Source organism: Fimbriimonas sp. LA-C6 (assembly GCF_055398105.1).
In genome coordinates this window covers 914,545-1,029,887 of record NZ_AP038796.1, presented here as the reverse complement: position 1 = coordinate 1,029,887, position 115,343 = coordinate 914,545, and the positions used below count along the sequence as shown (strand labels likewise).

97 protein-coding genes and 1 tRNA gene (1 of these 98 running past the window's edge) are annotated in these 115,343 nt (G+C 53.5%); 49 read left to right on the top strand and 49 right to left on the bottom strand.

Translation table 11 applies throughout. The features are described from left to right. Positions 1 to 203: 203 nt before the first annotated feature. Entirely contained in the window at positions 204 to 872 is a 669-nt protein-coding gene (locus tag ACZ51B_RS04840; RefSeq protein WP_464296107.1) for a helix-turn-helix domain-containing protein, read from the bottom strand. Positions 873 to 1,094: 222 nt separating this feature from the next. Between ACZ51B_RS04840 and ACZ51B_RS04835 the strand changes: the two genes are divergently transcribed. After that, complete coding sequence (locus ACZ51B_RS04835) at positions 1,095 to 2,165, top strand: hypothetical protein (protein WP_464296106.1); 1,071 nt, start codon at positions 1,095 to 1,097, stop codon at positions 2,163 to 2,165. Positions 2,166 to 2,360: 195 nt separating this feature from the next. On the opposite strand, the gene ACZ51B_RS04830 is transcribed toward ACZ51B_RS04835, so the two are convergent. From ACZ51B_RS04830 to ACZ51B_RS04795, 8 genes are all read right to left on the bottom strand, one after another. Next, entirely contained in the window at positions 2,361 to 3,038 is a 678-nt protein-coding gene (locus ACZ51B_RS04830; RefSeq protein WP_464296105.1) for a PEP-CTERM sorting domain-containing protein, read from the bottom strand. 20 nt (positions 3,039 to 3,058) lie between these two features. Continuing rightward, the gene (locus ACZ51B_RS04825; RefSeq protein ID WP_464296104.1) at positions 3,059 to 3,763 is read right to left on the bottom strand and encodes a PEP-CTERM sorting domain-containing protein; all 705 of its coding nucleotides are present in this window, start codon (positions 3,761 to 3,763) and stop codon (positions 3,059 to 3,061) included. 27 nt (positions 3,764 to 3,790) lie between these two features. Then, entirely contained in the window at positions 3,791 to 5,374 is a 1,584-nt protein-coding gene (locus ACZ51B_RS04820; protein WP_464296103.1) for a dockerin type I domain-containing protein, read from the bottom strand. A gap of 54 nt (positions 5,375 to 5,428) precedes the next feature. Continuing rightward, positions 5,429 to 6,298, bottom strand: coding sequence for a prepilin-type N-terminal cleavage/methylation domain-containing protein (locus tag ACZ51B_RS04815; protein ID WP_464296102.1), 870 nt, complete (start codon positions 6,296 to 6,298; stop codon positions 5,429 to 5,431). Further along, positions 6,295 to 7,119 (bottom strand): hypothetical protein, encoded by an 825-nt coding sequence (locus ACZ51B_RS04810; RefSeq protein ID WP_464296101.1) that lies wholly within the window; start codon positions 7,117 to 7,119, stop codon positions 6,295 to 6,297. Before ACZ51B_RS04810 ends, ACZ51B_RS04815 begins: the two co-directional genes overlap by 4 nt. Beyond that, a complete protein-coding gene (locus ACZ51B_RS04805; RefSeq protein WP_464296100.1) occupies positions 7,116 to 7,907 on the bottom strand; it encodes a permease prefix domain 1-containing protein in 792 nt (263 codons plus the stop codon). The genes ACZ51B_RS04810 and ACZ51B_RS04805 overlap by 4 nt, the downstream gene beginning before the upstream one ends. Next, complete coding sequence (locus tag ACZ51B_RS04800) at positions 7,891 to 8,220, bottom strand: PadR family transcriptional regulator (RefSeq protein ID WP_464296099.1); 330 nt, start codon at positions 8,218 to 8,220, stop codon at positions 7,891 to 7,893. The genes ACZ51B_RS04805 and ACZ51B_RS04800 overlap by 17 nt, the downstream gene beginning before the upstream one ends. Positions 8,221 to 8,422: 202 nt before the next feature. Beyond that, positions 8,423 to 8,968 carry an HD domain-containing protein gene (locus tag ACZ51B_RS04795; protein ID WP_464296098.1) on the bottom strand — a complete coding sequence of 182 codons (546 nt, stop codon included), beginning with the start codon at positions 8,966 to 8,968 and terminating at the stop codon, positions 8,423 to 8,425. A 63-nt stretch (positions 8,969 to 9,031) separates the two neighbouring features. On the opposite strand from ACZ51B_RS04795, the gene ACZ51B_RS04790 reads away from it, so the two are divergent. Then, positions 9,032 to 9,340, top strand: coding sequence for a hypothetical protein (locus ACZ51B_RS04790; protein WP_464296097.1), 309 nt, complete (start codon positions 9,032 to 9,034; stop codon positions 9,338 to 9,340). Positions 9,341 to 9,376: 36 nt separating this feature from the next. Here ACZ51B_RS04790 and ACZ51B_RS04785 read toward each other — a convergent pair whose 3' ends face one another. The 3 genes from ACZ51B_RS04785 to ACZ51B_RS04775 all read right to left on the bottom strand — a co-directional run bounded on the left by ACZ51B_RS04785 (position 9,377) and on the right by ACZ51B_RS04775 (position 13,185). Further along, on the bottom strand, positions 9,377 to 10,387 hold the full coding sequence (locus tag ACZ51B_RS04785) for a sigma-70 family RNA polymerase sigma factor (RefSeq protein ID WP_464296096.1): 1,011 nt from the start codon (positions 10,385 to 10,387) through the stop codon (positions 9,377 to 9,379). Positions 10,388 to 10,543: 156 nt separating this feature from the next. After that, positions 10,544 to 12,319 carry a DNA primase gene (gene dnaG, locus ACZ51B_RS04780; protein ID WP_464296095.1) on the bottom strand — a complete coding sequence of 592 codons (1,776 nt, stop codon included), beginning with the start codon at positions 12,317 to 12,319 and terminating at the stop codon, positions 10,544 to 10,546. Between the two features lie 14 nt (positions 12,320 to 12,333). After that, on the bottom strand, positions 12,334 to 13,185 hold the full coding sequence (locus tag ACZ51B_RS04775) for a hypothetical protein (RefSeq protein WP_464296094.1): 852 nt from the start codon (positions 13,183 to 13,185) through the stop codon (positions 12,334 to 12,336). A 166-nt stretch (positions 13,186 to 13,351) separates the two neighbouring features. Here ACZ51B_RS04775 and trxA point away from each other — a divergent pair, with 166 nt between their 5' ends. From trxA to murJ, 3 genes are all read left to right on the top strand, one after another. Further along, positions 13,352 to 13,675 carry a thioredoxin gene (trxA, locus tag ACZ51B_RS04770; RefSeq protein ID WP_464296093.1) on the top strand — a complete coding sequence of 108 codons (324 nt, stop codon included), beginning with the start codon at positions 13,352 to 13,354 and terminating at the stop codon, positions 13,673 to 13,675. A gap of 166 nt (positions 13,676 to 13,841) precedes the next feature. Continuing rightward, the gene (locus ACZ51B_RS04765) at positions 13,842 to 14,618 is read left to right on the top strand and encodes a tetratricopeptide repeat protein (RefSeq protein WP_464296092.1); all 777 of its coding nucleotides are present in this window, start codon (positions 13,842 to 13,844) and stop codon (positions 14,616 to 14,618) included. Between the two features lie 89 nt (positions 14,619 to 14,707). Beyond that, positions 14,708 to 16,306: a murein biosynthesis integral membrane protein MurJ gene (gene murJ, locus ACZ51B_RS04760; RefSeq protein ID WP_464296091.1), complete on the top strand. Its 1,599-nt coding sequence runs from the start codon at positions 14,708 to 14,710 to the stop codon at positions 16,304 to 16,306. Here the strand turns inward: murJ and ACZ51B_RS04755 are convergent. Both ACZ51B_RS04755 and ACZ51B_RS04750 read right to left on the bottom strand, forming a co-directional pair. Next, entirely contained in the window at positions 16,284 to 16,832 is a 549-nt protein-coding gene (locus tag ACZ51B_RS04755; RefSeq protein ID WP_464296090.1) for a TrmH family RNA methyltransferase, read from the bottom strand. The two genes, murJ and ACZ51B_RS04755, sit on opposite strands and share 23 nt — an antisense overlap. A 37-nt stretch (positions 16,833 to 16,869) precedes the next feature. Continuing rightward, positions 16,870 to 17,256 carry a VOC family protein gene (locus tag ACZ51B_RS04750; protein ID WP_464296089.1) on the bottom strand — a complete coding sequence of 129 codons (387 nt, stop codon included), beginning with the start codon at positions 17,254 to 17,256 and terminating at the stop codon, positions 16,870 to 16,872. A gap of 79 nt (positions 17,257 to 17,335) precedes the next feature. On the opposite strand from ACZ51B_RS04750, the gene ACZ51B_RS04745 reads away from it, so the two are divergent. Both ACZ51B_RS04745 and ACZ51B_RS04740 read left to right on the top strand, forming a co-directional pair. After that, positions 17,336 to 18,514, top strand: a complete 1,179-nt coding sequence (locus tag ACZ51B_RS04745) for a thiolase family protein (protein ID WP_464296088.1) — start codon at positions 17,336 to 17,338, stop codon at positions 18,512 to 18,514. Between the two features lie 208 nt (positions 18,515 to 18,722). Next, positions 18,723 to 20,177, top strand: a complete 1,455-nt coding sequence (locus tag ACZ51B_RS04740) for a glycogen synthase (RefSeq protein WP_464296087.1) — start codon at positions 18,723 to 18,725, stop codon at positions 20,175 to 20,177. Here the strand turns inward: ACZ51B_RS04740 and queG are convergent. The 5 genes from queG to ACZ51B_RS04715 all read right to left on the bottom strand — a co-directional run bounded on the left by queG (position 20,162) and on the right by ACZ51B_RS04715 (position 24,388). Then, a complete protein-coding gene (queG, locus tag ACZ51B_RS04735) occupies positions 20,162 to 21,106 on the bottom strand; it encodes a tRNA epoxyqueuosine(34) reductase QueG (RefSeq protein ID WP_464296086.1) in 945 nt (314 codons plus the stop codon). The two genes, ACZ51B_RS04740 and queG, sit on opposite strands and share 16 nt — an antisense overlap. Continuing rightward, on the bottom strand, positions 21,103 to 21,933 hold the full coding sequence (rsmA, locus tag ACZ51B_RS04730; protein WP_464296085.1) for a 16S rRNA (adenine(1518)-N(6)/adenine(1519)-N(6))-dimethyltransferase RsmA: 831 nt from the start codon (positions 21,931 to 21,933) through the stop codon (positions 21,103 to 21,105). Before rsmA ends, queG begins: the two co-directional genes overlap by 4 nt. Beyond that, entirely contained in the window at positions 21,930 to 22,565 is a 636-nt protein-coding gene (locus ACZ51B_RS04725; RefSeq protein ID WP_464296084.1) for a G5 and 3D domain-containing protein, read from the bottom strand. The genes rsmA and ACZ51B_RS04725 overlap by 4 nt, the downstream gene beginning before the upstream one ends. A gap of 177 nt (positions 22,566 to 22,742) precedes the next feature. After that, on the bottom strand, positions 22,743 to 23,360 hold the full coding sequence (locus tag ACZ51B_RS04720; RefSeq protein WP_464296083.1) for a hypothetical protein: 618 nt from the start codon (positions 23,358 to 23,360) through the stop codon (positions 22,743 to 22,745). Continuing rightward, entirely contained in the window at positions 23,357 to 24,388 is a 1,032-nt protein-coding gene (locus ACZ51B_RS04715; protein WP_464296082.1) for an AfsR/SARP family transcriptional regulator, read from the bottom strand. The genes ACZ51B_RS04720 and ACZ51B_RS04715 overlap by 4 nt, the downstream gene beginning before the upstream one ends. Before the next feature lie 165 nt (positions 24,389 to 24,553). Between ACZ51B_RS04715 and ACZ51B_RS04710 the strand changes: the two genes are divergently transcribed. Beyond that, positions 24,554 to 25,453 (top strand): hypothetical protein, encoded by a 900-nt coding sequence (locus tag ACZ51B_RS04710; RefSeq protein WP_464296081.1) that lies wholly within the window; start codon positions 24,554 to 24,556, stop codon positions 25,451 to 25,453. A 37-nt stretch (positions 25,454 to 25,490) separates the two neighbouring features. Next, positions 25,491 to 26,294 (top strand): hypothetical protein, encoded by an 804-nt coding sequence (locus tag ACZ51B_RS04705; protein WP_464296080.1) that lies wholly within the window; start codon positions 25,491 to 25,493, stop codon positions 26,292 to 26,294. Here the strand turns inward: ACZ51B_RS04705 and ACZ51B_RS04700 are convergent. The 8 genes from ACZ51B_RS04700 to ACZ51B_RS04665 form a co-directional block, all read right to left on the bottom strand. Continuing rightward, a complete protein-coding gene (locus ACZ51B_RS04700; protein ID WP_464296079.1) occupies positions 26,284 to 27,150 on the bottom strand; it encodes a hypothetical protein in 867 nt (288 codons plus the stop codon). The two genes, ACZ51B_RS04705 and ACZ51B_RS04700, sit on opposite strands and share 11 nt — an antisense overlap. A 43-nt stretch (positions 27,151 to 27,193) precedes the next feature. Beyond that, a complete protein-coding gene (gene ppk1 / locus ACZ51B_RS04695; RefSeq protein WP_464296078.1) occupies positions 27,194 to 29,263 on the bottom strand; it encodes a polyphosphate kinase 1 in 2,070 nt (689 codons plus the stop codon). Then, positions 29,251 to 30,201, bottom strand: coding sequence for a Ppx/GppA phosphatase family protein (locus ACZ51B_RS04690; protein WP_464296077.1), 951 nt, complete (start codon positions 30,199 to 30,201; stop codon positions 29,251 to 29,253). The genes ppk1 and ACZ51B_RS04690 overlap by 13 nt, the downstream gene beginning before the upstream one ends. A gap of 266 nt (positions 30,202 to 30,467) precedes the next feature. Then, entirely contained in the window at positions 30,468 to 31,097 is a 630-nt protein-coding gene (locus ACZ51B_RS04685; RefSeq protein ID WP_464296076.1) for a hypothetical protein, read from the bottom strand. Between the two features lie 931 nt (positions 31,098 to 32,028). Beyond that, entirely contained in the window at positions 32,029 to 32,211 is a 183-nt protein-coding gene (locus tag ACZ51B_RS04680; RefSeq protein ID WP_464296075.1) for a hypothetical protein, read from the bottom strand. A gap of 1,106 nt (positions 32,212 to 33,317) precedes the next feature. Next, entirely contained in the window at positions 33,318 to 34,361 is a 1,044-nt protein-coding gene (locus ACZ51B_RS04675; RefSeq protein ID WP_464296074.1) for an alkaline phosphatase family protein, read from the bottom strand. Positions 34,362 to 34,421: 60 nt separating this feature from the next. Beyond that, positions 34,422 to 34,658 (bottom strand): hypothetical protein, encoded by a 237-nt coding sequence (locus ACZ51B_RS04670; protein ID WP_464296073.1) that lies wholly within the window; start codon positions 34,656 to 34,658, stop codon positions 34,422 to 34,424. Between the two features lie 11 nt (positions 34,659 to 34,669). After that, entirely contained in the window at positions 34,670 to 35,545 is an 876-nt protein-coding gene (locus ACZ51B_RS04665) for a prepilin-type N-terminal cleavage/methylation domain-containing protein (protein WP_464296072.1), read from the bottom strand. Positions 35,546 to 35,790: 245 nt separating this feature from the next. Between ACZ51B_RS04665 and ACZ51B_RS04660 the strand changes: the two genes are divergently transcribed. The 4 genes from ACZ51B_RS04660 to ACZ51B_RS04645 all read left to right on the top strand — a co-directional run bounded on the left by ACZ51B_RS04660 (position 35,791) and on the right by ACZ51B_RS04645 (position 39,219). After that, positions 35,791 to 36,912, top strand: a complete 1,122-nt coding sequence (locus ACZ51B_RS04660) for a GntR family transcriptional regulator (protein ID WP_464296071.1) — start codon at positions 35,791 to 35,793, stop codon at positions 36,910 to 36,912. A 32-nt stretch (positions 36,913 to 36,944) separates the two neighbouring features. After that, entirely contained in the window at positions 36,945 to 37,721 is a 777-nt protein-coding gene (locus ACZ51B_RS04655; protein WP_464296070.1) for a prepilin-type N-terminal cleavage/methylation domain-containing protein, read from the top strand. Between the two features lie 3 nt (positions 37,722 to 37,724). Beyond that, the gene (locus tag ACZ51B_RS04650) at positions 37,725 to 37,922 is read left to right on the top strand and encodes a hypothetical protein (RefSeq protein ID WP_464296069.1); all 198 of its coding nucleotides are present in this window, start codon (positions 37,725 to 37,727) and stop codon (positions 37,920 to 37,922) included. Positions 37,923 to 37,983: 61 nt separating this feature from the next. Continuing rightward, positions 37,984 to 39,219 carry a glycosyl hydrolase family 28-related protein gene (locus ACZ51B_RS04645; RefSeq protein ID WP_464296068.1) on the top strand — a complete coding sequence of 412 codons (1,236 nt, stop codon included), beginning with the start codon at positions 37,984 to 37,986 and terminating at the stop codon, positions 39,217 to 39,219. On the opposite strand, the gene ACZ51B_RS04640 is transcribed toward ACZ51B_RS04645, so the two are convergent. Beyond that, on the bottom strand, positions 39,194 to 39,964 hold the full coding sequence (locus ACZ51B_RS04640; protein ID WP_464296067.1) for an inositol monophosphatase family protein: 771 nt from the start codon (positions 39,962 to 39,964) through the stop codon (positions 39,194 to 39,196). The genes ACZ51B_RS04645 and ACZ51B_RS04640 overlap by 26 nt on opposite strands. Positions 39,965 to 40,023: 59 nt before the next feature. On the opposite strand from ACZ51B_RS04640, the gene ACZ51B_RS04635 reads away from it, so the two are divergent. The 4 genes from ACZ51B_RS04635 to ACZ51B_RS04620 all read left to right on the top strand — a co-directional run bounded on the left by ACZ51B_RS04635 (position 40,024) and on the right by ACZ51B_RS04620 (position 42,649). Beyond that, positions 40,024 to 40,098, top strand: a tRNA-Gly gene (locus ACZ51B_RS04635). Positions 40,099 to 41,025: 927 nt separating this feature from the next. Beyond that, a complete protein-coding gene (locus ACZ51B_RS04630; RefSeq protein ID WP_464296066.1) occupies positions 41,026 to 41,436 on the top strand; it encodes a hypothetical protein in 411 nt (136 codons plus the stop codon). A gap of 89 nt (positions 41,437 to 41,525) precedes the next feature. Continuing rightward, complete coding sequence (locus ACZ51B_RS04625; RefSeq protein ID WP_464296065.1) at positions 41,526 to 41,900, top strand: hypothetical protein; 375 nt, start codon at positions 41,526 to 41,528, stop codon at positions 41,898 to 41,900. A 266-nt stretch (positions 41,901 to 42,166) separates the two neighbouring features. Next, entirely contained in the window at positions 42,167 to 42,649 is a 483-nt protein-coding gene (locus ACZ51B_RS04620; RefSeq protein ID WP_464296064.1) for a hypothetical protein, read from the top strand. An 857-nt stretch (positions 42,650 to 43,506) separates the two neighbouring features. Here ACZ51B_RS04620 and ACZ51B_RS04615 read toward each other — a convergent pair. From ACZ51B_RS04615 to ACZ51B_RS04600, 4 genes are all read right to left on the bottom strand, one after another. Continuing rightward, positions 43,507 to 44,106 (bottom strand): hypothetical protein, encoded by a 600-nt coding sequence (locus ACZ51B_RS04615; RefSeq protein WP_464296063.1) that lies wholly within the window; start codon positions 44,104 to 44,106, stop codon positions 43,507 to 43,509. 193 nt (positions 44,107 to 44,299) lie between these two features. Beyond that, complete coding sequence (locus ACZ51B_RS04610) at positions 44,300 to 44,785, bottom strand: hypothetical protein (protein WP_464296062.1); 486 nt, start codon at positions 44,783 to 44,785, stop codon at positions 44,300 to 44,302. A gap of 908 nt (positions 44,786 to 45,693) precedes the next feature. Next, positions 45,694 to 46,149 (bottom strand): hypothetical protein, encoded by a 456-nt coding sequence (locus ACZ51B_RS04605; protein ID WP_464296061.1) that lies wholly within the window; start codon positions 46,147 to 46,149, stop codon positions 45,694 to 45,696. Between the two features lie 214 nt (positions 46,150 to 46,363). Continuing rightward, positions 46,364 to 46,900 carry a hypothetical protein gene (locus tag ACZ51B_RS04600; protein ID WP_464296060.1) on the bottom strand — a complete coding sequence of 179 codons (537 nt, stop codon included), beginning with the start codon at positions 46,898 to 46,900 and terminating at the stop codon, positions 46,364 to 46,366. Positions 46,901 to 47,624: 724 nt separating this feature from the next. Between ACZ51B_RS04600 and ACZ51B_RS04595 the strand changes: the two genes are divergently transcribed. The 3 genes from ACZ51B_RS04595 to ACZ51B_RS04585 all read left to right on the top strand — a co-directional run bounded on the left by ACZ51B_RS04595 (position 47,625) and on the right by ACZ51B_RS04585 (position 49,652). Continuing rightward, positions 47,625 to 48,110 carry a hypothetical protein gene (locus tag ACZ51B_RS04595; RefSeq protein ID WP_464296059.1) on the top strand — a complete coding sequence of 162 codons (486 nt, stop codon included), beginning with the start codon at positions 47,625 to 47,627 and terminating at the stop codon, positions 48,108 to 48,110. 11 nt (positions 48,111 to 48,121) lie between these two features. Next, positions 48,122 to 48,841, top strand: coding sequence for a hypothetical protein (locus tag ACZ51B_RS04590; RefSeq protein ID WP_464296058.1), 720 nt, complete (start codon positions 48,122 to 48,124; stop codon positions 48,839 to 48,841). Positions 48,842 to 48,923: 82 nt separating this feature from the next. Then, on the top strand, positions 48,924 to 49,652 hold the full coding sequence (locus tag ACZ51B_RS04585; protein ID WP_464296057.1) for a PEP-CTERM sorting domain-containing protein: 729 nt from the start codon (positions 48,924 to 48,926) through the stop codon (positions 49,650 to 49,652). Positions 49,653 to 49,704: 52 nt separating this feature from the next. On the opposite strand, the gene ACZ51B_RS04580 is transcribed toward ACZ51B_RS04585, so the two are convergent. Further along, positions 49,705 to 50,253: a hypothetical protein gene (locus tag ACZ51B_RS04580; RefSeq protein WP_464296056.1), complete on the bottom strand. Its 549-nt coding sequence runs from the start codon at positions 50,251 to 50,253 to the stop codon at positions 49,705 to 49,707. Between the two features lie 114 nt (positions 50,254 to 50,367). On the opposite strand from ACZ51B_RS04580, the gene ACZ51B_RS04575 reads away from it, so the two are divergent. The 3 genes from ACZ51B_RS04575 (at position 50,368) to ACZ51B_RS04565 (ending at position 55,439) form a co-directional block, all read left to right on the top strand. Further along, entirely contained in the window at positions 50,368 to 51,282 is a 915-nt protein-coding gene (locus ACZ51B_RS04575) for a prepilin-type N-terminal cleavage/methylation domain-containing protein (protein ID WP_464296055.1), read from the top strand. Continuing rightward, a complete protein-coding gene (locus ACZ51B_RS04570; protein WP_464296054.1) occupies positions 51,283 to 52,122 on the top strand; it encodes a hypothetical protein in 840 nt (279 codons plus the stop codon). A gap of 146 nt (positions 52,123 to 52,268) precedes the next feature. Beyond that, positions 52,269 to 55,439: an AfsR/SARP family transcriptional regulator gene (locus tag ACZ51B_RS04565; protein WP_464296053.1), complete on the top strand. Its 3,171-nt coding sequence runs from the start codon at positions 52,269 to 52,271 to the stop codon at positions 55,437 to 55,439. 1,048 nt (positions 55,440 to 56,487) lie between these two features. Here the strand turns inward: ACZ51B_RS04565 and tnpA are convergent. Together tnpA and ACZ51B_RS04555 are read right to left on the bottom strand one after the other, a co-directional pair. Then, on the bottom strand, positions 56,488 to 56,940 hold the full coding sequence (tnpA, locus tag ACZ51B_RS04560) for an IS200/IS605 family transposase (RefSeq protein ID WP_464296052.1): 453 nt from the start codon (positions 56,938 to 56,940) through the stop codon (positions 56,488 to 56,490). A gap of 561 nt (positions 56,941 to 57,501) precedes the next feature. After that, positions 57,502 to 58,401, bottom strand: a complete 900-nt coding sequence (locus ACZ51B_RS04555) for a S1C family serine protease (protein WP_464297168.1) — start codon at positions 58,399 to 58,401, stop codon at positions 57,502 to 57,504. Between the two features lie 1,003 nt (positions 58,402 to 59,404). On the opposite strand from ACZ51B_RS04555, the gene ACZ51B_RS04550 reads away from it, so the two are divergent. The 3 genes from ACZ51B_RS04550 (at position 59,405) to ACZ51B_RS04540 (ending at position 61,464) form a co-directional block, all read left to right on the top strand. Continuing rightward, entirely contained in the window at positions 59,405 to 59,929 is a 525-nt protein-coding gene (locus ACZ51B_RS04550) for a hypothetical protein (RefSeq protein WP_464296051.1), read from the top strand. 13 nt (positions 59,930 to 59,942) lie between these two features. Beyond that, a complete protein-coding gene (locus tag ACZ51B_RS04545) occupies positions 59,943 to 60,647 on the top strand; it encodes a prepilin-type N-terminal cleavage/methylation domain-containing protein (RefSeq protein ID WP_464296050.1) in 705 nt (234 codons plus the stop codon). Positions 60,648 to 61,083: 436 nt separating this feature from the next. Then, positions 61,084 to 61,464, top strand: coding sequence for an ankyrin repeat domain-containing protein (locus ACZ51B_RS04540; RefSeq protein WP_464296049.1), 381 nt, complete (start codon positions 61,084 to 61,086; stop codon positions 61,462 to 61,464). A 637-nt stretch (positions 61,465 to 62,101) separates the two neighbouring features. On the opposite strand, the gene ACZ51B_RS04535 is transcribed toward ACZ51B_RS04540, so the two are convergent. Continuing rightward, positions 62,102 to 64,411 (bottom strand): methyl-accepting chemotaxis protein, encoded by a 2,310-nt coding sequence (locus ACZ51B_RS04535; RefSeq protein WP_464296048.1) that lies wholly within the window; start codon positions 64,409 to 64,411, stop codon positions 62,102 to 62,104. A 551-nt stretch (positions 64,412 to 64,962) separates the two neighbouring features. Continuing rightward, positions 64,963 to 65,937, bottom strand: a complete 975-nt coding sequence (locus tag ACZ51B_RS04530) for a D-2-hydroxyacid dehydrogenase (protein WP_464296047.1) — start codon at positions 65,935 to 65,937, stop codon at positions 64,963 to 64,965. A 638-nt stretch (positions 65,938 to 66,575) separates the two neighbouring features. Between ACZ51B_RS04530 and ACZ51B_RS04525 the strand changes: the two genes are divergently transcribed. After that, positions 66,576 to 68,705 carry an ATP-binding protein gene (locus tag ACZ51B_RS04525; protein WP_464296046.1) on the top strand — a complete coding sequence of 710 codons (2,130 nt, stop codon included), beginning with the start codon at positions 66,576 to 66,578 and terminating at the stop codon, positions 68,703 to 68,705. Between the two features lie 69 nt (positions 68,706 to 68,774). Next, positions 68,775 to 71,918 (top strand): glycosyl hydrolase 2 galactose-binding domain-containing protein, encoded by a 3,144-nt coding sequence (locus ACZ51B_RS04520; RefSeq protein WP_464296045.1) that lies wholly within the window; start codon positions 68,775 to 68,777, stop codon positions 71,916 to 71,918. Here the strand turns inward: ACZ51B_RS04520 and ACZ51B_RS04515 are convergent. Both ACZ51B_RS04515 and ACZ51B_RS04510 read right to left on the bottom strand, forming a co-directional pair. Then, positions 71,857 to 72,357, bottom strand: coding sequence for an RrF2 family transcriptional regulator (locus ACZ51B_RS04515; RefSeq protein WP_464296044.1), 501 nt, complete (start codon positions 72,355 to 72,357; stop codon positions 71,857 to 71,859). The genes ACZ51B_RS04520 and ACZ51B_RS04515 overlap by 62 nt on opposite strands. Positions 72,358 to 72,396: 39 nt before the next feature. Beyond that, the gene (locus ACZ51B_RS04510; RefSeq protein ID WP_464296043.1) at positions 72,397 to 73,902 is read right to left on the bottom strand and encodes a glycoside hydrolase; all 1,506 of its coding nucleotides are present in this window, start codon (positions 73,900 to 73,902) and stop codon (positions 72,397 to 72,399) included. A gap of 625 nt (positions 73,903 to 74,527) precedes the next feature. Between ACZ51B_RS04510 and ACZ51B_RS04505 the strand changes: the two genes are divergently transcribed. After that, positions 74,528 to 76,081, top strand: a complete 1,554-nt coding sequence (locus ACZ51B_RS04505) for a M60 family metallopeptidase (RefSeq protein ID WP_464296042.1) — start codon at positions 74,528 to 74,530, stop codon at positions 76,079 to 76,081. Between the two features lie 433 nt (positions 76,082 to 76,514). Then, entirely contained in the window at positions 76,515 to 77,006 is a 492-nt protein-coding gene (locus tag ACZ51B_RS04500) for a peptidylprolyl isomerase (protein ID WP_464297167.1), read from the top strand. Between the two features lie 208 nt (positions 77,007 to 77,214). Here ACZ51B_RS04500 and ACZ51B_RS04495 read toward each other — a convergent pair whose 3' ends face one another. Then, a complete protein-coding gene (locus ACZ51B_RS04495) occupies positions 77,215 to 77,997 on the bottom strand; it encodes a class I SAM-dependent methyltransferase (protein ID WP_464296041.1) in 783 nt (260 codons plus the stop codon). Positions 77,998 to 78,273: 276 nt separating this feature from the next. On the opposite strand from ACZ51B_RS04495, the gene ACZ51B_RS04490 reads away from it, so the two are divergent. Continuing rightward, positions 78,274 to 78,987 (top strand): polysaccharide deacetylase family protein, encoded by a 714-nt coding sequence (locus ACZ51B_RS04490; protein ID WP_464296040.1) that lies wholly within the window; start codon positions 78,274 to 78,276, stop codon positions 78,985 to 78,987. After that, entirely contained in the window at positions 78,966 to 80,489 is a 1,524-nt protein-coding gene (locus ACZ51B_RS04485) for a diguanylate cyclase (protein WP_464296039.1), read from the top strand. Before ACZ51B_RS04490 ends, ACZ51B_RS04485 begins: the two co-directional genes overlap by 22 nt. Here the strand turns inward: ACZ51B_RS04485 and ACZ51B_RS04480 are convergent. Next, positions 80,486 to 80,923 (bottom strand): NUDIX hydrolase, encoded by a 438-nt coding sequence (locus tag ACZ51B_RS04480; protein WP_464296038.1) that lies wholly within the window; start codon positions 80,921 to 80,923, stop codon positions 80,486 to 80,488. The two genes, ACZ51B_RS04485 and ACZ51B_RS04480, sit on opposite strands and share 4 nt — an antisense overlap. Continuing rightward, positions 80,923 to 81,387 (bottom strand): hypothetical protein, encoded by a 465-nt coding sequence (locus ACZ51B_RS04475; protein WP_464296037.1) that lies wholly within the window; start codon positions 81,385 to 81,387, stop codon positions 80,923 to 80,925. The genes ACZ51B_RS04480 and ACZ51B_RS04475 overlap by 1 nt, the downstream gene beginning before the upstream one ends. Before the next feature lie 160 nt (positions 81,388 to 81,547). Here ACZ51B_RS04475 and ACZ51B_RS04470 point away from each other — a divergent pair, with 160 nt between their 5' ends. After that, a complete protein-coding gene (locus ACZ51B_RS04470; RefSeq protein ID WP_464296036.1) occupies positions 81,548 to 82,078 on the top strand; it encodes a P-loop NTPase family protein in 531 nt (176 codons plus the stop codon). On the opposite strand, the gene ACZ51B_RS04465 is transcribed toward ACZ51B_RS04470, so the two are convergent. Continuing rightward, positions 82,061 to 82,843 carry a helix-turn-helix domain-containing protein gene (locus ACZ51B_RS04465; protein WP_464296035.1) on the bottom strand — a complete coding sequence of 261 codons (783 nt, stop codon included), beginning with the start codon at positions 82,841 to 82,843 and terminating at the stop codon, positions 82,061 to 82,063. The two genes, ACZ51B_RS04470 and ACZ51B_RS04465, sit on opposite strands and share 18 nt — an antisense overlap. 512 nt (positions 82,844 to 83,355) lie before the next feature. Here ACZ51B_RS04465 and ACZ51B_RS04460 point away from each other — a divergent pair. Continuing rightward, entirely contained in the window at positions 83,356 to 84,039 is a 684-nt protein-coding gene (locus ACZ51B_RS04460; protein ID WP_464296034.1) for a DUF695 domain-containing protein, read from the top strand. Here the strand turns inward: ACZ51B_RS04460 and ACZ51B_RS04455 are convergent. Beyond that, positions 84,017 to 84,967: a DUF2330 domain-containing protein gene (locus ACZ51B_RS04455; protein WP_464296033.1), complete on the bottom strand. Its 951-nt coding sequence runs from the start codon at positions 84,965 to 84,967 to the stop codon at positions 84,017 to 84,019. The two genes, ACZ51B_RS04460 and ACZ51B_RS04455, sit on opposite strands and share 23 nt — an antisense overlap. A gap of 136 nt (positions 84,968 to 85,103) precedes the next feature. Then, on the bottom strand, positions 85,104 to 85,502 hold the full coding sequence (locus tag ACZ51B_RS04450; protein ID WP_464296032.1) for a DUF4259 domain-containing protein: 399 nt from the start codon (positions 85,500 to 85,502) through the stop codon (positions 85,104 to 85,106). A gap of 550 nt (positions 85,503 to 86,052) precedes the next feature. Between ACZ51B_RS04450 and ACZ51B_RS04445 the strand changes: the two genes are divergently transcribed. Continuing rightward, complete coding sequence (locus tag ACZ51B_RS04445) at positions 86,053 to 87,087, top strand: IS110 family RNA-guided transposase (protein ID WP_464294522.1); 1,035 nt, start codon at positions 86,053 to 86,055, stop codon at positions 87,085 to 87,087. Positions 87,088 to 87,880: 793 nt separating this feature from the next. Here the strand turns inward: ACZ51B_RS04445 and ACZ51B_RS04440 are convergent. The 3 genes from ACZ51B_RS04440 to ACZ51B_RS04430 are packed head-to-tail and all read right to left on the bottom strand — an operon-like array spanning position 87,881 to position 94,706. Beyond that, on the bottom strand, positions 87,881 to 88,609 hold the full coding sequence (locus tag ACZ51B_RS04440) for a VanW family protein (RefSeq protein ID WP_464296031.1): 729 nt from the start codon (positions 88,607 to 88,609) through the stop codon (positions 87,881 to 87,883). Continuing rightward, positions 88,606 to 93,315 carry an alpha-2-macroglobulin family protein gene (locus tag ACZ51B_RS04435; RefSeq protein ID WP_464296030.1) on the bottom strand — a complete coding sequence of 1,570 codons (4,710 nt, stop codon included), beginning with the start codon at positions 93,313 to 93,315 and terminating at the stop codon, positions 88,606 to 88,608. Before ACZ51B_RS04435 ends, ACZ51B_RS04440 begins: the two co-directional genes overlap by 4 nt. Then, the gene (locus tag ACZ51B_RS04430; protein ID WP_464296029.1) at positions 93,312 to 94,706 is read right to left on the bottom strand and encodes a hypothetical protein; all 1,395 of its coding nucleotides are present in this window, start codon (positions 94,704 to 94,706) and stop codon (positions 93,312 to 93,314) included. The genes ACZ51B_RS04435 and ACZ51B_RS04430 overlap by 4 nt, the downstream gene beginning before the upstream one ends. 312 nt (positions 94,707 to 95,018) lie before the next feature. On the opposite strand from ACZ51B_RS04430, the gene ACZ51B_RS04425 reads away from it, so the two are divergent. The 14 genes from ACZ51B_RS04425 (at position 95,019) to rhaI (ending at position 112,678) form a co-directional block, all read left to right on the top strand. Beyond that, positions 95,019 to 96,083 (top strand): LacI family DNA-binding transcriptional regulator, encoded by a 1,065-nt coding sequence (locus ACZ51B_RS04425; RefSeq protein WP_464296028.1) that lies wholly within the window; start codon positions 95,019 to 95,021, stop codon positions 96,081 to 96,083. A gap of 31 nt (positions 96,084 to 96,114) precedes the next feature. Then, positions 96,115 to 97,830, top strand: a complete 1,716-nt coding sequence (locus tag ACZ51B_RS04420; RefSeq protein ID WP_464296027.1) for a hypothetical protein — start codon at positions 96,115 to 96,117, stop codon at positions 97,828 to 97,830. 8 nt (positions 97,831 to 97,838) lie between these two features. Then, entirely contained in the window at positions 97,839 to 99,884 is a 2,046-nt protein-coding gene (locus ACZ51B_RS04415) for a beta-galactosidase (RefSeq protein ID WP_464296026.1), read from the top strand. A 42-nt stretch (positions 99,885 to 99,926) separates the two neighbouring features. Further along, a complete protein-coding gene (locus tag ACZ51B_RS04410) occupies positions 99,927 to 100,832 on the top strand; it encodes a helix-turn-helix transcriptional regulator (RefSeq protein WP_464296025.1) in 906 nt (301 codons plus the stop codon). A gap of 143 nt (positions 100,833 to 100,975) precedes the next feature. Then, on the top strand, positions 100,976 to 102,418 hold the full coding sequence (locus ACZ51B_RS04405) for a sugar ABC transporter ATP-binding protein (protein WP_464296024.1): 1,443 nt from the start codon (positions 100,976 to 100,978) through the stop codon (positions 102,416 to 102,418). Beyond that, positions 102,408 to 103,382 (top strand): ABC transporter permease, encoded by a 975-nt coding sequence (locus ACZ51B_RS04400; RefSeq protein WP_464296023.1) that lies wholly within the window; start codon positions 102,408 to 102,410, stop codon positions 103,380 to 103,382. The genes ACZ51B_RS04405 and ACZ51B_RS04400 overlap by 11 nt, the downstream gene beginning before the upstream one ends. Next, entirely contained in the window at positions 103,379 to 104,356 is a 978-nt protein-coding gene (locus tag ACZ51B_RS04395) for an ABC transporter permease (RefSeq protein WP_464296022.1), read from the top strand. Before ACZ51B_RS04400 ends, ACZ51B_RS04395 begins: the two co-directional genes overlap by 4 nt. Continuing rightward, positions 104,353 to 105,405: a substrate-binding domain-containing protein gene (locus ACZ51B_RS04390; RefSeq protein ID WP_464296021.1), complete on the top strand. Its 1,053-nt coding sequence runs from the start codon at positions 104,353 to 104,355 to the stop codon at positions 105,403 to 105,405. Before ACZ51B_RS04395 ends, ACZ51B_RS04390 begins: the two co-directional genes overlap by 4 nt. Positions 105,406 to 105,416: 11 nt before the next feature. Further along, positions 105,417 to 107,495 (top strand): bifunctional rhamnulose-1-phosphate aldolase/short-chain dehydrogenase, encoded by a 2,079-nt coding sequence (locus ACZ51B_RS04385; protein WP_464296020.1) that lies wholly within the window; start codon positions 105,417 to 105,419, stop codon positions 107,493 to 107,495. Next, entirely contained in the window at positions 107,492 to 108,205 is a 714-nt protein-coding gene (locus ACZ51B_RS04380; RefSeq protein WP_464296019.1) for a (Fe-S)-binding protein, read from the top strand. Before ACZ51B_RS04385 ends, ACZ51B_RS04380 begins: the two co-directional genes overlap by 4 nt. Beyond that, entirely contained in the window at positions 108,202 to 109,563 is a 1,362-nt protein-coding gene (locus tag ACZ51B_RS04375; RefSeq protein ID WP_464296018.1) for a LutB/LldF family L-lactate oxidation iron-sulfur protein, read from the top strand. The genes ACZ51B_RS04380 and ACZ51B_RS04375 overlap by 4 nt, the downstream gene beginning before the upstream one ends. Next, positions 109,550 to 110,080 carry a LutC/YkgG family protein gene (locus ACZ51B_RS04370; RefSeq protein WP_464296017.1) on the top strand — a complete coding sequence of 177 codons (531 nt, stop codon included), beginning with the start codon at positions 109,550 to 109,552 and terminating at the stop codon, positions 110,078 to 110,080. Before ACZ51B_RS04375 ends, ACZ51B_RS04370 begins: the two co-directional genes overlap by 14 nt. Beyond that, positions 110,073 to 111,497 carry a rhamnulokinase gene (locus ACZ51B_RS04365; RefSeq protein ID WP_464296016.1) on the top strand — a complete coding sequence of 475 codons (1,425 nt, stop codon included), beginning with the start codon at positions 110,073 to 110,075 and terminating at the stop codon, positions 111,495 to 111,497. The genes ACZ51B_RS04370 and ACZ51B_RS04365 overlap by 8 nt, the downstream gene beginning before the upstream one ends. Next, positions 111,494 to 112,678, top strand: a complete 1,185-nt coding sequence (rhaI, locus tag ACZ51B_RS04360; protein WP_464296015.1) for an L-rhamnose isomerase — start codon at positions 111,494 to 111,496, stop codon at positions 112,676 to 112,678. The genes ACZ51B_RS04365 and rhaI overlap by 4 nt, the downstream gene beginning before the upstream one ends. Here the strand turns inward: rhaI and ACZ51B_RS04355 are convergent. After that, positions 112,675 to 115,343, bottom strand: the 3' portion of a protein-coding gene (locus tag ACZ51B_RS04355; protein ID WP_464296014.1) for a PAS domain S-box protein. 562 nt of this gene lie beyond the right edge of the window; the window shows 2,669 of its 3,231 coding nt (coding positions 563–3,231); its start codon lies beyond the right edge, outside the window; it ends in the stop codon at positions 112,675 to 112,677. The genes rhaI and ACZ51B_RS04355 overlap by 4 nt on opposite strands.

Sequence of the window (115,343 nt, the reverse complement as noted above, 5' to 3'; positions counted from 1 at the left end):
TCAGGCACTCCCGAAAATTAGGAGTAGTCCAATAAGGCTAAGTAGGACGACGACAACAGACACGACGACGCGCTGAGAAGAGAGACCCTTATTCAGCACATTGCCAGCGACCATTGGATCTATAAGATAGCACTAAATTTCCACTTATGACAAGTTAATTTGAGAAAAACGTTTAAACTACTTGACAGAATATTAACATTCCACTACCAATTGTCTTCTCTCAAAACAATCATGGTGCCAAAGCTCGCACCCTGCGGAGAGATGATTGGCGAGAAACTCGCACGCAAAGCAACACTGGAAGCCGCACTTACACCCACCCGAATATCGATATCCGAGTGAGTGCCAGATCCTAAGTAAGACAAAAACGTAGGGAACCTGGGCTCTATCACAAGAGAGGAAAGCGCCCGCCCCTTCAACTCCCGCTCCTCTAAACCCAATAACTGCAGCGTTCGAGGATTCACATAGGACGTCTCAAGCTCAGGGTTGATGATCCACACTCCCACATTAAGCTTGTCCACCGCGGCATCCAGCAATCCTTCACTGACCGAAGAACTCGCGCGCTCGCGCGATGTCTGAAGAGCCGTCTCCACTCCCACCAAGAAAGATGCTAAGTCAGCAATCATCGACTCATGCAACCGGTACACAGTCTGCCGACGCCCCAACTTCCGCGCCGCCACCAGCCCAGCATGCCTCAACATCCGGATGTGATACGAAACCAGCGTCGCTTCCTCTGGAAATGTGTCCACCAACTCTAAAGCGCTCTTTTCCCCCCGCGCCAATACATGAAGCATCGATCGGCGAATAGGGTTCGCCAAGGCATGAAGAGCTGCATCGTGCAGCCGCTCACGCTGTTTCTCTTGATTCACAGTCATCGTTTTCTCCGTTTTGTTGACAGTCAAACTGCCAACGTTATTCATTTCGTTAGCTCAGAACTTGGAGACCACTGTATAATTAATTAAGGTGTAGAGTAATTAAGATAGTATTAATAGTCACTAGATCGTTGTAGTGAAAATTCTGTCATTCGGGTGAGAGCGATTTCAATGTACCTTCTCTATGGGCTGAGCAAGTAGTTGTAACAGCCCACGGAGAGAAAAATGTTTAAAAAACTAATGGCTTTAGCAACCCTTGCAGTCCTCGCTGCAACTGCTGCTGCAGATCACGTCAATTTTCACGAAATTTTCATCAATCCTCCCGGTGGCTCCGATGAAACTCAAGGTATTGAGTACATCATCCTTAAAGGAACTCCTAGCATGTCGCTTGACGATTACTCAGTGGTAGTTGTCGAGAATGAGCACAGCGGATCCGGAGCTGATGACCGCGGTTGCGTCGACAACATCTTCCCACTTAAAGGCCTTTCTCTCGACAGCCACGGATACCTAATTATTCGAGACTACAAAGGAAAAAACACTTCGCAGTCCAATACCACTCTCGGAGTTCTCAATGATCTCGTGAGCATCGGTAGCAACCTGAATGTTGAGTTCAGCAAGACGAACAGCACCGCCACACTGCCTTGGTCATTCCCAAGCAATGTGTACACCCCCGGTGGATCAAACACACTCACCTACGGAGGCAACTCTCTTGAGAACAGCGGCGGCAACTACTTCCTCGTGAAGCATGTCAACCCAACCCTGTTCCAACAGATCGATACTCCTCGAAGCATCGGAATCAGCCTCGACAAGGATCTCAACGGAGTTCTGGACTACCTCCAGACATCGAAGCCAACTGGCTGGGTTCAGCCATGGGAGTCCATCGAGGATGCAGTTTCCGTTCTCGTGGAAAACGCAAACGCAGGTGCAGCAACTCAAATCGACTACGTCGCGAGCCTGACTTCCGGTCAGTACAACACACGATGCATCCAAACTCGACCAACATCGAGCAACGGATTTGCTAACTTCACGGGCGACTGGTTTGCACGCCTCTATCTCACAAGCGGCAGCGATACAGTTCCAACCGACAAGGGGATCTACACCGATCTTCTCACTGGCGGAGTAGCAGATCGTTACTACTTCGACGGCACCAGCGGACAGAATGCCTACGAAGACGGAACGGCCACGACGCTCAGCAGCAGCGACTGGATCCGACCAGGCTACTGGGTAACTTCCGGCTCTTCCTTCGTCACCAACTACATCACAATCTCGCGTAGCGGAACAACCTACTACCACTAAGAAGTGATGAAAAGCCCTTGGCCAGATATCTGGTCAAGGGCTTTTTTGTGCCTTAAATCTACAGGTTTATCATGAATAAGAAAAGTGATAGAAAGAGTTGCAATGCTCTTAATGTATCAGTAATAAACCTGATGAGAAATCACACAAATAGGCACGAAAAAGCCCCGGCATTAGTTGCCGAGGCTAAACGAATCATTATTTGCGTGAACGTCGTCGAAGTACTACTGCAACTCCCAATCCAAGTCCCATAACAGTCATCGGTTCTGGCACAGCATTGATCTTAGCACCGCTGATCGTCATCATGTCGAAACGAACCTTGTTAGTAGAGTCATACTCATCACCATGAGCTCCTGCATACGAAGAAGTTCCAGGCTCAAATATCGACACAACTCGGAACCCGAATGCCGGATTGTTAGCCGCCCCAGCAATCGAGGTCAAATCAAACTGATTCCCGTTCTTCCAAAGCCTGACATCGTAGTTGATATCTCGCAAGGTCGTAAAGGTCGAACCGCCGTCGAGTGTGTAGTCAAAACGGTAGTACTTGCTAGAATCGCCCGTTGCAAAAAGATCAAAGCTGGCAGTGATCTTGTCAAAACCAGTCGTGTTCGTCGCAACGTAAATGCCAGTCGTACCAGAGTCCAAATCCTGGTCAGCGAAATACTTCACTGCAAGCGCATAACCGCCTGAGTCCGAAGATCCGTTGTCACTGATGTAGCTGGTCTCAGTCCCGCCGTACGATTGAATACTGCCCAACCCAACGCTTGGAGCTGAGTTCTGTTTGTTGAAGTTCCACTGCGTAATCACATCCGCGTGAGCAACAGAGATGGACAAGACTGAACATGCAGTCAAAAGAATGCTTGATTTGAGTTTCATGATGTTTCAAAAGGGAGGTCTTATTTCTTGGAGCGACGTCGAAGAAGAGCAACCGCACCAAATGCAAGTGCAGCCATCGAAGCAGGCTCAGGCACAGCAGCCACGCGAACCGTGAGATCGGTCGTCGTGGGAACAATCGTGCTGAAATCCTGGGCAATCAGGAACGTGGCGTAAAAGGGAACCGTCTCGTCTGCGGTGAAGAAGTTCACCTTCGCGCTCTGACCAGCGCCCAGTCCTTTGTTCTTCAACTTAAGAGTAAAGAGCTCAACACCCGCAGCACCTGTTGCGTTAAAGAGCGTGCCCGAGGACTTTGGCTGAAATGCTGCGTCAATCCCGTAAGATCGCGTCCCAGTATCGGCCCCAGGAAGCATTCCGCCACCCAAGACAGGACTGCCGATGAAAGTAGTCGAAGGATTGACAATCGTCAAAGCCGTGTCAGGAGTTCCATCGAGCCCCAACAAGTTGTCCATCGGAGTAGCAGTATCCGTGGAAGAAGTGCTGTGGTCAAAACCAACAAGCGTCTCCAAGTTCCAATACTTAGTGTCCGACGAATACCAAACGGCAACGTCAAAAGTAGAACCTGCTCCACCAATGGTCAAAGAGGTGAGGGGCGTACCAGTGGCATCTCCCACCGCCGCAAACCAAAAGCTGCTAGCAGCTTGCGCCTGACCTACAGCCAAAAGAGTGGCTGCCATAACGATATATTTCGAGTGTTTTAGTTTCATGAATCTCTCCAAAATGAGGTTTGAACGTTATCGATCCCCAGCGGCTCGATAGTTCTTGTTGAAAATTGCAAGGTCAGCCGCGCTAACCACTCCATCGCCGTTAAGATCGGCCATCGGATCCCAGTTCGCACTGCCAACCCGAGCTCGGAACGCAGCATTGATGCGACTGCTGTCCACCAAAGTGATCACGTTGTTCCCATCAACATCGCCATTCACCAAACTCACCGCCAACGGTGAAGCCGATGCAAAGGACACATTGACGTTCTTTGTCACCCGACGAAGCCAGTGAGAAGCCTTCACCGCAACGTCATAAGTGCCCTCGGCAGGAACCTCGATGTCGATATGTCCGGCACTGTTCGGGAACACGCTGTAAGACTTCACAACAGTAGAGGTCCCCGGCGTTCTCAGATCAATCGTCACGGGAATACCGGTCTTCGAAGCAGCTGCGCTGTAATCCTGGAACGTAAGATTCAGTCCAAGCGAAGGCTTAGCAGGGGTCAAAAGCACCGGAACAGTATTCGAACCGTCCACACTTCCGTAACCAATGATCTGCCCCTGACTGTTCAACCCAGTCACCGCATACAGCACAAACTTGCCATACAAAGGATCGCTGGGAGCAATCAAAGTATTGAGGTCAATAAACGCTCCCTTCTCAATCACTCCCCCGGCACTCGCCTGTCCGCCAACCGCACTAAACCAGTCAACGCCGTAAAGGTTCGCAATCACTGTGCCTGCATCGTTGAAGTCAACCGGCGAAGCAAACCCACGGTACAACTGAGTCCAAGCAGCCTGCTCACGAGAAATCAAATTGCCGCTTCCCTTGTAGCTCCACTTCACAATGGCGACATCGTTAGCCGAGTACGAGATGATCCCAAGGGCCGTCCCACTGTTATTGAGAGCCTTTACACGGGCCTGATCAGCCCCAGCAGGCTTCGTGAAATCAGTTCGGAAATCTCCGTTCTTGTACAGATAAGACTGCTTGCTTAGGCCACTGATGATCGAAACGTTGCTGTCCCAGTCAAAGCCTGTGATGTCCCCAATCGAGTTAATCACTTCGGGGTTGGCAATGTTGGCCAGCCCATCTTCGGTTCCAATTCGGGTCCCAGCGGTGTCAGTCCCGAACCAACCGTACAGCTTGTCCTTATCCTTTTGGCTCGAATAGGAACCTAAAATAGAACCGTCATTCGCAACGCCCCGCCCAAAAGTTCCAAAGGAACCCGTGCGAGAAAGCGTCTGATAAGTTCCACCGTCTTGCAGCCGAAACAGAGCATACGATCCGTTGTCGCCGTTGTACATGCGACCATAAATGAAGCCCTTCTGACCAGAAAGGCCGTAATTGTCTGACACTCCGTAGGCAACTCCGTTAAAGCCACCAATCGGAAGAGCCTGCGCACTGAAGTTCTTCCAAATAACCGGATGACTGATTCCGAACAAGGCAAACCGCGAACCGCTAGGACTGCTTCCGCCAACGATCACACCCTGATCATTGATGTCAGTCGCAACAGCGCCGAGGTCCCCAGGAAGAGGATTTAGGACTTGGATTTTATAGTGATCGGCCGACTGTGCTGCACAAGCAACCGCAATCAGCGCGAGGGTAGATAGATTTCTCATGGACTCTCCAAATAAATAGGCCGCTTAAAAATCGCTTAAGCGGCGAGGTTAAAGTCAGTCACATTCGCTTCCGTTTGGCTGACTCACGTCTTCGCCAGGAAGGATGTTCTGGGAATAAAACTTCTCACCCCACATGAAGTGGGATCGATCAAGCGTTCGACCCAAAGCCGCAAACCGCGCATGCCCATCTGCAAAAGCGTAGTTGGCCCCATTGTCAAAAGTGTCGTAGTCCACTCGATTGAGAAGATTCAACTTGTCGTTCAACTGCACCTTCAAGTCAGCGCGAGCCTTCGTCTCAGTCATAAACACGTAGCTCATCGAGTTCAAGGTGTCCGCAAGTTGCCGCCCCTCATCCCCAACGGTGCAAGGCTGTCCGGGTAAGAATCCGCTGGCACCCTTGTACAAAGTAACCGTCGTGTCCCCAAGGAACTTCTTCGATCGCCGATTGGCATTCAGAATCAAATTCGCAGGCTCACCGAACGATGAGAAGTTCACCGACCTAAAATCGTGAGCCGCCATCGCCGCGTAGTTCGTGATGTAAGAGTTAAATTGAACAGGCGACAGCCCGGAGATATCCTGCGGCTGAGCGTCAGCGGGATTCCGAAAAACCCCTCCATTCCGCACGTACGGATAAACAAAGTCAATCCAGTAAACGCGGAAGGTCTTAGATGGCCGGTAGTTATGCTCCAGCCAATACTGGCCATCCACATCCGTGCTGGTCCGGACCATCATGTCGTCAAAGTCCGTGTGATACATCTGAAGAGCGAGTCCCTGCTGCTTCAAATTGCTAAGGTCAACTGCCTTGTAGGCCGCCATCTTGGCCCTAGCAAAGACAGGGAAGAGAATGGCTGCTAGGATTGCAATAATCGCAATCACCACAAGCAGTTCAATAAGCGTGAATGCGCGAGTTATTCGGTGTGTCATGGTTTCGGGTCCTTTCTCAAACGAGGGTGAGGATGGCCATCGCAGTCAGAAACAGGCATAGAACGTGGGTAGAACCTCTCGCCCCACTGAAATCGTTTGCTATCAAGCGTTCGAGGCAACTTCTCGTACGAAGCATGCCCATCCGCAAAGGTGTAATTGGCGGCATCCTCATGAGCCGTCCAATCGACTCGGGCAATCAAGAGATCCTTGTCAGACTTCGCACTCCGCAGAACACTCTCAGCTTCCGCTGGACTCGTCCGGCGGTAGTTCAACCCGAGCTCCTGGTCCGAACAAGGTTGTCCTGGGAAGAACCCACTCGTGCCCTTCCAACTCCGAATCTTCACGCGGCTAAGAGTTTCATGTCGCCGCTCAGCCAAAAGAATCAATCCAGCCGGATCCGTCAGCGCCGACATTGGCACGGGGTAAAAATCGTGCGCCGGAATCACCGCATAGTTGTTGATGTAACTCAGCTGAGGAACACGCTTTGGAGTGTCAACACTCCCGTCCGAGGTGTACTCTGGACTCGTGTCGCTCGGACAAACAAAGATGTCCTTACTCCGAGCAAAAGGCTGAACCAGATAGCTCCAATGCGCCCCCAATCCGCGCTTAGGCTTCTCCTCACTCGTCCGCGGATAAACCCCATCAAAGTCGTTCGCATAAAGCAGCACACTCGCCCCAATCTGCTTCATGTTCTGCAAACAGTTCGAGCGCTGGGCGTTCAGCTTCCCATTCCCCAACATCGGAATGGTAAAAGCAGCCACCAACCCGAGAACCACCGTAATGGCCAAAACCTCAATCGCAGAGATGCCGCGAGATCTCATATTTCCGACTCCTCCTGAATAGCTCGCCGCCGACCCTCAAGCTCCGAAGCAATCCAAGCAGCAGCCGATCCCGCAGGCATCCACCAAACCACCTGCAGCAACGCATACAACACACCCGTCGTCTGGGGCAAAGTCAAAGCACCCACCACGAACGAATAGATCACAATCGGCATGATCGAAGTGAAAACCGCCTTCGCAGCACCCACCGGAATCAACCGTCCAGCCACCCAACCAGCCACAACCGGCGCGATGAACGGGTACGCATACAGCCACAAAAACTCAAGCCCACTCTGAGGCAACGGCAAAGGATCGGGCAACAGCTGCCGCGCATCACCCGGAGAAATCGGTAGGGAATAAGCCGCTCCGTTCGGCCAGAAAACCTTCACCTGCAGCACCGCCACGAAGATCAGCTGAACAAGCCCAAACAGCGTGAACGCCACAAAGTGCGACTTCTTAATCGACTTGAAAATAGCCTTCTGATTGCTGCCCTCAAAGCTGCTCTCGATAAACTCATGGGAGACTTTAAGTGGAGTCCCATACCGCTGCAGCGCCTTCTGCATGGCTTCCTCCTCGGAAAGCCCCTCCATCTGGTAGTGACTCGCAAGCCGCTCAATGTGGAAGCGAGCCTCCTCCTTCAGCCGAATCCGAGCCTGAATGGAAACCCGACCCACCAAGTGAACCGCCAAATGATCAAGGTAGTTCTCAAGCAGATCCTCCGCCAACAGAGGCTCTAAACTGTCCCCATCAAACCCAAGGTTTGTATGGGCAAGCTCAAGCGGGTTGCTCACCACCCCTCCCCTGGATCACTCGCTCCATGGCAGCGGAAAAGTCTCTCCAAGACGCAATGGCTCTCTCAGCCTCCCCAATTCCAGCGTCCGTCAAAGCGTAAATCCGCCTCTTCCGTTCGCCCTTAGGGTGCTCCCAAGAACTTGAAACGAGACCAGCCCGCTCAAGCGAATGGAGCACGGGATACAACGTCCCGTGGTTGAAAGACAAAGTGCTATCGGAGCGTCTCTCGACTTCCCGTGCAATGTCATAGCCGTGTCGCGATCCGTCGCGAAGTATCACCAGCACCAGCGTCATCGCCGTGCTTTTCTGCATTCCCTTGTCGTCGCCCAATCTCTTAATGACCTCTTAACTCGGAAACCGATATATCGATTTCTACATATGACGTTAGCTCGTCAAAGAGGACCTTAACAAAGAGAGAGGTACTTCTTAATTATTTGTTAATAAAGGCGAAGAGGGTCTGGAATAACACCAAAACACACTGAAAATGAGTTCCGTATCAGGAAATACTAACCGATCAATAAGAGAGAAGAAGTAAGTGAATCTGGCTCCAAAGTGCAGGATTGAGATCTAAACTTACTGTTTTCAGAATCTCTCCGGTCTGCCATTGGTACCGGGCAAGCTTCTGGTCCTGCTTGGTCCGAACAGCGTCCTGGAGGTTACAAAGCCGGTCCGCCAGCTTGATGACCTTCGCATCATCGGACATCTCGGCAATGTCCGCAATCAGCATCTCCGCGCGAAGCCGCCACAACTTTTCCTTCGACAAACCCTTGCGCTGCGCCTGCGTAGGCTCCGACCGCGTCAGCTCAACCACAAGCCCACACGCCCGACTACCAAACCGGTTCTCAATCTCCAAAGCCGCCACGCCGCACTCCTCAATCGTGTCGTGAAGCACAGCCGCCACCAACATATCCAGGTCAGTAACCCCGCCCACATGCCGCAAAGCCCCCAATACCTCTAATGGGTGAGTGATATAGGGAAGCGCATTCTCCCCATCTCGAACCTGCCCCTCGTGCAACTTCGCCGCCCACTGAATCGCCGCATCAAGCTGAGAACCTGCCATCAAGTTCCAGTTTGACGCATCAAGAAGTTGACACAAATCTTAACGTGACGATAAGCTGCCGCAATGCCCGCCCAGATAGTCCTTACGAGACCACCCTCATGGATTTACTTTGCAAGAAAACTGAAAGTAACCATAGACGGCCAGACGGTCGCCTCGCTCAAAAACAACAGTACGGAAACCTACATCGTCAGCGAGGGCTCTCACGCAATGACCGTCTCCATGGATTGGTGCCAATGCCTTCCCGTACAGGTCGTCGTGAACAACGGGGAAGCGAGAAACCTGACCGTGAAGATGCCTACCTTTGTAGAAGCACTCTACACACCATGGCTAAAGCCAGTCGAAGTCTTCAAAATCCTCTTTGAAACGAGCTAGATCGTTCCTCCCAGAAATGAGAGGAACGATAGATCACTAACACTCAAGAAGTTCTTGAAGCGTTCGAGAGCGACTCGGGTGCTTCAGCTTCTTCAACGACTTCTGCTCGATCTGTCGAATCCGCTCCCGCGTTACTTGGAAACAACGGGCAACTTCTTCGAGCGTATGCGGCTGACCGTCCAAAAGCCCAAACCGCAGGCAGATCACCTCACGCTCTCGATCACTCAGCGTGTCGAGAACATCCTCAATCTTACGTCGCATGACAGATCGAACCGCAGCATCCGCTGGGTTCTCATTGGACTTGTCCACAATGAACTCAGCAAGCGCAGCGTCCTCACTCTCTCCTACCGGTGTATCCAGCGACAAAGGCTCGACAATCGCACGATGGAAGTCCTGGACCCTCTCAATGCTGATGTTGAGAAACTCACTAATCTCGTCATTGGTCGCCTCACGGCCAAGAGATTGCTGAAGCTGATTTGCCGTGCGCATCATGCGGTTCACAGCTTCAAGTGTATGCACCGGCACCCGTATGGTCCGACCGTGATCGCTAATCGAACGAGAAATCGCTTGGCGGATCCACCAAGTGGCATACGTGCTAAATCTGAAGCCTCTCTCGGGGTCGTATTTCTCAACCGCGCGAATAAGACCCATATTGCCTTCCTGAATGAGGTCCTGCATCGATAGACCTCTTCCCACAAATCTCTTGGCAATACTAACGACAAGTCGGAGGTTGGCCTCGATGAGTGCACCCTTGCACAAGCTACATCCGGTCTTACTATGTTTGGCTAAGCTGATCTCCTGATCAGGAGTAAGCAAGGCGATTCGGCCAATTCTCTGCAGCCACATTCGAACCGAATCGTCCAGGTGAGTGTCACCCAGCCCTTCGGTCTCCATGATCTCCAAGTCGTTGGCACTCCAACGATCCTTCGGGCGTTTAGCAGTCTTGCCGCTCGACGATGAGAGGTTTTGGGCTGGGCACGCAAAGGCAGGAATCTCCCCACCATTCAGTTCCAGACCACCGCTGTTAATGTGCGATCCTACAACCATGTTTCTTGCTGGGACATTCCCTCAAATGATCCCAGACGTGACTACTATAACTCACACTCTGCGGATTCCCAAGAAGAATCATTTAGTATTCCTACACCTTATGAGACAACCCATCGAAAGTATAAGAAACGAGGCAAATAGTTGTCTAAATAATCGTCAGGAAAACGGGTCGTCGTCTTCTTTCTGCTTCTGGTTGCGAGGGTCAGGCTTCAGCTTGCGCAGCCGTTCAAGCATCTCCTTGCGCTGTTCCGGAGTGAGTTCGCCTTGTTTCAGGCGCTGGATGTCCCGACTCTCAGCCTGCTTGCGGAGAAACTCAATGGAATCAGCGAACCGCTCCTCAGTAAGATTCTCCCCTCGGAAGTCGTGCAAGAGATCACTCAATAGCTGGCGAGTCTCCTCCGGTTCAATCTGGTGAATCCAGTTAGCAGTCGGACCAACCGGCGGGCTAGTCGGAAAGGCAGCAACAATGGCCTTCGAAAGCTGTACAGCAGTGTTCGTCACAAAAAAGTCAGTACGTCGACAGAGGCTCCAAGCCACCAACCGGAACTCCTGCATGTGAAGCGACCGAAACACCACAAACTCCGCCGTAGCCAGTGGCTCCGAAAGAGGCATAAACTCCTTCGAAACCTGGGGGCGTTCAGGCCGGTTGGTCTCTCTGAGCTGTCTCCGTGACTTAGCAACCAGCTTTCGAAGCCGGTCCTGAGCCGCCCTCATGTCGCGAATCCCCGGATACTGCCCCGCAAGCCTCTGAAGGTGCCGCTCCAACTCCATGTCCCCTTCGGCGTGCGCCATAAGGTTAACAGCCTCGGTCCAATACTCAGGCTGCTCAGGATCAAGCCGCTTGGCCAGACGGGTGAAACGATAGTCCAAAGGCTTCATAGCCTCCTCTACCGACCTCGTAAGCCCCTTAGGACCATCTTTGCGCAACACAGTGTCCGGATCCTCTCCGGCCTCCATCAGCGCAACACGAACCCGCAACCCCTCACTTACCAAAATGTCGATCGCCCGCTCGGTAGCCTTCTGCCCAGCCTCATCGCTGTCATAGAGGATTACAACCTCATCCACCCACCGCTTGATCAGCTTGGCCTGCTCCTCGCTCAACGCAGTCCCCAGCGAGGCCACGGCACTGGTTACCCCACCCCGGTGGCAAGCAATGACGTCCATGTACCCTTCAACCAACACCGCCTGCTTGCTCTTGGTCCATGCATCCTTAGCCCGATGCATCCCATAAAGCACCCGACTCTTGCGATACAGAGGTGTATCAGAGCTATTGATGTATTTCGGATGCCCGTCGCCCAACAGGCGACCACCAAAGGCCACCAGTTCGCCCTTCTCATCTCGGATGGGGAACATAACCCGCCCCCGAAACTTGTCGAAGTACCCGCCAGACGAGTCCTCATCCACCAAGAAAAGATTCTTGCACTCCGCAAGAGGCAGCCCCTTACGCTTGAGGAACGAAGCCAGAGCATCCCCAACATCAGGCGCATACCCAATCTCCCAATGAGCCAGCACGTCCTCAGACATGTCTCGACGGGTGGTGTAATCCGTGGCGCGGCTGTTCTTGGGAAGTTGCTCCCTAAAGAACGTAAGCGCCTCGTTCATCGCAGAGCGGTAAGTGTCTCGCAAAGACACATTCATCGGCTGGGGACGGTTCTGGAGAACGATGCCAGCACGATCGGCCAGCTCTTTCAGAGCATCGACAAAGTCGATATTCTGGGTCTTCATGACCCACGTAAACACGTCGCCGGACTCCCCGCAGGACCAACACTTGTAGCGTCCACTTTGGGGGTCTACAAAGAAAGAAGGGTTTCTGTCCTGGTGGAAAGGACAGAGACCCTTGAAGTGTTTTCCAGCCCTCTTAAGGGCAACACGTTGGCCGATAAGCTCTACAATGTCAATCCGAGCACGGATGTCATCTCGCTCATCTGCCAACGTTCGTTCTTGCCTTAGGCCTTACCGGCCGAGATGACGATGCCTGTCACAACATGGGGCTTCTTGCCTGGTCCAAGTCGTGAGAGTCGGAAAGCAACCTTCTGGCGAGTGAGATACTTCACCATAATGTTGTCTCCAGCAATCTCGTAACCGTCTGGGTTGTTGTACTTCTTGAAGATGGTCGCAAAGTTGGTTCCGAAGCTAACGCCCCGCTTTGTCTTAACCTTAGGGTTGCTCAGGCCAATCGCTTCAATCTGGATCACGTTGCCCATCTTGTCGATGATGAAACCATACTTGCTGCCAGCTCGGTTGTATACCCATCGGGTGTACTGAACTCGCTCAGCTACAGCACCACCAGCGCCTGGAGCACCACCACCGCCGCCCTTACCGCCTGGGCTTGGAGGACCAGATGGAGCGCCAGGGCCGCTTGGACCACCTGCACTTGGGCCACCCTGACCGCGACCGCCTTTGTTGGGCCCACCTGGAATTCCAGGAGGCTGCTGCCGCAACATGTCGTTCCCAAAACCAAATGGATCGGAAGATGAATCGGATGACCAGTCAGCCGAAGGAGCTACAGGGCCACCGCCACCACCGCCTCGAGGACCGCCGGCACCACCCGGGCCACCGCCAAATCCTGGGGCACCGCCGCCAGGTCCGCCACCGCTCTGCTGCGAACTGCCAAAGGAGATTGCCTGAATCTCATCGGGCGTTCCGTAGAGCTTGATGACCTTTAGACCCGCATCATATAGCTTGATGCCGATAAGGCCGTTCTCTGCGCCAGAGCTCTTCTGTACGGCAAAACCACTCGTGCTCATGACTGCAAGCGCACATACGCCCAGTCCCAAACTTGTCCACCTGGTTCTCAAAGGTTCAACTTCCTCCTGATTGTTGGCTGAACGCCAACTCACTTACTCTTATCAGACGTTGCCAGGTTGGCGGAACGTCACACGCAACTGCACCTAATTTCTCAGACACGTGCCGATCAATCGGGTATACCCCGACGTAGTAAAGAACAAGGAGTTCCTTTTTTAAATGGCAGCAGACTTAGCAGTGACAACAAGCGAATTCGACGAAAAGGTTTTGAAATCCGGCGTGCCGGTACTGGTTGACTTCTGGGCTCCATGGTGCGGCCCATGCAAGGCAATCGGCCCAACCATCGAAGAGCTTGCAGGCGAGTATGACGGCAAAGCAAAGGTTTACAAAGTCGATGTCGATGATGAAGGAGACCTGGCCGCCCAGTACGGCGTCATGAGCATCCCAGCTTTGCTTCTCTTCAAAGACGGCAAAGTCGTCGACAAGATTGTCGGCAACCAACCAAAGCCAGCAATCGCAGCTTTGATCGACCGAGCTCTCTAAGAAGAGACACAACAGTTCTAACTGCGGGGTCCCGAACATCGACGTTCGGGACCCCGCTTTTGTTTTGAGACCTGGTTTCTACCATTCGAGGCCCCGCGTGATTCGCACACTCTTCAAGATTGAATTCACCCTGATTGAACGCTAGCTCACTCAGTAGAAACTAACCATGAGTGAAGCAAAATCTCGGATTAGGATTGATTCTAAACCTAACATGGGCTGCAAGCAGCGGTGTAGCCATGCAAACGACTTCCCACCATTCAAGCTTGCATCCGCAGACAATCTGGCCTACGAGCGAAAGCTGATAGCACCAGCAGGGAAGGCCCTGCAAAGCGCTCAGAAATACCTCCAATCTGGAGACCTAAAAAACGCCAGAGCTGAATGCAACCGGTCAGAAAGACTCTACCAAGGCACTGCGCTCGGAGGATCCATGCCCGGCTTAGATCTTGTGCGAGCCCAGATCGAAATGAAGCGGGGGAACTTTGGCCAGGCAGCTCGGATGTTTGAAGACGCTTCCAAGCACGGCTTCTATATAGGCATGCATCTCGACATGGCGTTTTGCTATGTCAAGCTCAGACGATACGACGCCGCCAGACGGCACTACAGCGACAGCAAAAATCTCCTATGCTATGAGACCATCAAAAGGGGCGATCTACAAAACTCCAAGACTCCACATGGTCTCGAAGCCAACATCACCTTGGCTTTAGGGTTGCATCAATTCTTCACGTCCAGACCCAAGGAAGCACTTGAAACCCTTCAAAAGGTTGATAAGCTGACCCATCAGAGATCAGCAGTCACATCCTATTACATCGGAATGTCCTTGGTGCATTTAGGCAAGAAAGGACAAGCGATTCCTTACTTCAAAGCTGCATCAAGTTCAGGCGGCGAGATAGGCAAGGATGCAGAACTCCGATCCGGTTCCAGCAGATCAAGAAATATACATTGATCCACCCAAACCGCCCACGACTGCCAAAAGCACCTCTCTCACGAACCGGCGCAGACTCAAAACCGTTTCCTGAGGTTTAATGACATCCAGTGTCATCCCCATCTGCGGCGCCCCAAGTCAGCTCTGGTAATAACGTAGCGAAGTTCGGTGGCATCATGGCCGCCAGCATCCTTCTCTCGAGAATCCTCGGAATGTTGCGAGATACCGTCCTCGTGTCTCAATTCGGCATCGGCTTGGATGCAGACGCTTACCGGCTCGCAGTCCAAATTCCAGACATCATCTTCATGCTCATCGCAGGCGGCGGACTCTCTTCCGCTTTCATCCCGATCTTTAGTGACCTAATCCATAAGAACGAGGAAGAGGAAGCCTGGAAAGTCTTCGGCGCAGTAGTCACCATCTGTTCGGTCATCGCAGTCGCACTCATTGCCATCGCATGGGCACTCTCGCCAGCAATCGTAGGCTTCTTCCAAGGCAAGCACCCCGACTCGGTCCTACCCCCCGCCATCTACATGAGCCGGGTCATGCTCCCCGCGCAGTTTGCCTTCCTCATTGGTTCGCTGCTCCTGGCAACCCTTTTTGCTCGGAAACATTTTGCCGCTCCAGGCTTGGCACCCAATGTGTACAACGTCGGCATCATCGTGGGTGGAATCGTGCTGCACAAGTACTACCATCTTGGAATTGAAAGCATGGCCTGGGGAGCCGTCGCAGGCGCGATGCTCGGAAACCTAGTGATCCCAGCGCTCTCAATGGCAAAAGTCGGCAGCCACTTCAGGCCCTCCTTCGACTACAAACGACCAGGAGTCAAGAAGTTCTTCGTCCTCCTCCTGCCCGTCATCCTCGGCTTCTCACTCCCAAGCATGGTGAACATCATCACCCAGAAGTTCGCCTCCGCCTATGGCAACGAAGGAATCAACACAGTTCTCAGCCTCTCCAACAACCTGATGCAAGCCCCGCTCGGCATCTTCGGCCAATCCCTCGCACTAGCCGCATTCCCAGTGCTTGCCGAATACGTGGCCAAAGGCCGCATGGACCTGTATCGCAAACAAATCTCCAAAACACTGCGAACCGTCCTCTACCTTGGAATTCCAGCTGCGGCTCTCATGCTCGCATTGGCACCGCAAATCGTCAATGTCCTCTACGGGTACGGAAAAGGCACCGGCACAGATCGGCTGGACTGGATCAGCGACTGCCTCCGCATCTACAGCCTCGCCATCTTCGCCTGGTGCATGCAGCCCGTTTTAATGCGCGGATTCTTCTCGCTGCACAAGACCAAGAAGCCCGTCATCCTCGGTACAGCCATGACGTTCCTCTTCATCGTCCTCGCGCTGATCGGCCTACAAGTTTCCAAAGACTTCCGCATGCTGCCCTGGGTCACCAATATCGCAGCGGTGCTCCTAGCGATCATCCTTTTCAAAGAACTGGAGAAAGAAGTCGGACGCCTCGACCGCATGGGAATCGCCCGAACGCTCGCCAAATCCACAGTGGCCGGAGCCGTAGCCTGCGGCGCTAGTTTCGGAGCTATGGCCCTCATCCATCCACAACATAAGCTGCAAGAAATTAGCGCGCTCTTCTTCATCGGACTCGGCGGCGTCTGGATCTACTACTTCATCACGAAGTTCTTCAATATGCCCGAGACAGAGTACATCTCCCGAGCCACAGACAAGATCACTCGCCGTTTTGGCCGTTGAGCGGTTTCCCTAAGATCGCCTGATAAGCAACAATGGCCGCCGCAACATGCACGTTCAACGAGCGGCCCTTGCCAAACATCGGAATGTAAATAGCCGCGTCACGGTGCTTCATCACACTCCCATAAACCCCGTTAGCCTCGTTCCCCAATACCAAACAGCACTTCTTGGGATACACGAACTCCATATAGTTCGTAGACCCCTCCGCAATCTCCAAAACAACCAGCGAGTAGCCGTCTTCCTTAAGCTGTAACGCCGCCTCTTCATTGCCCTTCACATAGCGATGTCGTATCCGCCGATGATGCCCAAGCGACGTCACGCTAATCATCGGATCAGGCGGCACAGGAGTCCGCCCACTCATGATCAGCTCCTTAGCCCCGCACCCATCAGCAACGCGGAACATCCCGCCCACGTTGTAAGCGTCCTCCCAATCCTGCAGAAAGAAAGCCATCTCAATCTGGCGCTCATGCTGCTCAGCAAACTGCTTATGGAGCTTTCGCACGCCCGTCTTGGAGCGCAGCGTTTTCATGTCCTGTTCCAATATGCTGAGATTCTGACGGATGGAGCTACTCCGCGTAAAGCGAGACCTCAATCAGGTTGCCATCCGGATCTCGGAAATACACCGACTGTATAGGCCCAAGCGCTCCGGTCCGTGCCACCGGACCCTCTTCGATCCCAACCCCATTCGCTTCGAGATGTGCCAAAACATCGCCCATCCCTAGGGAAGTGATAAAACAAAGGTCAGACGAGCCAGGGGTCGGCCGCTTGGCATGAGGCGCAATCGGCTCATCAGCCGGGTGCAAGTTAATCTTCTGCTGCCCAAAACAAAGCGCGTGCCGTCCATTTCCAAAGCGAATGGATTCCATCCCCATCACCTCAACGTAAAACTTGATGGTCCGCTCAATATCTTCGACCGTTAGCACAAGGTGATCAAGCCGTTCAATCTTCATCATCGCCAAGATCATGTTAACCGACACCACTTGAGCCCAACAGGTACGATCAAAACATTAGAACGAAGGAGTTCTCCCCCTTATGCAAGACGTAGTAATCCTCGGCGGCGCGCGCACCCCCATCGGAGCCTTTCTTGGCTCGCTCTCCACGCTCACAGCACCACAGCTAGGTGCCAAGGCAATCTCGGCAGCTCTAGAGCGAAGCGGACTCACAGGCTCGGACGTAGACGAACTCATCATGGGCTGTGTCCTAACCGGAGCAATGGGCCAAGCCCCCGCGCGACAAGCCTCTCTCGGTGCAGGAGTTCCCAACTCAGTCCCCTGCCTCACCATCAACAAAGTCTGCGGCTCCGGAATGAAAGCCATCATGCTCGCCGCGCAAGCCATCAAACTCGGCGACAGCTCCGTAGTAGTCGCTGGCGGTATGGAAAGCATGAGCAACGCCCCCTACGCCCTCGAAAAAGCCCGCACAGGCTACCGAATGGGCAACGGTAAGCTCATCGACACCATGATCCACGACGGCCTGTGGGACCCCTACAACGATTGCCACATGGGTAACTGCGGGGACGCCACAGCCGCCGCCCTAGAAATCTCGCGCGAAACCCTAGACGCCTTCGCAGGCGAGAGCTTCCGAAGATCCGTAGCTGCCCAAGACGCAGGACGATTCACTGAAGAAATCGTCGGAGTCGAAATCCCTCAGCGAAAAGGCGATCCCATCCTAGTCGAAACCGACGAAGGACCCAAGAAAGGCGACCCCTCCAAGCTAGCTTCCTTACGACCTGCCTTCGCCAAAGATGGCGTCACCACCGCCGGAAACGCCAGCTCAATCAACGACGGAGCCTGCGCACTGGTCCTCTCATCATCCGAGGATGCCGAGAGAAGAGGTCTGAAACCCCTAGGGCGAGTAGTTGGCTATGCAACTCACGCCCAAGAACCCCAATGGTTCACCACCGCCCCCGCAGTCGCCATCCAAAAACTCCTGGAAAAGACCGGTCTTAAAATAGAGGACATCGACCTGTTCGAAGTCAACGAGGCCTTCGCAGTCGTCGCCCTCGCCGCCGCAAATAAACTCAACATCCCCCACGACAAACTAAATGTCAACGGCGGAGCCGTAGCACTAGGACACCCCATCGGCATGACGGGCGCAAGGCTCGTCCTCACAGCCCTAACCGAACTCCGTAGGAGAGGTGGCAAATACGCCATCGCCACGCCATGTATCGGCGGCGGAGAAGCAACGGCCATCCTCATCGAAGCCTTCTAGAACCCACGCAAGAGCTAAAACACAAAGGTGCCCCTAAGCTGACTACTTTAGGGCATCTATTCGCTTACACCCCAGGAAGAGTTGTGCCCCTTTCAGGTACAAATCACTGACTTATCCGAAGGCTAGTATGGCAACCTGCTAGTTAAGGAGTAACGATTGACGGCTGTTTTTTAGGTCGTCGTTTGTTTTGAAAGCGGGTGTCTGGCGAATGAAAATCCTGTTTGTAGCTGCGGAAATGGCTCCGCTTGCCAAAGTTGGCGGCCTAGCCGATGTAGTGGGCTCCTTGCCGAAAGCCCTTCAAAAGCTTGGTCACGAGGTCTTAATCGTGCTACCAGGCTACAAAATGATCGAAGACGATCCTCGATGGAAGCTCGAACCGAAAATCGAGACCATGGCCGTCAAAATGAACGACCACTGGTACAAGAACGCACACTACTCCGAGATAGAAGTGGACGGTCTCCGCGTCGGCTTAGTAGGAACCGACGAGTGGTTCCTCAACAGCGTCGATAGCCAGAGCCTCTACCAGCCCGGCGGAATGATGCACCTCTTCTTCTCCAAGGCTGTACTGAGAGCCATGGAACGCCTTGCATGGATCCCCGACGTAGTCCACGCCCACGACTGGCACATGGGCTTCCTCCCCGTGCTCCTACGCGAGCAGTTCCCGAACTGGAACGCAGTCGCATCCGTCTTCACCATCCACAACCAGGCATACCAAGGCGAGTTTGACGTCGATATCCTAGAAGCAGTCGGTCTCCCCGACTCGCTCTTCACCTACGACAAGCTAGAGACCTGGGGAAGAGTCAATTTCCTCAAAGCAGGCTCCGTCTACTCAGACCACGTCAACACCGTCAGTCAAACCTACGCCAAAGAAATTCAGACTCCAGAATTCGGCTGCATGCTGGAAGGCCTCATGTCGTTCCTTCACAACGAAGGACGACTCTCAGGCATCGTCAACGGCATCGACCTAGACGCCTGGAACCCAGCTACAGACCCAGCCATCGCCGCCCACTACGACTCCTTCGACACCAAGGGCAAGAAGAAATGTAAAACGGCCCTCCTCAAAGAACTAGGCATGCCCGCCATGAAAGGAGCGCCACTCCTCGGAGTAGTCAGTCGCCTCAGCAGTCAAAAAGGCCTCGACCTGATCCTCCAATCCATCGAACAGATGATGGCCATGCCCTGCCAGCTAATCGTGCAAGGCCTCGGCGACCCAGCAATCGCAGACGCTCTAGTCGCCCTAGAGAAGAAATATCCCAAGCAGATCCGTTTCGCACACCGCTTCGATGCCGACCTAGCTCAGCGAGTCTACGCTGGCTGCGATGGCTTCCTCATGCCCTCAGCCTTCGAACCCTGCGGCCTAGGACAACTCATTGCGATGCGCTACGGAACGGTTCCTCTAGTGCGCGCCACAGGTGGACTCGCCGACACCGTCCAAGAGGGACACAACGGCTTCGTATTCACCAATCGCGACCTAGGCGAATTTGTAGACGCCCTCAAGCGCCTCTGCACAACCTACGCCAACCCCGAAGAATGGAGCAAACTCATGGCCCACGGTATGACCGGCGACTACAGTTGGGACCAGAGCGCAGAGCAATACGTGAAGATCTATGAGCAAGCCATAGCCGCACGCTGCAACACCGAAGAAATTCAGGAATCAGCCTGATTCTTAAGGTTGATCCGCACATTGCGGATCAACCCATTCATTCCCGTTCTCCGAACTGGAGAACCCTGAGTAAGCAAATCCCACTCGTCCGGCTGAATCACCGCCAACCGTTCCAAAGACCCCCACTCACGTCGTTTCAAAAAGTCCGGCTCCGTAGTAACCCGCGCACGCTCCGGCTGAGACTCACGCTCACTATTAAACGGGCAAACCTCCTGGCAAACATCGCACCCAAAGGTCCACTCGCCAATCTTCGATTCCAACTCTGGGTCAATCTCCCCCTCATGCTCAATCGTCAGATAGCTAATGCAGCGACTGCCATTCACCTGCCAGCGATTGTCTTCAAACACAATCGCTCCCGTAGGGCAAGCGTCCACGCACCGAGTACAAGTGCCACAACCACCCACTGAAGGCAGATCCGGCTCAAAGTAGGCAGTCGTCAGGAGCAAGCCAAGAAAGAACCAGCTCCCACGCTTGCTGTCAATCAGCATGGTGTTCTTCCCAAACCACCCCAACCCCGCCATGTGAGCAAAATCCCGCTCAAAGATCGGCGCCGAGTCCACACATGGCCGTGTGCTCACCCCAGGCATCGCAAGCTCAATCTCGCCGCCCAGTCGCTTCAGCTTGCCACGCAGCACCTTGTGATAATCCCGACCCTGCGCATACCGCGCAACTCGCGCCATGCCCGGTTCATAAGGGTTGGGCTGGTTGTAATTCAGAGCCACAGCAATAATCGACTGAACCCCCGGCAATAGGCTCTGAGGGTGCTGCTTCAGCTCCAGCTGATTCTGCAGATACTCCATGCTGCCGTGATAACCCTTCGCTAGCCAGCGCTGGTACGCATCCAGATGTGGCGCGGGCTGAGCATCACACACCCCGACATGGTCGAACCCCAGATTCAGGGCCAGTTCTTTGAGTTCCGCCTTCGTCAAGCGCTAGGAAGAGTACCGCTCAATTTCTGATTCAGTTCGATCCACTGCTCAAAGGTCAGCTCCTGCGGCCGGGTCAACTCATCCAACCCAATGGCTTCCACACAGTCGGTAATAGGATCCCTCGGCTGATGAAGCCCCGCAATCAAATTGTTAATCAGCGTCTTCCGCGGCTGAGCAAACCCCAATCGCACCAGACGCTCACAATCAGCCGGCATACCCTCGGCTTTAGGAGTCAGGCACAAAACCGTGCTATCAACCTTAGGAGGGGGCAGAAACGCACTAGGAGGCACATTAGCGACCATGCGAATCTCAAAGTTAGCCTGCATATATACGCTAAGAGACCCGCGCTCCCGCTTGCCAGGCTTGGCAACAATACGAGTAGCCACCTCACGCTGCATCATCAGCACAGCTCTAGAAAAGTGATTCCGAACCTCGGCGATGCGAGTAAGCAGCGGCGCCGTAATGTAATAAGGCATGTTGCTCACCACACCACGTGGCTCAGGAAGCTCCTGGAGAACCGCAGCAAGATCAACTTGAAGCGCATCCGCCAAACGAACCTCAGCCTTCGGTGCCGACTCAGCAAGAATACGCACCATCTTGGCATCAAGCTCTAAAGCAATAAACCGTTGCGTCTGCTCGGAAAGTGGGGAAGTAAGAACACCTGGACCAGGACCGATTTCCACGAGTCCTTCCAATCCATCAAGGGCGTTTACAATGGAGGAAACTGCTTTTTCCGAACAGAGAAAGTGCTGGCCAAGCCCTTTCTCTGCCCGAATTCCATGGCGCCCAAGAAACTTCTTGAGCGTGCCAGGATCTACTAAGTTCACTGAAGGATATGGACCTTAACGTGTCGACGACCGAACTGATTGCAAGCAGCGCGGGAATCTAAACAAACGTCGATTCTTTTACCTTTGATGGCACCACCAATGTCAGAAGCGATGGCGAGGCCATAACCTTCCACATAAACAATGGTTCCGAGTTTGATAACACGGGGATCAACAGCTACGATGCCATAGGCCGCTCGCCGACCGGTGCAAGTGCGTCCGGTTCCTCCGTTGGATGATGGGGACGGGTCATACGCCGTCGCTTCCATATCAATGACTTTGTGTCTTACGAAAGCACCACGGCTAGCTACATAGCCCTGTTTGCCCATAAGAAAAACTGTGGGTTGTGGGTCGATTCGCTCTTCCTTGATGAGCTCTTTCGCCTGAAGCTTTCCGTTGGAATAGATTAAACGGAATGTCTTCTTAATGGACCCCTCTTTTCCTTGAGAAGCCTTGATGAGACGGCCGCGACCTACGTTGCGACTTGTCTCGTACCGAACCGGAGCCGCGACGCTGGATTTCTCCACACGGGTCTCGATCCTCTTATTTTGATGTCCTCCAGTCCCCGCTTGTGCCATTGATGCACCCGCTAGAACTGTGAGAGCAATACTCACTTTCTGTGAGCAGTTGCGCATTTGGAACCTCCTCTTGCCTGGCTGCAGACCTGATGGTTATACCGCGGTTAGCCCTTAAAAATCAAACTTGAGGCGGGTCTGGCTTGCGTAGTGTGAGGTTTGAGCGTTCGTTTTGAACCTAAAAACCTACGTTTCTAAAAATTTTGTAAAGAACGAAAAAAAGCCAAAAAACGGCCCTCAAACAAGCGCTGCACGCCGGTAAGCGGCCTTCAAATCCTCGGGACTCAGCCGCTCAAACACGGCCTGAACAGCCCGTGCAGTCTGGTCTTTTTCATACAACGAAGCCACCGTTCCAAGGCTTCGCCGATACCGAGATGCACGCGCCATAGCCGTCGCCGCTGTGTCAAATTCCTGAAGCTTGCAATCCACCAACAACAGCCGATCATTGGCCCCCGCAACCACAGAATGCCCACCAACCTCCGGCCCCAAATCTCGTATTTGTTCGAGGACCTCCTTCGCCCGATAGTAGTCCCCGACCGCCTCATACTGCAGCGCCTCACCATAAAGAACCCACGTGAAAGCTCGCTGGCAACCGTCAGTCTCAAGAACGCGCCGAGCCGATTCCAAAATCCCCACCGACTCATCCAACCCACCCTTCTCCAAAGTCAGGCCCGCATAAACAACTCCCGCACTCGCAATTCCAAATGGAGACCCACACTCCAACATCCGCCGATACCCAGCGCTCACCATCCGATAAGCCTCAATCGGCGCACTCGCATGCTGCAGGATGATCCCCAGAAGCAACTCGGCCTCCGCAATGGCCAATTCACTTTGTCGGGCATGAGCCGTCTTCAACTCACCGCGCGCATACCGGATCGCCCGCGCATAGTCACCTTAGACAGATATCCATAAGCCAAAGCCGCACCCAACCGCGAAGCAGCTTCATAAGCACCTTCCGACAATGCCTTCTTCTGAGCTTGCTCCACTTCCTTAATAACAGGCCCAAGCTTCCCAGAAAGCACCAACAAATAAGCACGCTGAGACTCCACCATCGTCCGAGCAGGCGACTCTTTCCGAGAAGCCAACAAAGCTCGCTCATGGATACCCAAAGCCTGCTCAACCGCAATACCCATCCACCGACTTTGAGTGCTGGCCAGCATAGAACAAGCCTCGTCCGGATCCCGATCCAGCAACCATTCAACAGCCGTCACCAACGGATGATCCGTCGCAGCAAGCGGTTTAGGCCGAACATCCGAAACCACCCCAAGATCCTTCAAAACCCTAGCGCGATAAGCATCCGACACCTGCACAGCGGTAGACGTCCGCCCCAACTCCTGTAGCCACTCCACATGAAGCGCCACCACCTCTTGATCCATAGGATCAATTCGGTTCGCTTTGGTAAGCAGATCAAGCGCCTCATGTCTCTGACCCCCGGCCCAAGCTCCCTTAGCGGCACCAACGGCAGAACAAACAAAAGCACTCCGAATCCGAAGTCGCTGATCCACCACCCAATCCGAGTCAAAGCCCGGCATAAACTCCCCAACATACTTCTCGTGCTCAGCCGGGTGGTTGGCGTCACACAATACAGCCTCGCTCTTCAACCAAACAACATCGTCCCGAGTCCCAATGGAGTGCGGCGGAAGCACCTTCCTCAAAGACGCAAGCGCAGTTCTCAAACTCTCCTGGGCGGCCTTAAGCGGAACATCCGGCCACACCGTCTGCGCAAGTTCAGATCGAAACACTTCATGCCCACCAGCCAAAGCCAATACGGCAAGCACGAGCATCGTCTTTCGAGTTCGAGTAGTGACGATCAGCCCATCATGGTCACGCAACTCCGTGCGCCCCAGCAACGTTAACTCCCAAGGCAGATCAATGGAACTCAAGGGTCTGTCCGTTGATTATAGAGTAGTTCCCAGTGAACCTAGCTGACCCTAATCCCAGGTTGTCACGAATTAATCTCAAGCGATTTCACGCAGATTTTGCGCACGGTTTGGAAACTGAGCAAATCAGGCCCGCGAAAGGCCTGTTTTTGGAGAAAAGGAATCGCTATGCGAACTGCAATTTTTAGAAGAAACATCTCGGCAGGCTTGGCCATCCTCGGTCTGAGCCTGGTGTCCGGTATCGCGTCCGCTCAGTCCACAGGTGCCATCGCCATCAACGGCCTAAGCAACAACTCATATATCTACGCCCTCGATCAAATGTGGACCAACGGTTCAACCGCCGAGGTCACCACAAGTCACACCTTCACCGGGCTAGACAGCCACGGAAACACCCAGAGCATGGATTTTCTTGCTCATACGGTAGATAGCTCTCAGTACGGCTACCTCCACTGCTATGCGTCGGCATCAGTGCAAAACGTCTACTACAACGAAAACAACTCCCCTTACGCCGATCAAAACGCCAACCTCAACGACCCCAACGGGTCCCCCAAAGTATTAGACAGCCTAGGTTTCGCCACCTTCGACGACACCTTCGCCTACGGCGGACTCCTAGGCACCGGCTACAAAGCACGCTACATCTTCCACGCCGACGGCGTGAACTCAGGAACAGGCAGCGGAGCAGACCTAGCCGTCACCGTAGACAACAACCCAAGCAGCACGTTCTTCGCCTTCGACTCTGGTCCATACACCGCCGACTGGGCCACAGACGAGTTCGATATAAACGGCGTAACACCCCAGAACATGCACGTCCAGTTCTCAAACCAAGTGGTCCTCAATCTAGACCAGCTCATAGAAGGCAACGACTACTGGGGCGAGTCCAACTTCTCGGCGACAGTCAAATTGGTTGGTATCCAAGTATTCGATGCCAACGGCAATCCGGTAACGGGCTGGACAGTAACCTCCGGCTCCGGCACCAACTACCCAGTGCCAGAGCCCGCCACCTGGGCAATGATGCTAGGCATTTTGGCCCCAATGGCCGCCTTCAAACTGGCCCGAAACCGAGCCTAAACCCCATACTCGGTAGGTGTTGGCGGATAATAGCACCGTGGCATCTACCGAGCAAACGTCGTTAGAAAGATTCGTCCGAACCCGTGGCAAGCAACTCCTAGGGCACAACCAATACGGAGCAACCTCCAAGACCCAAATCATCTTTGGAAAGGCACTCGTCGTGGCCGGTTTGTTGTTGGTCTCCATTGGGAGCTCAAAGGAACTTTTCTATGTTGCCGTCGGCCCACTCATCGCAGGATTCACCAACCTTGCAGTAGGGATCACCTCTTACCGTAGAAGCCGTCAACCAGAAATGGCAGAGGTGCAACTTACTTCGGAAGCCAAACAATTACTCAAGAAACTTGACCGTAAATACACTGGCTTAAACTACTTCGTTAACCACCCTGCGACGGCAACACAGACAAACCTCTTTCAAGAAACGTTAGCACACCAAACGAATAACCCCATCCCTCAAGTCCTGGATATCCTAGAAGAAGCAACCTATCAATACAACCGAATCGCTGGCACCCTCAAAACCGCAAGCTCGCAGCTCAACAACATGACCAGCAAAATCCTGGCAGCGGCAGACCAGACAATCCTTGACATCTTCCACCAAGCGGCACTCTACGACCAGTTCCCAGAAGGAAGCCAAGCCGCCGCTACCCGAATCAGAACCCAAATCCAAAACCTGCAAGAACTAGCCGATAGAATCGAGCAAATGACAACCCAGGAGCCATCCCTCACAGAAAAGCTCGGCTACAGAAACTCAATGGACGAAGTCCTCGACGAGCTCCGCATGGACCAGTTGGCGCGCACAGAACTAAGAACCACCACACGCCAAGACCAGGACACTACTGCTTAATCGGAACTTCGCAAATCTGGCACGGCGACATCTCCGACGACGTCAGAATAGCCGTCCCGTCGCTAGAGTAAGTGATCCCCTCACCCTGAGGATCCAACATCAACTTCACCGGAGTCGGAGACGACTTCCACCAGTTCCGAACATCACGCCCAACCGCAAACTCATACCCAGCAAGATATGTCCTCAAAATCACATACTTGCCATCAGGAGAAAAAGCCCCACCTGTTAGTAGCCGCGCATACTTATTCGCACCGCTAATCTTGATCTCCCCAAGACGAGTCAGCGTATATTCACCACTCGGCTTGTCTCCAGGCAATACAAACACCTCAGACGGCTTCTCAGGCTCCTTGGTGACGATGTAGATGTCACCCGAAACGGGATGCACCAAAAGTGTCTCCGCATTGTGAGCTCCGTTGGGATACTTCAAAACATAGGTCCGGTCACACGATACTGACCCGCTGCCTTCACTAGCCTTCGGCTCAACAACTCGATACACCGAAACAGAACCTCTCTTAGACCGATTGTCGCCAATGTCTCCAAGGAACAAATACGGCTTGCCATGCAACTTGGCCGACGCCATATCCTCCCAGTCAATCGCCTCGGCGTTCCGTACATCAAAAGTGCCAGTCACCTTCCCGTCAGTAGAGAACCGGAAGAAGCGCGCGGTATCGCCACTATCGTTGTGAGTGTAATAAACATCCTTCTGAGTCCGACTCGGCGCAATCCCGCTGCTCTCATTAACCTCAGGCGCACTGATTTTGCAGCGAAGGATGGGCTGTCCAAAGGTTCTAGTGGACGTATCAGAAGTCAGCCCGAAGCTACCAACAAGCGAGCACACAAGGAGGAGGTTTCTCAACACTCCTCCATGGTACGTCCTACCAGCAGTCGTAGTCGATACTTTAACGAGGGAAGAACGTTTTCGTAGCGGGGTGCTTCATGAAGTACTCCTGGCTATCAAACACCTTTTCGCCAGGCTTAGGCGCGCGCTTCTCATACGTCCCATCCGGCATCAACGTCCAAGACTTCACGTTGTCCTTAAGGCACGTATCCAAAATATCCCGCAGATACTTGATGTGAGGCTTCCGCTCAACCGGAACCAACACCTCAATGCGACGGTCCAAGTTTCGTCGCATGGCGTCAGCGCTACCAATCAGCACCTCAGGCTCGCCCCCGTTCTCGAAGTAGTAGATGCGACTATGCTCCAAGAACCGACCCACAATGCTGTTCACGCGGATGTTCTCACTCATCCCCTTCACACCAGGCCGAATGCAGCAAACACCGCGAACCACAAGGTCCACCTTAACCCCAGCCGCACTCGCCTCATACAAAGCCTCAATCACCTCAGGATCCACAAGAGCATTCAACTTGAAAGTAATACGCCCCTGACCCTTCTTCTTGTGACTCACAATCTCCCGCCGAATGCGATCCAGAATCCCCTCACGCAAATTAAGCGGAGCGACCAGTAGCTTGCGATAATGCGTCTGCTTGCTAAAGCCGGTCAAATAGTTAAACAGCTCAGCAACGTCTTGGCAGATAGCCTCATTACTGGTGAACAGCCCAATATCCGTGTACATCCGGGCGGTTGAAGGGTTGTAGTTCCCCGTCCCAATATGGGCATAAGTCTTAATCCCACCGCGCTCTCGCCGAACCACGATCGCAAGCTTGCAGTGCGTCTTCATCTCCGGGAACCCGTAAGTGACGTGCACACCAGCCCGCTCCAAAGCTCGAGCCCAAACCAGGTTGTTACTCTCGTCAAACCGCGCCTTCAACTCGACCATCGCAGCGACCTGCTTGCCCTCTTCAGCCGCATCCAGCAAGCTCTCAACAATAGGAGACTCAGCCCCCACCCGATACAAGGTCTGCTTAATGCCAATTACTTCAGCATCCTTGGCCGCACTCGCCACAAACCCTTCCACACAGCGGAAACTGTCGTAAGGGTGATGCAGCAAAACATCGCTGTGCTTGATACTCTCAAACAACGACTTCCCATCAACCAACTGCTCCGGTGCATTGGGAACATAAGGCGGATAACGAAGCCCCGGCTTATCAATCCGATACAGCTCCCAAAACACGCTCAGCCCCATCACGCCATCAAGGCTGAACACATCGTCATCGTCCAGCTTCAACATGCCCATCAGCCGCTTTCGAATGTGAGCAGGCATAGACGAAGCACACTCCAAAAGAACCGGATCACCAAAACGACGGAGCCTCAACGTCTCTTCAATGCTCGCGATAAGGTCAGCCGCTTCCAGCTCCCGAATCTCAACGTCCGCATCTCGCAAAACACGGAACATGTGCGCCCCAAGAACATCCACCCCTGGGAACAAGGTCTGGAGGTTATTGCAAATGATCTCCTCCAGCAGCACAAACTCGTTCTTCCGACCCGTCAACCGAATCGCCCGAGGCAACACCGTCGGGACCTTCACCCGCGCCAACCGCGTATCGCCCGACTTGTCGCTCACCTCAACCGCAATGTTCAGCGATCGATTCGAAATGAACGGCGTAGAAGTCGCCGGATACAACATCAGCGGAGTACAAAGCGGGAAAACCTCGCGAGCAAAATAAGCATCCAGATCTTTCCGCTGCTTATCCGTCAACGAAGCATAGGTTCGCAAGTGAATCCCAGCCTTCTCCATCTGAGGCATGATCGATTCCCGAAACACCTGCTCAGCACGCCGCCGCTGGGGAAGAGCAGCCTCCGCAATCTGTTGCAGCTGCTCATTCGGAGTAAGCCCATCAGGCGAAGTCTCCAGAACACCACTCTCAAACTGTTCAATCAGACCGCTAACCCGGACCATGTAAAACTCGTCCAGATTAGATTCAAAAATGGCAAGAAACTTAAGCCGCTCCAACAGAGGATTCAGCGGGTTCGCAGCCTCTTCCAAAACCCGCTTGTTGAACTGCAGCCAGCTAAGCTCCCGATTCAGATATCGATGCGAGGAGTCGTCTGGTAACTTCAAACCTGGCAAGGCTTCACCTTCCCAGCTGCCAATTCGAGAATGGCTCCCTCTCGAATCCCAAATTCACTAATCACCAACTGCTTAAGCCCAAACTTATTCATCAGCGCCCGGTAGACAAGCGCCCCAGGCAGCAACGTGCCCGCGCGCTTTGCCTTCACTCCAAATCTAGCTACGATTCTATCCACCGACAGACGTTCCGTTGACCAAACAATGTAGTCAATCTCGTCAATCGAAAGCAGCTTTTCACCATCCGGATGAAGCGCGCGCCAAAGCCCACGCACCACACCGCCGCAAGCAACCGCCACACCACCCGTGTGCTCAATCTGACACCGATCCAAAACCGACGCAATGTAGTTCTCAGCAGCCCGGCGCGCAAGGTCACTGCAAGGACTCGTAATCCCAGACTCAGCAATTACACGCCCCGTACCAAGCGGCAGGCTCTCTTCCTGCTCAAAGCCCTTCTTCTTCAGCTTCCCGATCTGGGCACTACCACCCCCAACCTCAAACATCAGCTCCGGACCAATATTCCGAGAATCAAGCCCAATGCCGCGCAAAGAAAGCTCAGCCTCCTTCTTGGGCGAGATAATCTCAACCTTGATCCCCGTTTCAGACTGAATCTTCTTCAGGATCTGCTGATGGTTCTGAGCCATCCGCATCCCCTCAGTGGCAAAAACATAAAGCCCCTGAGCCTGCTTATCCTTAGCGACCCTCTTAAACTCTTTGATCACCATCACAAGCTGCTGAGCCTGCTCTTTGGGAACCACTCCCTGCCGAGCAACCATCTCCCCAAGAGGGATCCACTCGTTGTAGTTGTCTATCCTCATCACCAACTCACCGTCGGTGGCGGCTACAAGTAGGTGAGCAGTGTTGCTGCCAATGTCGGCGGCGGCGAAAACACGGGTCATCTCCTGGAGCGTACCGGGTTCCAGCAGTGTTAAGACCCGCAACCTCCCCGGATTCCCAAAAATAGCCCCCTCCGCCCCATCATCTCAAGCTTTCTGGGACGTTTAATAAGCCGGATCTTGATGAGCGGTCAGGTAGTGGAGAAGCTACGTCAATGAAGGTTGGTCACCCCAACCTGCCCCACTCAAGGTCGAACCAACCGCGCATGGAAAACCCACCAGAAGACTGGCTGCGACGTCAGAAACGAAAAGTCAGCGGGTTGAACTACCAAACCTGACAGTCCGCGCACTGGATCGCGGTAAGGGCGCGCTTAGTCCTCTAGTGCCGTATAGATCTCTCGACCAGTGGCGATAACCTTATCAATCTTGGTGAGGGCCGCCTTCATGGTCTCTTTTAGTGCGTTTTTGGACTGCTTCGTTACCACTTGGTTCATCGCGTCTTCAATATCCTGTATTTTCTGTATCTTTTCAGCGATGTCCAGCTGCATCCGGTAGGCACTAAGGCCGCTGTTCAGACGGTTGCCCGAGCCATCTTCAAGATGAAGCTGGTTAAGATAGGTCTTGATCGCGTTTAGTGACTGTAAGAGCTCTTTGTTGCCCCTATTTACTTCTCGTGCATCTTGTCGAACCCGATTTGCGTATTTGGCCGGCACGGTCTCGTTAATTTTCGTGTTCTGAAGAGCTCGGTTTACACTGGATTCAAGGGCCCGATTTGACAGTCCAAGGGATTCAGCAGCATCTTCAAGCTTGCCGACCAACGGGCGCATCTGTTCCTTATTAATCTCGTTCTGGTGCTTTTTAGCGATATCTAAGACTGCAGAGACTACCTCCTGCGCAGATGAGATGATTTTGCTAAGGAAGTCCTCAGCATGCGCTGGAGCAAAAGAGGAGAGAATCAAACAAAAAATAACTAATGACAAGCGAAAAGTGCTTCTACCCACGGTCTTCCTCACTCGGTTTCTTAGATCTGTAAATTCCTAAACCAATACAGATTGCCACCCATATCAAAAATGCTGGCGAAAAACTATCCTGGAAGCGAGTGTTGACTGGTGGTCCAGATCGCGCATATTGATCACAAATGAGCCACAACACAATGAACCCAATAGTGATTAGGGAGCCAGTCACCGTAGCGACGGATTTTTTATCCTTCGCTTTCGAGAAAAGTCCTTTTATGCGACCAAAGACCGAGCCGCTATCTTCGTCTCCTAGCATAGTTACTGCAAATAATATTCTCTCGTTCTCTTTCTGTCAATAAGTTTCCGACGTCACCACACGTTTTCTAATAGCCACTGGACTGAAATCTCGATACAGTTTCCAAGCCAGGAATTCTCAGTCCTAAACAAAAGCTATGGACCACCAAAAGTGAGCTAGTTGGAGTTCGCTATCACGCGATTTCAGAGTCACTTCTGGATCGGTGGATCCAGCAATACCGTGCCAAAGGTGAAGAGACTTTTAGCGATGAGGCTTGGCGACCAAGCGTGAACACACCAGAAGCCAAGATTCGTGAACTCGAATCCTATCTGGGCCGTGCTCACTTGGAGATTGAATTTCTAAAGGAAGCTTTGGGAACGCTCAGTCCACGGTCCGGGAAAAGCGAGAAGTGATTCTGTCTCGAAAGCCTCCTGTTTCGGTTCAAGCGGCTTGCCGTTTGCTTGGCATCTCGCGGGCGAGTTTGTTGAGTTCTAAAACAACTCCCGTCCCATTTCGTCACTCGGCGGCCACAACCCCGCAACTATCGAAGAGACTTACTTCGTAAAATCAAGACCAGAATAGTGTCTCAAGATTTGGGCTCAGTTCAGCCTGCCAAAAAATCGAACCAAACGCCCAAACCAACGCCTCCGGCCCCTTTCCTTTCGTCCCCGAGAGGAGATTCTATGTTGGGTTGTCAATATTGGGTCCGTTCTTTTGTATGAACGGACCCTTTTGCTTGTAAACGCTCCATGCAACACGCAGCAGCTTTCTGGCGAGGATGACGTAGCTTTCGGTGCTGGAGAGTCCCTTGGCACGTTGGTTTGTGTAGTAGGGTTTCCATGCATCAATTCCAAGACTTAACATGCTCTGCTCCTTTGAGTCAGAGCGGGTAGCAACCCTTCCCACGAGACCTTGCAGAGCATCGGCGGACTTGTCTAAGCCGCGGCATTCCTCATCGGCGTTCTAAGAAGGGCGGAAGCGGTCTCCTCTCGTCTGACAATGCAGAAAAGGACAACGGAGGCTTACCGCCCTGACTCACCTCAAAGATTCCCACATCTAGAGGCACAACATGAACATACAAAGGTGGGGATAGGAGAGTCCGGATGCTAACCAAAATCCACGAACCCCCGCTCTGACTCCTTCCTAGCCGAGACAACGAAAGAAGAGTCCCCCGACCTCCACCAACTTGACTAAGAGCAAACAAAGAACGGAAACCCATCCGGAACCCCTCTCTCCCCCGAATTCTCCGGAATTTGGGGGAGAGAGCCGGAGTGAGGGGGCAAAACCTACCAAATACCACCCGATTTCCAATCCAACGACAAGTCAGCGCGAAGATCGGTAAACGTAAGCCTAGACGGAAACGCAATGCCAACGGCGTGCTGCGAATGCAGCCCGTGGACAGTAACCGTCACGATCCCTACCACCAACCCCACAAACCACGTCCGGATAGCTCTGAAGGAGCGACCTATATAAGCCCAGGTCGGAGCGAAGCGCAGGCCTGGGAAAGCGCAGCTTTAAAATAGGGGTGGGGTGCGGCGAACGCAGCACCAGGGCGGGGACCATCACTGTCCCTTCCTTATAAAAAAACAGAGGAACTAAGCCAAGCACACAAACCTCAACCTCCGGCACCTTTCCTTTCGTCCCCGAGAGGAAAGGCAGGTATTGGGACTCCGGCCCCCGCCCGCCTACCTTGCATCGGTGCGGGAGCAGGGCAGGCTGAAGGTGGACAACCTACCAAACCCGAAAACAGGATCAATTCCAAGCACCCGATCCGGCTGACCCCGGCAGGTGTCAAAGCGCATTAGCCTGGGCGTCGAAGACCCCAGGCCAGCTCCGAATATTCCCCGACTCTGGAGGAGTCGCAGAACTTCAGCCACGAGATGAGAAGATCATCCATGCCCCATAGACCGCTGTCCGGACGTACGGGAGTGGCCGGAATGAGGAAGGAACATTCCAACCCCAAACCCGGCCTAAGGCGCAACCGCCGAAATCGGCCGACCCGCCTTCGGCTGAAACTGGTTGAAATCGTAACCCACCAACCGAGCCAACGTCGCCGCCATCTGAGAGTTCGTCACCGTCGGAACCTGCTTCATCTCACCAAGAGGAGCCACACCAGAACCCATAAACGCAATGAACGTCCCCTCCGAACCCGGAATGTTGTCCCCATGATCGTCCCACTGACTCCCAGCACCCCGACCATGGTCGCAAGACAACGCCAAAATTGTGTTGTTCCGATACTGAGGCATCGACTGCAACGTCTCCCAAAGCTCCTTCAAATACGCATCAAACCGATTCGCAGCCGTCAAATACAGGTCGTACTTCTTCTCATGAGCCCACTCATCTGTCTCACCTAAAGCCAAGAACAACACACGAGGCCGATTCAATTTCGTGTACTCAAGCGCGGTATGAAAAGCCACCGTGTCATAAGGCTCATCATCCCAAAGCCGAGGAAACTCAGCCTTCACCCGGTTCAACTGCCGAATCTCAGCATTGGACTTGCCCTCAGTCAATGGCGCATAACCACTGCACTCCGTAAACCCACACCGCTTGTGGTTCAACACAAAAGAGATAATCTCCGAAGCCCCAAAAGCCGCCGTCCGACCCTTGTACTCAGGCTTCTTGTTCAACCACTCAAACACAGAAACATTCGGGTTCGGATTAAACTCGTTGCTGCTCACTCGAGGATCCGGATAACCCGAAACCGTCTCGTTAAACCCAGGGAAAGTGAACTTCAAAGGGTTCGCCACCTGCGCCACACTGCCAAGAGCCTGGTTCCCATAAACCTGACCCTGCTTCGCAACCACAGACCAATAAAACGGCATCAAAGCCTCACGACGAGCCTCAACCGTATCCCGCCAAAACCGCTGCTTAATCGTCCGATCCTTCAAAGGATCAATAAGCGCCTTATCAGCACCCTGATAAACCTCCTGCCACCGAAGACCATCGGTCATCACAACCACAATGTTCTTGGGAGCAGGCGCAACAGCGAGACAAAAGAGAAGGGAAGTTAACATAAAACGTACCGGATAAATGGAAACGGGGTGAGGCAACAAATGCCACACCCCAAGTGAATATTAGCGACCAGAAGCCTGCATTCTAGCGACTTCTTTCGCACGCATCTCAGCGATCTTCGCCTGAGCATCCGCGCTCCCCTTTCGGTTAGCAGGGTCTCGCTCGGCAATCGCTTCGGGACTATTGAAGTTCTTCGTCGCGCTCGACTCCTCCATCTGAGGACGAATCACAAACACGAACAGCCCAATAAGAATAACCACCACCCCAACGCCAACGGCGATCATAGGGTGGACGTTCATCTGACCCTTTTTCAGAACTCAGCTCCCTGAGGAACCTGCTCCATGTTCCACTGCTCGCCCTTCAAGCTCGAAGACTTCACACCCTTCGCGTGACCGTCAAGCCAAACAATGTTCATCACGCCGCCAAACCGAGTAGGCATCGTCGGAATCAAAGTGCTGTTCTCCAATTTCGATCCGCCACTCAAAAGAACCTGAGCCGTAACCTCGCCGCCGTCCAAAACAGGCTTGCCCTTCGAAGCCTTGTCAGAAGCTGAAAGCGTTGGCCAAAGCGACACAATGTCGTTCCAGTTGTTCAAATCTTGGAAAATGCCAGGGTTCGAATCGTAGAACCAAATCGTATTCGCCACGTTCGCCGCCTGAGTCTGTGAAACAGGTGTCTGCGTAGGATCTGGAACCGAAGCATTCCCAGCACAGCCACCAGCCAAGTAGTTTCCAGGAGGAGTACCGCCACCCGTGTTGGTCGCCGCGTCATACATCTTCGGCAAGTCGTCGTTCGAAGAGTTATCGTTGATCGAATAACCCTGGTAAGGGTACTGAGGCAAACCAGGACTCGTGAACATGTCCTTGCTCTTTACAAACGGGAACAACAGCTCAGGCCAAGTCCGCCAGTTGTTACTCCAAAGAGGGCTGCCGAAAGGCCGGTTATCCGCGCCGTTCAGGCCGCAAGTCCGAAGCGCAGGGCTGATCAACGTGTCGTCGTAATCGCCGATATACATCAAACCAGCAGTACCAATCTGCTTCAAGTTAGACATATCCGTCGTCTTCTTAGCAGCCATCTTCGCCTGAGCAAAGACAGGGAACAGGATCGCAGCAAGAATCGCAATAATTGCAATCACGACAAGAAGTTCAATGAGGGTAAACGCGCTCTGACGCAGATTCGATTTCATACAATTTCCTTATGCCCTGCCAACTGAAACCGCTGGCTTCTACTGATTTGTTCAATCAAATAAGGCGTTGAAAGTATGTCAAGCCATCTGTTAAATAACCGTTAATAACATTGTTAAGCTTTCCCGTGTCAGCTAAACCCACTACACGCAAACTGACCGTTCAGTAGATAGATACTGGCAACGCTCCATACAAAATCCCAAAAAATAACTTGTCTGATGTCTGACGTCTGATGTATAGTGCAGCCATGCTATCCGACCGGATCGAATCTCTGAGCAAGCCGCAACTGCTCCGCAACGCCCTCCTCGACGCGTTGAAGCACGGAACACTCAAAGCCGGAGACAAACTCCCGTCAGAGCCCGAACTCATCACCCAATACGGAGTCAGCCGAGCCACCGTCCGAGAAGCCATCATCTCCCTCGAACAAGAAGGCTGGGTCCGCCGGCTGCAAGGCAAAGGCACCTACGTCAACGAAAGACCCAAAGTCCACCGAACCGTAGCAGTCATCGCCCCCTACCTCTATGCCAACGAATCCCCAGACTTCCGAGCAGGCACCGACGTCGTCCCGCTCCTCATGCAGTCCATCGAACACCACGCCCGCAAACGAGGGGTGAACATCATGCTCTACCTCGACAACCTCGAAGTAGAGACCGAACGAGAAAACATCCTCAACGTCATCGAAAGAGGCATCGACGGCATCCTCATGATCTACATTGGAGGCAACGAAAACCTCGACTGCATCCAAAAAATCCAGGAAGCCGGCATCCCCCTAGTCCTCTTCGACCGCTACATCGAGGAACTCCCCGTAGACGCCGTCCTCAGCGACAACATCACCGGATCCCACCGAGCCACCCTCAAATTCTGCGACGCAGGCTTCACCAACATCTCCTACATCACCGGCCCCATCGACAGCACCGTCCTAAGAGATCGCCTCCAGGGCTACCAAAACGCCGTCCAAGAGCGCAGCCTCCAGCCAAACGTCATCGAACTCATCCAAGACACAGGCGAAGGAGCCGACCGCCCCAACTACGACCGAGCACGCGAACTCGTCTCCAAACTCCAGTTCCCAACCGCCATCTTCACCGCAGACGCAACCCGACTCGCACTCATCCTCCAGATCGTCGAAGAACTCGGAATCCCAAGAGACCAATACGCAATCGGCTGCTTCGACGAGCCCTACCTCAACACACCCGATGACCTCATGCTCGTCAAAGTCCTCCAACCGCTCAGAGAAATCGGACGAAACGCAGTCGATCTAACCCTCGAAAAAATCGAACAAGAGGACGCAAACAAAACCCAAAGCAACAACCGCATCCTCTTACCCCCAGAAATCATCACCTTGGGACTACATCCGCAATCAGTTTCCTAAACGCATATTAATTCTCACAGTGGAGAAACCTTATGAAAGATCATAACTTAAAGAGAGGGTTCACCCTCATCGAGCTACTTGTTGTCATAGCGATCATCGCGATCCTCGCTGCCATCCTTTTCCCAGTGTTCGCACAGGCCAAAATGGCCGCCAAATCCATCACCTGTGTCTCCAACCAAAAGCAGATCGGCACCGCCTTCCAAATGTACATCGGCGACAACGATGACAACTTCCCAGTGGTCTATCGAGCCGATGCCGACGCCAACCAAGACTGGACCGGAGAACTCGCCAGCGGATTCTGGGCACCCGGCAGCGATCAACAAATCGCCTACGCCAAAACCCACTCCATCCGGGCCCTCTTCAACCCCTACCTAAAGAACGACCAAATCTGGATCTGCCCCAGCGATAGCAGCTCAAACGTCAACTACAAAATTAGTTCCTGGTTCACCAGCTACGTCTACCGCTTCTACATGTTCTACACCTTCAGCGGAGCAGCAGGCGGAGACCAAGCAAACCGTCTCTACAACCTCAGCAGCTTCACAGCACCCTCCAACACCTGGATCTTCAACGAAGCAATCCCCTACCACGACATGCGATCCCAAGCCAACATCCCCCAAGGATATGCAGGCTGCTGCTGGATGCCCAACGTCAAAATGAACCTCGTCTTCATGGACTCCCACGCCAAATCGATGCCCATCGATAAAGCTCTCTCCTCAGGACACTGGCCCACACCGCAACTCATCTCCTACGACAAAAACTGGCCAAGACTCGGCTGGACCAACGGCTGGCCAAACCCAGATACGGACTAATCCATGAGAGAAAAACCCCAACTCCCCATGTGGCAAGTAGTCACAGCCATCTCAGCAGTCGTCCTCGCAGTAGCGCTCTGGTTCAAGCTGGGAAGCCTCCCTGGCGAGGCCAGCAAAGAAGAACTCTCCCAGTTGAGATCCAACCAAAGAAAGTTCTCCACAGCCACCCTGCAAGACACCCCACAAACCGCACAAAGGTAGCCCCCAAGGGCGAGTCCCCCGAAAAAAGGACTCGCCCCACTCAATTTCTAACCAAACAAAAATGATCCTACACGCGCTTTCCCTCATCGTGGCCACCATGCCCGGAGTCGTCAACGTAGCTACCTTCGGAGCAAAAGGAGACGGCATCACCGATAACACCGCCGCCTTCCAAGCAGCCCTCGATGCAGCAGGCAAGCAGCACACCACCGTCCTCGCCGAATCCGGCAACTACCGCTTCCTCGGCAAAATCAATGTCCCCGCAGGCGTCACGCTCAAAGGCTCTTGGGAATCCATCCCATCCCACGCCGGAATCCGGGACAAAGGCACCGCCAAACCCACCGACGGCGGAACAACCTTCCTAGTCGAAGGTGGCGAAGGAACAGAAGAAGGGCCGTTCCTCACGCTCAACGAAAACTCCACACTCAAAGGCATCGTCTTCTACTATCCCAAACAGTCCACAGAAGAAATCCCCAAGCCGTACCCCTACGCCATCGCCATGCGAGGCAACAACCCAGCCGTACTCGATGTCGAACTCCTCAACCCATACAACGGCATCGACGCCAGCCAAAACGCCCGACACCTCATCCGAAACGTCCACGGCCAACCCCTCAGAAGAGGCATCTACGTAGACGCCATCTACGACATCGGACGCATCGAAAACGTCCACTTTAACCCCTGGTGGAGCATGTCCAAAAAGCTCTTCCAATGGCAGCAAGAAAACGGCGAGTCGTTCATCTTCGGCCGCTCCGATTGGGAATACGTCCTCAACACCTTTAGCTTCGGATACAACATCGGCTACCGATTCATCGAAACCAAAAACGGCTCCTGCAACGGCAACTTCCTCGGCATAGGAGCAGACGACTGCTACCAAGCAGTCCGAGTCGATCAATGCGCCGCCTTCGGACTCCTCATCACCAACGGCGAGTTCACAGCCTTCCACGGACCCAACCCCACCATGGTAGAAGTCTCCCCCACATGCTCCGGCGTGGTGAGGTTCTCCAACTCAGCCTTCTGGGGCCCCTGCAACCAAATAGCCAACATCAGTGGCACAGGAACCATCGGCTTCAGCGACTGCACCTTCGTCCAATGGGACGGCAAAAACACAGGAAACGCAGCCATCAAAGCCAACGGAGGAACTCTCCTAGTCCGAGGCTGCGACTTCCGAGAAGACAAACAACACGTCGATCTTCAGCAAGGAGTCAAAAAAGCGATCCTCACCGACAACCTATCACCCAAAAACTTCCGACTAAAAGCAGCCGACAAGTCCGTCGTCACGACAAACGCGGCGGCGCAATAAACCCAGAATCCTTAGGGAAAATCAGCCAAGGCTTCTCAATCTGCTTCGGAGTGCTCAGGTCCGAAATGTCAAACACGGACCCATCCGCATACCGAACATCCGCGTCCAACTCCTGAGCAAGCGCCACACAACCGGCAATGTCATAAAGCCGCTCGCCCTTCCCAACAAGCCCCCGAAACCGCTGAGTAGCCGTGAAAGCGCCATCAATCACAAACGCCCCACAGCACCGTAGCTTCCCAGGTACCTTCGCCTCACCCAAATGCTTGGCCGTGGAGTTGTCCGCACTCACCAACTCAAACGCCTGAACCGGCCCACGAGGAATCGCAGCCAACTCCACACCGTTCTTAAAAGCCCCCTGCCCAAGCTCAGCCAGATAGAGCTCACCCAAGTCCGGCAGAAAAACCGCCCCAAGCTCAATCTTCCCATCCTTCACCAAGGCAATACTCACGCCCCACAAAGGCATGCCATAAGAGTAGTTGCTAGTCCCGTCCACAGGGTCCACAACCCAAGTCCCCGCAGGCCCCGGCTCCTCAAACCCAAACTCCTCACCCCAAAAAGCAGACTGATAAAGGAACGAGGGAAGCTCCTGCCGCAACCAAGTCTCAACCGTGCGGTCACCATTCGTAACAATCGATCCATCAGGCTTCAGTTCTCGAACCAGGTCTTCACGGGAACGTTGAGCAATCGCCCCAGCTTCCTTGATAATCCCACCCAAGTCAGCCAGGCGTTTTGATGGAGTTCGCATATTCTTTGATTATGACCCTTGCGAAATCCCCAAAAAGGGCGGTATAACATTTCTTGTAAGCGGGAGTAGCTCAGTGGTAGAGCTTCTCGTTGCCAACGAGAAGGTCGCGGGTTCGAATCTCGTCTCCCGCTCCAAATATTCGAATCTAAAAGGTCGCCAATCGGCGGCCTTTAGTCACTTATCAGGTTCCAAATCTCTCAACCGAGTGCCGTAGACTTCTCCATCACTGTACGTTCCCGGCAAAAACGGTGTACGGTAAAAACGTTAGGCATATCCTTGCGATATCCTGTAGGTGTCATTGCTGTATCTGTGCTGATAGGCAATGCAACCGCAATCACGGGAACGATCAGATCGTCGCCATGGTGATAAAAGAGGAGAATCCATGCCCCCTCGTGGAATTAAGATCGCAACAATCGTTTTTGGGATGGCCGTATTTGTATATTACGGTCTATATATCTACAAACAATCTGTCAGGTCTCCTGATCGACTGCTCGGCGAGAATGCGATGTTGGCCTTTGGTTTTGGGGTGCCTATTGTGTGCGGCTCGACAGCAATGTTCTATTGTGCTTGCAATTTTATGTTCCGCCGCAATAAGTGACTTTTCATCTCTGCTCCGAGTCGAGCCGTAACTTATTAGATGATAATAAGTGCGATGTATGTGTGACGAAACCTAGATAGAGAAAGGTGCCGATTGGATCGGTCTGGTAGTTTTCTGCTAAGTGAGTTTCAATGGCAAAGTGTTTAAGGACTTTGACTACATAAACACAAACTCAGCACCTTTAGCCAGAGGACCTATGCAGTCTAGCCTCCCATTTCGCACTTCTGGTTTCATCGACCTCATTCCCGCCAACTATAGACAGCTTGAGATCTGCATTTAGACGGACCTGTATATTCGGTTGTATTTTCTTATCAAACTGCTGGGCAAAACAGTTGGCTCTTCGGCGCCACGCAGAGTATTGTTCAACGATTGATGGTGAAGAGTTGTCAGGACGGCTTGGATGGTAGCGGCAACCCTCGTCAAGAATGCACATGCACCCCATATTGGATGGCCGTAGATTATTATGGAAAAAGTTATCACATTCACATTCACATTCAATAAGGACTCCACAGTCGAAGAACTGCTGGAAGAACACAGGTTGTCACACCATCATGTGGGAAATGACCTGGACATACTTGGCGAGGCAAGCGTATTGTTCCTTGCAGGGCACTTTCGGGAAGCAGTTATTTACTTTAACCGCGTTCAGCCGATCATAGGCGGAAACCTGGAGTTCGATCCTGAACACGCAGATGGCGAGATGGCGCGTGCGGCATACTTAGCTGCATATGAACGTGCCGAGGGTCTCTTTCGTGAAATCACAAATGAGATGGACGGAGGAACTGGGGAGGCGATGGCCGATTACTACAAGTCATTAGAAATACTTCGAAACCTCCCAGTTTCGGACCTTCTTGATGCAAGTGGTTGCTCGTATTAACCTTAGGTGCTGCAACGTGAGTGGTTTTGGTTGGCCCTTGCTGGTCACTGACTCACAGCCGCTCGACAAGAATAGAAGATAACGGAGACATGAAAGACATCATCGAGACACCAAAATGCGGCAGTTCTGTCGAAGATGTTCTTGAGATTTACCGCCAGCAATACCGGCAGCATGGAAACGACTTCGATCATCTGCAAATTTCAATGTTGATGATCCTTGGTGGGCAGTACCGCGAAGCGATGCTCTGGGCGCTGAAGGTTCAACCTACTTCAAGCCTTCCTTTAAGCATCCCAGAGGTTGTGAGCAAGTCGATGGCGCAGTCCGCCTTCTTAGATGCCGAGGTTCGTGCTCAACCCTTGTACGAGCAGGTCGCCCGTGAAATCGAAGGAGATCGCAAAAGCTATGAAACCATGGAAAACTATTTTCGCAGACTTGACGAACTGAGGAGCAATTCCGACTGGTGATCGCAATCCTAAGTGAGATGACGATATGCTAGCCGACCTAACTCGCGAGGCAGCAAAGCAGTGTAAGGCACCTGGCGAGAGGTTTACTCTTAACGGGCGAATCAAAGGCAATCCAGACGGTAATAGACAAGAATAAAAGATGACACCGCGGTAAGCGCGCGAATTGCTTTGTTCGAACGGTGTAGACCAGGCGTATCGCGATCAAAGAAGAGATCTGGATAATCGTATCCAATAGGGTATCTCGTTAATACGTAAGTAGCTTGCACATGGAATCACTAATTCATCTCAAAAAACTACCGCGAATAGCTTCTCCATCTTATGGAGGGCGACCTGGTCAAGGACACCCCGATGAGGAGTTTATCAATAAGGCTCTCAACGGAAAGCATTGGACAGATTTTTCAGAAGGATCGATTGCAGAGTTGCTGACCGACGACATACCCCTAATTTCGATCAATGCCCTGACTACCGTCCTGCCTGCCCTCATCCTTTCCGGCATCTACGTCTTGAACAAAAATAGAGAAGACTTATATCACTTTGTGGAATCTGTAGATGCGGTGCTATCTCGTGATTTCTGGCCCTCTGATTCAATCGGGGCATTGTCCCTAGCTACCAAGTACTCAGAGGAGCAAGTAGAAGAAATATTGGGTCTTTTAGATGAAATGTATTCAATATCCATAACAATGGAGTTTGGGCTTTCTGAATACTCGCGAGAAGAATGGCGTGGAGTTCTTGACACTTTAAGACCTTAGCAGCGTTAGCATCCCTGCAAATAACTTGTAAGCCATAACCGCCCACCAAGACCAACGCCCTTACTACATCAACTCAATGGCCAACTATTTCCGCAGGCCTGCCGAACTGCGGAGCAATCCCGACGGGTGACCTTCGCACAAAATACAGGAGGGAATTGCAACGGGGGCAATCATGACGATCCGACGACTTACTCCTCCCAAACCGGTCACCACATTCTGATCTAGATTCGGTCTCTCAACCGCGGGAGACACAATGGGAGGGAATGACCTTGCTGGGGACTAGAAATAGTTGTGCATTACCAGGCGACTATTAGTCATTTATCAGGTTCCTTTCCCAAGATCACCGCCGCACATGAGAACCACCAAGCCCACTACGACACAAAACACGGCACGAGATCTGATGAGATCAAGTGACCTTGGGAAAGCAGTCGCATTCTCCATAAATCCCACATCCGGGCAAATCTACAACTTGTTGCCATTGCTCACATAGATCGAAACAATCATCGGCTTCATGAAAATGGAAACGCTAAAAGCCAAAAGAAAGACCAAAAATATCTGGAAAAACCGGGTGCCTAAACTGAAACTTCTATCGCCCTTCACCCACCCAATCAAAACAGCACAATTAACAACGATCCAAACAAAAATCGTTACCACCGGGGCAAGCTCGGACATCGTGATTAAAGCTCTCAATTTGATTTCCCTTTGAAGAATATTAAGATGGTTAATCCCAATAGTGATGGTCGATCTCAGGCGTTTACGAATAACCACTCACGTTTGTCAGACTGGCCAGAAACCTATAAAAGTTTTCGAACCCAAGAACCCCTAAAAGATGCTCCCACATCAATCAGTGCATCCGTTCAAATAATCCACTTAGTTCGCCTCCATCGACGAGCCTTCCGAATGACCATTTCCACTTCTTTAAGCGCGACGGCTCGGTCACAATAGAGCGGACTCGAAACAAACTTCCCAGCATATTCAAGCTCCAACTCCTCAGAAGAGGGAAGAGATAGCTTGAGCGACTGGAGAAGGGGAAGGTAACGACTTGAATCCCTCTCACATCGGACCAAATAACGAAGTGAGCTGAACTGAACGAACCAATCCTCACACCCCAGCAGTCCCGAAACCTCTTCCGCGCAGCTGCAATCTCGATTAACCATCAGAGCAAAAATAACACTATTCAGCCTCATGGGCGAAAGCTCACTGCTGATCAGCCTTCTCAGAGTGGGAATGCTCCTTTTTCCATAGGTTCCAAGCAGAAGGATCGCGCCGCAAGCCACGTAGTCGCTTGCATCCGTCCGAACAACCTCACAGAAACACTCCGCAACCTCCACCAGAGGCCGATCAGATAAACGCAACAGCGTATCAACGCGAACTCCTCGGTCTTCGGAACTTAGATCAAGCATCATCGAGTCTCTATTGAAAGGAGTCTTCTTATGTCTAGCTTTTGGTCGTAACATTTCAGATCCCTACTTCTCAAAGGCGTTAGGATTGTAACGTAGGTGGGAATTGCTTTGAACGGTATTCATGAGACTAAATCTGTAGGTTGATTGTATCGTGGGAGATTACAATTTGCATGTAGCCATCCTGTCCGCCTGGCAAATTCATCGCTCCGGATTCAGAGCCACTACCGACGAATCTATCTGCCTTCGCCTACTCTTCCTCGGAGGACTCATCACTTAACAAGTCGAACCCTACGGATTTATTGATTGCCTCCACAAATTCGAAGTCACAGCCATTGCCTGCTTCTCTATAAAACTCTATAACCGCTTCATGGGGCACAGTGCTGTTCCCGGCCTCAAATGAATCCACTAGTCTCAGGCTCACCTTGAAGGCGATCTCACCCCAATAATCCAACTCTATTTGACAAGCGTATACACTACAACACATCCAGAGAGGGAGCCAATCTCTTGCCTCTTCAACATGCATGAATCCCAGGCAGTTATACCAAATAGCCAGATCATCCATTTCAAGTTCAGGAATGTCTGAGGCCACCCTCAAGAAAAATTCTCGTTGACACTCATGCACCTCCGTGTCTCCCTCCGAAGGCCAGTCAGGAGGACGGATGGCTGGTGGTAGACCCTCTGGGTAAAGAAGGTGGCCAATCCTCTCCGACTTAACAAACTCAGATAACTTCATGGTGCGGCCCACAGCTTCTTGCTCACATAAAGATGAGATCACAGCGCCTCATCCATAGAGCGATTCGAGTTTACGGTACCTGCACTGCCACAAATCACCCGGAGAGCAAAAGTCCTGGATGACTGGAGCCAAAGCCAGAAATATAAGACCGTCCTCTACTCCAGATTGCACCGCATGCGAAATCAAGGATGATCGCTAGGAAAACGTTGTCTCATCTTATTCGCGGAGTAGCTAAAGAAGACAACGATCTACTGCAACCTTCTGAATATGTACGGACTCTCTCCGTTTAGCCCAACGCTAACATTTATGAAGGAGTCTGGAACCATGGGTAATGGCGTAAGACAGAACAAAAATCGATTGCCATCTCGTCCGTACGAAATCTCACATGGGATTCGCAACACATGCTTTTTGTCAAGCAATGTCATCGCAGCACAAAATGCTGAATATGGCAATCGAACCTTCTCAACCATCCCCACCCGGCCAATCACATGGGCGTTAGGTTTGTTCAACTCCATCCGTGCTTCGATTGCCCATCCAAATCCGGTTGCCGACCTTGTTGCCGGAGTCACACGAACCCCGTGATCGCGCGCACTCCTATAAAAACTCTCAACGACAAAAGGTTTAGCACTGGGTAGCTGTCTAAAAGCCGCGCAGAGCAACTTGCTATCAACAACATCCGCATCAAGATTTCCAGCTTCGCACTTGAAAGCTACCAGGAAGAGACAGAGCATCAAGATGTTTAACACCAACGAGTACCGTAAAGTTTCAGGCTTTGGTCGAATTGACAACTATGTCCAAAAGACATTCCTTTGCTAAGTACTCGAATCCAAAGAATCTATTTGTGAAAGTAGAGTTTCTTGCAGCATTTAGATTTGATCTCCCTACCCATCTTAGTACAAATCAATTAACTAACCAATCTCCACCACCCGTCCCACCCGACGAGCGAGCAACAAAATGCACAACGGGATACAAAGCAAAGCCATATCGAACCAATCAATGCGATGACGCCCCAGCGCCTCCTCATTTGCACGGATCAAAATCAGCGTCAAAACCGCCAATCCAATGCCGACACCATAGCCTATCGGTTTCGACAACGAGCCTTTCATAGACCTAAAGACCTTGATGGCAGAAAAGACACTACATACAGCAAAGGCCAAGACCACGAAATCCATTAAATTGTGATAGCCCCTAAGCCCATAGCAGTCTTCTAGATATTGAGTAAATGATGCCGAATACTCTCCTCGATTAGTAAGTATTTCCGACAAATAGCCAGTAAATCCATTGTCTAAACAGAAAAGGAAAAGATATAAGTATGAGGCGGCAATCAATACGACAAAAACGGTTCTAGGGATCGAATGTCTCATGAATGCGATAATCTCACTACTTGTCTGCACTAATGTCTATAAACTCATACATACCCAATTGCTGGATCTTCGCTGCTTGCGAAGTCCCATGAGGGACTCAAAGAGCAACATAACTGAAAGGAGAACAACTCCAAGATGCAGATATCTCCTCCGATAGACTCCTAGCACCCAGTCAGGAGTTCGGAACTACCGAAACATTCAATACGGTGTTCTATCAAGATCGCATCGCCTCAGGATCATTGTGGGCGAAAAATACCCTGATATTGGCCGTACAACGTCGTCGGTCAACTTGCAACGAGAAGCACTTATTGCCGCGTTTCTTCCGAGGCGGGAGCGTTATAAAGGAAGGCGGATTAAGCTTGTGAACGGAGCCGGGTCCGTCAATCTTGCTCGATACAATAGTGAACCATGGCTTGCCGTAAGGCCCAATACTGGAGACGAGGCTCTTCAGTTGTTTAGGTTTAACCGTCACATCCGAGATGAACCGACAATCGACAGTAGATCGAATTTGCAATGAATACGACGGCTTGGAATTGGATCGACTGTAGTTCGGTGTGAGCGCAAGATACTCTGAATTTCCGAGGTACATGAGAGGCAGTCCCCACTTGATGAGTGGCTTCATCCAAAGCTGCTTGCCAGTAGCCAAACTTCTGGCGACCACTTGCACATCATTGGGGTTCCACCGCAAGTACCCTTCAGGTGACAGACGATACGGATTGTAGGTGTTGAGAGGAGCGTTTGGAATGAACAAGACAGCATTCCCTGCCAGAAGAAACGCGTGTGGATCCCCACCTCCAACCGGACGTTTCCAGCGCACGCCCCCGTTAAAGTCATATGCCACCATCCTAAAATGGCTATTCCAAAATTGGATAATGGTCCGTGACGCAATATCGACGGCGTATTCACTTCTAGCAGGCCTCCCACTATCACCGATAATCTGAGTAGCTCGCACATCTCGAACGGATAGTTTCCTGTTGCATAAACTAAAAGTGAATCCTGCAGCCTTCCTCGGGCCACTACCATGGCTCAGGTACAGAATCGGCTGCTCTACCTTAACTTTCAGTGTAGCGATGCTTATACAAGAGAGAAGTGTAACGAGCATAAACGATACCGATTTTAACTCACAAAAACTGTAAGCCTTTAGCTTAAAAACATAATCTAGCGGAGGCACAGGTCAATGTAAAGCTCGACATCATGCCTTTCCTCACACAAAACCGGATTCACGACCAACTCACCTAACAGCCTTGAATCGGTAGATCTTTCCGTCCCAATAAACATACGCGTTGTTCGACCGTGGTGGCCAATACAGCAACTCTCGCGGAGGAACCCAATCACCCCCTTTCAGCGCCTCTGGTTCGGCAAGCATCCCAACTCGTCTGGGCCACCCAAGAGGATTGAAGAGCGGTGCTTTCAAATCATTGAACCACGTCCTATAGTTAAGAAACCATTCCATACACTAGTTGGAAATCTCCAACATGAACAAATCAGTCACTAACACCCTAGCCATCATCCTCGTGCCCATCGCCGTAATTTTCATCTGGGCATTCGCACGCCTCGTGATAGGCAACAGCATAGGAGCAAAGGAAGCTCACGAAGACCTAGTCGCCCATACGGTAGCCCGAGCCTTCACAAAGTATTCCGAACTCCACAACGACCTCTACCCAAAGTTCCAAAACTCAGACGACATAGCCAAAACTTTGGCCCCACTCCTCGTCAAAGAAGCGAACACACTCGATGACGAAGGAAGGCACCGCACAACCTACCAAGAACTCGACTCGGCAGCAAGAAAAGCCGTTTGGAACCTGTCACTGTCCCAAACAGTAGAGCCATCACCCTTAAGCCCGTCCCACCGATGGGCCTTCTACCTAGAACACTCTCCCCATCGCTTCAACGTCTGCTTCACAGACGGAAAGCGCACCATCGAAAGGGACAGACAGCACCTACAAGACCTGATAAGATAACCCAAACCCCGATGGAATGGAACGAACGCATCACCCTGCAAAATCTCCCCGACTTCCTTGCACACTTCAAGTCCCAACAAGACTCCGACGAAGTCAAGTACCCGAACGACAAGATCCTCCCTGTCTTCACGCGCCTTGCCATGGCGCTCCTCCACCTAGAGGTAAACCAGTACCCCGAGGCCGAGCAACTCTTCCAAGAAGCCATCGCGCATGGTGACCCGTCGCCATATCTCTACGCAGTCGTCAGAGACAGACCCTACATCACCGAAAACCCCGACCAAATCACCCGAATCCAACAGGCCCTGGCCCAAATCGAAACAACCTACGGAAAAGGCAAGTACGTCAAACTCACCCACCGACTCGTCAACCAAAAGCTCAAAGCAATCGTCGACGACATAGAAGACACACTACTGCAAGCCCTCCGCTCGTGGTGCGATGCCATGAACGCCCACAACTACGCAGAGGCCTGTCAAATCCTCGAGGCAGTTCTCCCCCAAGAACACCCTCAACTCCCCGATCGAATTTTCATGTCCGATGCCTGGCTTTTCCTCGCAATCTCCTGCATAGCCACCGGCCAAACACAGCGAGCCGAAGCACTCATCGAAACATCCCGAAGCTGCCTCCGACCCTCAGAAATGGCCTATTTCCGAAGGCATAGCGCCGCCCAGATAGACAAGATCAACGCCATACTGGCCGCAAACAAAACCAACTCCACGCAACCGATCTGTTAAGGTTTCCCCGTCTTAATACGGTGTTAACTGCCCCCTCGTAACCTCCCCGTACGAGAGTCCTAAAGACTCCCAAGGCAGCACCATGAACCTCAAATCCATCCTAGTCCTCAGCGCCATCAGCGCAGTGGCGGTCGCGCAAGCAGACCTCCTCAGCCTATACAACTTCAACGACGCAAGCACAAGCGGAACCTCCGCAGCAAACGCAGCGCTCCTCCTCTCAGCAGACGGCGGCGCACTCAAAACCTCCACCAGCCTCACCACCACAGCAGCCATCGCAAACGTGGTCAGCTTCAGCGGAACCATCACCAACGCAGTCGCAGGCGACCCATCCGGAGCAGCCCTCGCAATCCAAGGCGGCACCAATCAGGTGAACAACGGCAGCAACCTCACCCTCACCACAACCGCCGCAGCTGGAACAGTACTCAGCAACCTAAACTTCTCCTTCGCAGGCCAACGCACGTCAACAGGCTTCAACTCCTACCAGCTCGCCTACAGCATCAACGGCGGCAGCTTCACCAACTTCGGCAGCTCGTTCGACCTCAATCTCAGCACAGCACCAGGCTTCGGAAACAGCACCACCGCAGTAGCAGGAGCAGTCCGATCCTTCGACCTCACCTCACTCGGAAGCAACATCCAAACTCTCAGCCTCCGACTCACCTACACCGGAGCCACGTCCACCTCAGGAAACCTCCGACTCGACAACCTCCAGCTCAACGGCGAAGTCAAAACCCAAGCCGTCCCAGAACCAGCAACCATGGCAATCCTCGGCCTAGGCTTCCTCGGCCTCGCCCGACGACGATCCACTAAGTAACCCTCACCCACGCCGGGTTATTGTCTCTCAGGCACTAACCCGGTTCAAAGGCTCACCGCTGCACATATTCATCCGGCAGCTTCGGCGCTTTCCCCTTCTTAGCCTTAAGAACAAACTCCTCAATACAAGGTGGACAACAAAACGCATACCGCTTCCCACCAACCCACCAAGTAAAACTGTCATTCGCCTTCGTATTCGTAATAGGACATAACTTGTCGCCGGGCTTCGGCTTCAAATCATGCCGAGACATGATGTCCTTGAACTTCTCAGAGGGAGACAAAGGACCGTTCTTCGCAATGTCGTCCTTCGTATACAACCCACCAGGCGTAAAAAAGATCGAACTCTCAACCTGAACATGCTGCTCCTTGTCAGCATTCTGCTGCTCCGCAGTCATCGTCCCATGAGAGTGAGCGCCATCCCCAATAATCCCATGAACCCCAATGTTCTCCACACGAACAGAAGGGCGAATCGTCTCAGGATTCCCCATAGCCACCCCGAAAATCGAAACCAGATCACGGGGCATCATGCTGAAAATCCAAACAAAACACATCGCCATCAAGGCACCAATCAGCAGAGCAGCCACATTCCCACGGCTCATCATAAAGCCATCATACACTCAAAATACCGCTACGGGGTATCCCTATCATGAACCTTAAAACGGAACAATAAGCTGAATATACTATACGGGGGTATCGTATGCTATATTCATCACGCAATGCTCGTCATCCCACAATCCGATTCTCGCCGGAACACTCGCACGAAATCAAAAGGGTTCACACTCATCGAACTCCTGGTCGTAATCGCAATCATCGCGATCCTTGCGGCCATCCTCTTCCCAGTCTTCGCGCAAGCCAAAGCCGCGGCCAAAAAGACAGCAAACGTCTCTTATCTCAAACAAATCGGACTCGGCGTCCTCCTCTACAACGGAGACTACGACGACACCATGGTCCCCTACTCGGTAGACGGCTATCGAAGCGTCACACCCCCCGCATACCCAGATCAAACCGTCTGGTGGCACGGAAGAGTCCAGCGCCCAGAATTCCTCTACAAAAGAGAACAAGGGCTGATCTACCCCTACATGAAAAACGTCCAGATTCAAGACGACCCAGTAGGCAAAGACCTCCCCAACCCATTCACAAACTGGAAAGACGGATCTGGAGCACTGGTCCCAGCCTACGGCGCAAACACACTCCTCTTCAGATCCCTCAGCGCCTACGGAACCAACCCAGTCCTAGACCCCATCAACATGTCACTGGTCGAAGAACCCACCAACACAGTCGTCCTAGTCGATGCCGTCAACGCCTACAACCCCGCCAGCCTAGGCAAATCATTCTTCATCGGCCCCCCATTCGACCCAACCTATAACTCAGATAACATAAGCTCGTCATCACCCAGAATGCACGGCCGCCACTCTGGCCAAACAGCCTGCGCACTCTGGGCAGATGGACATGTAAGCTCCAGAAAACCAACCTACAGACCCGCAGGCTCAAGCGCCAAAAACGACGCGCGAAGAAACCTCAATATAGGCGAACTCGCCAACGTAGCCCTGCCAGCCACCATCGCCCCAGGCGATCCAAACATCCCCCAATACAACTACTACTTCAGCCTAAACAAGGCGGCAGGCAAGTAAATGCGCGCCTGCCTATTCATCGCACTCATCCCCTCAGTCGCACTGGGGGGAGTCTCCAGAAAAGACTGCTTCCCCATAGAACAGCTCCCCGCCGCCCTACGCCCAAAGGCAGAATCTCTCCTGCTCAAGATGATGGATGGGGAAGCCCTCTACACCCTCGTCGGCGGAATCAAACCGATGAGCAGCGGGTGGCTCGAAGTAACCACCAAACTAGAGAGCCCAGACCACAAACAACTAGAAGAACTGCGCCAGATCCTCGCCGTCATCAAATGCGGAAACAACATCGGAGCATTCCTCCAACCCTTCCGCACCACCTACAACGGCAAACGCTCACTCAGCGGAATCCTATACAGCCGCCCAACCTTCACCAAGAAACTCACCGAAAAACAGGCCTTCTTCGGCTACCTCGGACTAACCCCCTCGTCCTCCCCAATAGAAACAGTTCTCGCAACTGAAATGGACGACACACCAAGACGCAACCGCGGCTACGGCTACCTCTTCGGCTACCCCGACTACGCAGTCGACTTCTTCGTCCAAAGCGAAGAATCGTTCCGAGAAACAAAGAAGTTCGTCAAACGAGACTTCTTCAGCGTCCCAGTCTTCTCAGGAAGCGAACACCGGTTCGTATGGGCCATCCCCAAAGGCTCCGCTCCACGTACAGAAGACACGGCCATCCGCCAACAAGCAGCCCCCATCCTCACCTACTACTCTCGCCTAAGAGCCAAATACATCGGGCCAAACAAACCCGGCGTAGTAGCCCTCCTCCGAGACTGGATGGACGACGGAACAGGCAACTGCTCACCAGAAACAGCACTCAAAAAAGCAACCCAACCTCAATAGAAGCACGGATCAAACAAGCACCAACACGCAAAGACAACCCGCGCGTCAACATCATCGGCGGCCCAAACTTCCTGAGTACTCACTTCGTCCAACTCGGACGGATCGATTACTGGGCCGCCACCCACGCCAAAGGTGTAGAATCCTACATGCCCCAAGCGCTGACCATCGACCTCTTTGGCCCGATCCAAGTCACCGTCCACGGTCAACCCCTCCCAAGGCTCAGATCCAGAAAAGCCCTCTGGCTCCTAGCCCTCCTCGTCCTCAGAAACGGAAGAACCGTCTCCCGAGACTGGCTAGCCAACACCCTCTGGCCAGACGCCACCCCCAGCGTAGCCCTCGCCACCCTCCGCCCCCTCCTCAGCGAACTCCGCCGAGCACTCGGCCCCGAAGCCGAACGCCTCACCATCCTAGAGCGCAAACAAATCTCCCTCAACCTACAAGGCGCCCTCGTCGATGTCATCGAGTTCGACCGAGCCATCAAATCCAAACAATACGCCGCCGCCGTCGAAATCTACAAAGGCGAACTCCTAGAATCCTGCACGGAAGAATGGGTCCACCAAGAGCGAAACTCCCGCGAACAAGACTGCTTCAACGCCCTCCAATCCCTCGCCGAACAAGCCTACGAAAACAACCAATACGCAGATGCCATCGCCTACTTCGGCAGAGCCATCGCCCTCGATAACTGGCGAGACGCCCCCAGAAGAGGACTCATGAAGGCCTTCGCCGGACTCGGAGACGTCAACGCCGCACTCCAGGTCTACCGAGAATACGCACACCTCCTCAGCGGAGAAGCCGGCCTCAGCCCAGACGAAAGAACCACCGAACTCTACCAACAGCTCCGCTCCACAGCCCAACGCCCCAAACAACCCACACCCCAAAAATCCGAACCCAAATCCGTCAAAGGCAACCTCCCCCATGCCCTCACCGAACTCATCGGCAGGGAAGACGAACGAACAGACGTCGCCGCCCTCCTCCGCAAAGCCCGAGTCGTCACCCTCCTCGGCGTAGGAGGCATCGGCAAAACCCGACTCTCCCTAGCCGCAGCCGCCGACCTCGAACCCGAGTTCGCAGGCGGAGCCTGGTTCATCTCCTTCGACGCCTTCACCGAAGGCCCCATGCTCGCCGCCGCCATCAGCACCGCCCTCGGAATCCGAGAACGCCAAGGCCAAACCCTCATCGCCACCATCGCAGCCCACATCGGAGAAACCCGAACCCTCCTGGTCCTCGATAATTGCGAACACATGCTCGAAGCCATCGCCACCCTCTGCGAACAACTCCTCCGAGAGTCCCAAGGCGTCCGAATCCTCATGACCAGCAGAGAAGCCCTCGGCCTCACCGGCGAACAAGTCTGGAACGTCCCCCCACTCCAATCCCCAGACCCCAAACATCTGCCCACAGGCCGAACCACCCTCCTCCGAGTCCTCCAAGGCTACGAAAGCGTCCGCCTATTCCTAGATCGCGCCAAACTCGCCCAACCCGAGTTCCAACTCACCGACCACAACGCCCTCCAAATAGCCCAAATCTGCGCCACCCTAGAAGGCGTCCCCCTAGCCATCGAACTCGTGGCCGCCCGCCTCCGAACCATGACCCTAGAGTCCATCGCCGAAAGACTCCAAGCCCAAGCCCTCGGACTCCTAGACGTCAAAGCCCGAGCCACCACCACCCGCCACCAAACCCTCCGAGCCACCCTCAGCTGGTCCTACAACATGCTCAACCCAGCTGAGAAACTCCTCCTGGGCAGGGTAGCCATCTTCCGAGGTGGCTGGACCCTCGACGCCGCCGAACAAGTCTGCGAAGGAAACGGCCTCCAACAAAATCAAATCGCCGACCTCCTCACCAGCCTCACAGACAAGTCCCTCGTAGCGTTCGATCCCCAAGAATCCGGCCGATACCGACTCCTAGAGATGGTCCGCCAATACGCCGACGAAACCACCACCGAACCCGAAAAAGAAAGACTCCGCATCCGCCACAGAGAGTGGGCCGTCGCCCTAGCAGAAACCGCCGAACCGCTCCTCATGGGAGTCGAACAACCCCAATGGATCCACCGCCTCATCCTCGAATGCGGCAACCTCCGCTGGGCCATGGAAGCCCCAAATCCCGACGAATACACAGACCGCCTAGCCGCCGCCCTATGGCGCTACAACTACATCGTCAGCGAGTTCGTAGAAGGCGAACGCCAACTCACAGCCGCCCTCGCCCGAGCCTCCAAACGCCCCGAATCCCCCCTCTACGCCACCATCCTCCACGGCATTGGAGTCATGAAGTTCCGCCAAGGTCAGCTCGCCGAGTCCCGCCCCTACTTCGCCCAAGCCCTCGAAATCCGCACCAAATACCAAGACCAAAAAGGCATCGCCGAATCCGTCCTCAACCTCGCCAACGTCGCCATGATGCAAGGCGAAACGGACTCAGCCACCACCCTCTACCTAGAAAGCAAAAAACGGTTCGAAGAACTAGGAGACCTCACCGGCGTCTCCCGCTGCCTCAACAACCTAGGCTCCATGGCCCTCCGAGCCACCGACCTCGAAAACGCCAAACTCTATTACAGCCAGTCAAAAGACATCGAAGCCGCCATCGGCAACCAAAGAGGCCTAGCCTGGATCCTCAACTACCTAGGCAACATAGCCCTCGACCAAGGCCAATGGGTAGAAGCCGAAGACAACTACCTCCAAAGCCTCGCTATGTTCGAGGAAGTCGCCGAACTCCGAGGCAAAGCCTGGTGCCTCCTCAAACTAGGAGACCTGGCCCTCTGCTGGCAAGCCGACACCCAAAAAGCCAGCCCTTACCTCCAAGAGTCCCTAGATCTGTTTCAACAATCCGGCGACCGCCCCGGCGCCTCCTGGGCCCTCTTCAACCAAGCCAACGCCAGCCTAGCCGACTCCGACCTAACCGAAGCCCGCCGCCTCTTCCAACAGTCCTGCAACGAATTCAAAGAAATGGGCGAATCCGACGGCGTCCAAGCATGCCTAGTAATGCTGGGCCTAATCTCCACCCTAGAAAACAACTTCCCCCAAGCCAGAGAAGAGCTAAAAGAAGCCACCCAAGCCAGCAGACAAGGCGGCTCCCAAGTCTACACAGCCATAACCCTAGACACCCTAGCCCTAATCCAAATCCAAGAAGGCAACCCCCAACTAGCCCAAACTCTCCAATCCACAGCCCATCACCTCCGCCACCATTCCAAAGCCCAAGAACCCAAATTCCTCCAAACCATATTCACCCCCACCCGCTTCGAACTAACCACCACCCACACCCCCGAACCCCCAGACCAACTCCTAACGCAACTGCTAGGAGATGACGTTGCAATGGCAGTAACTGACTAAGAACTTAGGCCAGTACAACCCAGAAAAGCCAATCCGATTGGTACGACAGACTGATGAAGTTGGCCCGCCAAAGCTCCTTCGCCCTTTGAAGAGGGTCCGCCAAGGGATGAATTCTCCGGAATTCGCCCCAGGTGGAGAAGGCGAGGGATGACGGTTGAACTAGGTCCCAACTTGCAATGGCACTAACTTCAGAAAAACGCCCGGTATCCGACACCCCTGGCTGATACAGACTAATATCGGCCCAAAACTAATGTGATATCGCGAGGTGTCCGCCCTGTAAAGAGCTAATTCGACGGATGAGTTCTCCGGAATTCCCCCCAGGGTGGAGAAGACGGTGGATGAGGGTTGAATGAGGCTCCAACTTGCAGTTGCACTGACTCCAGAAAAAGTGATTTCCATGGCACCACTGACGGAAAAAGCCTAACATCGGCCTTAACCCAAGGTGATCTAGATCACATCCGTTGAAGACGGACAGCCGACGGATGAATTCCCAGGAATTCACCTCGTTGGAGAAGGCGAACGATGATCGGTGAATGATGTTCAACCCTGTCTCAGAACGAATACCTAAAAGCCGCAACCTGTCCTTCCTCACAAAATCAACCTACCAAACCAACCACCAACCGCACAATCAGCGTCCGGATAGCTCGGAAGGGAGGCTCCCCCAACTGGCTTTGGCGTGTGCGAATCGACTCCGAAGGGCCGGCCAACCGCACAATCAACGTCCGATAGCTCTGAAGGAGCGACCTATATAAGCCCAGGTCGAAGCGAAGTGCAGGCCTGGGAAAGCGCAGCTTTAAAACAGGGGTGGGGTGCGGCGTATGCAGCACCAGGGCGGGAACGTAACCGTCCCTTCCATACTAAGACAACCCACCATTCCATCCACCAAGTCCACAAACCGCCACCCGCTAGCGCCAACGGCGCGACCTCATACAAGCCTAGGCTGGAGCAAAGCGCAGGCCTAGGAAGAGCCCCACCCAGGTCCAAGGGCTGAAAGCACGCCCCATCGACATGCCACCCAATGCCTGGACGACGGCTCCCGATTACCCCATCAATCCCAAACGTACCGTTCATCCCACCCAATCCCAAACTGCGTCAGGATCTCCCGGTACTCCTCCTGAAACGTAACCTTCCGGTGATGCTCCTCTTGCGAGTCGATGTAATGAATCAACCCGTCCAAATCCGACGGACCGAGGGAGAAAGCTCCGTACCCACGCTGCCACGAAAACCCAGCCAACGAGGGCGATTGCGGCTTCATCCACTTCGACGACGCGGTCTTGATCTCTTCAATCAGGCTCGACATCGCCCGAGTTCTGCCCAACTGAACGGCCAGGTGGACATGGTCCGCAACACCACCCACGCGGTAACAATGACAATCCGCATTCCGAACCACCGTCGCAAGGTATGCATGAAGCCGGGGACGAACCTCAGGATCAATAAGAGGTGCCCGGTCCTTGGTGCTGAACACTATGTGTGCGAGCAGATAAGCATGTGATTGCGGCATAACGATAACCGGGGCCTTCAGCCCCCGTCGGCAATCGTAGCATAGGCGACATACCAATAGACCGTGCCTTCAGCCCTCAGACCTATTCGGCGCACCACCTAGGCCTACGCTTTGCTCCAGCCTAGGCTTTTATGAGGCGCGTCGTTGGCGCTATCGGAGGAACGACGCCACAGCCTTGTCAGATGTTAATTTGTAATATCAACTTTTCAACATGCCAACGCGTCAGATGCGAATGCCTTGTGTCAAAGAAAGTGCAAGCCACTTACCCTCAACATAACCAGTCTCCGCGCGACGCTCGTGCTCACCCAAAAGACTCAGAAAGTTCCCACCACTAAGGGATGTAACTGCCTAATCTTCAGCAAATGTTTGGACCTCAGCGCCGTAGTCAGGTGCTGTAACAATATGCATTTATCCGCCCCCCCAATGGTCCCCATTTTCTTTCCACGCTATAGTGTTAGGTTCTCCATCTGCTGTTTGAATAGTTCATAAACCTGAACTTGGTGTCTGGGCTCGAACCCATTTAGAATTCTCATGGACGATGCTTAGCCATACCTCCTGATCCTAACCTTTATGCGTGGGTGCCTTTGATTTACTATAGTTGTGATAAGAGATCACTGCTTGAATGTCCTGCATCGTCATTTTATGACCCTTTGTGCATTCGTAAAAGGATCCATTCGGCGCATATATTCCGCGTACCACTTTCGCGTGTTTGGTCTTCAAAGTACCTATGTGGAATCCTTTTGGCAGGACACTCGCAGTTCGAATAAAACCCCAGGAGCCGTCTACGCAGAGAATTCGACACCAGCCGTCTGCGTCGAGCGAAGCAAGAATACTCGTAGACTTTTCTACGTACGAAAGGCTAGCTGAAGAGGTTGAAGGCTGACGATACATTAAGTCACCTTGCCCCATTTCACAGCTTGCCGCAATATCATAAAACCGAAGGATTGGCTCTAATTCGCTTATCGCGATCGCGAAATTTATGTTTTGCGAGCCTTGGAGTTGACTCTGTACAACACCTATAACTGATCCACTTGAATCGATGATGGGCCCGCCAGAATTGCCGGGATCGACCGGCGCGGTGAATTGTATCAGTTGATTTGTCCCATCACTTCTCATGCCGCTAACAATTCCTTCGGTAAACGTTTTTTCCAGACCCCGAGGGTTGCCAATTGAATAGATTTTTGCGCCGGGGGCGAGGCTCTTGTGCTTCAGTTTTAAAGCTCGTGGAAAAGGACTCCCGAGTCTGATTAGGGCTATGTCTTTCGCTGGATTAGAATAGAAGATGTTTACATGGGTGTTGGGTTTGCCGCCTATATGCACCCACTGCGCATTTTGGACCACGTGAAAGCACGTAACAACTACAGTGCCGTCCAAGATCGCAAATCCTGTTCCCTGGCTTAAGTCGGTTGATATGGACGCTATCGAGTCTTTAGACTGTCTATATATTTCCGTCGCCGACATCTGATGTGGAGGGCAAACAATTGATGACATTAATATTGTAAATGCTTGAATTATCACTTCGATTTGTTCCCATACATGGTTAATAGCCTGACTTGTGGTTACAGGATTTCTACAGACCGCACAAGGAGTCAACCGTAGCCGTTTCACAACAGAAAGTTTGACTACGAAATTTGACTTCTGTAGGTAATTATTATGACTCCGATGGTATTCGTGGTCGGTGTTTACAGTCTGATCAGAATGTCTCAAAGCTCGGCAGCTGACTGAGCGGGCCTTGTAAGTGCACGGCTATTCCTGAAAGACGCTATCTTTCAAGTCACATCTAGCTTCGTCGTTCTTCCACACCTTATCATCTTGGCCATACGGACCTTAGAAATGTACAAATCTGTCTTATATATTCCGCTAGGCACGACGCGGTCGTGAAGGTCCGCCTGGTTGGTCGATGTGTTCCACCGCTTAGCGCAGACCAAACACTCGGCACCAGGCAGAATTTCGTTGAAGGCAATGTATGGGCCCAAATATCGCAAGCCATGTCTTCCTTACAATTAGGTCCCAAGCGCCAACGGCGCGACCTCATAAAGGCCTAGCAACGCACCCTAATTACCTCAAGGGCTGAAGGAATGGACCATCGTCCACCTGTCAAGGATGATTACGAATTCTATGGCAAAATGTCTGCTCTGTTGAACGTTACATTCCTTTGATTCTTCGGAACTTAGTGATAACATAGGTCAAATATGGTGGACCAAAATGCTGATTTCTCGAATACGTCAAAGGGTGCGATAGACTTTGCATTGGATGAAATTGTCAGAGAGACTCACTCGCGATCCTTGATTTTTGTGCCAGAAATCGTACGATTTGGAGAGGCGAGTGCACTCGAACAACTTGAATCAGGTTTGGATGCGATTCTTGACCGTAGTCGTCAACGCGGAGAATTAACACGCTACTCAATAGATCATAAAGTGCCGAGTCCTGTGGTGCTCTTGGACCAAAGTCGGAGGCGACACTTTTGAAAAATCCAATCGATCCTAAGGTCGTAGAAGAATTTCTGTTATCGCAAGAGGACGTCTTGGATGCCTCTGTTTGGCTAGATTCGGCCACACTGAACCAGGTTGTTACGCAAACATTGCCGAAGAGTGCCACCAGGAATCCGCTTAGCGCATTGGACTTGGGAGTCATCAGGGAACGATTTTGCCTCGAGTGCTATAAAGCATTTTGCACGGCCAATGGCCCGTACGACGAAGATGTTAAGGCTCTGAAGATCAAGCTGAATGCAGTTGTAACAGCTGTCACTGGATTTATAGTCGGCAAATATGGGATTACGGAAGGAGCCGCAATGGGCATCGTGCTCTCTATGACGCAGCTCTTTGTGAAGATGTACAGCACCGCGCTTTTACATGAACTTAGAGATAAGTTCGAGAAAAGACCGTTGCTAAAGGATTGTTCGCCAACACCAGAGCCAGGTGAAGTAAAAGACAAAGGGAAAGTCACTCCGCCTTCTAATCGGCCAAAGAAAGAAAAGAGAAACCCATGATGAGTTAAAGGCTTTGAAGAGACCTGAACAAACGAGCAAAACTCGCACCTCCCACAACCTGGGAATAACCCTAGTAGAGGTGCTCGTGGTAGTGGTGATCATTGCCCTCGTCTCGGCAGTGGTGTTCGGTGTCCAAATCGAAGCCAGACGATACGCAAATCGGGGCAGATGTCTCTCAAACCTGCACCGACTAGGACTAGCCATGGCCATATACCGTGCAGACTGGGCTGACCAAAATCCACCCGACAAAGTGCTGCCAGGACCGCCCAAAGAAAGACAAGCTTGGGTTCTTCTGAATCAATACATGCTGTCCAAGGAAGCCTTCAGTTGCCCCGAAGAAGGCGGTACGTCCCTAGACTCCCTCGGCTACTTCTACCGAAGCGGCCCGAGAAGCGTAACAACAAAAGACACGAGCCCACTGGGGCTGGAACCGTCCTCGATCACAGCCTATTGCATGGAGCACCTAAGGAAGAAAGTCGTCCACGGCCCCTTTACCTACACAGAATACGAGCGCGACGAAACCAACCGCTACTCGGGCCGCTTCCAATTCCTCCGGGCCGACGGCTCAACCGCAACCTGCGACGCGAAACAGGTAGAGACCTGGACCTACGACGGCAAGCAATGGTACAAGCTAGCCGAAACCCCCAAAGGAACCACCACCTACCTAGAAACCCAAAAATTCCCCGACGAACCCTGGCCCCCACAATTCCAACCCTAGCCCCTCCACAAACCAAAACACCGCCCATCAATCGCAAAGAACCCACACCCCTCCCCAGCGCCAACGGTGCGACCTCATAAAAGCCTATGTCGGAGCGAAGCGCAGGCATAGGACCAGACCCCAATAACCCCCAGAGGGCTGAAGGCCCGCCCCATCGACCCCGCCACCTAAACATCAAAGTCGTCCACATCCTATTCACCAACGCAGAATACGAGCGCGAAGAAACGTCCTCCGGTCCGACTACCTACGTCGCGAACAATGGTACAAGCTAACAGAAACCCTCAAATTCCCCAACGAACCCTAGCCCCCACAAGTCCTACCCCAGAGACTCCATCCCCAACCTTTCTAGTGAACCCAATACCCACCTGCATCGGTGTACCCAACGAGGAGTGACCGGCCACGTATACTTCTGAAGCGTAAACGTCAAGCCCTCAAAATGAACAAACGCAGTTGGATCATCGTTGCCCTGGCTATACCGTTCTTATTTCTAGTGGCTTCGGCCGCAATCAAGAACACGGTTCGGGATATTCAGCGACATCTTAGAAATCAAGATCTAGTGTCTTCGGTTTGTGCTTCCGATTATGCTCAGACCGTGTACCTGCTTGAGTCTGGCGCGGATCCTAACACCAAGATGGAAAATGTTGACGCTCCAGTCGTATCTTTGGCGGCCGGTAAGGCAGATGCAAAAACCGTCAAGCTACTGCTGAAGTATGGTGCCAATCCAGACGTTAAAGATGATGACGGACTTACAGCATTGGATTACGCAAAAGACAAAACGGTTATCCGTCTGCTTAAAAACGCGCATTCGCATCGGTAACTGGGGAAGGGGGCAAGCCACACAAATCCCCATCCCCGCTCCCCTGTCCTCGGCGTCAAAGATGGCCCTGGGCAGGGGCAACTCAGCCGAGTACTCGCTAAGTCAGATGCTCTCACAGGTCACGCCAGAATCAACCCACCCCGAAACCAACTGGGGTATCGAGACCGGTAAAGAGCAGTAGCTGACTAACCGCACTTACAAAACCCCCGCCCCTCTAACCGGAATCCCCAGCGCCAACGGCGCGACCTCATAAAAGCCTATGTCGGAGCGAAGCGCAGGCATAGGACCAGACCCCAATAACCCCCAGAGGGCTGAAGGCCCGTCCCATCAACCAACCACCAAAACACCCCAAAAACCCGAAAAAACGGGCAAAAAGAGGCAAATTTTAGTACTGTTTTTCCACGAATCCCTGCCCCAAACACCAAAACAAACCCACCAACAAACCACCCACCCAACACCCAAATCCAGGTTCAAACCCAGCCCAAAGCCCCATGCCCGCGCCACCTGTTCCGTAACATCACACACAAGGCACAACGCCACCAAGCACTCTGAAAACAAAAAATCCCAAAATTTCCAAAACCAGGAAATAAAAAAAATCCCCCCAACACCGCAAAACGCGATCTTGAGGGAAGGGGGGTTAGGCTGCAATCCGAACGCGCTGCTCGGTCTCGTCCTTGTTCAGCTTGAACTCCGAGATCAGGGCGAGCAGTTCTTCAGACATCGCCGTCAGCTGCTCCGAGGAGTTCGCAACTGCCGCCACAAGGTGGCTCTGCTCCTCAGCCTGGCGCTTCATCTTCACGGAGTGCTCCGCCACCTCGGCGGCCGATGCGCTCAGCTCCTGGGTGCCTGCGGCAGTCGAGTTACTCGCCGAAGACACCGTCTCAAGATGCTGCTCCAACACAGAAACCGCCCCGTTCATGGCGGTGCTCGTCTGAGCAAGCGCCTCCGTCTCGCTCATCACAAGGCCAGTCTGCTGAATCATTTTCTCAATCGCAGGGATCACCCGCGCACTGTGCTCGGTCCCCTTCGCCACTTCCTCGTGACTCAGTTGCATCGCCGAAAGGGAAGCCTGAATGCCCGACTGCATGTGCTCAATCAATGTGCTGATCTCCGTAGTAGCCTGAGAACTCTGCTCCGCCAACTTCCGGACCTCATCCGCAACCACAGCAAACCCCTTGCCATGCTCACCCGCCCGCGCAGACTCAATCGCCGCGTTCAAGGCAAGCAGGTTGGTCTGCTCCGCAATCGTCTGAATGGTCGAAACAATCCGCCCAACCTCCGCACTACGTGAACCCAGACTCTCAACTTCCTGGACCGAAATCTCCACCTGCTGCCGAATCCGCTCCATGCCCTCCACAGTGAGCTTCACCGTCTGACTACACTCCGTAGCCACCAACGTAGACTCCCGAACAGAGGCGCGCTGATGATCCGCACTCGCATTCAAACTCTCAACCGACTCGCGCAGTGCAGACATCGCACTCGTCGAAGACTCCGCTGCCGCCGACTGAACTTCGCAGCTGCGAGCGATCTCAAAGATCGCCGTCGCACTCTGCTCATTCATCTCAGCAACCTCAGAAAGCGATTCCGTAAGGGTTCGTACCGCCGTATCCGATCGTTCCGCAGAGCTAGTCAAACTCTCGCTGGTAGTGGCAATCTCAAGCGCACCCGACTGGATCGAGCGCATCACCGTCGCGAGCTGAGCAATCATCTTCCGCAACGCATGCCCCAGCTCATCCTCATCCGAGCGAGGCTGAACCGTCGCAGTCAAGTCGCAACATGAAATGGTCGTAGCAGCCTTGGCCATGCTGTCCAAGCTGTCATGAAGCTCCTGTAGACTCACCGAGAGCAGCCCAATCTCGTCCTTGCTATCGAACTGTTTCATGTGCCGGAGGTCACCTTTCGCAAGGCGCGCCACCTCACTGGCAAGGGTCTTGATGTTGCGGATCGTCGCGTTGGAGAAGGCGATGAACATCGCAATGGCAAGCGCCACCACCAACCCAACCCCAGCAACAACGTTGTTCCGACGGGTCAGGTATTCGTCAATCCGAGCATCCAAAACCCCCTGAAGCTGCCCCCGAGTGGTCTCGTGTAGCTTGGAGGCAAGGTTCACCACTTCATCCACCGACTTGTTGATCTCATCCACACCATGCTTCTCAACAGACCCCTTCACAAACCCGAAATCGAGCACCTTGTCAAAAGCAGAGTTGGCAGCCTGAAACTGCGTATTCGAAGTCTCCAGCTTAGGCTTCAGCCCCGCGTTGAACTTGTAGGTCTGGTCAAAATCGGACGCGATGTTGCTTGCAGGAGTGTCGAACTGGTTCTGCAGAACCGCCATCTGAATCCGCTCATCACTCGAAATCTTGCCTCGCTTTCGGATGGAGTAAGCAAGATCCCCCGCCGCAGATGCCTTCTGAATGACGGCTTCCGCCTGAACCAGAGCCGCGTCCATGGTGTAGTAGCTATCCACCTGAGGGTCCAAAATGAGCTGGGAACCCCTCAAAACCGCCGTCATCAACCCAACCACTTTGTCCGCAGCCGCCTGGTGCTGATCAATCACCTTGTCCGGTTCAACCTTCGCCGAGAGCAGTCCGTCGATGGTTTCTTTAAGAGCCTTATAGTCGCTTGCCGTCTCAAAAACCTTCCCAAACTGCCCCTCAACCTGCTCAAGAGACTTCATGTCCTCTGCAATCGCATCCGCAGACTTGGAAGCATCCTGCCCCCGAGTCAGTGACCGCTCATGGTCGGTGACATGCCCGAGGAGGGAATGGAGAGGTTGGAAATAGGTGAGGCCATCCTTTTCACTGAGGGCAAACTGTGCACCGGCACCAACTTCTTTCAAGAAGAAGAACATCAGCATGGCAATCGGAGCCAGGAAGATCATGGAGATGACCAACACTTTGCGCGGATACCGTAGTCGGTTCATCAGCGCTTCAAGTGGTGATAGCAAGTTAAGTTTTCGCATCGTACGTACGGCCAAGGTTTTAGCAAGGCGGCAACATGCCGTTTTTGCTGGATCTACTGAATCTTCGGCGTGTTGCGACACGAAACTCAATGTATTTCGTTGTTGTTTTTAAAGAATATGTAGCTTGTAATCTGATACATCGACGGTTTTTTAGATTGAGAAGGGTTGTTGAAACACACTCACACTAAAGCGAGACTGTGGTCATAAGGTGAAAGGAAGGGTGTTGCTGGAATGACCTTTTCGAGAGGTTTCAGGTTCAAATCAAGATGAGTGAGTGACCGAAAAGTCTTGGTGTGCTGACGCGAACGGGGTAAATCAAGATGCGGTAACGATTAATAAATTGATCGAGTTAATGCAATAAATGCATCTGATGATTACCAGAGTCAATGTACATTATTATTTCTGAAGTTCAGCTAATAACAATTCGAATGAAAGGCATCAGTCGTCTTGGAAATTGTCGGTATTCAGTGCAAGTTTAACGTGCATATTTATACAATTCCACAATATTACTTTCTGGTCAACAAGCCAGTGAACTCTCAAATTACTTGATCGAGCAAAGGCTCAGATTGCTCGAATCTATGTAGGTTCTCGACGAAATGTTGAATCAACCGGCGCAGTTCACCCTTGAACCCGCCTGCGATGTGGGGAGTGATGTAGCAGTTCGGAGCCGTCCAGAGAGGGTGGGTTGGGGGAAGTGGTTCGGGGTCTGTGACGTCTAAGTAGGCCGCCCGAAGTTGACCTGATTGTAGAGCCTCAATGAGCGGCTCCTGGTCAACAGTAGTTCCGCGTCCGACATTGTAGAACAGCGCCCCTGGTTTCATGAGGGCTACTTTGGAACGACCGATCAGGCCATCAGTTGAAGGGCTGGCAGGGAGGACGTTGACGATGTGATCCGCCTCGGAGAGCACGGAATCAAGGTGCTCGATTGCAAAGGTGCGCACTGCCTCATCTCCTCGGACAGATTGACGGACGGCGATGATGTTGAGTTTGAAAGGCTTGAGCAACTCGATCAACCTACGCGCGATGGCACCGTAACCCAAGATCAACACGGTCTCATCTTCAAGAATCCTTGTTGCGCTGCGGTGTTTGATGTACTCCCAACTCCTATGCTGGGCCTGGTCTGCGAAGCATTGGGGGAGTTGTCTGGCTTGGCTTAGCATGAAGGCAAGCACATGCTGAGCGCATGGCTCATCAAACACTGAGGAGCTGTTCGTGAGGTGTGCGTCCCTTGCCTTAAGGGCTTGTTTGAACTCAGGGGTGTCGTATCGGGTGTATCCGGCACTGGTGAGTTGAATCCACTTCAAACCGGGCAGGGAAGCTGCCTGTCCCGGATCGGGTTGACCGAAAGCGATGCTTGCTTTCTCCAGCAACTCGTTAGGTCCACCGGAGACCAGGTTGGACGTTTGCTCGTTGGACATGAGCAAGGTGTGGTTCCCGATCCCAGCTTTCAGTGCAGCCACTTCGTCAGCGTTCAGGTCGGCATTGCACCAAATAGTGAGTGGGGATTCCATTCCTCTATCTTGAACCAATTGAGCCCAGGAAGAGGCAAACCGGGATTAGACGTCAGAAAATCGGAAAACGACGACGGGTTGCAATAATTCGACAATTTCGTTGGAAATGGAACGAAATCCTCCGCGATTCAATAAAAGTTGTCGTCCAGGATTTGTGTGCAATTCGTCTGATGAATTCCTCAAGCAGACTGTTGAGGAACAATATGTAATGATCGAAAAGAATCTATTAGAACAAGGATACACCAAGTTTTTCTTTACGCCAGAAGAATGGGATTCTTTAGTGGATTATGAGTTGTCTAGACTCAGAAAAACTGCAGGGAAGTCTCACGATATGTCTCCAATTTAGGTTCGAAACGTGGGAAAGAACAGGCTTTTAGATTGAGGATCGTTGTTGCTCTGAAATCCTTGATTCTTAACCAAGGTGTCGCTTCCAAAGCGTTAAGCAAATGCGGTTTGCACATTCATGGGGATTCCTACCTTTGAAAAGGCCACCATGCTGTGGTCTTTTAATTCTTATGCGCTCGAAAAATGTTTCAAAGTGTTGGAACAAATAGCCAGTAATTTTCTACAGAGGGGCTAAAAACTTACATCGCAGACTGACGCAGATTGCCTAATACGGTCTAAACTGTAGAACGCGAATGGCAATCCAGTCGATCGATCAGGCCGATGAGAATCTGGCGATGCACGACCTCCCAGCGGAGCAAAACAATGCGATGCTGCGCGCTTTCCTGGTTGCCTCCGATCACGGGGTTTTGCTCACCGATCTTGATCTCAACATCATCGCCTGTAACCGTCGTTTCGGCGAAATCTTTGGCGTTCTTCCATCTGAAGCGTTGAAGATGGGCATGGAGAAGCTCCGCCGCAGGATCTATCCGATGGTTCGGGATGCCGACAATTGGATGGCATCTGTAAACACTCTCTATCAGACTCCAGAGAGGATCTACGAAGACACGATTGAACTCAAAAAGGGGCGTCGGCTCATCATCAAGCGCCATAGCAGCCCCGTTCGGGACTCCAGTGGAAAGATCATCGGACGCGTTTGGACCTACCGTGACGACACAACCCAGCACCGGTTGGAAGAGATGCACCAGATCCTACAGCAGCTCTCCCAGACTTACGACCCATCTCCTGATGCTGTCTGCCGGATGGTTTTAGAAGTCGTGTCGAAATACTATGAGAACACCACCGCGATCCTTTCTCTGAGGCGTGGCGACTTCATGGATTTCCGAGGGGTGGTGGGGCCCAAATCGGCCATCACTCGCCGTACAAGCAATGCCTTTCAGGACTCTTATTGCCAGTTCGCTGTGAGTTCAGAGCGCCCCGTGCTGATTCAGAATGCTCGGAAGGACAAGGAGTATTCGCACATCCCTGCCTCCAGAATTGGCTTTACTCGGTACCTGGGTGTTCCCATTTATGAGGAGGAGAATAACCCCATCGGCACGTTGTGTTTGCTGGATGGGAAGTCTGAGGACGCTCTGGATGAACTTGACCTCCACTTCATGTCTCTGCTTGCAGTAAGGATCTCGGGTGAGCTTGCGCGCGAACGCCATTTTGCTGAGAGGCTGAAGGAACAAGAGGCCCGATTCCAGCGTGAGCGAGCAGAGTTGGCCTCGACCAACTCGGTTTTTGAGGCGATGAATGCCGGTTTCTCGTTGCTTGCCAATGCGACAGATGCGGACACTTTGTTGAAGGAACAGACTCGTCTGATCTCGGGCGTGCTGGGCTATGGTGGTTCGGCAATTCTGATTCGGCGCGCCAACGAAACGAAGTTCCACGGGTTTGCTTCGGCCATCAAGACGCGTCGGATCACGGCGGTGACCATGGAGGCAAGCGAGGCTCCTGATCCCTCCACTAAAGGCTCTATCCGAATGGACAGTCCGAACTGTCCGCTTGCGACCAAGCTGGGAGCGGCGCACACGGCTTGTGTGTTGCGGACTGAAGAAGGGGTTGGCGACATCGTGATTGTGTTTGGCCGTGACGATGCCGCACCTGTTGACGAGCGCCATCGTATTCATCTGGAAGCCATCACCGACCAGGTGTGTCTACTGCTGGCTTCGCATGTGCTGCAGAACGAGTTGGTGCAGGCGAACAACGAACTGACTCAGGCACATGACCAGCTGCTACAGAAGGAGAAGCTGTCCGTTGTTGGGACACTTGCGGCGAGTACAGCCCACGACATCCGCAACATCACGGCTTCTCTCGCGATGTTGGTGGCACCGGGTGCATGTCCCCCTGAAGTAGCGTTGGATGCCATACGCGAACAGTTGGGTCGGTTCAACCTGCTGGCGCACCGCTTGTTGTCCTATGCCAAGCCTCGTATGTTTGCGCAGGAACCGGTTGAGCTTGGGAGTGTGTTGGAAGGGGTGCTTTCGCTCACTTCGGCCCAGGTTCGGGTTGGGAATGTGAACGTGGTGAACAAGATCAGCCAGTCGCTCCCTTCGATTGTGGGCGATCCTCACCAGTTGGAGCATCTGTTTGTGAATCTGATCCTGAACGGCGTGCAGTGCATGAATGCGACTGGGGGAACTCTGACGGTTTCGGCTGCTGTTTCTGGTTCGCAGGTGAAGGTGAAGATTGTCGATTCGGGGCCGGGGATTTCTCGGGACGTGCAGGATCGGTTGTTTGAGCCGTTTGCGTCGACCAAGGCCGATGGGTTCGGTTTGGGGCTTTATAGCTGCAAGCGGATTGTGGATGCCCATGGTGGAACCATTTCGGCGAAGAGGAACCCGTTGCGCGGAAGCACCTTCACTGTGATTCTTCCGGTCTAGTTTCGTTTCTGGGTTCGGTGAGGGCTAAACTCAGCTACCGCAATGTTGCGGGGTAGGGATGAGTTGACCATGAGAGTTTCCTTCGTCGCATGTTTGGCACTTGCTGCTTGTTTCGCGTCCGCGCAGGATTCGGTCTCGATCAAAGATTGGACCCTTCAGGATGCCGTCAAGGTTAAGGAGTCTGGCGCTTCCATCTCCAAGGTTAGCTTCAAGCCATCCAAGTGGTACAAGGCGTATGTTCCTGGCACAGTTCTGAGTTCGTTGGTTCAGGACGGTGTGTATCCGGAACCGTTGTATGGCGAGAACAATCGGCGGATTCCAGAAAGTTTGTGCCGGACTTCCTACTGGTATCGAGCTGTGCTGACAGCCCCGAAGAGCTTCAAGAACAAGAAGATCTGGCTGAATTTTGAGGGCATCAACTACATTGCTGAAGTTTGGGTGAACGGCAAGAGTGTTGGGGCCATCAAGGGGGCGTTTGCTCGTGGGAAGTTTGATGTGACTGGACTGGTTAAGCCCAATGAGTCGAGTTCCATTGCTGTACATATCCTGCCGCCACCCCATCCTGGCGTTCCTCATGAGCAGAGCATTGTGAACGGGGCAGGTCCTAACGGTGGCGTGCTTGGGACGGATGGTCCGACGTTTGTGGCCTCGATTGGTTGGGACTGGATTCCTGGGATTCGAGATCGGAACATTGGAATCTGGCAGGGAGTTTCTCTATCGGCAACGGGGCCGATGACGATTGTTGATCCTTTCGTATCGACGAAGGCGATTCATGGGGACTCGGCGGACCTGAGCATCGCTGCGGTATTGCAAAACCAGAGTTCGAAGGCTCAGAGTGGGATCTTTGAGGGGAGTGTTGAGGGCACGCTCACGCGCTTTCACTTTCCAGTGTCTCTCAAGCCGTCAGAGCGTCAGTCGATCCGATTTCCGAAGATCGTTTTGGATAACCCCAAGCTGTGGTGGCCCAACGGGTATGGCGCGCAGAACCTGTATCGTTTGAAGCTGACTTTACGAACGATGGAGGGAGTTGCGGACTCCAAGACGGTTCAGTTTGGGGTTCGGACGATGGAGTTTTCACGGCCTAAAAGCCGGGACCTGACTGTGGTGGTCAATGGTGTGCCGATCTTTTGCAAAGGTGGCAATTGGGGCATGGATGAGGCGATGAAGCGCAGCCCCAGGGCACGGCTTGAGGCTCAGATTCGGCTGCACCGCGACGCTCACTATACGATGATTCGCAACTGGGTTGGGCAGTCCACACAGGAGGATTTTTACGACCTTTGCGACCGGTATGGGATCTTGGTTTGGGACGATTTTTGGTTGGCGAACCCGGTGGACGGTCCGAACCCGGCGGATAACGAGATGTTTTTGGCGAACGCCCGCGAGAAGATCGTGCGGTTTCGCAACCACCCGTCGATCGCGATTTGGTGCGGTCGAAATGAGGGCGATCCACCTCCTGCGCTGAACAAAGGGCTTGCCAAGTTAACGCGCGAGCTGGACGGTACGCGGTTTTATCAGCCTCACTCTGCTGATTACAACGGGGTTTCTGGATATGGCCCGTATGGCTATGTGAACCCGAGCGATTACTTCCAGTTTCGGGATGCTTTGCATACGGAGATTGGGGTGCCTTCGATCCCGACTGTGGAGGCGATTAAGGCGATGATGCCTGCGAAGGACTGGTGGCCGATCAATGACGATTGGGCGTATCACGACTTTACACGCGGTGCTCAGGGTGGGGATCAGTTTCCGAAGATGTTGGCTCGGCGGTTTGGGCCTGTGAGTGGGTTGGCTGACTTTGTGCGGAAGTCGCAGCTGGTGAACTACGAGTCTCATCGGGCGATTTATGAAGGGCGAAACTCTCGGTTGTTTAGTCCAGCTAGTGGGGTTTTGATATGGATGAGCAACCCAGCGCAGCCGAGTTTTGTTTGGCAGCTGTATAGCTACGATCTGGAACCTACGGCCGCGCTGTTTGGTACGAGAAAAGGCTGTGAACCTATCCATATTCAACTGAACCCTGTGAATGGTGCCGTGCAACTTGTGAACAATACTGCGGGTTTCGTGCGGGGCAGGGTGTTTGTCGATTTGTATCAGTTGGACGGCTCCTTGGTGAGTAAGAACTCCTCCGTTTGCGAGGTGGCGGGCAGTTCTTGCGAGGCGGTGGCTTCGATTCGTTGGCCCTCGAATCTTTCGCCGGTTCATTTTGTGAAGCTGAAGTTTCGGGATTCGAATGGGGTGACCGTGAGTGAGAATTTCTACTGGCGGTCGAGTCCGATCGCGGAGAACAACTTCTCTACCTTTAGCTATCGAGAGTTGAACAGTTTGCCGAGGGTGAATCTGCTTGCGAGTGCCAAACCGGTGGCGAGTGTGAATGGAATGACGAAGCTAAGGATCGTTCTGACGAACCCTAGCAAGTCGATTGCTTTGATGGCTCACTTGCAGTTGCGACGGGCGAAGAGCGGGACGCGGGTGCTGCCTGCTTACTTCACGGACAACTACGTCTCGTTTACTCCGATGGAGGAGAAGAGCGTTGAGGTGGAGTTTGCTACAGCGGATTTGAAGGGTGAGAAGCCTGTGTTTGCTGTGGACGGATGGAACGTGGGGGTTCAGTCGAGCGGGGCGATTCCTTTCGTTTTGAACAAAGCTGCTCAACCGGAGCCTGCTTTGGCGGCTAAGCCTCGTCCGGTGATTCCTGGTGTGCTGATGAGCATCGCTTGTGGCAGCAGCCCTGCCGATGGGTCTCCGTTTATGGATGAGGAAGGGCTTGTGCAGGGCGGACAGGCGCTTTATCAGGGCGGTCCGATTGATCTTTCTGGGGCAGGGAAGAGTGCGGCACCTAAGGAGATTTATGAGTCGGAGCGTTGGGGGGAATTTACCTACACGATTCCGGTCCCACGGACGCGAGCTTTTACCGTTCGGCTCCATTTTGCGGAGCTCTCAAAGGCGATTCCTGGGCAGAGGAAGTTCAATCTGTTCATCAACGACCGGCAGGTGTTGAATGAGTTTGAGATTTATTCCGAGGCGGGCGGGAGTCGGCGTGTGTTGATTAAGGATTTTCCGGGTGTGCGGGCTGATGCGGTAGGGAAGATCGTGTTGAAGTTCCGGAGGGGCTCAATTGATTGGCCTGAGGTGCGTGCGATCCAGATTGTGGAGGAGCCTACGGGTTTAGTCCGCGTAGGTTCTTTCGGAACCAGTCGGCCCGGGTTGAAGACTCCGTGAGGTCGATTTTTCCGTTGAGTTGATGGGCGATGTCGGCGATGGTGGTGGCTTCGAGTTCTTTTCGCCAAAGGGTCTCTGCCTTGAGCATGATGACGTTGATCTCGCAGGGCTTGATGAATGCGATGGGGTCGAGGCAGGCTGGGCCTCTTTGACGGATTTCGGAGCATCGGAAGGCGCGCTCAGTTCCTTCGACGGCATCGACCACTTGTAGGACGGTGATTTCGTTTGCAGGCTTGGCGAGACGGTAGCCGCCTTTGGGTCCGGGGACGGATTGGAGCAGGCCTGCGTGGGCCATGGCTTTGAGGTGTTTCAGGAGGTAGCTTTCCGAAACTCCGTGGAATTCCGCTAAAGCCCCTCCTGTGAGCGTTGCCTGTTTGGGGATCAACGCGAGGACGACTGCGCAGTGCAGGCCCCATTCGACGCCATCGCTTAACTTCACTTTAGAAGATCATACTCGGCAATCGTGGATGAGTTTTATCTACTTGTAGACACCGTCTAGGATGAAGGTCTGGACGGTGTTTGGATAGAAGTATGACCAGAAGATTTTGCCCGACGGGTTGTTGACGGGCCAGCTATCGGTCATGAGGAGCCAATCGGGCACGCCTCCTCCGGGTGCGGTGGTTGTGCCGACCCTTGTGAAGGTGGATCCGATGGTGGTGAACGCTGAGAGGTTGTAGTTGACCCACTGTCCGGTGCCGAAGTTTACGGTGACGATGACGAGGCGGTGGAGGGTGGGGTTGTAGGCGGCTACTGAGTTGTGGTCATCGATGTTGATGATGGTGTAGCCGGCTTTGAGGTAGCGGGTGAACTGGCCGTAGACGTAGAACTTGCGGTTGACTCGGACGAGCGGGGTGGTGACCCCTGATACGGCTCCGTCTCCGTTGTCTGCGTAGGTGGCGTTGATGAGTCCCCAGCCGTAGGCTCCTCCGTCTGGCTCAACGGGTTGCCAGTAGCACCAGGCGGTTGGGCGGAGGCCGTACATGTCTCGCGTGATGCTATCGGCCATGGTCATGCCGCTTGCGTCGTTGTCGCCGTACTCGGTGCACCAGATTTTCTTGGTGCCGACGATGGAACGGAGGGTGCTGCGTCCGGATCCTCGGTAGGGGTTGAGTCCTGAGTAGCCGTGGACGTTGACTCTGCCGACGTTGTTTTTGGTGGTTGAGCTAAAGCTGTTCCAGGTGTTGATGGCGTCGTCGACGCTGTTTTCATCGGAGGCTGCTACGGCTACGCCGGTGAGGCCTTGTGAGTTGAGGGAAGACCTGAGGTTGCCGATGATGGTGGATTGGAGGCTACGGGAGAAGTTGCAGCCTTCTTGTCCGTTGGGGTAGTTCCACCAGCCTGCTGCGGGTTCGTTGAAGGGTTCTACTGAGGTGAAGTTGATGCCCCAGTTTGTGGCGGCGTACTTGGCGACTTTGGCCATGTAGTCGGCGAATTGGGTGTTGTTCCAGCTGGTGAGGTTGTCTGCGCCTGCGGTGTCGCTGCCGGAGGTGCTGTGGTTGGCGTTCATCCACCAGACGGGGGAGTCGGAGAAGAGTTCGAATTGGTTGGCGCCTCTGTCTCGGGCCATCCACATCATGTTGCGTTGGTTGGAATCGACCCACCAGTTCCAGCTGGTGGAGGTGATGTCGCTGCTGTTCCAGTCGACCCAGTAGGCGTGGATGTCTTTGTACCACGGCATGTTGGGGGATTTTTTCTCTTGGGACTGGTTGATGCCGCCTCCGCCTACGTTGTAGCGGACGACGTTGAGTCCTAGTCCGGGGACTCCGTTGACGCTGTTGGTTGTGTAGATGAGGTCGGCGTAGGTGCTGGCGTTTGTTGTTCCGCCTATAGCGCGTGCCCACCATGCGAGGGAGCTTCCCCAGCCTTCCCAGGTTCCCCAGGTTGTGTTTGGATTGATTGTTGCTGTGTAATCAGCCATTGCATTTCCGTGCAAAGAGAGCGCTACGGTTGCGGCGCATAGACCTAGAATTGTTTGTCGAACCATGTTTTCACCTTCGAAAAGAGTTCTTCTATGTGAGCTAAAGTAATTTAGCTCACACATTTATAGATGGTAGCAGATTGTGTTGGGGGCGTCAAGTTTGGTGGGTTGTCGTAGTAAGGAAGGGACGGTTTCGTTCCCGCCCAAGTGCTGCATTCGCAGCACCCCACCCCTATTTTAAAGCTGCGCTTTCCCAGGCCTGCGCTTCGCTCCGACCTGGGCTTATATGGGTCGCTCCTTCAGAGCTATCGGACGTTTCGGTTGGGTCTTGGTAGGGAACAGAGCGCTTTCTCAGGCCTGCGCTTCGCTTCGACCTGGCTTATATGGGGCGCTCCTTCAGAGCTTTTCGGACGTTTCGGCTGGGTCTTGGTCGGGAATAGAGTGTGGCGGGTCCCGCTCTAGTGCGACATTCGCAGCATCGCATCCCCTTCTGAAGTGGTGCGCTTTTTGCAGAGATGTTCGGACGTTTCGGCTGGGATTGTATGGCGATCGCGATGTTGGAGCTTCGGAATAGCGGACATGGGGTTTGGCTTCTGACTGAGTTTGTGGATGTTCTTGGGCAGACGATTAATTTATTTACACGCGCAAGTGGATAATCATTCTAAAATGGGCTGATCGATCGGAAACCGTTATGACACTCCTTGCACTAAGTCTCGCAGCTGTTCTTTCTCAGACGCCGTCGCCGGAGAGCGAGGCTCTCAACACCTTGGTGAAGTTTCAGAAGCATGAAGTTTCGCTTTCTAAGGAGCAGGTGGGTGCTGCTTTGAAGGTGGTTTTGAATGCTATTCAGAACACGAATACGAGTGAGTCTTTTATTCAGCGGGCGCGGGCTGTTGCTTTGGAGAACACGGCTGGGTTTTTGATTGGGTCTAAGAGCCCTGCGGTTGAGTCTCAGCCGTTTACTCAGATTCGGGCGATTCTTGAGTTGCGGGAGCTTCAGGTTCGGGCGGTGGATGATCAGCCGACTCATCCGAGTGTGGTGAATTTTCCTGGGGTTGTTTCGACGACTGCGGAGCGGGTGACGGAGAAGGTTTTGGTGGACACTCGGGTGCCCAATTGGCATAGCACGGGGTTGTATGCGGCGCCTGGGGAAGTGATTACTTTGAACGTGCCTGCGGCTGTTGTGGGCAAGAAGTTCACGTTCCGCATTGGGTGTCACATTGACGACATCCAGGGGATTGATCGGTGGACTCGGTTTCCTGGGGACCTGACGAAGACGGTGGAGATTACGAAGTCGAGTACTCGGTTGGCGTGTGCTTTTGGCGGTCCGGTCTATGTAGAGGTTCCTGAAAATTCCAAGTTGGGGACTGTTCCGTTTTCTATTCAGGGGGCGGTGAAGGCTCCGATCTATGTGAAGGGGAGGACCAGCTTGGCGCAGTGGAAGGTGATTCGGAATGCGCCTGGTCCTTGGGCGGAGATTGGGTCGGACAAGTTGGTTTTGAGTGTTCCTTCTAAGTTGGTTCGGAACTTGGACAACCCGGACAAGCTGATGGATTTTTGGGATGAGATGATGGACCATCAGGCGGATCTGTATGCCATCTCGCGGACGCGTCGTTATCCGGAGCGGTTTGTGATGGATGAGGAGATCAGTGCGGGGTACATGCACTCGGGGTATCCGATCATGATGCATCTGGATGTTGAGCAGAACATTGTGGATGTGAAGAAGCTTCGGGAGCCGAAGGCGGCGGTTTGGGGTTACTACCACGAGATGGGTCATAACCATCAGGATTTGGACCAGGGGGCTTGGACGTTTGATGGGTGTGGGGAAGTGACGAACAACTTGGCCTCTTTGTACTGTCAGGAGAAGTTGAACCACGATCCGGGGCACCCGGCGATTGCGGAGCGGAAGAAGAACATTCAGAAGTACATGGCCGCTGGGGCTAAGTTTGAGGCTTGGAAGGACGATCCATTTTTGGCGCTTTCAATGTTTCAGCAGTTGCAGGAGGCGTTTGGTTGGGATGCGTTTAAGAAGTTCTTCAAGGGGTATCACGAGACGAAGGCGGCTGACCTGCCGAAGACGGATGATGAGAAGCGGGATCAGTGGATGATTCGGTTTTCGAAGCAGGTTCATCGGAATTTGGGGCCGTTCTTCCAGACGTGGGGGGTGCCGACTTCGGATGCTGCTCGGAAGTCGATTGCGGGGCTGCCCGTGTGGATGCCGGAAGATTTGAAGCCTCGGAATTGAGGTTGGGAACCTTTAGGGTTTGATCTGCGTTGGGTCCTGGTAATCCTGTTGGGAAGAAACGATTTGGGACATTGCGCAGATCCGTCTGTTTACGTGTCATAAAAGAACCATGAAGTCCGCACTCTACATTCTCGCTCTGGCCATCGTGGGCTGTGCGTCTAACGATGCTCCTTCCAGCACTTCTTCGGCGGATACGTCGGCGAAGACGCCTGTTGCCTCGAACACTCCTCCTGCTGATAAGCCGGTGACATCCACTGCTACAACTTCGGCAACTCCAACTGGTGCTACGACCGCGCCTGCCCCTACCTCTGCTCCGGCACCGCAGGATAAGAAGGCGGCGGACGGTAGCGTGTTCAACGAGGACGGGAAGATTGACAAGGGACTTCCTAAGACAGCGGGATATGGTGCTCGGTTGCCGAAGGATGGCGATCCGATTGCGATCATCAACACGAACAAGGGGCGTATCGTTCTAAAATTCTTCCCGACGAAGGCTCCTAACCACGTGAAGAACTTCCTGACCCTCGCCGGCAAGAAGTTTTATGATGGGACTCGCTTCCACCGGGTGATTCCTGGATTTATGATTCAGGGCGGCGATCCTAATACGAAGAGCAAGGATCATTCCGGTTGGGGAATGGGCGGACCTGGTTACAACGTGAAGGCCGAGTTTAACGACGTGCTTCACCAGCCTGGAATTTTGAGCATGGCTCGAACGGGTGATCCTAATGGTGCGGGTAGCCAGTTCTTCATCATGCACGGCCGGGCTGAGTCGCTTGACAATCAGTATTCGGTTTTCGGTGAGGTCATCGAGGGCATGGATGTTGTGAACAAGATTGTGACGGCTCCTCGCGATGAGCGGGATGCACCTTTGGAAGATGTGATTGTTTCCAAGGTTGAGGTCACGAAGTGGCCTGTTAAGCTGAAGTAAGTCGGTAACTGATTGAGAAATGGGCGGGCGTTTTGCCCGCCCATTTTTGTGTTTGATGGATGCTTTTGTCTCACATGCTGGCGGTCAGTCGTTTCAATAGTTTTTGATTCAGGAGTCTACGGTGAGTTCCTTTTGAACCTGTGAACAACACTCTTGAAGCCTGTTTCGCATGGGCTTGTATCGTTCTTTGCAAGCACGGGACACTATCTTAAGGAGCAGGAGGCATTGATCCCGTCTTTCGCATCACGAAGATCGCTTCTAACCCGGTCTTAGACATGATTTCGAACTCGAAAGGAAAACCTAACTCAAGGTGGGTTCGGGTTAGCATCTCCAACATCTCGATCTGTGTCCACACGTGGAAGTGAATGTCGTCCTGGTTGGCGTGCATCCTTACGGCGGTCTCCTCGATCTTGTCCTCTTCGATCCCCTCAAGAACGTTGCGAGCGAAGTCTCGGTAGTGGTCGAGGTCACCCCAGTCGGAGCCTTCCTGATAGTCGCGGAGAACGTGGGCAAAGGGCGTAATTTCTCGCTTCACATCGAACGTAAAGCGCTTGTCGGGCAAGGTAAGGAAAAGCACTCCGCCGACTTTCAAAACGCGGAGCAAACTATGCAGTGCTCGAATCGGGTTCCGCGAGTGCTCTACCACATGGTTGGCGATGGCGTAGTCCTGACTCTCATCCGCAATCCCCTCCAAAGTCTCGATCTGCGCAACGATGTCTACCGGAAAGCTCACATTCGCCAGCTCCGGATACCGCTCACGGAGCATCTCAACAGAGAGACAGTCCACATACTTGGTCTGACAACCGCTAGGGACTTCGAGCGGCCAATTCAAAGCACCCACCTCAATCCCCTGACCACGAACAAAGATCTGGCTCAGCGGCCCACGGGTGAGATTTGTTCGACCAGCCAGGACTGCAATACCTTTTGCTCGCAAGCTTCGGGATCGGTCCTTCAACCCCTCCGGTAGCAATCGCTTGAGTAGTTTTTTCATTCCAGCAGATTATGATCCTTTGCTTCGGACCAAATACTCGGATAGAGCAACTTCAACTCTCTCACAACTCGTATTGACGACGAGCCTTGTGTCGCTTCATGCAAGTACAGCCCAAGAACGATAGCCCCAAATGGGGCGCTCCGTCTCAGCGAAGGGCAAGCGAAAGCGCCGCCCTGGTACTCAATTTCCAGTTCATCCAAACACCAATACCAACAATCCTATCCGACGTCAAACGCGCCAGAGCCATCCATTACCGGGTATTCATAAGCAACACCTTTGAGCCTAACACTTCTTCTCCTCATCGCGACCAGCGTTCCTGCCCGCAAAACGCCCATCCTCACCTACCACGACATGCTTACCAAGCGTGACGGCAACTCACTATGGTTCGATTGCACGGTCAAAGAGTTCGAATCACAGCTCGACTGGCTCGCTGCCCACGGAGCCCAGTTCGTCTCGCTCAGCCAGATCGAGGCGTATGTTCGGTATAAGAAACCACTCCCGCCTAAGGCGATTGCCATCACGTTCGCCGATAACTATCTTGGCTTCAGTTCGCTGGCCTATCCTGTTTTGAAACGGCGCCGTATCCCCGCGGCGATGTTTGTACACACGGGATTCGTCGGTTCTTCGGTAGGACGCCCAAAGATGAACTGGAGCCAACTCAAAGCTCTCGACCGAGAAGGTCTCGTAACCATAGCCAGCCAGACCGTCACCCACGTGGCAGACCTAAGATTAGTATCAGACGCCTCCATCAAAGAAGAATTTGTCCGCTCAAAATTCGATTTAGAACGTCACCTAGGACACCCGGTGCGCTACTTGGCGTACCCCAACGGTAAATTCGACAAGAGAAGCGAGAAACTCGCAAAACAGGCAGGATACGTACTGGCGTTCAGCGAAGTTCAGGCTCCAATCGAACGTTCCTCCAGCCCCTTTTCGATCAATCGATATGTGCATACCAAGTGGAAGAAGGCATGGCACGATGCCTACCGCTGACGCCATATCAAGAACGAAGAAATAGTTGCCGAGAATTAGGAATGCGTGGGCAGCGCGTTCCAGATATGGACTTACTCGCATCAACTGCAACTGGACCGAAAGTATTAATCGTGGAGGATGATCCCGTATCAGCTCTCCTGGTTCAGCGGATGTTTGTGTCCCAGGGAATACCCGTCCATACCGCAGTCAACGGAAACGAAGCCCTCGAACTCTATCGACGCCACGGCTATCGCCTCGTCGTCTCCGACTGGATGATGCCAGAAATGGACGGGGTCAACCTTTGTCGAGAGTTTCGCAAACTGAATGGCAACTACGTCTACTTTATCCTCTGTAGCGCCAAAGGAGAGCGAGCCGATCGGCTGGAAGCGTTTGAAGCAGGCGTCGATGACTTCCTTAGCAAACCTCTGGACAGAGAGGAGTTGTTCTCCAGAATCAAAGTCGCACGCAGAATCTTGCGCAACGAGATGGAGCTCAACGAGCAGAAAGAGCAGCTCGAACGAAACGCTCAGCTTCTGCAAGATACCAACGAAAGCCTTAAAGTGGCTTCTCGCAGGTTTGAAGAACTCTTTAACGGTTTGCCCGTAGCCTGTTTCACCTTTGATGAAGAAGGCTTGATCCACGAGTGGAACAACGCCGCGCACGACGTCTTTGGGATCGACGGTCACGAGGCGTTCCAAGAACCGATCTGGGAGGTGTTCAATGCGAACAGCTCAACCCTTTGGGACTCTAATCGGGTCAATCAGATCTTTGAGCACGGTTACGAGCCGAATTTCGATTGGACCTACGATTTGCCCGATGGCCGACGCCGCTACCTAGCGTGCAGCGTCATCTGCCTCAAAGGCCGTAACGGCCTGGCAGTGGGCGCGGTCTGCGCCAACATTGATGTCACCGAGCGCAAACTGGCTGAGCAGACCGTTCGCGAGTTCGCAGTCAAACTCGAGCAACAGCAGGGCGTGCTTCAGGAGGCAAACCGCAAGCTGAACCACCTGGCAGTCACAGATGGACTCACCGGCCTTTGGAACCACAGGAGGTTCCAAGAGATGCTAGAAGACGCGATGCAGGAGGCACAGCAACGACCTGCGCCGGCCAACCTGTTCTCACTAATCCTCCTCGACATCGATCATTTCAAGAAGTTCAACGACGAGTTTGGACATCAGGTGGGTGACGATGTGCTCATCAAGTTTGCTGCAACTCTCAAGGAGACTTCGCGTTCCAGCGAGTTCCCTGCGCGCTATGGTGGAGAAGAGTTTGCGATCATCCTGGAAGGCTGCAACAAGACTCAGGCCATCCATGCCGCCGAACGGTTCCGAGAAGCCATCTACGGCAAGGAATGGAAACACCGGCAGGTCTCTGCAAGCTTAGGAGTCGCCACGTGGGATGGAGTAGGCGTCACAGGTAAAGAGCTTATTGCACGCGCGGATGCTGCACTTTATCACTCGAAACAGACAGGGCGCAACCGTGTTTCCCACTGGGACGAAGTTCCAGATAAAGCTGCGGCCTAAGCCTGAGACTCAGCTAGCATGTTGAGTGCGCTTCCCACAAGGTCAACAGTGAGCAGACTCTTTACAGCTTCAAGTGGGAACCACTCGCAGCGATCTGTTGTCCCTTCCGTCTCATAAACAAGCTCACCACCCGTGATCGTTGCTTTGTAGACAAACCGGATGTTGTGCATGTGGCAGTGAGTGAATGGGAACACGATTGAGTCAAACCCGAGGAACTCCCCGACCTCAACCTCAAGGCCAGTCTCTTCTCGAACTTCGCGCTTCACTGTCTGTGTTGGGTGCTCACCAAAATCGATACCACCGCCTGGCAACGTCCATGCCCGCTTGCCGGGATCTTGGTTTACGAGACGGCACAACAGGATCTTGCCCTCTTCAATCAGCAAGGCATAGCTGCTGGTGCGCTGGAACCTTCGAACTTCAGAGTGAGATGCCATTACGGTGCTGCCAATTGCTGAACAGAACCGATAGCGCTTACGAACGGAACGACATTTCCAGAAGTGTCTTTCGCTAGTACCAGGGCAGTGTAGGTGCGAACCTGGTGAAGGCTGTTATCCGGAATGTTGACGGAGTACGAATACTGATCGGTGCTTGTGTTGTGGCTCATCAACTTGGCTCCGCCAGTGATTGAGTGTCCGCTTTCGTCTTGAACATCGATCGTCACCGTAGAAGAGTCCACGTTGTAGAGAGTGTTGAACGTGATTTTTGAGGTCATCACAGCCGCGGGCGACCCACTGACTGGGACCGGAGGCGTGAGGGTTGTTCCGCTAGAGTTTGTAGCTACAACTGAACTGCTGAGGACCACGTCAAAAGTGAGATTGGAGCCTCCACCACCACACCCAACCAGCGCCAAGCTTGAAAGGACCGACACTAGCAAGAGCAATGCATAGAGGAGTTTCACGTTTAAAATGTACCATTTAACATTGTCATAACCGGCCCCCTTCATCAGAAACTCACCAACATTGCAGCATCAACCGGTATTGCACCAGACTCGTTCGATTCCGAGGACACACACACTACTCAGGCTCTTCTTACATCACGTTTCTCGTGTATAAACGCTTATGCCTGAAGTCGGTCGATACATAGCGGTGATTGGATCCCCTGGTTCGGGGAAGTCGTATGCTGCCAGGCTCCTCGCGAGGCGGTTTGATCTTCACTATGTGAACATTGACGAGCTTCACTGGCTGCCCAATTGGACTGACCGGCCAGCGGAAGAAAAGAGGGAACTCCTTAAGACTGAACTTCAGCACCCGGGTTGGGTGATCGATGGGTTTACGAGCAATCTCCGACCGATGATGGAGGCTGAACTGGATACGGTCATTTGGCTTGACCTCTCGATGCAGTTCGTCATACCAGCCCTTATCGTGAGAACCATTCGTCGATGTATCACGAAGGAACTTGTATGTAATGGCAACATCGAACGGTTCTGGGTTCAGTTCCATCCTCGGGAATCGCTTTGGGTATTTGCCGTTCGGACATTCAAGAGTCGGCGGGAGGACTATGCCGACTACCTCCGGCGGAACCCACACTTGACTGTTCATCGACTTCGAACTCGAAGGCAGGTCAATGCGTTTTTAGCGTCTTTGAAGTAGCTGTTGAAGGGCTCGGGGGGATTGGCCGGTGTAGGTTCGGATCAGCTTGTTGAACTGGTGCAGGTCTGAAACTCCGCAGGAAGCGGCTACCGACTTGATGGTTCGGCCTCTTTCGGCGAGGAGCTTTCGTGCAAGTTCTACGCGCTGTTCTCGTATATATTCCTGGATGGTGCAGCCGTGTTCTTCTCGGAAAAGGGTCAGAAGATGGGTGTGGCTGATCTGGAGGGTGTGGGTGAGTTCACCGATGCGGATGTCGTCTGAGAGGTGCTGGCGGATCCAATCTTCGGCATCGTAGATGATGTCGGCTTTTCGGAAGTCAGCAGCGGGTTTAGATATAGACCACAAAAGATTTGTGAGAAACGCGATTGCTCGCGTGGTGGAGAAGCTCAGAAGGTCCATGCTGTCGACCATTTCTTTGCGCCTGAGATCCTCAAATTCTAATAGGTGGGATAATGCTGGAAGTGTTACCGCTGGACCGGTTGAACTCAATTTGAAGCGGGCATAGTAGCAGAGGGTGCCTGTCCCAACGCGGTTGAATTCGCACTTGGTTCCTGGACCGATGAGGCCTATTGAACCTGGTTCGTAAGCATGAGGGAGATTCTTAAGGAACATCGTTCCCGAGTGGTCGAAGAGGAACAGGAGCCAGCTATCTGGCTCTTGAGTGAACTTGCGCTGCTGTTCCACCAAGTGGTAGTGCCCCATTTGAACATAGCTCTCAAGTCCTCCAAGGTGCGCTCGGTACAGTTTGGGTGAGACGTCTTTCATGTTAAGAAATCGTGTAAGTTTCTGAAAATACAGACCACTTACTGTGAATAGAGACAAGTTAAACTTGACGAAGTTTATCATAAATGCTGATAAACTCCCATTGTTGTTTGAGGTTTGGTGAACGCAGATAGGTCCCCGATTCGGGAGATGTTCGTTGTTTGTTCTTTTCGCGTTCTGTAACTTGGTGGTTGCGTTTACCAGCCTGATGTTTGTTTAAAGGTGCCATTTCCTAACCGAAATTGGGTTTATATCCGCGGGAGTTTCGCTTGGGGAGAGCGTGCTCCCTTTTCTCTTTTTCAGTACTAAAATTTGGTGTTTTTTAGCCTTTTTTTGCCAAAAAACGCTCGTTTTCTCGCCGTTTTTCGAAGTAAATGATCAGGCGAGCAACGGCTCCATCACGAACCAAAGGCCTCTCACCTTTCGTCTATCATCTCTGGTCATTGACCTTCTGGTTATCGAACATGAGTGGCAGATACGAAAGATTTTCGCGTAATGAAGGGCCGTTTCGAGTGATGCTTCTCAAGCAAATCCTGGAGGACGTCCCAAACCCTGACCTCCCGTATCTGGTGACAGCACGATGGGATTACGAACCGGAACAGCAAGGGTTTCCATCGTCTGAAGATTACGGCGCTGCTCAGAAGATTGAAGACTATCTCACTGAGAAATGGGCACCTAGTGTTGGAGCTGTTTATGCTGGACACCTTTTTGGGGCAGGGCGGCAGGAGTCCTATTTCTATGTTCCCAAAGCTCTTGATGGACCTGTTCAAGTGAAGTTGAGTGTGTTCAAGAAGATTTCCCTTCCGTTAGATTGTCACCTAGATTCAAATTGGAAGACCTATACAGATACGTTGACTCCGACCCCGTTTGAAGCGCGCGCGGCTTCAAATGAGCTTCTGCTGATGAAGCTTAAGTCTCACGGAGACAAGGCAGAGATTCCCCGCAAGGTGGATTTCAACGCCTATTTCCCTTCTGCGGAGGCTAGGGCCAAGTTCCATGAGGCAATTTTGGAGCGAGGCTTTACGTTGGGTTCATCGGGGGACGATTCGCCCGGGGCGCTTCCTTTTCGTTGTGAGTTTCACTACCAGACGGCAATCGATATAGACGTGATCCTCCAGCTCACCGAGTGGCTTTGGGAGGTTGCTGATGGGTTGGGTGGCGAGTACGACGGATGGGCTACGCCGGTTGTGCGGGGGTGACGGTGCGGGCGAGTTTGGTGGAGACGTATGCTCCTCCACCTACGAGTCCTAGGACGACAAGGATGAGGCCAATCGATCCTTTGTCCTCTTGGAAGTAGAGATCGTCTTTCGCGTTATCGATGAAGGGAGCCTCGTAGTGGGTGAGGGTGGCATTCTTTGGGATGTCAGCTGCGTCCAGCTTGAGAAAGCGGGCTAGGTCATTTGTGGATTGGGAATCTAGCTTGCCCTCCCATAGAGGTTCTCTCCAAGAGGTGGAGTTGCCGATTGTTGCAGACATATGATCTGCGGAGATGAAGTAGAGCGAGAGTTGGGGGGCAAATCTTCCGCCGAGGTTCTCTTTGGGAACGTAATAGGGGTTGAATGGCTTTTCGGTTTTGAAGGTCATCCTAATGACGCCGGTTTGAGCTGCCTTCTTTTGCTGGATGACTTTGAATGCGGTTAGGTACCAGTGCTTCTTCACGTAGAAGCTGAGCCATTTCTCGATTCCTGGTTTGACTTGGTAATGGTTCTCGTTGAGCCAGTCGGTGAGGGCATGTGAGTCCGATGCAAGGAGCGTGGTTGCTCGGTAGCCGGCCACATCGACGATCTGAATGACATGGACTCCTGCGTCCCGTTTTGAGGCGGACTTGGTCCCGGCTTCGTCGGCTTTGACTGTGAGTGGACTCAGGTTTGACAGGAGACTGAACGCAGCTTGATCGACCTTTACAAGGGTTGGTTTGGAGGGTGTGGGTGCGATGAAGCCGAGGTCGGGGCCGTTTGTGTCGAATTGGGCGTTTCGTACGAAGTGTTCGATGCCCTTTTCGGCGTCCCAGATGACGATGTTCTGTTGTTGGCTAAAGTTGACCTTCTGGGAGTCTCGCCCCACCCCACAGCAGCCAAGCCCCACAGCACTCGCAAACATCGCCGAAGCCATCGCAATTCCCTTCATTTGGTGATTAGAGATGATGTTAGGCGATTTCGTTCAACCTGTTTCTGCGATGGGGCTTTTGGTCGTGATTATGGTTGCATCTGCCGCCTTAAGCCCAAGATGTTGGATTCAAAATTGGATGAGGCGGCAGTGGTTTTTAGGCTAAGCGGGATAAGAGATCGTCGAGCGACGCGTTCCATTTGTCGGACTCATCCGACTCGGCCCAAAGCTCTTGGAGTTCTGAGTTCGTTTGGATTCTCTTGATTGCGGCCGTGGCGGTTGGTAGAAGTGATGCAGGGTTTCCGGACTGATGTTTCTTCAGCCACTCAGAAGCGATGTCAGGCAGGTTCTCGCGAGGTTTGCCGTTGAGAGCGGCAACGATTTCTGCTGCCGCGATGGCAGACTCACAATCGGGTGCTTCCAGGTAGTCGTCGCCTATCTCGGTGATAAGTTTGAGTGTTGAGGCTAAGATTGACGAGTCAGGTGATGCCTCTAGCTCGTACAGCCAGTCTGCGGCACTGTCGTTTTCGAAGGGTCCGAAATCCCAAGTTCCCATAGTTGACATTAATGTTGGTATGTTGTGACAAGAATTTAAGCTTGGTTTTGAGATTTCAGTTGGTGTCTTAATAAAGGGTCAGTTTCCGAGCCACTCCATTGACGATTGGGGTTTATGGGAGTTGCGGTTAACGAGATTGGACGCTTTCATCGTCCCCGGGGATATGAGTTTCAGGACCATTCTTTTGCTTTCGGCAGTCCAAGGGGACGGAGGTTAGTTCATTTGTTTACCTAGGTTTGGGGGTTGTTCTTTTTAAAGGAAGGGACAGTTTCGTTCCCGCCCTGGTGCTGCATTCGCAGCACCCCACCCATGGTTTTAAAGCTGCGCTTCGCTTCGACCTGGGCTTGTATCTTAGATAGAGACTTATTTGACCGGCTCAATGCGCGGACCTGGGCTTGAGGCGTTGTCCTCGGATAATAGGGAGCGCTCGGTCAATAGGTCGCCAGGGTCCTCGAACAGCGTCTCGAAGATATCCACGAAGGGAACTTCATCGCATTTACAAGCCAGAGGTCCGGCGACCGTCTAAGAATACATCTGGAAGAGGGCTGAAGTGGAAGGGTTTGTTGGGATTGATGTTTCTAAGAAGAGTTTGGACGCCGCGTTTTTGAGTGGTACTAGTGGCAGGATGGCGACTCGCAAGTTCTTGAACAGTGTGCAAGGGTTTCGAGAGCTTCTTGGCTGGTGCTTAGAGAAAGCGGAAGCTTCACAGATTCATTTCTGTATGGAATCGACAGGAACGTATGGACTGGGTCTTGCCCGTTTTTTGTCTGAAGCGGGTCTTTGCGTGAGCTGTGAGAACCCAAGGGTCATTCAGCACTTTGCGATTGGAGCGAGGATTCAAAACAAGACGGATCGATCCGACTCAAGAGCGATTGCTCGCTACGCTCAGATGATGAAGCCAAAGCTCTGGGATCCAGATCCAGAGGTGTACGACACGATGACGATGCTTCTTCGGCGTGCAGATGACCTGGAGAAGCTTGCTTTGCAAGAGAGGAACAGACTTGAGAGTGACGCCGTTCGCGGGGCTATCAAGGATTCCATCAAGCGCATGGTTCAGGTTTTAGAAGAAGAGAGGTTCAGAGTCTTGACCGATATTGAGGACCTCATCGCTGCGGATGCAGGCATGCAAGCCATGGTGGTGGCTCTTGTTGCAGAACCAGGAGTTGGAGAGCTTACTGCCATACGGATCCTGAGCCATCTGCGCTGGAACTACAAGACCTACCAGAGCGCTCAACAAGCAAGCGCCGCAGCTGGACTGAACCCAGTGAAGAAGGAATCTGGCACCTGGAAAGGAAGAACCAAGATCTCAAAACAAGGTCCAAGTAGCGTAAGAGGCAACCTGCATATGTCTGCTCTTGCGGGAGTGAAGCACAATGCGGTTCTTGGAGCTTTCTACGAAAGACTCATCAGCAGAGGTCTTCCCAAACTTGCAGCCATTACGGCTTGCTGCCGCAAGCTCATCATGCTCTGCTACGGCATCTTGAAGCGGCACCAGAAAGGAATACCACCCACCTACTCAGGAACAAAACAGCGGTACACCACACTCTTTGGAAAGCAAAGGAAGTTCATACCATTGACAAGCTAAGACAGCGTCTGATATAGGTCGCTCCTTCAGAGCTTTTCGGACGTTGATTGCGGGGTTGGTCGTTGGTTTGGTAGGTTGATTTAGTGAGGGCGGGATCGTGACGTTTACCAATCACGTGCTGCATTCGCAGTACGCCATGCTTGATGTTGGGATTGTGTTTCCGTCCAGGCTTAAGTTTGCCGATCTTCGCTTTGGATGTGGATTAGGATCAGGATTGTCCTCTTGTGCCATACCCGTATGAAGTTAATTTGCCGAATGGGCCGCTGGATGAATGCTGTGATTTGGTAAGCAGCCGGACTCTCCTATCCCCACCTTTCCTCTCGGGGACGAAAGGAAAGGGGCCGGAGGTTAGTTCATCTGTTTGTTTACCTAGATTTGGGGGTTGTTCTTTTTAAAGGAAGGGACAGTTTCGTTCCCGCCCTGGTGCTGCATTCGCAGCACCCCACCCCTGGCTTTAAGCTGCGCTTTGCTCCGACCTGGGCTTATATAGGTCGCTCGTTCAGAGCTATCCGGACGTGATTTGTTGAGTATGCGGTTAGACCGCAGGTTGTGATTTTTTGAGGTCGGGACAGTTTCGTTCCCGTCCGGGTGCTTCTTTCTCCGCAGCCCCTGGTGTTAAGCTGCGCTTTCCCTGGCCTGTGCTTCGCTTCGACTTGGGCTTATATAGGTCGCTCCTTCAGAGCTTTTCGGACCTTGCATCGGGGCCTTCGTGGCGATTTGGGGAGCAGCCGGATTCTTCTATGACTGCCTTTTCTCTTGGGGGTGAAAGGAAAGGAGTCGGAGGGTTCTGGGGTTAGCGGTATTGGATTACTCGGTTCATGGCTGGGTAGGTGTCTTCGGAGATGAGTTCTTTGGTTTGGCCTTGGGTTCGGTAGACGGCTACTTGGCAGCCTAGTTTGCCGGTGTTTCTGACTCTGGCGGCGTTGGAGGGGTGGCCTATGGTGTAGGTGGCGGGGGTTAGGGTTTCTTTTACTTCTTGGGTTACGGTGGGGCGGTTTTCTAGTTCTTGGGGGCCTAAGAGTTCGATTCGGATGGCTTGTTCGTCGATTCTTGCCCGGATTCTTACGGGGTAGGAGTGTGGGTTTTTGAAGCGGAGGTCGATATTGCTGAAGGCTACGGCTGCGTCTCGGCCGGGTGGGACGTAGGAGGGGCAGAAGCGGTGGCGGTTGCGTTCTACGATGGTCATGCCGGAGAGTAGGGCGGCGTTGTAGAGGGTGGTGGAGGCTTGGCAGACGCCTCCTCCCCAGTCGTCTATGAGTTGGCCGTTGTAGCTGACGGGGGCTCTTTTGAAGCCCCTGTCGCGTGAGAAGGTGCCTACTTTCTGGTTGAAAGAGAACACTTGATTGGGTTTGATGACGGCTCCGTTTAGCCTGAGGATGGCTAGGCGGGCGTTGTGGCGTTGGTTGGCAGTTCTGCCTTCTAGGGGTGTGGCGTAGCCTGCTAGGACGGATTCTTTGGGGAGGGCCATGAAGGCCCCCACTCCGCCGGAGATGAGAAGAGCTGCTAGGAGCAGGCGCTTCACTTGGTCACCTCTAGCTTGTTTTCGCCACCGTAGGAGACGACGTTTGGATCGTACATGTTTTCTATGTGGGTGGGCATGGCATGGGAGATGCCTGAGCTTTCTGCACGGAGCGTGTATGCGATCTTGTAGTCGCCTTTTGGTAGGGAGTTCGCGAAGAACGAGATTCGGTCATCTCGGATCACGGTTTGGGACCACCACCAGTTCCAGGTGCCATCTTCGCCGGGATCGTCGCGCTCGGTGATTCGGCAGTTGCTTGGGATGGGGTCTTCGATGAGGATGTAGCGGTCGTTGCTCTTGGCGTGGATGGTGATTTCGCACCGGATGATGTCTCCGGACACGGCTTGCTCGATGGGTCTTGTGGAAGGCAGTAGGCGGAGGTTTCCGTCTTCTGTTCGCTGTGCTTTGAGCAGGTAGTAGTGCCTTTCGACGTTGAGGTCGTTGTTGCTCACGATCTGGGGCAGTTTGTCTTGGGCGTTGTACTGTTTGAGGTCGGCGCTGTAGTAGGAGGTTCCTGAGCCGGTCTTTTGCAGCTCTACGGTGTTGTCGCCTGGTTGCAGGTCGGTGATGGGGAACTCCAGTTTCAAGTCGGGCTTGAGGAGGGTGTTCTTATCGATCCGGACTGTCTTGGCGGATTTGCCGTTGATGCGGATGGTGAGTTCCGAATCGGCAATTGACTGGGGAACCGAGTCGAGGTACTTGGTGAGTCCGGAGATGGTGAGGGCTGTTGCTCTTGTGGAGTACCAGCCTTCTGGACCTCGTTTCTTCATGAGATACCGGACGATCTTGGGGACGATGGGGTCGTTGGGTGTGCATGTGGCGAAGGCGAGGAGGGACAAGGATGTGTCTTCTTCGCCGTACCACCAGTCTCCTCTGGATGGCCAGGATGCGATTTCTCCACCTTTGGCGGTGGTGCGGAGTTTCGCGAGCATCGATTCCTCGAACGGTTTGTTGCCGAGTGAGTGGGCAAGGAGGGCGGCTAGGGCGAGTTCTCCTGTGGAAGCTTCCGCTAGCTTTTTGGCGTCGAGTATGGTGGCTGCTTCTTTGTTGTGGCCGTATTCGGAGAGAACGAGGGCCATGTAGAGGCGGTCGACCAGCGTGTCTTTGGGGTTTGGATTGGTGATCCGTTTATTGACCCAGGCGACTGCTTTGGGGACGTTGAGGGCTGCGGGGTGTGGATAGCCTGCATCTCTGGCGCGGAGGATGCCGTCGAGGACCCATGAGGTCATGAAGGCGTCGGTTTCGTCGTACTCCCACCAGCCCCAGCCTCCGTCGGCGTGTTGCATGCGGACGAGGCGGGCGTAGCCGTCTGCGGCGATGCGGGGGACGCGTTTTTCTAGGTCTGGGCGTTCGATCTGCATTCCACGAGTGGTGTGCATGACCTGAACGGCAGGGAGAAATCGGCTTAGTGTTTGTTCGACGCAGCCGTAGGGGAACTTCACTAGGGAGTCTAGTGATTGGACCATTCCGGAGGCGACGGTTGGGCTGATGGCGATGGCGAGTCGGCCGGATGTTTTATCGGCGTTTGCTCCTACGTTGACCGTGAATTTGGCCGAGGTGTTGATCTCGCCCGAATAGGCGGTTGTTTCCAGTCTTGCGTGGGGCTGGACTTGGATCTCTTTCTTGATGCCGTCGCTGTCTCCGCCGTTGATCCAGGCTTTTGCCGTTACTGAGGCTGGGCCTGAGGTGGCGGCGTCGAGATTGAGTTCGACTGTCTGGGGTTGTCCGGTGGGGACGTGGATGACTTTGGGGATGTCGCTTTGGAGTTTGAGGCCGGTGGTGTCTACTTGGACGTTGACGTCGGCATCGCGCCCGGTGTCGTTGGTGACGATCATCGCTACGCGCTGGCTGTCTTGCTGCACCAGGAACTGGGGCAGGTTTAGTTGGATCATGAGGTCTTTGCGGACCCTGATTTTGCCGATGGCCATGCCTGCTGCGCTGTCGTCGGAGGCTCCTACTACGGTTGCTCTCCAGGTGGTGAGGTTATCGGGGAGGGTTACTCGGACGGTTGCGTCGCCTTTTGCGTCGGTGATGACTTGGGGTTCCCAGGCTGCTGTGTCCATGAATTTGGTTCTGACCCGGACGTTGCCGCCACCTTTGTCGCCGCCGTCGAGATAGATCTCGGGGAAGGAGTAGGAGGTTTCGACTTCGTTGTCTTTGCGAGGGAAGAGGCCTTTTTTGATGTCGGTGCCGTCGGGTTTGACGGCGTAGATCGATTCGTCTACGACACCAAGGGAGACTTCTGCGGGGACGGCTAGGCCGTCTTTGTTTGCTGTGTGGATGAGGAACTTGACGCTTTCGCCTGGTTTGGCGATTGGGCGGTCTGGGGTTACGGTGACTTTGAGGTCGCGTTCGAGTCTCTCGACCAGGATCTCTTTGGTGGCCTGGAGGAACTGTTTATCGCGTACGTAGGCAACGCTCACGTATGCGTTGGGGGAGCTGAACTTGGTGACTGGGAGTTGGAACGTGGTGGCTCCTGAGGTGATGGGCACCAGGAGTTTTTGGTAGATCTTGTCTGACTGGACGGTGACGAGGGCGGTGCCTCCTTGCGCGTCGGTCTGGATGATCGCTTTGAGTTGTTCTCCTACTTTGTATTTCTTGCGGTCGATTTTGAGGCTGAATCGGTAGTGTTTCTCCTTTACGCGTGGCATTTCCGAGCCTTCTACCCAGAGGGAATTGTTGGCTCGGATGATCTTGCCTTGGTCATCTTTGGAGGTTGCTTTCAGCACGATTGTGTCGTGTTGATAGATGGGGATGCTTAGGTGTGCGATGCCGTCGGCACCGGTGGTGGCGTTGATGACTTTGGAGGGGATGAACTCCGAAGTGTTGTTCGTCCACTTGTCCCGGCCGAGTGTGAGTTGTACGGGTTGGTTGGGGATCGGTTTGGCGTTTTTGCCATTTGCTTTGGCGACGACATCGACTTTGGCGGTGTCGCCTACTGCGACGATGTATTGATCTAGGTTGATGCTGAGGTTGAAGTTGCCTCGGTTGACGCGGACGTCGGCGTTTCCGGAGACCGTTTTCTGGCTTTGGTCGCTGACGTAGGCGGAGATGGAGTAGTTGTAGTCGGTTGCGAGTTCGTCATCCTCGTCGTCGTTTTTGCCGCGTGTTGGGAACTCGATGATGGCTTGGCCGTTTGCGTCGGTGGTTGTTTCGATTTCGTTGTTGTAGTCGCCGCCTCGGTAGCTGCTGAACTCAGAGTCTTCGTCATCTGCGTCTTCGCCTTGCCACCAGATGGGGCTTCGGTAGATGCTGACATTGACTTTGGCTCCGGCAACTGGGCCGCCGAAGTAGTACTGGCAGTTGAGGGTTGCTTTTGCTTTGTCGCCCATCACGTACGAGTCCTTGTTGGGCTTGATGGTGATGCTGAAGTCTGGTTTTCGGTAGGCGGCTAGGTTCACGAAGTAGTGGTCGGTGAGACCGCCTACTGTGCTGGTGATGGTGTAGACGCCGGGCTTGGCTTCGGGACTGGTGGTGAATTGACCGATGAAGCTGCCGTGTTTGGAGAGCGGGGCGGTGGAGGTGCTGACCAGGTTTTTGTCTGGGTCGCGGATCTCGATGTGTGCGACTTCCGGTTTGGGGAGTTCGTATTCGATTCCTTTGAGTTTTCTTACGATGCTCTTGAAGTGGACGAGGTCGCCTGGGCGGTAGACGGGGCGGTCGGTATACGTGAAGATTCTTCCGCCATCGGATGCTGAGGTGCTGTCTTCTTCATCTCCGTCTCCTTCTCCCTCGTTGTGGGAACGGATGTACATGCCGCAGATGGCGGTGGATTTACCGAGCGTGGCGGCTACGACAGCTTGCTCTCCGTTTGGTTTGATCCTAACGGTGATGAGGCCATCTTTGTCGGTGGTCCCGCCGTCTGCGAGAGCGGTTTTGTTCTGGGTGAGAACTTTGGCTCCTGGGACGGGTTTGCCTGTGCGGATGTCGGTGACGTAGCAGAGGGATTCTTTGCTGTTGGACTTGGTGACCAGGGCGATTTGGGTGATGTTGAGGTAGCTGCGGGCGATTTTGGCGCCGGCTTTGCACTCGATGTAGTAGAGCCCTTCTTCAAGCTCTGGGATCTGTAGGGGCTCGATGAAGGCACCTTCGCCATCTTTGGTTTTGATCTTTGTGAGGGATCGTTTGAAGAGCTTGGCGAAGCTTCCAATTTTTGTATTGGCGTCGCTATCGGATGCGTAGGCGAGCGGCTCCATTGCTTGTTGGATGCCGCCTTTCTTGGCGATGCCGTCGAGGTCTAACTTGTATACGTCTACGGCTAGGGAGTCTTGTGGGACGAAGCCGTGGACTTCGATGACTGGTTTCTCATCGGGCGTGTAGACCTTTTGGCTTGTGTAGAGCTTGAGGTAGGGCTCGTTGGGGGAGAGGCGGACGTCTAGCTCGGTTTCTTTTCCTTCTGTTACGGTGATGGAGGTTTTTTGGAGTGAGTGCTCTTTGGCGGAGGCGTCTAGTCGGTAGGTGCCTGCGGGGAGGTTTCGGATGCGGAAGTTTCCTTCGCTATCTGTGGTGCAGTAGCGGGAGGTTTTTTCTTCGTCTTGGAGTCCGTCGACTCGGATGAGGGAGACGAGGGCGCGTGCGAGCGGGCGCTTGTTCTCCTCCATGACGACTTTGCCTTTGACGTAGCCGAGGGGTACCTCTTTGGCGATACCGAACGTGAGGAATGCTCCTGCGAGGAGGACGGCGATGAATAAGCTCAGAAACCGGCTCATTGGGGCTCCGTGGCGATTTGTGGGTTGGTGGTTCGGGATTTGAGTCCGAGGGCGAAGATTCCTGCGGCAAGGATTGCGACGACTACGGCGGTTTTGATGAGCCAGCTGACTTTGTCGTCGCGGGTCATGTCGGGGATGTTGGACATCCAGCTGTAGCCGGTGTAGGTGATGCCTGCGACGCCTGCTGCAATTGGGAGGAGAGCGACGGGGCGGTTGGGGCGGATGCCGTGGAGGATGGTGCAGAAGCCTAGGCCTGCGATGAATCCTACGGTGCCTTTGGCATCGAGGATGAGCGAGAGGATCATGGGAACGATGGCGAGGAGCGCGACCCAGAGGACCGATCCGGTTTGGCCTTTGGTGTTGGGGCGCTCGTTGAGCCACTCATAGGGGATGAGGGGGAGGAGTGCACCTGCGGCGAAGCCGACCATGGTGTAGTGCTGGCCGATGTCGAGTGCTCGGGACGCATCGGGGTGCATCTGGTGGAAGACTCGGTAGAGGACGATGCTGAGGAGTGGGCCGACGGTGAGAATGGCTCGGCGGTTATCGACTACCACGAAGAATGCGGTGGCGATGCCGAGAGCGAGGGCCGTTCCGAAGCCGCGCGCTAGTCCGAAACAGATGGTGCCGAGTCCGATCCAGATGAAGGCTGAGAGGGTTAGTCTCATGGGTTCTGGGGCTTCGGTGTTGGGCATGACCCAGTTGAGGACGAGGGCTGAGCCTACTCCGAGGGCCATGCAGACCCAGGTGGTGGAGACGAAGAGGTATCGGTTGCCTATGGCGTAGGCGAGGCCGGTCATGAGGATCGCTAGAAGGACTGGGGACAGAGGCTCGAACTTCTTGCCTGACTTCTGAATCAGTCCGACGACGATTCCTAGGAGGGCTGCGCCTAGGGCGATGACGACTCCTACGTGAGAGTAGCTTTGGCTGTTGGAGCTATAGCGTCCGAGGATGGTGATGCAGGCGACTATTCCGGCGACCGTACCGGAGAGGCATGCGCCTGGGTTATTGCATAAGGAGATGACGGAGAGGAGGACTCCGATCATGAGAGCCGTTTGCGATGGGCGGGTGCTGGCGTCTGGGAGCCAGAGCAGGAGGGCGGGTCCGGTTGCTCCGATGGCAACTGAGGCGGGACCGATTCCGTCTTTGGGGAGGAATGCGCCGATGAGCGGGATGATGGCTCCCGCGAGTAGCCCCAAAGCGAGGGGCATGTGTTCTTGTTCAGAACCGAATTTCCACGTGAGGCCGATGCTCACCGCGAGCAGGAGGCCAGTGCAGGCGAATGGAGTAAACCCCGGGTTAGCGGTACGTTCTGAGGGGTTCGACGATGACCGAAAGAGAAACACCGCGAGCGCGGCGAGAACAAAACCAACGAGTGGTAGCAGTATGGTCATATAGGTCCGTTTACTAACCCGCCCAGTGCGTGGCGGCTTATGGACAGGTTATCAATCCTGTGACGCGCCAGCAACGATTTAGTTAGTACATTTTTTATATTTTTTCAAAAAAAGTTTAGTGGGTATTTGCGATAGTCGAGGGACACTGAATAACGACCCTAAAAGGGAGTATTTGAATGTTTTGCTCCTGGTGGGGTGAGTGGGGTGATTGGCTTGAGTTTCAGACATTCGATGTTGATTTATGTGACTTATTCGTGTAAAGTTGGATGCGATAAAGCGTTTTATCAATCGGGTCTTTTCTTCGAGTAGATCATGGGAGTTACCATTCGCGATGTGGCCAACTTGGCCGGCACTTCGTTGTCTGCCGTTTCGGCGACCCTCAATGGCAACCGCCACAGCACGATTCGAGTGAGTGAGGCGACTCGTGAACGCATTTACGAGGCTGCTACTCAGCTGGGTTATGTGAGTAATCCGATTGCCAAGAGCTTGGCGACTGGGAAGACGGCTGTTCTTGGGTTGATGCTTCCTTATGCGGATGCGTTTCTTGATCGGAATCCGTTCTCCAATTTGGTGATGAGCGGGATCATGAAGGAGGTGGTCAAGAGTCGCTACAACCTCATGCTTTACACGGCCACCAGTGGTATTTCGTATGATGAGGCGGCTCAGCTTATTGATTCTCGTGTTGAGGGGATTTTGTTGGTGATGCCTCCTGAGGGGAGTGCCGTTTTTGAGAAGTGCCATCGGCGCGGGTTGCCTTATGTATCGATTTTGCGTCCGCCGATTGATGGTGGGTGGACGGTTAACGCAGACGACTACGCGGGTGGTCGGATTGCCGCTGAGCATTTATTGAGTTTGGGGCATCGGCGGATTGCTCATTTGGTGGGGCATCGCGAGGTGATGACGGCTGCGCCTCGGAGACGCGGGTTTTTGGATGCGATGGCGGACGCAGGTGTTGAGGTTCCTCGGCACTATTTGATTCCTTCTGGGTTTAGTCACCGCGAGGGAAAGGAGTCGATTCAGAAGTTTATTGGGCGGTATCGCGATGACATGCCCACTGCTTTGTTTGCTTGCAATGATATGTGTGCAGATGGGGCGATTCAGGGGCTGTTTGAAGCGGGATTTGCCGTGCCGGATGACGTGGCGATTGTTGGGTTTGACGACACTTGGTATTCCACGATGGTTCAGCCTTCGCTTACTAGTGTGAGTATTCCGATTGAGGAGATGGGGCGGTTGGCTACGCGGATGTTGATTGATCGGCTTCAGGGGAAGGTGCCTGCTGATTTGCAGCCGATGTTGAAGGCTGGGTTGACGGTCCGTGCGTCTTGTGGGGCGTTTCGCCAGCAGTTGATAGAGCATAAAAAGTTCGGCAGCGGCTAGTATTTGAAGTAGGCGCTTGGCGCCTCTGCTCATGATTCTTCTTAGTCTCCTTGTTCAGGCTGTTGCTCTGCAGTCTTCCGTGTTTCGAACGACCACCCAGGGTGGGTTTGCGTCTTTTGTGGATCCAAGTGGGAAGCCGTTTTGGTCCTTTGGCGTTTGTTGTGTGAACGAGGGGACTGCTTGGGCTGATTACGATACGAAGAACCCCTCTTATGCTGCGCATCGACTGTTTCCGACGAGCAAGGAGTGGGTGGCTGATACTCAGTCGAAGCTGAGCAAGTGGGGATTTAACAGCGTTGGTGGGTGGTCTTCTCATGAGCTGTTGAGGCGGCATGGATCCCAGATGCCCTACTTTGTTGTGTTGCATTTGGGGGCTTATGATCAGGCGCCTTGGCATGATCTGTTTTCTCCGAAGATGGAGAAGGCGGTGGATCAGGCTGCGAAGGAGCAGATTGCGAAGTTGGGGGATGATCCGTTGTTGGTGGGCTACTTTACTGATAACGAGCTGGGTTGGTGGGACGACACTTTGTTTAAGACCTACCTGGCGATGCCTATGACGGCTCCTGGGAAGCAGCATTTGATGAAGATGCTGCGGGCGATGTATGGCGGGGACTTTACGAAGCTTGGTGGGGACTGGATTACTGCCTGCCAGAGCTTTGAGGAGTTGGCGGCCAAGCCTGACCTTAAGATTCGGCCGGGTGGGAAGGCGATGCAGTTTTTGAACATGTGGATGGCGAGTGTGGGGAAGCGCTACTACAAGTTGGTGTCGGACACGATTCGCAAGTACGACAAGAAGCGGCTGATTTTGGGTGATCGGTATGCGCAGTACTACACGCCTTATATCGCGATGGCGGCGAAGGATTATGTGGATGTGGTTTCCACGAACTTGGGGGCTGAGTGGAATGACGGGACGGTTAGCAAGTTTTATCTGAAGACTTTGAGCGAGGCGACTGGGAAGCCGGTGTTGGTTTCTGAGTTCTATATGTGTGCCAAGGAGAACCGGAGTGGGAATAAGAACAGCTCGGGTGGGTTTCCGGTGGTTGGGACTCAGGCGGAGCGGGCCGCTGCTTTTAGTCGGTACATGAACAGTGTGGCGAGTCTGCCCAATGTGATTGGCGCTCACTGGTTTCAGTTTTATGATGAGCCTGCTGCGGGACGTGGGGATGGCGAGAACTACAACATGGGGTTGGTGGATACGGCTGGAAAGCCTTATGAGGAGCTGACTTCGGCTGCGGCTGGGGTGGATTTTAAGCGGTTGCGGGCGGAGAATCTGGAAGTGGTGGACGGTGCGGTTATGTTGGCTCCGGCTCACGTGATGGATGGGTTGAAGTCGTGGCCTCGGGAGAGTTGCTTTATTCCTCCGGTTTCTAAGTTGCCGATTGCTGATCTGTATGCGACTTGGGACGAATCGAACTTGTACTTAGGCTTGTACGCGATGGATTTTGTGGATGAGGGGCTTTATGTGGACGGCCGGATTCCTGATGAAGAGCGGTCTTGCTGGACGATTCGTTTGGCGGGGCTTGAGAAGCCTATTGAAGTGCGGTTTGGTGGGAAGAACCGAGCAGCTTCCGTGAGTGGTTCTGGGGTAGAAGTTTCGGAGATTCCAGGGATTAAGCACACGGTGATTGTCAAGATTCCGCGTGCGGGGCTTCAAGAGGGGCAGCAGCTTGCTCTTAAGTCTGAGCTCTTTACTCACAGCCGAGGTGAGAGAGTGCGGTGGGACGGACAGTATTTCCTCGGTAAGTAGCCAAGAACATGAATACCAAAAGCCAGTTTCCTCCTTTGAGTTCCAAGTTGCCCGTGCTGTGGCATGGTGGCGACTATAACGCTGAGCAGTGGCCGCGTGCGGTTTGGGATGAGGATATGGAGCTGATGGAGAAGGCTCGTTGCAATGTGGCGACGGTTGGCGTGTTCTCTTGGGCTGCGCTTGAGCCGGAGGAGGGGCGGTACGAGTTTGGGTGGATGGATGATCTTTTGGATCTGTTGCACCGGACTGGACGCTGTGCGGTGTTGGCTACTCCGAGTGCTTCTCAGCCTACTTGGATGAGCAAGGCTTATCCCGAGGTGCTTCGTGTGGGGCCGAATCGATTGCGGCGGCTTCATGGCGGTCGGGTTAATTTCTGTTGGACTTCGCCTGTGTATCGCGCTCATTGTAAGCGGATTGCGGGTGAGCTGGCGAAGCGTTACGGGAATCATCCGGCGCTGTTGATGTGGCATGTGAGCAATGAGTATTCGGGGGAGTGCTATTGCGAGCTTTGTCGGCAGGCGTTCATTGAGTGGCTTCAGGTGCGGTATGAGGGCGATCTGGCTCGGCTGAATGCGTGTTACTGGAGCCGTTTCTGGGGGCATGAGTTTGGCGATTGGCAGGAGATCGATATTCCGAGTGAGCACTCGAATACGGCGATGCAGTCGTTGAGTTTGGATTGGCGGCGGTTTGTGAGCGACCAGATTGTTTCGTTTATGAGGAACGAGTCTGAGCCGTTGCGGGAGTATTCGCCTTCGATTCCGACGACCACGAACTTGATGGGTTTTTATGGTGGGCTGGATCCTCGGAAGGTGGCTCCTCATGTGGATGTGATTAGCTGGGATAGCTATCCGGAGTTTGTGGGGCGGCCTATTGAGTGGTCGGATTGGGCGAAGGTGGCTTTGATTCATAACTTGAATCGGTCGTTGAAGCAGAAGCCTTTCTTGTTGATTGAGAGCACTCCGAGTTCTTCTAACTGGTATCCGGCGATGTCTTTGAAGCCGAATGGTCGGCACAAGATGGAGGCATTTTTGGCGCTGGGGCATGGGTCCGAGGGGAGTATGTACTTCCAGTGGCGGCAGTCTCGGGGTGGTCAGGAGCAGTTTCACGGGGCCGTGGTGATGCACGGCTTTACGGATGACTCGCGGGTGTTTGGCGAGGTTCGTGGGATTGGACTTGAGCTTGAGAAGCTTTCGGGAGTAGTTGGGACTCGCAATGACGCCGAGGTGGCGATTGTTTACGACTGGGAATCGGGTTGGGCGCAGGAGGCTGCTTGTGGTCCGACGATTGGCGACAAGGGTTATATGCAGACCTGTATTGACCACTATCGACCGTTGTGGGAGATTGGGGTTACCACGGATCTGGTGGAGCCTGAGGCTGATTTGAGTGGTTATAAGTTGGTTTTGGTGCCGATGCTTTACCTGTTTCGGCCTGGGCTGGCTGAGCGGTTGCGTGAGTATGTGCGGGCGGGCGGGACTCTGGTTGCGACCTATATGACTGGGTGGGTGAACGAGAGTTCGTTGGTGTTTGAGTCTGGGTTTTTTGGCGAGCTGTCGGACGTATTTGGCATTCGGGTGGAGGAGATGGATGCGATTTATCCTTCTGAGTCGATGCGTGTTGTCATGACGGACGGGGCGGTTTACATGGCGAAGAGTTACTGTGAGCGGATCCATGTGAGGGGGGCTGAGGTTTTGGCTACTTATGGGGATCGGTTTTATGCTGGGGAGGCTGCGGTTACTCGGAACTCGTTTGGGGAAGGAACTGCGGTTTATGTGGCGAGTCGGAACGACCATGCTTTTACGCGGCGGCTGGTTGAGGATTGTTTGAAGTCGGCGGGTGTTCGGCCTGTTGTGGATTGGCAGCTTCCTGAGGGTGTGGTTGTTGAGAAGCGTGTGGGGGCGGATTGTGAGTATCTGTTTGTGACGAACTGCAAGAACGAGGCGGCCTCTTTGACGGTGGAGGACGGGTTGGTGGATGCGGTTGATGGGGCGGCTGTGGAGACTCGTCTTGAGTTGAAGGGGTTTGGTGCTCGGGTGTTTCGTCGGTCGCTTTCTTGATTTGACATACAAATTCTGATGTTCATCATATAAAATGTGAACATGAATCTGGATCACTCCAGTTATTTTGCCTCGGGTCCTTCGGATAGGTCTTGGGGTGTGACGTCTACGGGTGTGGGGCGTGCGACTGTAGAGCGGGGCGATGTTTATCCTCCGATGCGGCACCCGGTGGATCACATGTTTTCCTGGCAGGATGGGCGTGTATTGCAGGCTTATCAGTTGCTGTATATCTCCAAGGGTAGGGGGCAGTTTGAGTCTGGGCCTACGGGGATTTTGGAGTTGGGGATGGGGGATTTGTTCTTGCTGTTTCCCGGCGAGTGGCACCGGTACAAGCCTGATCCGGAAGTGGGTTGGGTGGAGGATTGGATTGAGCTGAGTGGGGAGACCATGGAGCGGTTGCAGGCGATGGGGACGATCTCGCCTGAGCGGCCTGTGTATTCAGTGGGGTTGCTACCGGAGATTTTGGACACGTTTGATCGGTGCCATGAGTTGGCGAGGACGGAGCCTGCTGAGTTCACTGCGATGTTGGGGCTGCTTGGGTTGCAGTTGTTGGCGAAGGCTACGATGGTTCAGGCTGCTCCGAAAGAGTCTAATTTAGAGATCGAAAGTTGTATTCTTCGAGCTAAGGAGATTATTGGGGAGCGGATTGATCGGCCCGTGGTGATGGAGGTTCTGGCGGAGGAGGTTGGGCTTCCGTATTGGTTGTTCCGGCGGGCTTTTAAGGTTAGGACTGGTTTGACGCCGAAGCAGTATCAGTTGCAGATACGGCATCGGAAGGCGCAGGACTTGTTAGCGAATACGGCTTTGCCCTTGCAGGACATTGCGCAGACGCTTGGTTTTGATACGGCTTTTCATTTGTCGGCGGACTTTAAGAAGCGCACGGGGCAGGCTCCGGATGTGTGGCGATCCACGTATAAGTCTGCGTATCGGCAGCGAAAAGCTGAGTGAAATTTTCACTGAAGGCTGGAAAAGGGGATTCGATAGAGCTATAGTATATAAAATCTGAAAAGGAAGTCTGATTGGACATAAACGCGACGACGGGTTTAGTATCAGCGAAGAATCTCACAGTTTCTTTTGGCGGGATTGACGTTTTGAAGAACGTCGATCTTGTGCTGCATGCCGGCGAGGTTCATGCTCTTGCTGGTGAGAACGGTGCTGGGAAGTCCACCTTGGCTAAGGTGGTTGCTGGCGTTTATCGTCCTCGTTTGGGGCAGGTGTTTGTTCACGGGAGCCCTTGCAGTTTTAGTAGCCCGAAGGATGCGATTCAGCAGGGCATTGCTCTTATACACCAGGAGCCTCAGACCTTCCCCGATCTGAATGTCGCCGAGAACATTTTTGCGGCTCATCATCCGAAACGTGGGCCGTTTGTGGATTGGCGGTCGGCTTATAAGAAGGCTGAAGAGATCTTGCGAGATCTTGGGGTGAATTTGGACCCTGATGCGAAGGTAGGTGGGCTTTCGGTTGCGAAGCAGCAGATGGTGGAGCTGGCTTGTGCGATGTCTCACAACGCGAAGGTTTGGATCTTTGATGAGACGACTGCTCCTTTGACTCCTAAGGAGATTGCGGAGCTGTTTGTGGTGATGCGTCGGTTGCGTGAGCAGGGGTGCGCCCTTGTGATGGTGACTCACCATTTGGATGAGATCTTTGAGATTTCGGATCGGATCACGGTTTTGCGTGATGGGCAGAAGGTTGGGGAGCGTAAGCCTTCGGAGTGCGACGTGGCGGAAGTGATCCAGCTGATGGTGGGTCGCGATTTGGCTTCGGAGAGTTTGCAGTCGGCGGTTCCTCCTGCGGGTGATGCTTATCTTGAAGTTTCTGGTTTGAGTGGGAAGGGGTTTCGGGATGTGACCGTTCAGGTTCGACCCGGCGAGGTTGTTGGTTTGGTTGGGCTGGTGGGTGCTGGTCGGACTGAGCTGGCTCAGGCTTTGTTTGGGGTTACCAAGATCGAGGGTGGCTCGGTGAAGTTGGGTGGGCACCCGGTTGAGATTGGTTCTCCTAAAGAGGCGATTCGGCTTGGGATTGCTTTGGTGCCGGAGGATCGGCAGCATGATGGGTTGTTGACTTCGCAGTCGATTGCTTACAACGCGACTTTGAGTTGGTTGCCCAGGCTTTGTGAGAGAGGGTGGCTGAAGAAGCACAAGATTTTGGAGCTGACCAAGGAGTACGCGGGTCGGTTGAACTTGGCTTACCGGGCGCCTGAGCAGAGTGTGGGTGAGCTTTCGGGAGGGAACCAGCAGAAGGTGGTGCTTTCCAAGTGGCTGATGACGGACTCAAAGCTTTTGATTTTGGATGAACCTACTCGCGGCGTGGATGTGGGGGCGAAGTTTGAGGTTCATAAGCTGATTCGGGAGCAGGCTGATCGGGGGTTGGCGATCTTGATGATTTCAAGTGATCTGCCTGAGGCTTTGGCTCTTTCGGATCGGATTGCTGTGATGCGCGAGGGGCGGATTGTGGCGGAGTTTTCGGGGGCTGGGATTACCCAGCAGCAGCTGATGTATGCCGCGACGGGGCAGGAGCCGATTCATGAAGCTTAAGATCGGTTCGCGCGAGGCGATGGGGCTGGGGTTTGCGGTGCTTCTGTTTTTGGTCACGGGGCTGAAGGAGCCGCACTTTTTTGAGGCGAAGAGCATTAACAGTGTGCTGCTGTGGATGCCTTTGATTGCGGTTGCGGCGATTGGTCAGCTTCCCGTGATTGTGATGCGGGGCATTGATATCTCGATTGGCTCCATTTTGGGCTTTTCTGGGATTGCGGTTGGGTTGGTTTTTCGTGCGAATCCGGGGTTGCCGCTTCCTTTGGCGTTTGCGATTGGGTTGGCGACGGGGGCTTTGCTCGGATCTGTTAATGCGAGCTTGATTACTTGGGGCAAGTTGCCTCCTATTGTTGTGACCATTGGTACGTTGACGGCCTATCGTGGCTTGACGTTTTTGTTGAGTAAGGGCGAGCAGATCGACTCCAGCATGATTCCGGATCGGTTGACTTCGTTGGCGAAGGACGGTCTGAGCGTTGGGCAGTTTACGGTTTCTTATCTGTTGCTGATCGCTTTGGGGCTTGGGGTTTTGGCTTCATTTGTTCTGAAGTACACGCAGATTGGGCGGAACATTTTTGCGTATGGAAGCAATCCGAACGCGGCCTATTTGAGGGGCGTTTCGGTTTCGAGTGCGACGTTTTGGGTTTACACGGCTTGCGGGGCGATGGCTGGGTTGGCTGGCGTGATGTATGCATCGCGGTTTGGGTTTGTGAATCCGGGGAGTGCGGGGCAGAACTTTGAGCTGACCGTGATTGCTGCCGTTGCGATTGGTGGCGTGAAGATCACGGGTGGATCGGGATCGGTGTTTGGCGTGTTCGCTGGGTGCCTGGTGCTTTCTTGCTTGAACGTATCGCTGACGATTTTGGGGATTGATGCGAACTGGCAGCTTTTGGCTTATGGCGTGGTGATTTTGATTGCGCTGTTGATCGACTCGTTTATGCGGTTGACGCGAGAGGAGGCGAGAGCTTGAGGCGCGACATTATTCCTGGGATTTTGGGTGTGATTGCGTTGCTGGTGTTCTCTAGGACTTCGGCGAACTTCCTGGATTTCCGGTATCTGCTTTCTAACTCGACGCTTTATGTGGAGACCGGCCTTTTGGCGCTGGGGATGACATTCATTATCATCAGCGGCAACATCGACTTGTCGGTGGCTTCGACTTTGGCTTTGACGGCTTGTGTGTCGGCGAAGTTGTTTGAGCGTGGGTTGTCGATTCCGGTTGTGGTGGTTTGCGCTTGCGTGCTGGGCACTTTGTTGGGGGCGATCAACGGGGTGTTGGTTGCTAAGTTGAAGCTGCCTTCGTTCCTGGTGACTTTGGGGACGATGGCGACTTACCGGGGCATTGCTCAGGCGATGTTGGGGCCGGCGAGTGTGAAGCTGCCTGCTGCCTTTAAGGGGATTGATAAGGTTGGGATTGCAATCTTCCCGACTCCGATCTTGCTTCTTGTCGTTTTCGCTGTGCTTGCGAGCGTGGTGCTCAATTACACCGTTTTTGGTCGCTGGGTGTCTGCTGTTGGATCGAACGAGCGGGCTTCTTTGTACTCGGGGATTCCGGTTGACCGAGTGAAGATCGCAGTGTTTGCGATGACTGGCTTCCTGGCGGGAGTTGGTGCGTTGCTGATGGATTCTCGCCTTGCTGTTGCCCGTCATGACCTGGGCCGGGGGCTTGAGCTGGATGCGATTACTGTGGTTGTTGTGGGTGGGACGGCCATTGCGGGCGGACGGGGATCGATCCTTGGGTCCGTGTTGGCTTTGTTCCTGATCGACATGATCAAGACTGGGATGGGTGTGGCTAACGTGAAGGCTGAGTATCAGCTGACAGCGATTGGCGTGATGCTCATCGTGGCTGTTTTCTCGATGAATAGCGCGGATTCGATTCGCGCTCGTTTCTCTAGTCTGACATCGCGCAGTCCAAAGTTGGACGGCCGTGGAGTTACCGATCTATGAAATCCTCTCTCCTTCTCGTAGCGCTTTCGGCTGTTGTAGTCGGGTGCTCTTCTGTATCGTCCGCGCCGACCGAGAAGTCGGCCGATGCCTCGTCCAAAGGTGGCAAGCTCAAGGTGGTTTATATCGCCAAGAACACTGGCAATCCGTACTTCACTCAGGTGGAGAATGGGTTTAAGAAGGCCTCTGAGAAGATGGGGTTTGAGTTTACTGCCCAGGCTCCTGCTACGGCTGAGGCGACTTCTCAGCTTCAGGTGATTAAGGATCAGGTCCAGCGTGGGGTGGATGTGATTGCTATCTCGCCGAACAGTCCTGATGCGTTGAATGAGGCTCTTGATGAGGCTCGTGCCAAGGGCATTGTTGTGATCTGCGTGGATGCGGATTTGGTGGGGAATGAGGGGCATCGTGATGCTGCTGTGATGCCTACGGATCCTGCGAAGGTTGGGCTTAGCCAGCTTGAGTTGCTTGGGAAGCTGACCAATTATACGGGCGACTTTGCGATTTTGAGTGCGACCACGGATGCTCCGAACCAGAACACTTGGATTGCGGGCATGAAGGAAGCGCTGAAGGATCCGAAGTTCTCGAAGATGAAGCTGGTGGCGACTGTTTATGGTGACGACGAGTCTCAGAAGTCCTCTACGGAAGCTGAGTCTTTGTTGACCAAGTTCCCTGGATTGAAGGGGATTGTTTCTCCGACATCGGTTGGGTTGGCTGCGGCTGCTCAGGTGATTGAGAACGCGGGTGTTTATCCTGGCGGGGCTCATGCGGCGAATGGCGGGGTGCAGTTGACTGGTTTGAGCACACCTAACCAGATGCGAAAGGCGGTTGAGAAGGGGGTTGTGACCAGCTTCCAACTTTGGGCGGTTGAGGACACGGGCTATGTGGCCGGTTGTCTTGGCGCTCTTGTGAAATCTAAGAAAGCCGAACTGAAGACCGGTTCGAGCATCGACATTCCTGGCAAGGACAAGGTGACGGTGGGAGACAAGGCTGTGATCTACACCGGACCGATGGTTACGTTTGATAAGTCCAACATTGCCAAATTCAACTTCTAAAAAGGAAGCAAATGCCAACATCCGAAACAACGAAACTTCATAGCCTTTGGGATGCCTCGAAGGCACCGACTGATCCGGTGGATCTGTTGGTGTATGCATCGAACCTGCTTGGCGCGGACCCGCGCGTTACGAACTTTGGGGGTGGGAATACCTCCTCCAAGGTTGCGATGGTGGATCCTCTGACGGGCGAAGAAGTGCAGGTTTTGTGGGTGAAGGCATCGGGCGGGGACCTTGGGAGTGCGAAGCGGCAGAACTTTGCTTCTTTGTATCAATCCAAGGTCTTGGGCTTGGAACAGCGGTATTTCTCGAACAAGATGCACGAGGATGAGATTGTTCCTCTGTATGGGCAGTGTTGTTTCAATTTGAACCCTGCGGCGCCGAGTATTGACACGCCTCTGCATGCGTTGGTGCCTTATGCGGCGGTTTCGCATATGCACTCGGATTCGGTGATTGCGATTGCGGCGGCGGAGGATTCTGAGCGGTTGACTGCTGAGATCTTTGGCGGTGAGCTTGGGTTTCTTCCTTGGAAGCGGCCTGGGTTTGAGCTTGGGTTGATGCTGAAGGAGCTGATTGAGAAGAACCCGGGCATTAAGGGCGCGATGATGCAGTCTCACGGCTTTATCTGCTGGGCGGATAGTTGGCGGGAGTGCTATGAGCTGACGTTGAGAATTATCAACCAGGCGACTGAGTTTATTGAGAGGAAGCAGACCTCGCATCCGTTTGGTGCGGTGGTGCGGGAGGCTCATTCGGACCCTGAGAGTGCGTTGGCGGCTTTGTTGCCTGTGCTTCGGGGGAAGGTTCAGTTTGAGGGGCAGCGGTTGATTGCTACGGTAAATCGGTCTGCTGACTTGCTGGACTTTTTGAGCCGCGAGAAGATGGTGGCGCTGGCTTCGCTGGGGACTTCTTGTCCTGATCACTTTTTGCGTACGAAGATTCGGCCGATGTTCTTGGAGGCTGATTCTTCCCCGGACCAGATGGATAAGGCTCTTGCTGAGTTTCGCGCTGGTTATCAGGCTTATTACGAACGGTGTAAGCACGCGGACTCGCCTGCGATGCGGAACCCGAACCCGAGCATTGTTTTGGTGCCGGGCGTTGGGATGATCAGTTTTGGAAAGAACGCTCAGGAATCGCGAGTTTCGGGTGAGTTTTTCTTGAATGCGATTGCGGTGATGAAGGGGGCTGAGACGCTGACGAAGTACACCGCTTTGCCGGAGCAGGAGGCTTTCAACATTGAGTACTGGCTTCTTGAGGAGGCGAAATTGAAGCGGATGCCTGCTGAGAAGGAGATGTCGCGGCAGGTGGCTGTGATCACGGGCGGTGCTTCGGGAATTGGGTTGGCCAGTGCGGTGAAGATGGCGGCGCTGGGCGCTCATGTGGTTTTGTTGGATATCAACGCGGCTGGGTTGCCTGGGGCGGTTGAGGTGGTTCAGCAGGCGAGCGGGATTCCTGGTGCGGTGACGAGCGCGGTTTGTGACGTGACGGATTCGAGTTCGATTGAAGCAGGTTTCCGGCACGCAATTTTAACTTTTGGTGGCGTGGATGTGGTGCTGGCGAATGCTGGCAATGCGCGCCGAGGTTCTGTGGCTGACACGACTCCTGAGGACTATGAGTTCTTGAGCAACCTTTTGATGCGTGGGTACTTCGAGACGTTGGGCTCGGCTACTCGGACGATGGTGGCTCAGGGGACGGGTGGTTCGCTGGTGGTTGTGGGGTCTAAGAATGGCGTTGCGGCGGGGAATAATGCGGCGCTATATTCGGCGGCGAAGGCGTTTGAGCTTCATTTGATGCGGGTGACGGCTGCGGACTTTGCGAAGCATGGGATCCGGTGCAATGCGGTGAACCCGGACGGTGTGGTGACGAATTCGGCTATTTGGTCGGATGCTTGGAAGGACCAGACTGCTAAGGCTCTTGGGATTAAGCCTGAGGAGTTGGTTGAGCATTATGCGAAGCGTTCGCTGCTGGGCACTGTGGTGACGCCTGATAACTGCGCTGAGGCGATCTGTTGGTTGGCTAGCGAGTATCGGAGCAGCCGAACTACGGGTTGTGTGATTCCTGTGGACGGCGGGAACAAAGAGGGCTTTCTCCGTTGAAAAAACGAGTCAAGCTGATGCTCACGTGCCTTTGCGATTCCTACTACGGTGAGGTGGGGATCGCGACGGTTGCGGTGTTGGAGAAGCTTGGCTGCGAGGTCGTGTTTGAGGCTTCGCAAACTTGTTGTGGTCAGCCTCCATTTAATGCGGGCGATTGGGAGACGGCGCGGGCTGTGGCTGAGCGTTGTAAGAATTTGTTGCTGAGTGGTCCTGAGCCGGTGGTGGCACCGAGTGCTTCTTGTACGGCAATGATTCGTGAGGGCTATCCCATGTTGTTTGAAGGGCAGGAGCACTTTGCGGCTTTTGAATTGAGCGAGTTTATGTCGAGAGAGTTGGGCATCACCGCTGTTCCGGATGCGAAGCCTTATCCGCGTAAGGTGGCTTACCATCGGGCGTGTCATGGTCGGTCTATTGGGTTGGGGGCTAGTCAGGAGATGCTGTTGGCTTCGATTCCTGAGTTGGAGTTGATGCCGTTTGCGAATCCGGAGCAGTGTTGCGGGTTTGGTGGGGCGTTTTGTGCGACTCAGGGGAAGTTGTCTAGTGGGATCGGTTTGGAGAAGCTTCGGACGATCTCGGAGAGCGGGGCAACGGAGATTGCGACTGGCGATATGGGGTGTGCGCTTCACTTGCAGGGGTTGATTGATAAGGAGAAGATTCCTTTGAAGATCCGCCACTTTTCTGAGATTTTGGCTGAGGTGATGGTGGCATGAGCACGCGGGTTGAGACCTTTGCGCGGCACTTGGATCAGAGCACTACGGACAGTGTTCGGTCGGCCTCTATTCTGAAGACGATTGCTCGGTTGGATACATTGCCTTTGACTTTCTCGGAGCCTGGTATGGCTCAGGAGCATGCGGCTCGGACGAAGGAGTATGTGCTTTCTAATCTCAAGAAGTTGTTGCTTGAGGTTGAGGCGAATTGCAAGGCGAATGGGATTCATGTTCATTGGGCTGGGGATGCGGTTGAGGCGAACAAGATTATTGTTGAGGTGTGCAAGCGGTTTGAGCCTAGTGGTGGGGTGATTGCCAAAGCTAAGTCGATGGCTACGGAGGAGATTCACCTTAACAAGCATTTGGAAGAGGCTGGGTTTAAGCCGATTGAGACAGATTTGGGCGAGTTTGTTGCACAGATCGACGGTGATACCCCGAGCCACATTGTTACGCCGATCATTCATAAGAACCGTCAGCAGATTGCTCGAAGTTTTGAGGAGCATCAGCTTGGGCCTTATACAGAAGTCCCGGAGGAGTTGACGTTGCAGGCTCGCGAGTATCTGCGGCAGTGCTTCCGTGAGGCGAAGATCGGGATTAGCGGCGTGAACTTTGCGATTGCTTCGACCGGGCGTTTGGTGTTGGTGGAGAACGAGGGGAACAATCGGTATTCGACGACGGCACCTAAGGTTCATATTGCGCTGATGGGCATCGAGAAGGTGCTGCCTAAAGATGAAGATTTGGCCGTATTCTTGCAGATATTGGCGGCTTCGGCGACTGGGCAGCGGATGACTTCTTATGTTCATATGATTAAGGGGCCGAGGCAGGCGGATGAGTTGGATGGACCTGATGAGGTTCATTTGGTGCTGCTGGACAACGGTCGGACCAAGGTTTTGGATGGGCCTTATCGGGAGATCCTCCGGTGCATTCGGTGTGGGGCTTGTCTTAATGTTTGTCCGATCTATCGGCAGGCGTCGGGGCATGCTTATGACAACGTTTATTCAGGGCCTGTGGGGGCGGTGCTGGCTCCGGCTATGGAAGGCGTGGAGGCGATTGGGGATTTGGCTAAGGCTTCGACACTTTGCGGGGCTTGTGAAGAGGTTTGTCCGGTTAAGATTCCGATTCCTGAGATGCTTTTGGAGCTGCGAGATGAGGCGTTTCGGAAGGGAGTTTCCACGGACCATATCCCTTGGTGGGGCTTTAAGTTGGCGGCTGGGAATTCGACACTTTGGCGTACCGGGCTGAAGTTCTTGCCGATGGCTGGGATGGCTCCGCATCCGTTGAAATCGAAGTGGTTGGAGTTTCGAGATATGCCTGAGAAGAAGGGGCGGGATTTCCGGAGGTGGTGGAATGAGCGCTCGTGAGACTATTTTGAACGCGATCCAGGATGGCGGGATGGTGCTGGACCGGCCTTCGATTACGTACAACTTTACGCCGGGAGACCTGTGGTTACAGTTTGAAGAGCGGTTGACTCAGCTTGGGGGCAAGATTGTGGATGCTTCCGTGTTCGGCACGCTTGTGGACCGGAAGGTGTGGGTTGAGCCTGCTGTTTCTGAGATGTTGAAGCTTCCGAACCTTGCGGACGACATTTGGGATGCGGAGTTTGGGATCTCTTTGGCTAGTCTGGCGGTGGCGCAGACGGGGTCTCTTTTGATGAGTTCTGGGGGTGGGCAGCAGCGGCTTTCCAGTTTGATTCCGCCTATCAATATCGTGGTGGTTTCGCGCGGAAATATTGTGGGGACTTTGGCGGAGGCGCTTGCCGTGTTGCCGGATCGGAACAGTGTTTTTGTGACGGGGCCGAGCCGGACGGCTGATATTGAGGGCGTTTTGGTGCGGGGTATCCACGGGCCGAAGGAGTTGTGGGTGGTTGTGCATGACTGACAGGTACCTGGCGATTGACATCGGCGCTGAGAGTGGGCGGGCGATGATTGGGAGTCTCGAAGCTGGCCAATTGAAGCTGGAGGAGATTTATAGGTTTCCTAACCGGACAGTTATCCATAACGGTTCCTTGCGATGGGATATTCATCAGCTTTTGGCTGAGGTTCGGAAGAGTGTTGAGCTTGCTGGGCCGGACATTGTTTCCGTGGGTGTCGACACGTGGGCAGTGGACCATGTGTTGCTGGATGAGAATGGGGAGCTGTTGGATTTGCCCTATTGTTATCGCGACAGTCGCACTGATGGCGTGATGGAGAAGGTGTTTGAACTTGTGCCGAAGTTTGATCTCTACCGGACCACTGGAGTGCAGTTCCTGCCTTTCAACACGCTCTATCAGTTGTATTCAATGGTGTTGTCGGGTGATGAGGTGCTGAAGAAGGCTGCCCGATTCTTGACGATTCCGGATTATCTCCATGCGTGTTTGGTGGGGAGCGGGGATCCGGTTTGCGAGTATACGAACGCGACGACGACTCAGTTTTTGGATGCTCGGACTGGGGATTGGGCATGGGATTTGTTGAAGGCTTTAGGCATCCCGTTGCATATTTTTCCTAAGGTGGTGAAGGCTGGGACTTGTTTGGGGCAGCTTCCTGGGACGAAGATTCATGTGGTTGCTCCGGCCACGCATGATACGGGGAGTGCTGTTGCGGCGGTTCATTCTGAGGGGGCTCAGCCGGTTTGGATTAGCTCTGGGACTTGGTCGATTGTGGGGATTGAGAGTCCGGAGCCTTTGATTGATCGCGACAGTCTGCAGGCGAATCTGTCGAATGAGGGTGGGTATGAGTCGTTCCGAGTTGGGCGGAATGTGATGGGGCTTTGGATTTTGCAGCAGTGCCGCGAGACTTGGGCGAACGCGGGGCATGTTTACTCTTATGAAGAGTTGCAGGAGATGGCTTCATCGGCTGAGAGCGGGGTGGCGTTTTTCGATCCTGACGATGCTGTGTTTTTGCCTCCCGGTGATATGCCTGCTCGGATTCAGGACAAGGTTGGCAGTTTCAGCCATGCACAGATCGTGCGGATTGTGTTGGAGAGTTTGGCGATGAAATATCGCTATGTGATGGGTCTGTTGCGGGGTGAAGAGCGGCAGGAGATCCACGTGATTGGGGGTGGTAGCCGGAATGGGCTACTGAACCAGTTGACTGCAGATGTTTGTCAGATGCCTGTGATTGCGGGGCCGTTTGAGGCTACTGCGATTGGCAATTTGCTGGTGCAGATCATTGCTTCGGGCAAGACTGCGAACCTTCATGATGCGCGGGAGATTGTCCGCAGATCGTTTGAGTTTAAGACTTTTCAACCACAGCCGTCGGCGCTTGTTGAGAAGTACGACGAGTTTTTGTCTCTGGTACGAGAAAGAGTTTCCTTATGAACTGGCAAGATGCATATAACCGATTAGCTGATGACCTTGGACAAAAGGGAATCGATATCTCCGCTGTTAAGAGCGCGTTGAAGGCTCAGAAGATTGAGACTCCGAGCTGGGGTTATGGGAATGCTGGTACGCGGTTCCAGGTTTTTAAGGATCCGGCTGCTGCTCGGGACGTGCACGACAAGATTGAGGACGCGGCTTATATTCAGAAGCTGTCTGGGATTGCGCCGAGCATTGCGCTGCATATTCCCTGGGATATTGTTGAGGACTGGTCGGCATTGGCGGCGGAGGCTGCTTCGAAGGGAATTACCATTGGGGCGATCAATCCGAACTTGTTCCAGGATGCGGAGTATAAGTTTGGTAGCTTATGCCATCCCTCGGCGGATGTGCGGGCGAAGGCGCTGGAGCATATGGATGTTTGCTGCCAGATCATGAAGGATACGGGGAGCAAGCTGCTTTCGGTTTGGTTGGCGGACGGGACCAATTATGCGGGGCAGGACAACATTCGGAGTCGGAAGGCTCGTTTGTTGGAGTGCTTGGGGCATGTTTATAGGAACTTGCCTGAGGATGCTCGGATGTTGGTTGAGTATAAGTTCTTTGAGCCAGCGTTTTATCATACGGACATTGCGGACTGGGGGACTTCTTTTGCTTTGTGTAACCGACTTGGGCCTAAGGCTGAGGTTTTGGTGGATACAGGGCACCATGCTCAGGGGACGAATATTGCTTACATCGTGGCTCAGTTGCTGGATGAGAGGCGGTTGGGTGGATTCCACTTTAATGCGCGGCAGTATGCCGATGACGATTTGATTGTGGGCAGCACGAACCCTTGGGAGCTGTTTGTGATCTTCACTGAGCTGGTTTCGGCGGGTTCGCTGGCCGATGATGTGGCTTATATGATTGACCAGAGTCACAGTATTGAGCCGAAGCTGGAGGCGATGTTGTTGAGCGTTTTGAACTGTCAGACTGCGCTGGCGAAGGCTTTGATTGTTGATTGGAGTGAGCTGAAGAAGATGCAGGACGCGGAGGACGTTTTGGGTGCGCATCGGGTGTTGTGTGATGCGTTTGAGACGGACGTTCGGCCTTTGTTGAGTCAGGTGCGCGAAGAGATGGGTGTGCCGGTTGACCCGATTGGGCAGCTCCGGCGGGACAACTTGGCGGCGAAACTGGCGGAATTGCGCGGCTAGATCTGGCTTCGGTGTTTGGCGATTACCCGGTGTAGGGCGGTCGCCATTTCCTCGACTGTGTTCGGTTTGAGAACGACATCTTGGATACCCAAGGTCTTGGCATTGGCGGTGTCTTCTGCTCGGACGTATCCGCTGGTGAGGACGATGGGGACGTCGGGGCGGATGGCTTGAAGTCGTTTTGCGAACTCTAGGCCACTCATTCCGGGCATGCCTAGGTCACTGATGACGGCATCGAATTTCGTTGGGTCGGCTTCGAAGTTGGCGAGTGCTTCTCTTGCGTCGACGAATCCGAATACTTCGTAACCCAGTTTGGTGAGCATTCGAGAAGCGAGGAATACGAGGGCTTCCTCGTCGTCTACGAGGAGGACGTTTTCGCCGTTGCCTACCTGTTCGGGCGACTTCTGGGCGTTCTCTCCTGTGGGCTGTAGCTGGGCGGCGGGAAGGTAGATGGTGAACAGCGTGCCCTTGTTGGGTTCGCTATAGACGTGAATTTCTCCCTCGTGGCTTTTGACGATGCCATGGACGACGGATAGACCGAGTCCAGTTCCTTCGCCTGAGGGTTTGGTTGTATAGAATGGCTCGAAAGCGCGTTCTCGGGTTTCGGAGTCCATGCCATGACCAGTGTCTTTTACGGTGAGGCGCAAGTAGTTTCCGGGTGGGAGTGCTGTCTTAGGGCCACCCATTAGTTCAGAGCTGGTGATGGCTTGGAGCCCGACGGTGAGGGTTCCGTGTGTGGCGGTCATGGCGTGGGCGGCGTTGATACCCAGGTTCATGATGACCTGGCGAATTTGCGTGGCATCTGCCTTGCATGGCGGGGCGTCGTCTTGGATCTCCTCTTGGATCTCAATCATTGCGGGGAGCGATGCTCTGAGTAGTTTGAGCGCGTCTTTGATGACCGGCTGAAGCTGCATCACTTCTCGTTGGGGTTCTGTTTTGCGGCTGAACGCCAAGATCTGTTTGACCAGTTCGCGTCCTCGTCTGCTGGCGAGTTCGATGCTTTCGAGGTGTTTGGCGAGCAGGTCTGGATCGAATTTGTCTTGTCGGCACAGTTCACAACTGAGGAGGACGACGGCCAGGATGTTGTTGAAGTCGTGGGCGACTCCACCGGCTAGGGTTCCGACGGCGTCCATTTTTTGAGCTTGGCGGAGTTCGTTTTCGCTCTTTTTGAGGGCCTCCTCCATGCGCTTTCGCTCGGTGATGTCTTGTATTTGGACAACGTTGTACGCGGGTTTTCCGTCTTCTCCCCGGATTTGGGTGTAGGTCATCCATGCCCACACTGCGGAGCCGTCTCTGTGTAGGTACCGCTTTTCCATCTGGAAGGAATCCATTTCACCGCGGCTTACTGCTGCGAGATGGTCCTGGCTGGTTTCGATATCGTCCGGGTGGGTGATGTCTTGGAAGCCTTTGCCTAGGAGTTCGGACTCCTCGTAGCCGAGCATCTTGCAGAAGGCTTGATTGATTCTCAGGAACTTACGGTCTAGGGTAGAGAGGACCATGCCGACGCTGATGAAGTCGAAGGCGTGTCGGAACCTCTCTTCGCTCTCTCGGAGCGATGCCTCCATTTGTTTGCTTGCTGTGATGTCTCGAGAGCAGCAGAGGATCTTTTCGACGTTGCCGTTTTCGTCAAGGATCGGCGTTGCTTGGAGGTCTAGCCAGAGCACACCTCCGTTCTTGTGAAGGTAGCGGTATTGAATTCTTGTTTTCTCACCGGCGACGTTGGCGAGTCTTGTTTTTTCAACCAGTGCGAGGTCTTCAGGGTGGACGCGAGAGCTGTAGTCGCTTGATTTGAGTTCGGCGATGGTGTAGCCCGTGAGTCGCTCTACGGCTGGACTCATGTAGTTGTGGTGTCGCTGGATGTCGTTGAGCGAGACGAGATCTTCGGTATTGTCGGCCAGGAGTTTGTATCGGTACTCGCTTTCTTTAAGGAGGTCTTCGGCTTTCTTGCTATCGGTTATATCGACTTCGATTCCGTCCCACGCGAGGCGTCCGTCTGGAAGTTTGTGGGGAGCGGCGGAAGTGAGGAACCACCTTATTTCTCCGCTGGCGACCCTCATTCGGAGTTCAAGTTTGATGACTGAAAGGTTCTCGAACGACTCCTGTTCGGCTTCGTTTAGCCGTAGTCGGTCCTCTGGGAGGATTTGATCGTAGATCAGGTTTGGATTTGCGAGGACCTCTTCTTGGGCGACGCCGTGTAAGTGTTCGACTCCTGCGCTGATGTATTCAAAGCGTCTTGTTCCATCGTGCTCTAGCACGATTCGGTAGATGAGGCCGTTCGGGAGGTTGTCGCCGAGAGAGCGTAGTTGGGCCTCTCTTTCTTGGAGTGCGAGTTCTGTTTTGCGGCGTTCGGTGATGTCGTAGCTGACGGCGAGATGCTGGACTTCTCCATCCGGCGTTCGGAGGGGGACAGCGTGGGTTTCCATCCAGCGCTCTGTGCCTTTGAGTCCGAGCATTTTGTATTGGAGGGTTCCCGGTTGGCCCTCGATCACTCGTTGGTGCATTTCTTCGAAGCGATCTTTATGTTCGCCTTGAAATAGGTTAAAGACCGTTTGTCCCAGAGCTTGGTTGGGGGATGCCTCGATCATGTTGAGGCCGGCTTGATTCATCTCTAGCAGGACGCCTTCTGCGTTGAGGATTTTGACGCAGGCAGGCTCGTTCTCGACGATCG

Coding starts and splice junctions, on each gene's coding strand:
- ACZ51B_RS04725 (WP_464296084.1), bottom strand. CDS start 22,565: ATGCGCAACTGCTCACAGAAAGTGAGTATTGCTCTCACAGTTCTAGCG.
- ACZ51B_RS04620 (WP_464296064.1), top strand. CDS start 42,167: ATGGAATCACTAATTCATCTCAAAAAACTACCGCGAATAGCTTCTCCA.
- ACZ51B_RS04650 (WP_464296069.1), top strand. CDS start 37,725: ATGAGAGAAAAACCCCAACTCCCCATGTGGCAAGTAGTCACAGCCATC.
- ACZ51B_RS04390 (WP_464296021.1), top strand. CDS start 104,353: ATGAAATCCTCTCTCCTTCTCGTAGCGCTTTCGGCTGTTGTAGTCGGG.
- ACZ51B_RS04460 (WP_464296034.1), top strand. CDS start 83,356: ATGCTTCTCAAGCAAATCCTGGAGGACGTCCCAAACCCTGACCTCCCG.
- ACZ51B_RS04370 (WP_464296017.1), top strand. CDS start 109,550: ATGAGCGCTCGTGAGACTATTTTGAACGCGATCCAGGATGGCGGGATG.
- ACZ51B_RS04625 (WP_464296065.1), top strand. CDS start 41,526: ATGAAAGACATCATCGAGACACCAAAATGCGGCAGTTCTGTCGAAGAT.
- ACZ51B_RS04660 (WP_464296071.1), top strand. CDS start 35,791: ATGCTATCCGACCGGATCGAATCTCTGAGCAAGCCGCAACTGCTCCGC.
- trxA (WP_464296093.1), top strand. CDS start 13,352: ATGGCAGCAGACTTAGCAGTGACAACAAGCGAATTCGACGAAAAGGTT.
- ACZ51B_RS04400 (WP_464296023.1), top strand. CDS start 102,408: ATGAAGCTTAAGATCGGTTCGCGCGAGGCGATGGGGCTGGGGTTTGCG.
- ACZ51B_RS04825 (WP_464296104.1), bottom strand. CDS start 3,763: ATGAAACTAAAACACTCGAAATATATCGTTATGGCAGCCACTCTTTTG.
- ACZ51B_RS04385 (WP_464296020.1), top strand. CDS start 105,417: ATGCCAACATCCGAAACAACGAAACTTCATAGCCTTTGGGATGCCTCG.
- ACZ51B_RS04570 (WP_464296054.1), top strand. CDS start 51,283: ATGCGCGCCTGCCTATTCATCGCACTCATCCCCTCAGTCGCACTGGGG.
- ACZ51B_RS04520 (WP_464296045.1), top strand. CDS start 68,775: ATGAGAGTTTCCTTCGTCGCATGTTTGGCACTTGCTGCTTGTTTCGCG.
- ACZ51B_RS04555 (WP_464297168.1), bottom strand. CDS start 58,401: ATGTCGGCGACGGAAATATATAGACAGTCTAAAGACTCGATAGCGTCC.
- ACZ51B_RS04670 (WP_464296073.1), bottom strand. CDS start 34,658: ATGAACGTCCACCCTATGATCGCCGTTGGCGTTGGGGTGGTGGTTATT.
- ACZ51B_RS04675 (WP_464296074.1), bottom strand. CDS start 34,361: ATGTTAACTTCCCTTCTCTTTTGTCTCGCTGTTGCGCCTGCTCCCAAG.
- ACZ51B_RS04750 (WP_464296089.1), bottom strand. CDS start 17,256: ATGATGAAGATTGAACGGCTTGATCACCTTGTGCTAACGGTCGAAGAT.
- ACZ51B_RS04565 (WP_464296053.1), top strand. CDS start 52,269: ATGCCCCAAGCGCTGACCATCGACCTCTTTGGCCCGATCCAAGTCACC.
- ACZ51B_RS04610 (WP_464296062.1), bottom strand. CDS start 44,785: ATGAAGTTATCTGAGTTTGTTAAGTCGGAGAGGATTGGCCACCTTCTT.
- ACZ51B_RS04785 (WP_464296096.1), bottom strand. CDS start 10,387: ATGGTTGTAGGATCGCACATTAACAGCGGTGGTCTGGAACTGAATGGT.
- ACZ51B_RS04435 (WP_464296030.1), bottom strand. CDS start 93,315: ATGAGCCGGTTTCTGAGCTTATTCATCGCCGTCCTCCTCGCAGGAGCA.
- ACZ51B_RS04580 (WP_464296056.1), bottom strand. CDS start 50,253: ATGATGAGCCGTGGGAATGTGGCTGCTCTGCTGATTGGTGCCTTGATG.
- ACZ51B_RS04505 (WP_464296042.1), top strand. CDS start 74,528: ATGACACTCCTTGCACTAAGTCTCGCAGCTGTTCTTTCTCAGACGCCG.
- ACZ51B_RS04575 (WP_464296055.1), top strand. CDS start 50,368: ATGCTCGTCATCCCACAATCCGATTCTCGCCGGAACACTCGCACGAAA.
- ACZ51B_RS04755 (WP_464296090.1), bottom strand. CDS start 16,832: ATGAAAACGCTGCGCTCCAAGACGGGCGTGCGAAAGCTCCATAAGCAG.
- ACZ51B_RS04530 (WP_464296047.1), bottom strand. CDS start 65,937: ATGGAATCCCCACTCACTATTTGGTGCAATGCCGACCTGAACGCTGAC.
- ACZ51B_RS04815 (WP_464296102.1), bottom strand. CDS start 6,298: ATGACACACCGAATAACTCGCGCATTCACGCTTATTGAACTGCTTGTG.
- ACZ51B_RS04420 (WP_464296027.1), top strand. CDS start 96,115: ATGATTCTTCTTAGTCTCCTTGTTCAGGCTGTTGCTCTGCAGTCTTCC.
- ACZ51B_RS04375 (WP_464296018.1), top strand. CDS start 108,202: ATGAGCACGCGGGTTGAGACCTTTGCGCGGCACTTGGATCAGAGCACT.
- ACZ51B_RS04840 (WP_464296107.1), bottom strand. CDS start 872: ATGACTGTGAATCAAGAGAAACAGCGTGAGCGGCTGCACGATGCAGCT.
- ACZ51B_RS04665 (WP_464296072.1), bottom strand. CDS start 35,545: ATGAAATCGAATCTGCGTCAGAGCGCGTTTACCCTCATTGAACTTCTT.
- ACZ51B_RS04450 (WP_464296032.1), bottom strand. CDS start 85,502: ATGGGAACTTGGGATTTCGGACCCTTCGAAAACGACAGTGCCGCAGAC.
- ACZ51B_RS04425 (WP_464296028.1), top strand. CDS start 95,019: ATGGGAGTTACCATTCGCGATGTGGCCAACTTGGCCGGCACTTCGTTG.
- ACZ51B_RS04680 (WP_464296075.1), bottom strand. CDS start 32,211: ATGTTAAGTCTTGGAATTGATGCATGGAAACCCTACTACACAAACCAA.
- ACZ51B_RS04640 (WP_464296067.1), bottom strand. CDS start 39,964: ATGCGAACTCCATCAAAACGCCTGGCTGACTTGGGTGGGATTATCAAG.
- ACZ51B_RS04510 (WP_464296043.1), bottom strand. CDS start 73,902: ATGGTTCGACAAACAATTCTAGGTCTATGCGCCGCAACCGTAGCGCTC.
- ACZ51B_RS04765 (WP_464296092.1), top strand. CDS start 13,842: ATGAGTGAAGCAAAATCTCGGATTAGGATTGATTCTAAACCTAACATG.
- ACZ51B_RS04415 (WP_464296026.1), top strand. CDS start 97,839: ATGAATACCAAAAGCCAGTTTCCTCCTTTGAGTTCCAAGTTGCCCGTG.
- ACZ51B_RS04455 (WP_464296033.1), bottom strand. CDS start 84,967: ATGAAGGGAATTGCGATGGCTTCGGCGATGTTTGCGAGTGCTGTGGGG.
- ACZ51B_RS04430 (WP_464296029.1), bottom strand. CDS start 94,706: ATGACCATACTGCTACCACTCGTTGGTTTTGTTCTCGCCGCGCTCGCG.
- ACZ51B_RS04645 (WP_464296068.1), top strand. CDS start 37,984: ATGATCCTACACGCGCTTTCCCTCATCGTGGCCACCATGCCCGGAGTC.
- ACZ51B_RS04710 (WP_464296081.1), top strand. CDS start 24,554: ATGCGAACTGCAATTTTTAGAAGAAACATCTCGGCAGGCTTGGCCATC.
- tnpA (WP_464296052.1), bottom strand. CDS start 56,940: ATGCCGCAATCACATGCTTATCTGCTCGCACACATAGTGTTCAGCACC.
- ACZ51B_RS04810 (WP_464296101.1), bottom strand. CDS start 7,119: ATGAGATCTCGCGGCATCTCTGCGATTGAGGTTTTGGCCATTACGGTG.
- rhaI (WP_464296015.1), top strand. CDS start 111,494: ATGAACTGGCAAGATGCATATAACCGATTAGCTGATGACCTTGGACAA.
- ACZ51B_RS04485 (WP_464296039.1), top strand. CDS start 78,966: ATGGCACGATGCCTACCGCTGACGCCATATCAAGAACGAAGAAATAGT.
- ACZ51B_RS04790 (WP_464296097.1), top strand. CDS start 9,032: ATGCCCGCCCAGATAGTCCTTACGAGACCACCCTCATGGATTTACTTT.
- ACZ51B_RS04740 (WP_464296087.1), top strand. CDS start 18,723: ATGAAAATCCTGTTTGTAGCTGCGGAAATGGCTCCGCTTGCCAAAGTT.
- ACZ51B_RS04470 (WP_464296036.1), top strand. CDS start 81,548: ATGCCTGAAGTCGGTCGATACATAGCGGTGATTGGATCCCCTGGTTCG.
- ACZ51B_RS04540 (WP_464296049.1), top strand. CDS start 61,084: ATGAACAAACGCAGTTGGATCATCGTTGCCCTGGCTATACCGTTCTTA.
- ACZ51B_RS04820 (WP_464296103.1), bottom strand. CDS start 5,374: ATGAGAAATCTATCTACCCTCGCGCTGATTGCGGTTGCTTGTGCAGCA.
- ACZ51B_RS04830 (WP_464296105.1), bottom strand. CDS start 3,038: ATGAAACTCAAATCAAGCATTCTTTTGACTGCATGTTCAGTCTTGTCC.
- ACZ51B_RS04465 (WP_464296035.1), bottom strand. CDS start 82,843: ATGAAAGACGTCTCACCCAAACTGTACCGAGCGCACCTTGGAGGACTT.
- ACZ51B_RS04590 (WP_464296058.1), top strand. CDS start 48,122: ATGGAATGGAACGAACGCATCACCCTGCAAAATCTCCCCGACTTCCTT.
- ACZ51B_RS04480 (WP_464296038.1), bottom strand. CDS start 80,923: ATGGCATCTCACTCTGAAGTTCGAAGGTTCCAGCGCACCAGCAGCTAT.
- ACZ51B_RS04585 (WP_464296057.1), top strand. CDS start 48,924: ATGAACCTCAAATCCATCCTAGTCCTCAGCGCCATCAGCGCAGTGGCG.
- ACZ51B_RS04525 (WP_464296046.1), top strand. CDS start 66,576: ATGGCAATCCAGTCGATCGATCAGGCCGATGAGAATCTGGCGATGCAC.
- ACZ51B_RS04745 (WP_464296088.1), top strand. CDS start 17,336: ATGCAAGACGTAGTAATCCTCGGCGGCGCGCGCACCCCCATCGGAGCC.
- ACZ51B_RS04410 (WP_464296025.1), top strand. CDS start 99,927: ATGAATCTGGATCACTCCAGTTATTTTGCCTCGGGTCCTTCGGATAGG.
- ACZ51B_RS04365 (WP_464296016.1), top strand. CDS start 110,073: ATGACTGACAGGTACCTGGCGATTGACATCGGCGCTGAGAGTGGGCGG.
- ACZ51B_RS04795 (WP_464296098.1), bottom strand. CDS start 8,968: ATGGCAGGTTCTCAGCTTGATGCGGCGATTCAGTGGGCGGCGAAGTTG.
- ACZ51B_RS04495 (WP_464296041.1), bottom strand. CDS start 77,997: ATGAAAAAACTACTCAAGCGATTGCTACCGGAGGGGTTGAAGGACCGA.
- ACZ51B_RS04835 (WP_464296106.1), top strand. CDS start 1,095: ATGTTTAAAAAACTAATGGCTTTAGCAACCCTTGCAGTCCTCGCTGCA.
- ACZ51B_RS04800 (WP_464296099.1), bottom strand. CDS start 8,220: ATGCAGAAAAGCACGGCGATGACGCTGGTGCTGGTGATACTTCGCGAC.
- ACZ51B_RS04605 (WP_464296061.1), bottom strand. CDS start 46,149: ATGAGACATTCGATCCCTAGAACCGTTTTTGTCGTATTGATTGCCGCC.
- ACZ51B_RS04595 (WP_464296059.1), top strand. CDS start 47,625: ATGAACAAATCAGTCACTAACACCCTAGCCATCATCCTCGTGCCCATC.
- ACZ51B_RS04630 (WP_464296066.1), top strand. CDS start 41,026: ATGGAAAAAGTTATCACATTCACATTCACATTCAATAAGGACTCCACA.
- ACZ51B_RS04615 (WP_464296063.1), bottom strand. CDS start 44,106: ATGTTACGACCAAAAGCTAGACATAAGAAGACTCCTTTCAATAGAGAC.
- ACZ51B_RS04655 (WP_464296070.1), top strand. CDS start 36,945: ATGAAAGATCATAACTTAAAGAGAGGGTTCACCCTCATCGAGCTACTT.